The sequence below is a fragment of the Pollutimonas bauzanensis genome, assembly GCF_900129885.1.
Taxonomy (GTDB): domain Bacteria; phylum Pseudomonadota; class Gammaproteobacteria; order Burkholderiales; family Burkholderiaceae_B; genus Pollutimonas; species Pollutimonas bauzanensis.
The window spans coordinates 1-115343 of record NZ_FQXE01000016.1 but is presented as its reverse complement, the minus strand read 5'-3'; the positions used below and the strand labels follow the sequence as shown (position 1 = coordinate 115343).

Genomic DNA, 115343 nt, shown 5'->3' with positions numbered 1-115343 from the left:
AGCTGGAAATCAGCGACTACCAGCGCCGCTTTTTTTCGTCCGACGTGGCTTATTCCCTGCATTTGAAAGACGAAGACGGCAAGCCTGTCGACATCAAGCTGCGCGACCACCTGCAGCATGGCCCATTTCCCCTGGACGCTTTGCGCTCGGGCGATTTCACTCCCATGCTGGCTCACAGCCAGGCGCAACTGGTGGCTACGCCTGCCACCCAGAAATGGTTCGATAGCCAGCAGGGCGCATCACCCCTGCGCATCGAGACCAGGGTGGGCTTTGGCGGCACCGGCAAGTCGGCCTGGACTTTCTCGCCGGCTGAACTGGTCGAGGGCGGCGACAAGCTCAGCTTCAGCGGCGGCTCGATCGAAATGAGCTTCAGCAACGATTTCAACGACAATACGGCTGCGGGAAAATTCGCGTCGTTCACGCTGGCCAACGCGCAAACCGGCGAGAACCTGGACGTCAAGAATATCCAGGGCAGCAGCCAAACCACGATGGTTGCCGAAAACGACATCAAAACGCAAAGCAGCGCCACGATCGACACCCTGGTCGTGGGCCGCGCGGCCGAAGGCGCCGTCACCGTCGAGAAATTGTCCATCAATCTGGACAGCCGGCAAAAAGATGAATTGCTCGACGGCGCGCTGCGCTATGACTTCGGCCGTGTCGCGGTGGGCGACATCGACCTGGGCAGCATTTCGGTGGGCGGCAAGGCCAGGCAACTGGACGTCGCGGCGCTTGCCGCGCTGGCCGGCGAATACGACGCCATCCAGGCCAGGCATGGCGCTGCCGGCGACCAGGACCTGGCGCTGACCGACGCCGAAGAAGCCGCCCTGCGCGCAAGGCTGATGGCGGTGCTGGCCTCGAATCCGTCCCTTGCCATCGACCCGCTGGTCTGGAAGAACGCCAAGGGCGAAAGCCAGGCTTCCCTGCAAGTCGATCTCGCCAGTCCGGGCGGCGCGCCGGAGCAGGCCGTGGACGTCCTGCTGGCCGAAACCCTCAAGCGCGTCAAGCTCGACCTGGCCCTGTCCAAGCCCATGTTCATACAGGCCTTCGGGCAGGCGCAGGGCGATGCGCAGCAAAAGCTGCAAATGGAAATGCTGGGGGCGATGATCTACGATCAGTACACGTCGCGCCTGCGCGACGCGGGGCTGATCAAGGTGGATGGCGACCAGGCGGCCGCCGCGATCCTGTACGAGAACGATAGCGTCAATGTCAACGGCCAGGCCATGCCGGTGGCGGAATTCATGCAGCGCGCCATGAGCGTGCTGATGTAGCCGTCAGAAGTAGTCCAGCATGGCTTTGTACTGCGGGGCGGCCACGGCAAGCAGCTCGAACGAGGGCAGGTTGTCGCCGTTGTCGATCTGGCAGAAGCCCACCCCCGGGAAGCCCATTGAGCGTATCCAGCTGGGCAGCATGCCTATCCCCAGGTCTCCCGCCACGCAGGCCAGCACGGTCATGGTCCGGTTGGCGTGCTGGTTGATCTTGAATTCGCAGCCCAGCTTGCGGATCGCTTCGGCAATGCCGAAATACATGTGGGGAAACTGTTCTTTAGGGTAAAGCACCAGTCCGCATTCCGCCATTTCCTGCAGGGTGATCCTGCCGCCGCTGGATTTGGCCAGCCGGCTCGGCACCGCGGCTATCAGCCTGTCCTGGCGCAGGATTTTTTGATGCATGCGCCCGCTGATGGCGATCGGGGAATGGATCAGCCCGACGTGGATGATGCCCTGTTTCAGCGCTTCGGTCTGGTCGTCGTTGCCCATTTCCATGAATTCCAGCGCCAGGTCGGGCGCCAGTTGCTTGATTTTCTTGAGGGCGTCGGGAAGGACCTCGAATAGCGCCGAAGACACCAGGCCGATTTTCAGGGTGCCGGCGCGCCCCGCCTGCGTGGCGCGCGCCTTGCGGCCCGCCTCTTCCAGTTTCGACAGGCCGTGGCGCACATCGTCCACGATGGCCCTTGCGGCGACGGTGGGCAGGGCGCCGCGCCGGGACCGCTCGAACAGCACGACTCCCAGCCTTTTTTCCATGCGGCTGATGGACTGGCTCAGGGCCGGCTGCGCAACGTCCAGCTTTTCAGCGGCCTTGCTGATGGCGCCGTGTTCGATCACCGCCATGAAATTTCTTAGCTGGCTCAGTTGCATATCAAATCAATATGAATAAATATTGTTTCAATAATAGATCAATATGGAAATGCTATCTAGAATAGCGTCGGTTCCATAATGATTACGCAATGACATTTTGAGCGTGTTGCCTGAATGCCTGCGTAGCGAGGCTCTTTATGGGGGATAGACCCAAATTTCGAGACATGAATGACCGTACACCCTTTGGTTTCCGGATTGCCTGGCACAATCGTCGATACTCATGCATATGTGTTTCATCGTGACCTGGAGGCGGCGCCCGGCTATGGGTGCAAGCCTGGCCATGATGCCGGGCTGGATACTTATCTGGCTTTGCTCGCCGCCAACGGCTTGACGAACGGGGTGCTGGTGCAGCCGGGCTTCCTGGGCTGCGACAACAGCTTTTTGCTGGAGTCGCTGGAACGGGCGCAAGGGCGGTGCCGCGGCGTGGCCGCGGTGGACCCGGCAAGCGGCGCGGCCATGCTGGAACGCATGAATGGCGCGGGGGTGGTGGGCGTCCGCCTGGATTTTTCCGGCATCCATCCCCCGAATCTGGCGGGCCGGGCCTGGCAAGGCCTGCTCGAAACCGTCAATGCGCTGGACTGGCACGTCGAGGTGCATTGCGCCATGGACCAGTTGTCCGGTGTGGCGGGGCCTTTGCTGGCGCAAGGGTGCAAGGTGGTGGTGGATTGCCTGGGCGGACCTGGCTCAAAGGCAGGCATCGAGCCGGACCGATTGCGGCCGCTGCTGGATCTTTCGTCCACGGGAAGCGTCTGGTTGAAACTGTCGGCGGGCTGCCCGACGCGGCCGGAATATGGAACGGAACCGGAAAAGGCCATGGTCCAGCTGTTCCTGCGGCACTTTTCACCCCGCAGGCTGATGTGGGGCAGCAACTGGCCCTGCGCCGGGCATGACGCCGCGGACGATTATCGGGCCGGCCTGAACTGGCTCATCAATAGCGTGGAAAATCCGGGCGACGCCCTGCAAATGCTTTCCGACACGCCCAAGGCCCTCTTCAGGTTCTGACGTCCGTCAGCCATGGGCGGGGCGCCACACATCCCTGAATTTCCCGCCGCATCGCGGTTTGGTTTCAGCCCTGCATGGCCTGCCGGATGACGCAGGCCGGCGCGCCCAGCGCCCGGCATCGGGCGCATTCCTTCACCAAGGCCGCCAGAGCGTCGCGCACCTTGCTCAGTTCGGCGATCCGGCGTTCCAGCAGGCTGACTTTGCCGGCGGCCAGGGCGGAAACATCCGCGCAGGCGCCGGTGGCTTCCGGATGGAACACGCTGGCGATTTCCCTGAGCGTGAACCCCAGGGCCTGGGCGCGCTTGATGAAGCAGATGTCTTCGACGGCCTGGACAGGATAGCGCCGGTAGCCGCTTGCGGGTTTGCGCGGCTCGGCCAGCAGGCCCAGGCGCTGGTAGTAGCGCACGGTTTCAATATTGACGCCGGCCAGTTTCGCCAGCTGGCCGATAGTGAAGAACTCCGGCCTATCCCTTGGACGCGTGGTCAGATTGCCTGGTTTCATAGAAGCCCTTGACTCCGTACCATGGTACGGACGTTAACTTTCCGCTCATCAAAAAAGCCCCAAGAAAACATGTTAGCCGGTTGCCAGGCCTGGGCGCTTAATGGGAATCAAACCAGCCGCTGGTTTCCCCGCCCTGGCTATAGCAGTCTTTGGTTCTGGTCCACCCGGCGCCTTGGAGGTAGGGATGAATTGGTTCAGCAGCTTGAAAGTCGGCACCAAACTGATAGGCGCATTCATGGCGGGCGCCTGCGTCGCGGCGGTGATAGGGGCGCTGGGGCTGGAATCCACCGGGCGGATCAAATCGCTGGCATCCCTCATGTACGAAAGGGAAACGGTGGGCTTGCGCTATGCGGCGGACGCGCGCATGAATCTCGTGGCGGCCGGCCGCGCCGCGCGCGGCGCACTGCTGGCCGCCAACGGGCAGGACCGCGACCGCGAGGTGGCGGCGATGGAGTCGTATTTCCAAAGGCATAAACAGGCGCTGGACAGCGCGGCGGCAACGCTGGCCACCGAATCCGAAAAGTCGATAGCCACGGACGCCGGCGCGGCGGTGTCGGCCTACGAGGCCAAGCTCAAGGAAATCATTTCTCCGGCGCCGGCCGACGCCGGCGGGCGGGCCGGCGATTCCCTGGCCATCCTGCTGAGCGGGGCCCTGCCCCTGGCCACCAGGGCGGAAGCCCTGATCACCGCGCTGCTGGCGCAAAAGCAAAGCAATGCCGACGCGCTGAATCATGAAACGGAACTCGTCTACGCCCGCGCCCGCCGCGTCATGATGTGGCTGACGCTGGGCGGGGTGCTGCTGGGCATCGCCGCCGGCATGCTGCTGGCGCGCAGCCTGACGCGCCAGCTGGGCGGCGAACCCGGCGACGTCGCGCGGGTGGCCAATGCCATCGCGCAAGGCGATTTGACCACCCCCATCGACGCCTCCAGGGCGGTGCAGGGCAGCATAGTGCAGGCGATCAGCCGGATGCAGGAATCCCTGCGCATGGTGGTCGGTTCGGTCAGCCGCAGCAGCGACAGCATTGCCGAGGGCTCGGGCCAGATTGCCGCCGGCAACGCCGATTTATCGCAGCGCACCGAAGAGCAGGCGGCCAACCTGACGCAGACCGCCGCGGCGATGGAACAGCTCTCCAGCACCGTCCAAAGCAATGCGGACGTGGCCGGGCAGGCCGCCAGGCTGGCCTCCTCGGCCAGCAGCGCGGCCAGCAATGGCGGCCAGGTCGTCAATGGCGTGGTGGCGACCATGGGGGAAATCGACAATTCCTCGAGGAAGATTTCCGACATTATCGGCGTGGTCGACAGCATTGCGTTCCAGACCAATATCCTGGCCCTGAACGCGGCCGTCGAGGCGGCGCGCGCCGGCGAGGGGGGCCGCGGCTTCGCCGTCGTGGCCGCGGAAGTGCGCCGCCTCGCGCAAAACAGCGCGGCCGCGGCCAGCGACATCAAGGCGCTGATCGGCGACAGCGTCCAGAAAGTCGAGGCGGGGCGGAAGATGGTCGATATGGCGGGCGCCGCCATGGCGGACGTCGTGGCTCAGGTCAAGCGGGTCAATGATTTGATCAGTGAAATCAGCGCCGCTACCGTCGAACAGACGGCCGGCCTGGGCCAAGTCAACCAGGCGGTATTGCAGCTCAGCGAGGCCACTCAGCAAAACGCCGCCCTCGTGGAAGAATCCGCCCTGGCCACCAGCAACCTGAACGAGCAGGCCCGGCAACTGGCCCTGGCGCTGCGGGCCTTCAATGTGGGCCACACGGCGGCCGCCATCCAGCCCGTGGCCGCTGCCTTCCTGCCGCCCGCGCCGCTTCGAAGGCGGGCCGGCTCGGGCCGCCCGGCCGCTATTTGACCATTTTCTGCACGCGCTGGACCAGCTGCGGGTTCTGTTGAACCGCCTGGTTCATGCCATTGAACTGGTCGACCGTCATGCCTTCGTCATGCACCGCCTTGACCATTTCGTCATCGGCCTGCTTGAAGACCTTGTTCCTTGACTCCTCATCCTTCGATGCTTCCAGCTTGGGGGTGTATTCCTGCGAAATCATGGCAATCTTCTGCGAGGCGCTGACGAATTTTTCCAGCTGCGCGTCGGAGTAGTTGGCGGCCGGCGCCGCCATGGGCGCGTTGCCGGCTGGAGGAGGACTTTGCTGGGCCATGGCCGCGCCGCCGCAGAGTCCGGCAGCAAGCAGGCTGGCGGATAAGGTGCTTGTGATCCATTTTTGCATGCAATCTCCTTCAATTACTGTGAATGACACTTCATCATGACAGCAATTGGAGATACTTCAAGGGTTTTGCCGTAGAGATTGTTATCGAAGCGAAACGGGGCGTAACCCATAAAACCGCCGGGTTTGCGGCAATTGCCGCGCGAATATCGGGCAGTCGCCCGCAGCGCGCAAATAACGCGTATGCTAGTGGGGCCATTTGGCATGTAACTTTCGTCGTTCAAGGAGTATTTCCATGGCAAAAGGTCAATTACGCGGAAATAAAGAAGCAAAAAAACCTAAGCAGGCGCCCAAGCCGGCGGTGCCGGCTTCGCCTTTCGGTTCAACCGCTGCCAAGGGCGGCTCGCAGTCGTCGGACGCCAAGAAGAAGTAAGCAGGACCGCTGCCGTTGCCGCAGCAGGCAGGGCGCTTCGGCGCCCATTTCCATGTCCGCTGCATATACTGGGGCCTGGGGCCGCCGCGGCGGCCCGGACTCGAACAGGATGAATCATGTTGGACATGGCACGCATACGCGCGGATACGCCCGCCGCGGCGCAGCGGGTTTTTCTGATGAGCGCGGGCTCGTCGCTCATGCCCGCCCCGGTGGTCCAGGCCATGCGCGCTTATCTCGATCTCGAACAGGAGCTGGGCGGCTACCAGGCCTATGAGCGCGGATCGGCGCGCCTGTCGGGCGCCTATGCGTGCGCGGCGCGGCTGATCAATGCCGCGCCGCAGGAGATCGCATTCATGGAAAGCGCCACGGCCGCCTGGCAGATGGCCTGCTATTCCATGCGCCTGAAAGCCGGCGATGTCGTGCTGACGTGCGAGGCCGAATACGGCGCCAATTTCGTGGCGCTCCTGCAGTTGCGCGAGCGCCTGGGCATCGAGATCCAGGTGATCCCCAGCGGCGCCGCCGGCGAGGTCGACCTGGATGCGCTGCGCCGCATGATCACCGTGCGTACAAGGCTGATCTGCCTGACATGGATCCCGACCAACGGCGGCCTGACCAACCCCGCCGCCGAGGTGGGGCGGCTAGCCCGCGCCCACGGCATCGCCTATCTGCTGGACGCCTGCCAGGCGCTCGGGCAGTTGCCGGTGGACGTCGAGGCGCTGGGCTGCGATATGCTGTCGGCGACTGGGCGCAAGTTCCTGCGCGGCCCGCGCGGCACCGGCTTGCTGTATGTCCGCGAGAGCTTCATGCCTCAGCTTGAACCGCACACGATAGATCATTTTTCCGCTCCCTGGGTGGAGCGCGACCGGTATCAGCTGCGCGGCGACGCGCGCCGTTATGAAACCTGGGAATCGAACTATGTGGCCCGCACGGGCTTGGTCGCGGCCATGGATTATGCGATGGACATAGGCATGGACAGCATCGCGGCGCGCTGCGCGATCCTGGCCGGGCGCTTGCGCGCCGGGCTGGAGGAACTGCCAGGCGCGACGGTGCAAGACCTGGGCAGCCGGCCATCGGCGATAGTTTCCTTTACCGTGGCCGGCAGGCCGGCGCAGGAGGTCGTGGACCTGGCCGCGCGGGCCGGCATAGTGATAGGCGTCACGCCGCCGTCCAGCACGCTGCTGGATGCCGAGCGCCGCCGGCTTCCCGTGCTGGTCAGGGCTTCGCCGCATTACTTCAATACCGAACAGGAAATCGACTTCGCGCTGGATTTCCTGCGCGGCGTGGCGGCGGCCCCGGCCGGGCGCTAGCCGGCAGCCTGGTCGGCGGTTTGGTCGGCGACTGCGAACAGCTTGTCGTATGCCGCCAGCAGCGTCTGGTGCATGGCGCTGCCCTGCATGTCCGGACCCAAGGTTTCCAGGCCGAAGTAGCGTTCGCTGCGATCGATCAGGGCCTGGGCCTGGCGCACTGTCCCGGCGCCATACAGCAACACCAGCGAGCGGCGGTAGTCCTCGGCGCTGTCGACGCTGAGCATGCTTTCGATGCAGCGATACACCAGGCGGCGGGCGGGTTCCAGGTCATTGAAATGGTGTATCCAGTCGCAGCCCTCGCGGATCGCTTCCTCGTCGCCGACAGCCAGCGCCAGCAAGGTTTTCAGTTCGCCGATGCGCAGCTGTTTCCAGGGCGTGCCCGGCGGGATGGCCAGGCCCAGGATTTCCCACAGCGGGCGTTCGTCGTTCAGGTTCATGGTCTGCAGCTCGGCCAGCAGCTCGGCGGCCTGGGCGTCGCTCAGATCCGGCAAGCGCAGCAGCGCCGGGCGGATGGCATTGCCGACGCTGTTGTTTTCCCATTCGAGGTCTTCGGCCGGATAGATCTCGGACATGCCGGGAACCAGGATGCGGCAGCTGTATGCGCCCTGTTCGCTGAAGTCGGCGATGTAGATGTCTTTGCCCTCTTCGTGTATGCAATTGACCAGCCATTCGTAGTCTTCTTGCGTGGTCGAGCTGAAGTTCCAGTCGGCAAAGGGGAAGTCGGGCGTGTCGCGCATGAAATTCCAGCTGATCACGCCGCTGGAGTCGACGAAATGGATTTCCAGATTGGAAACCGCATTGATCTCGCTCATGTCGAAGCCCGGCTCGGGAAAGCCCTGCAGCGAGTCCAGCGCGCGGCCCTGCAGCAGTTCGGTCATGGCGCGTTCCAGCGCGATTTCGAGGCGCGGGTGGGCGCCGTAGCTCGAGAATATTCCCTGGTCCTTTGGATGCACCAGCGTCACGTTCATGACGGGATAGCGTCCGCCCAGCGACGCATCCTTGACCAGGATGCCGAAGCCCGCCTTGCGCAGGCCGGCGATGCCGGCCTGTATATTGGGAAAGCGGGCGACCACCTCATCGGGCACTTCCGGCAGGCACAGGCCCTGGCTGATGATGCGGTACTTCACGCTGCGCTCGAAAATCTCGGACAAGGCCTGGGTGCGCGCTTCCATCATGGTGTTGCCGGCCGCCATGCCATTGCTGACGTACAGGTTGCCTATGATGTTGACCGGAATATAGGTCTGGGCGCCGTCGCGCAGGCGGGTATAGGGCAGGGCGCAGATGCCGCGCGCCACATTGCCGGAATTCAGGTCGACCAGGACTTCGCCATCGATGTCGCCTTGCGGGTTGTAGAAGGCGTGCAGCTCGGGATTGAGCATGTCCGCCGGCCAGCCGCCGTCCTCGGCCGGCGCGAACCAGCGTTCTTGCGGGTAGTGCACGAAAGGGCGCCGGGCGCGCGTTTCGCCCAGGTAGAAGTGGGTCCAGAAATAATGGGTGCCCAGACGCTCGAAGAATTCGCCGTAGGCGCTGGCGCGGGCCGCCAGTTCGGTCGCGCCCTTGCCGTTGGAAAACAGCATGGGGCAGTCGCTGTCTTTCATGTGGGTCGACCAGATGCCGTCGACCTCATGCAGCAGGGATGATTCATTGAGCCGGAAACCGCGCGCCGCCAGCTTCTCCCGCATGGTTTCGATCGTCGATTCGAGGGAGGCGTCTTTGCCTGGGATAAAGCTTTCGGTTGTCATGCGGGGATCTCGATGGGAAGGGGCGAATGCCGCGAGCGGCCGGCGGCGTGGCCGCGCCCGCAGTATAACGGCATTATTTTCCTTCAGACCGCCGGCGCGTCCGCCTGCGGCCAGGGCGGCGTCGCGGTGATCCAGATCAGGCGCGTCGTCTCGGACGTGGAGTTCTTGAACAGATGCGGCACGGCGGAAGGCACGCGGAAGGTGTCGCCGGGGCCCAGGACGAACTTTTCCTTGGCCAGCCACAAGTGCAGTCTGCCCGAAAGAATGAATCCGGCCTTCTCGCCCTGCGGATTGCGGTAGCCCACGCCGGACGAGGCCCCGGGCGCCAGTTCCAGTTCATAGAGTTCCAGCACGCCGGGCTCGTCCGGGCTCAGCAAATGCTTGAGCAGCCCGCTGCGGGTCAGGTTCAGGCGGCGCCTTTCCTCGCGCCGCACGATGAAGCGCGACAGCCGCAGCTCCGTGCGCTCTTCGAAGAAACGCGATATGGGGGCGTTCAAAGCCAGGCTCAGCAGGCGCAGCGAACGCAGCGACGGCGTCGACAGCCCGCGCTCTATCTGGCTGATCATGCCGGTGGACAGGCCGGTTTGCTCCGACAACAGCTTGAGCGACAAGTTGGCGCGCTTGCGCAGCGCGCGCACGCTTTCGCCCAGCTGCCGGTCGCTGTAGCTGTCCTGGGCGTTCAAGCCGTTTTTCGAGGTGTTGTCGCCGCCGGAATCGCCGTCGATAGCTATGTGCTTGCCCGCCAGCGGGGATTTCGATTTTTGGTCTGCCATGTGCTCCGCCTTTTTCCTAATGTTACTTGATGCGGGGCGAAGGCTCGCGGATTCCCGGCCTGGATTCACAGTGATTACCCTTGGATTCCCCGAAAAAAAAGCTATTTTATTGACTCGCCCACTTTCACAAGCGTATAAATATTCCCAGAGCGGTACTGAAATATTCAAGTAAATTTTCAACAGCTGTGAAAATCGGAGCAGGAATGACGAAGAATTCGGATTCGAAGTGGCCGGCGCGGGGCGGCTCGATGACGCGCCGGCAATTGCTGGCTTTGGGCGCGGCCACGGGCGCATCGATGATGTACGGCGGCTTGCCCGTCATGGCGCAAACCGCGCGCCGCGGCAGCCCGCCCGCCGCCCCGCGCGGCCAGGTCGTCGTCGGCCTTTCGCAGGAAGCCACGGTATTCAATCCCTTGCTCTCGTCCCTGGAGGTCGATCACGGTGTCTGGTGGAATATTTTCGATCCGCTGTGGGGCGTGGACGCCAAGGGCAACTGGATACCCAAGCTGGCGGCCGAGATCCCCTCTGTGGAAAACGGCGGCTTGTCCGAGGACGGCCTGGGCTGGAAGATCAAGCTGCGCAAGGACGCGGTCTGGCACGACGGGACGCCGTTCACCGCGGAGGACGTCAAGTTCACGCTGGAACTGATCAACCGCCCCGGCTTCAATGCCCGCACGCGCCAGGGCCACGACCTGGTGACGGATATCCAGGTCACGGGCACGCATGAGCTGTCCTGGCGCATGAAGGCGGTCTATGCGCCTTATCTGTCGCAGCTGTCGTCGACCTTCATCGTTCCCAAGCATTTGCTCGGCAAGGCGCAGGACCCGAATACCGCGCCCTTCAATCAGAAGCCGGTGGGCACGGGCCCGTTCATGTGGGGCAGCCGCGTGCCGGGCGACCGTATCGTGCTGGAAGCCAATCCCAAGTATTTCGGCGATGGGCCCTATATAGAGCGCCTGGTGCTCAAGTACATCCCTGACCTGAACGGGCTTTATACCCAGTTCCGCACGGGCCAGGTCGACATCGTCGGCATCCAGGGAATACTGAGCAATTTCTACGACGAAGCAAAGAAACTGCCGGGCCTGGTCATTTCCGTCAATTCCGGCTCCTCGATCGAATCCATCACCCCCAACCATGGCTTTCCGGCCCTGGCGGACAAGGCGGTGCGCCAGGCGCTTTACGGCAGCATCAACAAGCAGGCGATCATCGATCTCATTTATTATGGCTTGCCCAAGGCCACGGAATCCTTCATCCCCCGGGAAAGCTGGGCCTACGAACCGGCGCTGCCCAAGCAAACCTACGACCTGGCCAAGGCGGGCAAGGTGCTGGACGACGCGGGCTGGGCGCCCGGCCCCGACGGCGTGCGCCAGAAAAACGGTGTGCCCCTGGCGTTCGATCTGTCCACCACCAGCGGCAACGAGCTGCGCGCCCAGACCCAGCAATTGCTGCAGCAGGACTGGAAGAAGCTCGGCGTGGCCATGAAGATCAACAATATGCCGGCGGCCGTGATGTGGGGGGATTTCTGGTTCAAGTCGAAATTCCAATCCGCCCTGGTGAGCGTTAACTTCATGACGGGCAACGACCCGGATGCCAGCTACCGCTTCAGCAGCAAGGCCATCCCGGTCAAGGGCGGCAGCGGCAGCAATGTCTACCAGTACGAGAATCCCGAGGCGGATCGCCTGCTGGAGCAAGGGCGGGTCACCATGGACCGCGCCGCGCGCAAAGAAATCTATGCCCAGTTGCAGCAGGTGCTGCACGAGGACCTGGTGATCCTTCCCCTGTTCCAGCTGGCGCCCATCGAAGGCTATAAGCAAGGCCTGGTGGGCTACGAGCACAACGTCAATGTGCAGTCCAATTGCTGGAATGCGGGCACCTGGTATTGGGCCGTCTGATCCATGGGGCGCTATCTGATGAGGCGGGGCGTAGCCGCGGCGGGGATTCTGCTGCTGGTCACGATGATAGGCTTCGCCATTTTGCACATGGCGCCCGGCGGGCCCATGGCGCAGTACACCAGCACGGGCGAGATGAGCGCCGGGGACGTCGCGCGCATCGAGCAGCAGTTGGGCCTGGACCGGCCGCTGCCGATACAGTACGGGGAATGGTTCTGGCGCATGCTGCAGGGCGACTGGGGCAATTCCTATCGGGACCAGCAGCCGGTGCTGAACATTATCGCGTCCCACCTGGGCGCCACGCTGGAGCTGATGTTCACGGCCACCTTGATGGCCATCCTGCTGGGCTCCTGGATAGGCGTGGCCGGCGCGATCCGGCGCAATTCCCTGTTCGATTCGCTGTCGACGATAGGCGCCATGATAGCCATATCGATTCCGACCTTCTGGTTCGGCCTGGTGGTGATCTACATCTTCTCGGTCGAGCTGCAGTGGCTGCCTTCAGGCAATCGCTTCACCGCGGGCGATGGGTCGTTCCTGAACCAGCTGCATCACCTGGTCGCTCCTTCCGTGGTGCTGGCCCTGGTGACCACCGCCAGCTGGAGCCGCTATATGCGCTCGTCCATGCTCGACGTATTGAACCAGGACTTCGTGCGGACGGCGCGCTCCAAGGGGCTGTCCCGGCGCCGGGTGCTGTTCGGCCACATACTGCGCAACGCCATGCTGCCCATGATCACCATCGCCGGCCTGCAATTGCCGGCGCTGTTGAGCGGCGCGCTGGTCACGGAGACCGTATTCGCCTGGCCGGGCATGGGGCGTTTATTCCTCGATTCGATCAGCTACCGCGACTATCCGACCGTCATGGGAATTTTGATGTTTACCGCCGTACTGGTCCTGCTGGGCAGCCTGCTGGCCGACCTTCTCTATAGCGTTGTCGATCCTCGCATCCGGGTGAATTGATGGAAACCAGCTCAATGGCCGCCGCGGCGCAAAGCCCGCAGGCGGCCGGCGCGGGCCCCGCGCCGCGCCGCAAGAAAAACTCGGCCTTGCGCCGCCTTGTAAGGCATCGCCTCGCGCTGTTCGGCGTCGCGGTAATCCTTTTCCTGGTATTGGCCTGTAGCATCGGGCCGCTGCTGTTGCCGTTCGATGACACGACCGTGGACATCCTGGCGCGCTTTTCCGGGCCCCTGTCCGGCGCGCATGTATTGGGCACCGACCAGCTCGGGCGCGACATGCTGGCGCGCCTGCTGATGGCGGGGCGCATTTCGCTGGCCGTGGGCTTCGGCTCCATGATACTGAGCATGATCATCGGCGTGCTGATAGGCGTGATAGCCGGCTATTACGGCGGCGTGGTCGGCGCCGTCCTGATGCGTTTCGTCGACGCGGTGCTTTGCTTTCCCATCATTTTCCTCCTGCTCGCCCTGGCGGCCTTCATCAAGCCCAGCGTGGGATCCATCATTTTCCTGCTGGCCGCCACCGGGTGGATGGAAGTGGCGCGCATCGTCGAGGGGCAGATACGGTCCTTGCGCGAACGCGATTACGCGGTGGCCGCGCTGGCGCTGGGCGCGGGCGACGGCCGCATCATGTTCAAGGAACTGCTGCCGAACGCCGTGGCGCCCATCGTGGTGTCGGCCACGCTCAATGTCGCCTACGCGATCCTGATGGAATCCTATATCAGCTTCCTGGGCTATGGCATCCAGCCGCCCACGCCCAGCTGGGGCAATATGCTGGGTGGCGCGCAGTCCTACCTGGAAAGCGCGCCATGGCTGGCCATCCTGCCCGGCGTGATGATCGCGCTGGCGGTCACGAGCATCAACTTTATCGGCGATGGGCTGCGCGATGCGCTGGATCCCCGCGTGGAGGTCCAATGAAAACACAGCATCCCCCCGTGGCCGGCGGGCCGGCGCAAGGCCCCGGCGGCGCAGTCGGCATGGCGGGCAACGACGTCCTGGACGTGCGCAACCTGACTATCTCGTTTCGCACGCCCAATGGCATGATCACCGCCGTGAACGACGTGTCGTTTCGCGTGGGGCGCGGCGAAACGGTCGCGCTGGTGGGGGAATCGGGCTCGGGCAAAAGCGTGACCAGCCTCGGCATCCTGCGGTTGACGCCGCCCGCTCCGGCATCGGTCTCCAGCGGCCAGGTGTATTTGCGGGCGCCCGATGGCACGGTGCGCGATCTGCTGGCCCTGCCCGAACGCGAGATGCAGGGGCTGCGCGGAACCGCCGTCTCCATGGTGTTCCAGGAACCGATGACTTCCTTCAACCCCCTGCATACGATAGGCGCGCAGATTGCCGAGGGCATACGCGTTCATCGCGGCCTGGGCAAGCGCGCGGCGTTCGACAGGGCGGCCGAGCTGCTGGATATGGTCGGCATTCCCGCGGCCCGCCAGCGCCTGCTCAGCTATCCGCACGAGATGTCGGGCGGAATGCGCCAGCGGGCCATGATCGCCATGGCGCTGGCCTGCGATCCGGACCTGCTGATCGCCGATGAGCCGACCACGGCCCTGGACGTGACCATCCAGGCGCAGATTCTGGAGCTGCTGCGCGACCTGCAGCAGCGCACCCGGATGGCGATGATATTCATCACTCACAATCTTGGCGTGGTGGCGGAAATCGCCGACCGGGTGATGGTGATGTATAACGGGCGGGTGGTGGAGCGCGCCGATGTGGCGCCCCTGTTCAAGGCGCCGCGCATGCCCTACACCGTCGGGCTGCTGCGGTCCGTTCCTCGCCTGGACCTGGCCGGCCATCGGCTGGGCCCCTTGCCGGCCATCCCCGGCAATGTCCCCAGCCCCTACAGCCCGCCGCCCGGCTGCAGCTTCGAGCCGCGCTGCGAACATAGCGTGGCGGGGCGCTGCGACCAGCGCGTGCCCGCGCTCGACGAGATCGGCGGGGACCACTGGGTGCGCTGCGTGCGATGGGACGAAATCAACTGGAGCAGGGCATGACGGTATCGGACAAACCCATTCTGCGAGTCCGCGATATCCAGAAATGGTATCCGCTGGGCGGCTCGTTCCTTTCACGCAAGCGGGAAGTCCTGAAAGCCGTCGATGGCGTATCGTTCGATTTGCAGCGCCGCGAAGTCCTGGGCCTGGTCGGGGAGTCGGGCTCGGGCAAGACCACCGTGGGGCGCACGCTGCTCAAGCTGGTGCAGCCCACCGGCGGCAGCATACACTTCAACGATACCGACATCACCCATTTCTCGCGCCGGCAAATGCGCCCCGTGCGGCAGCGCATGCAACTGGTTTTCCAGGATCCGTATGCGTCATTGAACCCGCGCCACACAGTCGAAAGCATAGTCGCGGCGCCCCTGGAGATCCACGGCCTGGCCGGCTCCAGGGCGCAACGCAAGGACAGGGTCGAGGAAACGCTGCGCCTGGTGGGCCTGATGCCGGAGCAGGGCGAACGCTATGCCCATGAGTTTTCCGGCGGGCAGCGCCAGCGCGTGGGCATAGCGCGCGCCCTGATATGCCAGCCCGAGCTGCTGATCGCGGACGAGCCGGTTTCCGCCCTGGATGTGTCCATCCAGGCGCAGGTCGTCAACCTGCTTCTCGAACTCAAGGAGCGCCTCGGGCTCACCATTCTTTTCATCGCCCACGATTTGTCGGTGGTGGGGCATATTTCCGACCGCATCGCCGTCATGTATCTGGGCCGGCTGGTGGAGCTGGCCCCGACCGCGCAGCTGTTCAACGACCCCCGCCATCCCTATACGGAAGCCCTGCTGTCGGCCGTCCCGATTCCCGATCCTTCGGCGGTAAGGAACAAGCGCATCGTCCTTGCGGGCGATATGCCCAGCCCGATGAATCCGCCATCGGGCTGCACATTCCGCACGCGCTGCCGCTATGCCATTGCGGCATGCGCGCAAGCGCGGCCAGAACTGTCCGAGGTGGCTCCCGGCCATTTCAAGGCCTGCATCCGCGACGACCTGTCGCTGCGTCCGGTGGGCTGAATCCCAATATCCTGTCAAGAGTCGAGTTCTTTATGTCTTTGCATGTTGTAGCGGTACAAAGCGATGATGCGCTGCCTGACGCCGTGGACGTCGTCGTCATTGGCGGCGGAATCATAGGTGTGGCGACGGCGTACGAGCTGGCCAGAAAAGGGCTGTCTGTCGCGCTGATGGAAAAAGGAAGGGTCGCGGCCGAGCAGTCCAGCCGCAACTGGGGCTGGTGCCGGCAGCAGAACCGCGATCCGCGCGAGTTGCCGCTGATCAAATACAGCCTGCGGCGCTGGGGCGAACTGGCCGGCGAGATAGGCGCCGACCTGGGTTTCCGGCGCGCGGGGCTGAGCTACGTGACCACGTCGCCGGCGGACCTTGCCGCGTGGGAAGACTGGAACAGGATAGCGAGGGAATACGAGATAGACAGCCGGATGGTCAGCGGCGCCGAGGCCCGCGTATTGACTCCCGGCGCGGCGGGCCAATGGATAGGCGGCATGAGCTGCCCGTCGGATGGCCGCGCCGAACCGGCCCTGGCCGCTCCCGCGCTGGCGGCGGCGGCGCGCAAGCTGGGCGTGACCATCCATCAGAACTGCGCCGCGCGCGGACTGGATACCGCCGCTGGAAGAGTGTCCGGGGTGATCACGGAGAAGGGCCTGATCCGGACCCAGGCCGTCGTGTGCGCCGCGGGCGCCTGGGCGTCCATGTTCTGCCGCCGCCATGGCATCGATTTGCCGCAGGCGGGGGTGTACAGCACGTCCATGCGCACCGAACCCGCCGCGGAGGTGATGACCGGCGGGCTGTCCGTGCCCGGCCTGACACTGCGCCGCCGCCTGGACGGCGGGTATACGCTGGGGCTGGGCGGGCGCGGCCGGCTGGAGCTGTCGCCCCAGGGCCTGCGCTATGCCAGGAAGTTCCTGCCTACCTTCCGCGAGCGCCATAAGGGCTTGAAGATAAGAATAGGCCGCTCTTTCCTCAAGGGCCCCGAGGCATACAGGACGTGGGGCTTCGAGCAGGTCTCGCCGTTCGAGGAGATACGCGTGCTGAATCCGGCGCCGGATATGTCGCTGGTGCGCGAGGCCGAGCAGGCGCTGGGCGCCTTGTATCCGGCCCTCGCCGGAATCAGGGTCGCCGAGGCCTGGGGCGGCTTCATCGACAATACGCCCGACGCCATACCGGTCATTTCAGCGCTGGAGGCGCTGCCCGGCTTTTTTCTTTCCACGGGATACAGCGGGCACGGCTTCGGCATCGGCCTGGGGGCGGGGCGCTTGACCGCCGATCTGGTCGCGGGAGCGCAGCCCATTGTGCCGCCCGGCGCCTTCCGCCATTCGCGGCTGGTGGACGGCACGGATCTTGGCAAGCCGGGAATGATGTAGGGCCGGCTGCGCGGCCTCGTCCGCCGGGTCAGTAGCCGCGTACCGGATCATAAATGTTCGCCACCGGCAGCCCCGCCTCGAAGGCGGCGATGACGCCGGCCACATAGGAGGCGCGCTCGCGCCGGGAGGGGCTGGCCGCGATGTGCGGCGTCACCAGGATTTTGGGATGCCGCCATGGCGCGGCGTGCGCGGGCAAAGGCTCCTGCTCGAACACATCCAGGATCGCCCCGCCAAGCTGGCCGCTGTCCAGGGCGCTGATCAGGTCGGCCATGACGACATGGGCGCCGCGCCCCGCGTTGACGATGCCGGCGCCGGGCGCAAGCCGGGAAATCGTTTCGGCGCGGATGATGCCCCGGGTTTGCGGGGTATCGGGCAGCAGGCAGACCAGGATATCGGTGCGCGACAGGAATTGCGGGAATTCATCCCAGCCGGCGAAGCTTTCGACGCCCGAAACCGACTTGCGCGACTGCGACCACCCCGCGGTGATGAAGCCCAGTTGCCTGAGCATGACGGCGCTGCTCGCCCCGAGGCTGCCCATGCCCATGACGCCCGCCCGCGTTTGCGCGGCGCTGCGCGGGATTTCATATTCGTCCCAGCGCCTTGCGGCCTGTTGCACGATGATGCGATTCAGGTCCCTGAGCAGGGACAAGGCGGCGAAGGACACATATTCGGCCATTCTCTGCTCCGTGTCCCTGGTGCTCATCCTGACGATGTCGATGTGGGCCGGGCGCCGCGGGTCGGCGAGAATATGGTCGACGCCGGCGCCGCTGCTGAGAATAAGGCGCAGGTTGGGATAGTTCGCAAGGCGCCCGGGCTCGGGCTCCCATACAAGAACGTAGTCGACTTCCTCCGGGGCGACGCCGGGGTCGTTCCACCAGCGCACCGGCAAGCCCGGCGCAAATTCCGCGAAGTATTCGCGCCATTGCGCCATGGCCTGTTCACCGCCTGATTTGACCAATAGCGTCATGGACCGTTTTCCTTGTGCTGGCGTCAGAAATGCAGTTTGATGATCTCGCCGAATGCGTCTTCGGCCGACATGCCGCTTTTCATCAACTGGCTGATTGCGCCCGAATGCTTCTGTATGCCTTCCGGAAGGGTTTCGCGATTGCCCTTGAAGTAGGCGTACTTGTCGTGCTCTATGGTATCGATGACCTGGGCGGCAGGAGTGTGGCTGCGGCCAGCGCCGCTGGCGCCGCCCGCGGCGCCGGGGCGTGGCGCGCGCGCCCTGGCGGCCGGCCTGGCGCCGCCGCCGTTCATGGCGGCCTTGACGGCGTCGAGCGTAAATACCGCCGACAGCGTATCGCTGACATTGCCATTGGCATTCAGGCCGGTCAAAAGGTTTTTCTTGTCGAATGCCATCTTCTTGCCGGCATTGTTGATGACCTGGTAATTGGGACGCTGCGCGTGGCCGGGGAGTTCGAACTGCACGCCGGGGCCATAGGATTCCATTTTCTCCATGACGTCCTTGAGGAAATCCGCGCTCAGCGAATCTAAATTGCCATTCCAGCGTTTGCTTCTTTTCGTGTTCAAGATGGGTTGCTTCCAATACTGTTATCTACATCCGGGGGCGTATTTTACGCTGTGTTGAGGGAAAGCCGATGCGACCGCCGGGGACTCGATGAAGTCCATGCATATTGCTGCGCTATGCGCTCCAGGGATCGATGGCTTCGATGCCACACCCCGCAAAGTCCCTGACGTTGCGTGTCGCCAGTCGTCGGGCAACAATCGTGCTCCGTAGAACAATTCCGCGCGTGTCACCGCGGTGCTGAACAGTACCGAGCGAGGCGGCGCCGCCAGCCAGGACAGGGGGCGCTCATCCGGCGCCGGGCGCAAGATTTCGGACAACACGTTCGTGTCCAGGATGATCATGCTCCGAAGTAAATCTTGATACCTGCGCCTGGCTGATCGGTGTGGATGGTGTGTCGCCAGATTTCAGGCGACACCATATTCGCACTGTTGCGTGGCGCGCTTGCCGGCCCGGATCACGATGAACTCCCTGCGCACCGTCGTCCCCGGCCGTTCCTTGCTCATCACAGTCTCCTCATGCACATCGGTCCCCCGCAGTGCAAGCCCGCTGTCGGAAACAAGTTGCCGGACTTCTTCGGCATCGTACAGCCGGAACCCGTATGAGGTGAAGGACAAGGCCTGCATGAACTCGCGGGCTGCAAAGGCCATGCTGAAGCGGCCGCCGGGCTTCAGGGTGCGATGGACTTGGGACAGGAACCCCAGCGGATCCGGCAGAAAATAGAGGGTGTTGACCGTCATGGCCTTGTCAAACGACTCATCTTCGAACGGAAAGGCTGCACCCTCGTAGGCCGCGAACCGCGCCTTGCCGTTCGATACCAGATCGCGATTCAGGCGAGCGGCTTCCTGCTGCATGAGCGCGGACAGTTCCAGGCCCTGGTACAGCAGGCCGGGCCGGCCCTCGAAGAACTCGGGCACATGAGCGCCGCTGCCATGGCCGATCTCCAGCAGCGTTTCGCCGGAGGTCACCGCCAAGCTGGCAAAGCAGGCCCGCGTCATCCCGATATTGCTCTGGTGCATCGTGGCAGCGACTTCGACGCCATCGGCGCCTTGCGGTTCTCGCAATTGCGCTGCCAAGTTCCGCATCTGTTCAATATTATTCTTTTGCATGTTCTGCTTCTCGCTGGCGGGCTCCGATTGGACGATGGGAAAATATCCCATCTGAAAGCCGGGGTCAATACGTGTAGGTGGCCGTCAGCCCCACAGTGCGCCCCGGTGCGACCTGCGCGAAGTTTCCCGTCGCGCCGTAGGAGAAGCCATAGGTCCGATACGCCTTGTCGGTCAGATTATGCGCATAGAGCATCAGTTCCAGATTGTGGGTCGGGCTCCAGGCCACTGCGGCATCGACCAGGGTGTAGGCGTCCTGGCGCAGCATATTGGCGCTGTCGAAGTAGTGCGATCCGGTGCGCCGCAGCGTCAGTTGCGGCCGCAGGACGTTCTGGCCCACGCGCAGGTTTCCCTTGGCCGACAGGGTCAGGCCGTACCTGGGCGCCATGGGCACATCGTTGTCCTCGCAAGCGGTGCAGGTGCTCGAGTCGATGAAGCGGCGGAAGGTGGCGTCATTGATGAAGCCGCCCGCCGCCAGTGTCCATTGCCGCGAGATATCCCATTCGGTATTGAATTCCAGCCCCAGGGAACGGGTGTCGCCGACATTTTTCAGGGTCTGGTAGCCGAAGTCGCCGTCGCCGTAGAGCTGGACGTCCTTGCCGTCCACGCGATAGACGGCCAGGCTGGCGCGCACATCGCGGCCCGTGTAGCGCACGCCGGCCTCGTAGCTGATGGAGCGTTCGCGTCCATAGCCCTCGGCATCGGCCACGTTCGACGGCGCAAGGTTGTAGCCCAGCGGCTTGTAGCCCTGGGCCACGTTGACGTAGCCGCGCCACTGCGGGGCGAACTGGTAGCCCGCCGCGACGTGGCCAAGCCAAGTGTTCTGGCTGGCCGATGCAGCGCCCTGGAAGCTGCCACCCATCTGATCGCCCTGGAAGCGCGTTTTGGCCTCATCGCGCGTGAAGCGCAGCCCGGTGGACAGGTCCAGCTTGGGCGTCAGATGCCAAGTCGCATCACCGTAGGTCGCCAGGGATACGCTGCGGTTGCTCGAGCTGGAATCGATGACCCGGTAGAAGCTGGGCAGCACCATGTCGAACTGATAGCTCCTGGATAGGTCGACCTCCTGGCGGTACAAGCCGAACACGGCATCCCAGGCGCGAGACGGCGGGGCCCCGTCCTGCGCCCCGCGCGTCGCCAGCCGCACTTCCTGGGTGTTCTGCTTCCAGTGTTCCAGGAACTGCGGGAAGTAGGCATCCAATGGCCACTGGCGCGTGGTGTGCACGCGCTGGCTGCTGACCACGGCGCTCAAGCGCCAGATGTCGAAGTCGTACTGCCCGTTGGCGGCAACGCTGTTGGCGCAGCGTCGCTGGTAATAATCACGGTAGGCCTGCGGCAGGTTCGGCAGGACATAGGCTTGGCGGGACTTGTAGTCGTCGAAGAAGGTATAGGCCTCCTGATCCCCGGTTGCGCAGTCGCGTCCGGCGGACAGCCCCAGTTCCCAGGGGCTGCCCGTCGGTGCCAGCCTCAGCTTGACCTTGCCGGCGCGCGAGCGCACACCGCCCAGGTGGTCGCTGCCGATGACGTCACTGCGCACATCGCCGTTGACGTCATTGGCCAGCAGCGATACCGAGCCGTATAACAGGTCCTGCACGAGCGGCCCCGAGCCTTCGGCCTGCAACTGGTAGCCGTCGCGGCTGGAGACGCCGCCGCGGGCGGTGAACTGCGGTGTGCCGTCGGGCTTATGCGTGACGATGTTGAGCACGCCGCCTTGCGCGCTCTTGCCATACAGCGTGCCTTGCGGTCCCTTGAGCAGTTCGACCTTTTCGACGCCCAGCAGCGACTGGGCGGCAAACGTCGGCAACTGAGGGACGCCGTCCACATAAATCGTCAGCGCCGGATTGTAGAAATCCTGGGCCGAGGTCACCCCGCGCACCGTGATGATCGGAAACAGGAAGGTGGCGCTGTGCGACATGTACAGTTCGGGGAAGACACGGTCCAGTTCCAGGGTGGAGGCCACTTGCGCGTCGTCCAGGTCCAGGCGGTCGGCCACACTGGCGGCGCTATTGAGCCGCTCCAGCGTCTCGTCGCGCTTGCTGCCCGATACCACGACAGGGGCAAGCGTCGCGGCTTTGTCGCCGTCTTGCGGCATGGCCTGCGCTTGCGCGCTTGGCGTCCACCCCGCAGTGTGCAGGGATGCCAAGGCAATAATGAGCAGGCGCAGTCTAAAAGGCGTCATGGTCCAGTCTCCGATTCAATCAAGTTTTTATTCCGACATCAATCGCCGACATGCCGGTCAACGACCGACATGCCAGTTCTTGGCGCGTTGCTGCGCCTGCCACATGGCGCTGTAGCGGCCGGCGCGTGCCAGCAGTGCGGCATGGCGGCCTTGTTCGGCCACATGCCCATCTTCGATGACCAGGATCTGGTCGGCGGCGGCAATGGTCGATAGCCGGTGTGCAATCACGATCACCGTGCGCTCGCGCACCAGTGCGTCGATAGCCGCCTGTACGGCGACCTCGCTTTCGGTGTCCAGCGCGGCGGTGGGCTCGTCCAGGATCACGATGGGCGCATTCTTGAGCATGGCGCGCGCGATGCTGATGCGCTGGCGCTCGCCGCCCGAGAGCCGCCCGCCGATGTCGCCCACGCGCGTCAAGTAAGCTTCGGGCAGGCGCGTGACGAACTCGTGGCAGTGCGCGGCGCGCGCGGCGGTCTGCACCTCCTCATCCGTGGCATCCGGGCGAGCCATGCGGATGTTGGCGAGGATGGTGTCATCGAACAGGTAGACGTCCTGGAATACCGTCGAGATCAGGGCATTGAGGGTTTCGGGCGCGATGGCGCGGATATCCACGCCACCGATGGTGATGCGCCCTGCCTGCGGATCGGCATGGCGCATCAAGAGGCGGGTGATGGTGGTCTTGCCCGAGCCCGAGGTGCCGACCAAGGCGGTCAGGCTGCGCGCGGGCAGGCTGGCATTGAGCTCGCGCAGGGCGGGGTTCGCGGCGCTGGCATAGTGAAAGGTCACGCCCTCGAACCGGATGTCGAAGCGCTGCGGCACGGGAACCAGCGCCTGCATGGGCAGGGGCGCGATGGCCAGCAGGGCGCTGATCTTGCCAAGGGCGGCTTCGATCAGATCGATGATTTTGGCATACAGTACGAAAGTCGCCAGCGGCTCGGAAAAGCGCACTGCGATCACCAGCAGCGCGGCCAGAAGCGCCACGTCCAGCGTGCCCTGTATCACGAACAGCGCGCCCAGCAACACCACCAGCAGGATGGCCAGCTCCATCACCGTGGCCAGCACGAGGTTCGGCTTGGTCCCTTTCTTTTGGCCTATGGTCTGTATGGCCTGCAGATGCAGAAAACCGGCTTGCAGCTGTTGGGCTTTCTCGCCGGTGCAGCAGGCCGAGCGCAGCACCGGCAGACCCTGCGTGTACTCCAGGATGTCGGCGCTGGTGCGTTCCTGGGCATCGGCCAGCATGCGCATGCCGCGTCCGTAAGCGGGCCGGCGCCAGCGATACAGCGGAATCAGCAGCGGAAACACCAACAGCAGCAGCACGCCCATGCGCCAGTCGAACCACAGCGCCGCCAGCGCGACCACCACGGGCGTGATCAGGGCATGGGCCATCATATTGGCGACCGTCAGCAGATAGCTCAGATTCTCGTCCACGCTGCCCAGCAGCGTGGCGTTGACTTCGCCGGCGCGCTTGTCCTGCAACTGCTCCAGCGGGATGCGGCGCAGTTGGCGGCCCAGCGCGGTGCGCAACTCATGCGTGTTTTGCACCATGTCGCCCCGGTAGTCGAAGCCCTGCGCCCACCAGCGCAGTAGTATGCTCGCCAGCATCAGCACCGTCATCACCACCAGCCATGGCAGCGCGGCAGGCCAGCGCGGCGCGGGAATCAGCGCCCGGAACAGCGGCATCAGGCAGGCCAGCGCCAGGCCTTGCGCGGCGGCGGCCACGGCCAGGCCGATCAGGCAGGCGCGCAGGCGCGGCGCGCGGCTGCGCGCGCTGGTCATCAACTGGCGCCAGGTCTCGCGCAAGGGAGTGATCTGCGGTTGAACCATACTCATGCCGTACCTCCCGCCAGCGCCCAATCCTGGGCTTTCTCGTAGTTGCGCCACAGGCGTGCATAGACGCCGTGCTGCGCGAGCAGATCGTCGTGGCGTCCGCGCTCGGCGAGCCGGCCCTGGTCGAACACCAGGATCTGGTCGGCGTCGCTGATGGTGGACAGTCGATGCGCCACCATCAGCACTGTCTTGCCGCGCATCAGGTTCGAGAGGGCGGCCACCAGCGCCGCTTCGTTCTCCGGGTCGGCAAAAGCGGTGGCCTCATCCAGCACCAGGATCGGCCGGTTCTGCAAGATGGCGCGGGAAATGGTAATGCGCTGGCGCTGGCCGCCAGACAGGAAGTTGCCGCGCTCGCCCGCCGGCGTCTCGTAGCCCTGTGGCAGCGCCATGATGAACTCATGGGCTTGCGCCGCCTTGGCCGCGGCGATGACCTCGTCCATCGTGGCTTCGGGTAATCCCAAGCGGATGTTGTCGGCGATCGTGGTGGCAAAGAGAAACGTGTCCTGGAACACGAAGGCGACCTGTCGCATTAGCGTCTCGGGCAGCATCTCGCGCACGTCCACGCCGCCAACCAGGATGCGGCCCTCGCTTGCGTCCCAGAAGCGCGGAATCAGCCGCGCCGCCGTGGTCTTGCCTGCGCCGGAAGGCCCGACCAGCGCTGTCACGCTGCCTTGCGGGGCATCGAAGCTTACGTCCTGTAGCACCAGCGGGCCATCCGGCGTATAGCGAAAGCTCACGTTTTCGAAGCGTACGCTGGCGTCCAGCGGCGCCTTTGCATGGGCGGCTTCCGGAAGGGGCAGCGGCTGTTCGGCCATGACCTCGTGGATGCGGTGGATGCTCATCTGCGTCCTGGCCACCAGATGCTTGAGGGAGACCAGCGGCAGCAGCGACTCGGCCATGCCGGTTCCCACCAACATCACGGCCAGCCAGATGGCGGCCCCCAGCGCATCCCGGCTGAGCAGCCACGCGCCCAGCCAGACCAGCGCGGCCAGCGTGGGAATCGGGTTCAGGATGGCCTGCGACAGACGCGAAGACACGCCTGCCACGCGATACCAGCGCGTGACCACGTCCCGATAGGCTTCCAGCGCCTGCTGGTAGCGTCCGAAGGTGACCGTACCCGTATCGAAAGTACGCACGACCGGCATGGCCTGCACATACTCCACCACCGCCTTGCTGACGTTCTCGCCCGCTACGTTATAGAGGCGCATCATCTCGCCGCTGCCGCGCAAGGCCAGCGAGACCACTGCCATGCCCAGCGCCAGCACGGCAGTGGCGACCAACGCCAGGCGCCAGTCCAGCCACCACAGCAGCACGAAGGTGAGCGCCGGCGACACATAGGCGCGGGCATACAGCGGCGTGCTGTCGGCCACGAACACGTGCAGCGCCTTGACATCATCCATCATGACTTTGGCCAGCGCGCCCGAGCCGCTCTGCTGCACATAGCCTAGCGGCAGACGCGCCAGATGTTTGGCCAGATCAGTGCGCAGCCGCGTTTCCAGCCGGAAGGCGGCGTAGTGAGACTGATTGAAGGCCATCAGCCGCAGCAGGTAGGCCAGCACGGTCAGCATGACGGCCAGCAGCAGTGGCGGCCAGGGCCATTGCCCTGGTGTGCGCAGCAGTTCGTAAATGACCCATGCCAAGGCACATACGGAGCCCAGCGCCGCCGCGGCGCCAACGCCCGCCAGCGCCATGGCAAGGCGGATCTGGCCCAGCACGGGCCGCATGATGGCCCAGACGCCGGGCGGTGTGGCTTGTTTGAGTGTCGCGTCAGTCATTGAGCTTCAATCCTGGGCTGAGGTCAGCCCGCAAGAAAATGGTCAAGCCCGCCACCGCGCACAGCGCTGCCGCCACGCCAAAGCACGCGGCAAAGCCCCAATGCTGCGACAGCCAGCCGCCCAGCACGCCGCCCAGCCCGCCCATGCAGGCCTGGGCGCACTGGAACAGCGTGAAATCGACGCCGGCCTGCAAGGGCGAAGTCAGCCCCATCAAGGCCGAATAGCCCGCCACGAAGCCGCAGGCCATCAGGAAGAAATGCACACCCGCCAACCATGCCAGCAAATCCAGCGTGGCCGCGCCCTGGTAGAGGGCGATCGCCAGAACGGCCTGCGCCAGCGCCTGAGCGGCCAGGGCGATCCAGACTGCCCGCCAGCCCGGCGCCAGCCTGACGAGCACGCCGCCGGCCAGGGTGCCGGCCAGCCCGGCGCCGATACTCAGCGTACCGAAGAGCCAGCCGACATGCTCCATGCTGGCGCCGTGGTCGATGAACATCGGACCCAGCATCGTCAGGCTGATGTAGACGCCGGCGTTGATCAGCAGGGCCACCAGTATGCCCGCCCGTACTCGGGGGCGGCGTAGTGCATGGCGCAGGCTGGGGCGGTGCGTGGCGGCGGCGGTATCGCCGCGCGCCGGTTCATGCACGGGCAGCAATGGCAGGCTCAGCACGACAAAGGCGATGCCAACGGCCAGCAGTCCCCATGACAGTCCCCAATAGTTCACCACCAGCAGAAAGCCGCTGCCGCCCAGCAAGGCCCCGAAGTAGCTGCCGCCGACCTGAACGGCATTGCCCCAGCCTCGTTGCCTGCTGGATAACTGGTCGATGACGAAGCCATCGCCGGCCGTATCGACACTGGCGGTTATCAGCGAGGCCAGCACCAGCCCGACCAGCAGCCACATGCCGTGGCTTTGCAGGGAAAAGCCCGGCAACCCGGCCCAGATCGAGAGCGCGACAAAAAGCAGGGCCAGCAGGCATTGCCCAGCCAGAATCAGTTGGCGCGAGCGCCGTTTCAGCGTCCCAGAGGGCAGGCGCCACCGTTCTATGACGGGGGCCCACAGGAACTTGAATACCCACGCCAGCATGAAGATCGAACTCATGCCGGCAAGTTGCAGCGATGCGCCCGCTTCACGCAGCAGCGTTGGCATGGCCTGCATGCCCAGCGCGGTCAGTACGGTCTGGGTGATATAGACGCCTGCAATGGCTGGCAGAAGTTGCCGCAATGTCAGCGCAGCCATGGGAACAGGGATTTCAGAAGGCATCCGGTACGCTCGCAATCAGAAAAATTTGGGATTGAAAACAACAAAATTAAGCAAAATCAAACAATCGGCGCGCAAGTCTGTCCTATCACCAGGAAATGACGGCGAACTCAAAAAAAGTGCTTGCAATACTTATTTACGCTGGTATAAATGCGGATAGACAGGCGTCGATAATAAGTCTCATTAACGTTAAAGAAAATGAAAGTCAATCATGCCCCGGATTCTTCCTGTCCGCTAACGCATTAGGGACAGAACTTGTCATTTGGGGGAATTTTTTATGTCTGGCAGCATTCACAGAAGACCGCGCGGGGTCTCGCACGACCCGGCCAAGCTGATGGACGGCAGGCTGGAGGGCATTCCCGAGGACTGGCAGTGTCTAATGCAATTGCATCGTCCGGCAGAAGGGTGCAACATTTGCTGCATGAACGGCCAGCCCAGTTCGAAATGGGCGTTCCAGGCCGAGGGCGGCCCTTCGCTGACCCTGAGCATCCTGCTTGAAGGCCGCATGGAAGCGGCCATCGATGACGGCGCCGAGTTTCGGGTCGATTCGGGTTCGGTGGTGCTCATGGCAACGGGGCAGCACACCGCAGGCTGGGATGTGCTTTCGGCCGAGCGGGATTTCCGCATGGTCAACATCAACCTCACTCAGCAAGCCCTACAGGGGCTGACCGGGTTGCAAATGGACGATCTGCTGCAATGCATGCGCTCGTCGTCGCGCAGCATGGCGCATATCAATGCCCTCATGACCTCCATGCCCGTCTTCAGTACGCTGCAGCGGGCGGCGGGCGAAATCAGCCTGTGCAACTACAGAGACAGCAAGGCGCGCAACGTCTTCCTGTGCGCCAAGGTGGCCGAAGTCATCGCCGCGGTCCTGGACCGATGCTGGCAGGCGCATGGCGGCACCGCCGCGCTGTTGCCCGTGCCATCGGATCGCACCCGCCTGATGCAGGCGCGCGCGCTGTTGGAAGCCCGATACGGCGAAACCTGGAGCGTGGCCTCCCTGGCCCGGTCCGTGGGCCTGAGCGAAAAACGGCTACAGGCCGGTTTCCAGGCCTTGTATGGCCGCACGATGCTGGAGTCCCTGACGCACATTCGCCTGGACGTGGCCCTCGCCATGCTCGCCTGCGGCACCAGCGTTACGGAGACCGCGCAAACCGTCGGCTTTTCCAGCGTGAGCCACTTCAGCAAGGTATTTCGCGCCGGCATCGGCCTGTCGCCCAAGCGCTGGGCGCATGGCTATCAGCCGTCGGATTGATTGCTGCCTTTGCAATCAGGAGCTTAGCCATGTCAGAGCCACTCACCGTATCCTCGGACAACTACATCCAGGCGGCCGAAATGTACGATATTCTCTCTGAGCAGCATTGGCAATCGCGCCAGAGGTCGCTGCGTAACGCACTGATTGCGGCGCGCCCCGATGCAAAACTGGTGCTCGATGTTGGCTCGGGCACCGGCATGGCGCTCAAATTCATCACCGAAGCCCTGCCGGGCGCTCACATCCACGCCATCGAACCTTCGGCCTCGATGCGCGTTGGCCTGATGACCCGTGTGCTGGCCGATGCGCAGTTGCGCCGCCAGGTCACGGTGCACCCGACCGATATCGCCCAGGCCGTCCTGCCCGCCGATATCGACGTCGCCCTGGTCTGCGGTTGCGTGGGTTTCTTCGACGACGCCACGCGCCGCGCGCTCTGGCCCCGGCTGGCCGCAGCGCTGGCGCCCGCCGGTGTGGTGCTGGTGGATGTGATGCCGCTCGACGCGACCCGGCATCTGCCGGAGTCGCGGGTGGCCAGCGTTGATGTCGGGCAGCATCGCTTCGATATCTGGCTCAGTGGCCATCCGGTCGATGACGGCCTGGAGCTGATCCGGTGGCGCATGCGCTTTGAGCAGCTCGACGGTGATACGGCGGTACGCAGTTTTTCGATCGAACGCGACTGGCGCGCCTTCAGCCTTGATACGCTGTTGGCGGAAGCGGCCGAAGCAGGTTTTCAGGCCCAGCCGCTGGCGGATAGTCCGGTGCCGGCCGCATTGCTGCGCTTGGGATGAAATTTGTGATCCATGGCCCGCCCGGGCAACCCGGGTCACCCGGCTTGCGTGACTACTATCGTGCAGTGCAAAAAAATTCCCCCAAATGACAAGTTCTGTCCCTAATGCGTTAGCGGAAGGACTTGCTTTTCGGGATGATATCCATAGAGACTGGGAGTGGACAAATGACTGCCGCGCTGCATGGCGGGAAGTCCGGCCTGTGTGGCCTGAAGCAGGAACACTTTCTGGAAAGCCCGATCCCACGCACCGGCGTACTCAACTATTTTAATAGAAACACTTCTCAGTCTCATAAATATATAGATTTATTTTTATAGGGGTTGAGGATGCTTGAGAAGGACGGGACCGGCGGCGCAAGGATGCGCCCAAGCTGGCTATGGCTGGCGATGATGCTGGCGTTGGGTGGTAGTGGAGATGTGTTGGCGCAGGAGGCTGCGCCAGCCCCGAAACAGGGGGGAAGCACCATGCAGCAGGCTGATTCAAGCATTCAGACGCTTGAGGCGGTGGAGGTGACCGGCACCGCTGAAGAGGAAAAGAAAACTGGCGTCAAGGCGAGCGCCAGCAAGGAAGATATCGAGCGGCGCAATGCCAGCCACATGAGCGACCTGATCGAACAGATTTCGGGCACTTCGGTCAACAGCCTCTATGCCCGCCCGGAAGTCAGTGTCGGTGTTCAGGGCATTGCCGGCCATGGGCGTGTGTCCCAATCTCTGGAAGGGATCAATCAAAATTTCCATGCATTCACCCGCGATATTGGCCAGACTGGGTCCATCTTTGTTGATCCACAGTTCCTGAAAAGCATCGACGTAAATAGGGGTGGTAGTACCGGTACAGGTGCGTTGGGCAGCCTGGGCAGCTCAGTCGATTTCCGGTATCTGGATCTGGAAGATATATTGCGCCCGGGCAAGAATTTCGGCGGCATGGTGCGTGGTTCTGCCGGATTCAGTGAATATCGGAATGGTCAGAAACCTTCGGGCTCGTTCTTTCTAGGTGGTCGTGATGAGCGCTGGGAATGGATGTTGGGTGCTGCGCAGAGCAAGAACGATGCGTACCGTATTGGCCGCAGTTTCAATAGAGAGGACATGTTGAACGATGCAGATGCGGACAATATCAAGTTTTATGGAAATATGGATGACGCATATGCCGGTGCCGATTCAAATTGTCGCTATCGCGCGAGCGGTCTAGGAGGGATGGGAGCAGCTTTATCTAATTGTCAATTCACCCCTTTCCAGTTAGATGCTCTAAAAGAGGCAGCCGGCGAGCCCTTGTCAGGCACGCAGAAGAAGAATGACGCGCAAATGCTACGTTTGCGTCATTACTTCGATGATACTTATGACCAGCGCTTAGAGTTATTCGCAACGGCTAGCGGCGCCAAATATGAAACCGATCAGCAACCCTCCATCCGTGTTCCTTTTACAACCGAAGCGGGCAGTCGCTCCCGTTGGGAAGATTATCCGTGGTCGGTACGTGCGGAATTAGAAAGCCAGGTAGTCAGCTTGAAATACAGTGGCAACTTCAATGACTGGCTCAATCCTGAAGCGCAGCTATACCATGAAAAGCAAAACCGCAAACAACGCTGGACAGGCTACCCTGGAACTTACTCAGCGGGTGAAGCATTGCACTATTTTGCCGATATCGGTTCAACAGGTCTCAAACTCAGTAACACCAGCCATTTTGATACGGCCCTGGCTGGTCCGCTCAAGCTCGACGCGGGACTTGAACTGCGCCGGGCAGACAAGAAGGTAGACAGCCTCTCAGATGCCGAGTTCTATGAGCAATACATGCGTTCTGTCGGCAACACCAGTTACAAAAGCGAGGTATGGGATCCGGATTCGCGCAATGATGCATTGGGGCTTGCACTGACGCTCGGCACGGAGGGAGGCGGGCCCTGGCAGGCCAGTGGTGGAGTTGGCTGGCAGCGTGTCTGGTTGGATGTTGAGAACCCGCGCTTTACAGCAGGGAATATTAAAAAGGGCGGCCTTCTATATAGCTTTAATTATTACTACGAGCAATTGCGTGCACAGGGTGTTCCGCGGACACAAGCCAGGCAGATGGCGACAGAGATGTCCCAGGCAGCAGAGGGTGAGTTCCGCATCGACCCAGAGAGTGGGTTCTCGAATCGTCTGGTCGAGGGCGAGCAGAAGCACCATTGGGATCTGAGGTCGGCGCATTTTGCGTTGGCATATAGCCCGCCAAATACAGGGATCACCACCTATGCACAAGTTGGCTACAGCGAACGAGCGCCTACCAGCAATGAGATGTACATGGGAGGCCCATGGCTGAAAACTGGGTTTACGGCCAATCCATCGCTGGAGCCGGAGAAGGCCCTCTCTTTCAACCTGGGCATGAACTATCAGTCCAAGGATTGGCTGGCTAACAATGACCAGATCAACGTAGGCATCAACTACTACAGAAATCGCATCCGTAATTACATTGTGTACGGACCAATTATCCGGCCAGACGAGTCAGTCGGGGCTTCGTATCAAACTGGCAATGGCATGGTGGCAAATGTCAATAATCTGAATGACTACATACGCCACGGCTTGGAGCTCAATCTAAGCTATCGCCAGCAACTCTTCTATATACGGGGGAATTTCACTCTGCCCATCCGTCACGATAACAAAGTATGCGCTTGGGAATCACCTAGTGGCAGCGGTTATCGAACCGTTAATCACACTGATGGAACTATTGAGTTTATGCCTTATGGCAACAAGGGTGAGAAGCTTTGCTATTCCAGTTGGAACTGGATGGAGGCTGGAGCAGTTGAACCAATCCGTGGCAGTCTGACCGCGGCCTTAACGCCTGGCGGTGGACAGTGGGAGTTGGGAGGAACCGTGCATTATCGTGGCAAGCAACGGGCAACCTACTGGTTTGATTCAAGCCTTGCTTACAACCAGACCACTGCCCCAAGTAACTCGACTGGAGCGCTTCCGGAAAAAAGCGATTTCATTACCGCCTCGCTATGGCCCAAGGTCATCAAGGTGGATTTATTTGCCAACTACCGTTTCAACGATGACCTCAAGGTCGGAATTTATCTGGCCAACCTGACCGACCAGATGGATGCCACGACCACCACTTTTGGCTACAACTTCTACCCGGGCCGTATGTTGACGGCCAATCTGGAATACCGATTCTGAGCAAACGCTGCTACAGCCCAAGGGGCTGGGGCATTATTCGCCGGGGCGGCGCCCGGCTTGTGACGAAGGAGAAGACATTATGTCTTTGCAATCTGAAACCGCCATTTGGCGTGATGACTATGATAACTCCGGCATTACGGGAGGTGGTGGCGATGCAGCATATCTCGGTTCCATCCAGGGGCCTACTGGTTACCACACCGGTCCGGGTATTTACAATCCAAACCCCGGTGCTGGATTGGTCTATGAAATCTTCGATTTCAATTGGTATGCAGGGCAAGGATTGACGGGTACCTACGGCGCCAAATACCTGCTGAATTCCGAGGGTGGTTTCTCTTGGGATACCAAGGCCGCCGCCGTCAGCGGGAAGTTTGATTTCGTGACGACTGGCGATCTGGATAACCTGTACCTTGGCTACAACCCGTTCACTGATACTGGAGCTTCACCTGCCGAGCTTACGCTGACTACGTTCCGAGCCGTCGATCCGCTGCTAGTGGTCGAGAACTTCGACATAGCGGCGAACTACGTTGCTCTCAATACCTTCGGTGTTGCAAACGGCAACGTCGCAATTGACGCAAGCGATTTCGTCAGCAAGGGCTTGCTGTCCAACGCGCAGTACTACGACAAAGTGACGCTGAACTCCGCCGTGATCTACGACCTGTCGTTCGATATCAAGGATGCATCGGTCTTCGAGTTCGTACTGGACAGGTATCTGGAGTCGCGTGGTTCGGACATCACCGATTCGTTCCTGAATATCCAGACTGCCTTGGCCGGTACCGGTGTGTCGATCACCTACTACGACGCGGCTGGTGACTACGCCTCGGGCGGCGTAATCACTGCCCTGGCGCAGCCGGAGCTGGAGGTTGCCAGCGACTTGCTGCTGGCAGCGTGACGCGGGTGTTACGAAAAGAGAAGGGGATTGACCGGCAAGGCGGTGGCGATTTTCTGACAGGAAGGAGCCACCGCTTGGGCCGGGCTTTATCCCGGGGGCTAGCGTAGTTCAGCCAAGCCCCCGCTTTGCGCAAGCTGCAAAGTCTAGCGGTTTGCGCAATGGCCTGCAAATAAAAATTGCAGGCGGGTTTCGACTTTCCCCGCATATGCGGGGAGGGGGATGTTTTTTTTCCGCAAAAGGCTGCAGACATGATGACGGCGGGCAAATACCGGCCGGCAGGGGATGCGCGAGGCGAACTGGCCCACGCTCTGCTGGCTTACAAGCGCAGTTTCGTGCATATCGGCGTGTTCTCCGGCGTCATCAATGTCCTGATGCTGGCCCCAGCCTTGTACATGCTGCAAGTGTACGACCGGGTGCTGGCCTCGGGCAACGAAATGACGCTGTGGATGCTCACACTTATTCTCTTGATGATGTACGCCTTCATGGGGTCGCTGGAGTGGGTGCGCGGCCTGGTGGTGCTGCGTCTGAGCACGGCGTTCGACCGCAAGCTGGCCCCGCGCATCTTCGATGCGGCCTTTGCTGCCAACCTCAAGACAGGCCAGCTTAATGCCGCGCAGCCGCTCGAAGACCTGCAGCAGTTGCGCCAGTTCGCCACCGGTCAGTCGCTGTTTGCGCTGTTCGATGCGCCCTGGTTCCCGGTGTACCTGCTGGTGATGTTTTATTTCCATCCGCTGCTGGGCTGGTTCGCGCTGGCCGGCACGGTGCTATTGATGCTGGTGGGCTGGCTCAACGAGCGGGTGAGCCGCCCGCACCTGAAGCTGGCCGGGGAGCTGGCGATTGCCTCGCGGCGCGACGCCAGCGCCAACCTGCGCAATGCCGAGGTGATTGCCGCCATGGGCATGCTCACCGATCTGCGCCGGCGCTGGGCCGAGCAGCACCTGGGCTATGTGCGTGAACAGAACCTGGCCAGCGCCCGCATGGCCAAGATCCAGGGCTGGAACAAGGCGCTGCGCATGGCGGTGCAGTCGCTGGCGCTGGGGCTGGGAGCATGGCTGGTGCTGCGCCATGAGATGACGGCGGGGATGATGATTGCCGGCTCCATCCTGCTGGGCCGCGCGCTCGCGCCCATCGACCAGCTCATCGGCGCATCGCGCCAATGGACCGGCGTCAAAGAGGCCGAGCGCCGCCTGAGCCTCTTGCTGGCGGATTTCCCGCCGCTGGCCAAGGGCATGGAATTCCCCCGGCCAAACGGCGCCGTGGCGGTGGAGCAATTGCTGGCAGCACCGCCCAGCCAGGCCCAGCCGGTATTGCATGGCATCAACTTTCAGCTGGCTGCGGGCGAGACGCTTGCGGTGATCGGCCCTTCGGGCGCGGGCAAGACCACGCTGGCGCGCTGCCTGGTCAACGCCTGGCCGCCGCTGCGCGGCCAAGTGCGCCTGGATGGCGCGCCGCTGGAACAATGGCGCCCCGAGGCGCTGGGCGCGCTGATCGGCTACTTGCCGCAGGATGTGCAGTTGTTTGCCGGCACGGTGGCCGAGAACATCGCCCGCTTTAGCCAGATGGACGAGCAGAAGGTGATTGCCGCCGCGCAGATGGCGGGCGTGCATGAGCTGGTCTTGCAACTGCCCGAGGGCTACCAAACGCGGCTGGGCGAGAACGGCATGGGCCTCTCCGGCGGCCAGCGCCAGCGCGTGGGGCTGGCCCGCGCACTCTATGGCGAGCCTTGCCTGGTGGTGCTGGATGAACCCAATGCCAATCTGGACGAAGCCGGCGACGCCATGCTGGCGCAGGCCATTGGCCGCATCAAGCAGGCGGGCGTGACGCTGGTGGTGATGACGCACAAGCCCAATATCCTGCAGCAGGCGGACAAGCTGCTGGTGCTCAAGGCCGGCGCGCAAGCCGACTGCGGCCCGCCGGCCGAGGTGATGGCGCGCATGCGGCGTGGCGCCGCGCCCAGGCCGCAACCCAAGGTCACGCCCCTGCCGCCGACAGGCGTGGTGAGTTTGACGCCGCGCAGGGAGGAAGCATGAGTCCGGAACTGAGTGTGAGCGCAACGGCGGTGGAGGGAATTGCCGCGCCTAAGGATGCGCTGCTGTCCGCGGATGGCGGCCATTATGTGCGCCTGGGCTGGCTGATCGTGCTGGTGGGGGTTGTCGGCTTCATGGCCTGGGCGGCATTGGCGCCGCTAGATGCGGGCGTGCCGGTGGAAGCCAAGGTGGTAGTCAGCGGCAACCGCAAGGCGGTCCAGCCGATGGCGGCCGGCAAGGTGCGGCGCATTCTGGTGGCCGACGGCGTAGCGGTGCGGGAAGGGCAGACGCTGGTGGAACTTGTGCCCACGGTGCCGGCCAACCAGCTTGATTCCTTGCGCTTCCAGTACCTGAGCAGTCTGGCCACCGAGAATCGCTTGATGGCCGAGCGCGACAGCCTGGCGCGGATCCGTTTCGAGGAGCGGTTGCTGGAAACCGAGCATAGCGGTAATGCGCAGGTGGCCGAGATCATTCAGGCGCAGCAGCAGTTGTTCGACAGCCGCCGCCGCGCCCAGCAGGCGGCGCTCGATGGGCTTGAGGCGGTGCTGCGCGGTGCCCGTGAGCAGCGCGACAGCCTGCAGCGCATCCTGCAATCGCGGCGCGAGCAGCGCGTGGCCTTCCGGCGCCAGCTTCAAGGGCAGAGCTCCCTGGCCGATGATGGCCTGCTCGCGCGCAACCGCCTGCTTGAGGCCGAGCGGCAGTACCTGCAACTGGCCGGTTCCGTTGCCGACGACGAGGGTCGGCTGGGCGTATTGGAAGGGCAGGTGCAGGAGTACCAGTTGCGCCTGATTCAGCAGCGCGAAGATTACCAGAAGGAACTGCGCACGGCGCTGGCCGATACTCGCACGCGCACGGCGGACCTGCTCTCGCGGCTGGACAGCGCACAGTATGAGCTTGCCAATACGCAAATCCTGGCGCCGGTGGCGGGCATCGTCTCGGGGCTGGCTGTGTTTACCGACGGCGGCGTAGTCAGCGCGGGCCAGAAGCTGATGGACATCGTGCCGCTGGACCAGCCGTTGATGGTGGAAGGCAAGCTGCCGGTGCAATCGGTGGACAAGGTGCATCCCGGCCAGCCGGTTGAACTGGAGTTCGCCGCGTTCAATCGCGCCACGACTCCCAAGTTGCCAGGCACGGTAACAACGGTCTCGGCCGATCGGCTGGAGGATCAGCAGGGCATGCCCTACTACCACGTGGAAATCAGCGTGGATGAGCTACAAGGGCGCCAGGCCGGGCCGGGCCTGATCTTGCAGCCGGGCATGCCGGTGACGGCCTTCGTCAAGACCGGCGAGCGCACCCTGATGAACTACCTGTTCAAGCCGCTGCGCGACCGCACCCGGCTGGCGCTCACGGAGCAATGATGATGGGGCGCGGCAAAGCAGTTGGCGTACTTCAGCCCTTGGGCAAGGTCGTGCGCCAGGGGCTGCGCAAGGTGTGCGCAGTCAAGCACCCTGTTTCGATTGCCGTGGTGGCGCTGCTGCTGTTTGCCGACGGAATCCCCCATGCGCGGGCGCAGACGAAGTCGTCTGAACCGGCTTCGTTGCGACAGCAGCATCAGGACGCTCAGCTCGCGCTGGCGCCGGCGCTGGATCTGGCACGGGCCTACGAGCTGATGCTGCTCAATGCGCCTGAATTGCAATCGGCCCGCGCCGCCAGGCAAGCGGGGCTGGACGCGCAGAACATTGCCCGCGCCGGCCTGCTGCCCCAGGCCTCGATCAACTACCTGCGCAACCGCACGCGCCAGACGGAATACCTCACGCAGGCGGCCCGGCCGCCTTTACTGCCCGAGCAGCATTTGACCGTCAAGGACGAATTCTACGGGCGCCGCGCCGGCATCACCATCGAGCAGCCCTTGTTCGACTATTCGGCCATCAGCACCTATCGCATGGGCAAGACCCAGTCCGAACATGCCGAGGTGCAGTACCGGCTGCAGTTCCAGCAGGTGGCGGTGAGCATGATCGACGCCTATCTGAATGCCCTGCTGGCACGCGAGACAGTGGAGCTGGCGCAGCGCCAGTTGGGCGTCTACGAGGACATGCTGCGCTCGAACGAACGCATGATGGCGCAGGGCGAAGGCACCCGGATCGATATTCTGGAGACGCGCACGCAGGTGGGCACGACCCACACCGAATTGCTGCATGACGAGGACGAACTGGCCGACCGCCTGCGGGAGCTGTCCGCATTGCTCGGCGAGCCGGTCCAGGCGCGGCAACTGATGGCGATCGACTTGACGCATGCGCAGGTGCCGCTGCAGGAAACCGATCTGTCAGTGCTGCTTGGCGATGCCCTGCAGCAGAATCCCGAACTGCAGGCGGCGCGCCTGGCGGTTCTCTATAACGACCTGACGATCGAGCGCGAGAAGGGGCAGTTCATGCCCAAGGTCTCGGTCTACGTCGCGCATGAGCGCATCGTCTCGGACACCATCAACAACAAGGGCCGCGACTACAAGAGCAACACTATCGGCCTGCAGGTATCGATCCCGCTATTCAGTGGCGGCTCCAGCTATTACTCGGTGCGCCAGGCGCGCAACCGTTTGCTGCAGGCCCGGCATGAGGTGGACCGTGCGGTCGAGAACACGACCACCATGCTGGAGAAGTATTACCGCGTGTGCGTCAGCAGCGCGCCGCGCGTGCGGACGCTGCGCAGCAATGTGGACGACAGCGCCGGGCTGGTGCATGCCATGCGCCGCAGCGTGGCCGGTGGCGAGCGCACCAATACGGACGCGCTGCACTCGCAGCGCCAGGCCTACCAGGCAAGGCAGGAGTTGCTGCGCACCTATGTCGAGTGGTTTCAGGCTTACGCCAAGTTGCAGTTCTATGCGGGCCGGTTTTCCGAGGACGATGTGCTGGTGCTGAACCGGCAATTGGTGGCGCAGGTGGCGCCGTAGAGACGGCATGATCCCATGAGAGCTGGGGCGTGGTCCCCGCGATTTGAAGGAGGCATATCCGATGACGCAAGCGGTACTGGGTAAAACGGACGAAGGCATCATGGTGGATGAGGTGCTGAGGGCGGAGTTGGCCGCGGACCTGGCCATGCCGGCTGACCAGTTGGATGCTAATGCCAGTTTCCTGAAACTGGGCCTGGACTCCATGCGGCTGATGGCCTGGCTGCATCGGCTGCGCAAACGCGGGCATCAGGTCAAGCTGCGGGATCTCTACCAGAACCCGACGCTGGCCGGCTGGACCCTGTTGCTGCAGGAGCATCCCGCAACAGCAGGGGCGGCTGCGACACCGGCCCAGGCAGCGCCATCCCGCGTATGGCCCACGATGAGGGATGGCGAGCCGTTCGATCTGACGCCTGTGCAGCATGCCTATCTGGTGGGGCGCGCACCCCACCAGACACTGGGTGGCGTTGGGTGCCACCTGTACCAGGAATTTGATGGTGTCGGGCTGGATGCGGATAGGCTGGAACAGGCCATCGGCATGCTGATCGAGCGCCATCCCATGCTGATGCTGACCTTCCTCGCCGATGGCCGGCAGCAGTATCGGCCTGCAAAGCGGTGGCGCGGTTTGACCGTGCATGATCTGCGATTCGCTGCGGCGCAGGAATGCGAGGCGCATCTACAGGGCATGCGCGCTCGGCATGGCCATCGGGTACTGGCTGTCGAGCAGGGCGAGAATTTCGATTTCCAGCTCACGCTGCTGCCCGATGGGCGGCGCCGCTTGCATGCGGAGATCGACCTGCTGGTGCTGGATGCCGGCAGTTTCAGCCTGGTGTTCGATGAGCTGGCCGCGCTGGTGCGTGGCGAGCGCCTGCCGGCGGTGAGCGCGGACTACGATTTCAGAAGCTATCTGGCCCAGGCGGCGCAGGAGAATGAGGCAGCCCGGCGGCAGGCACGGGAGTTCTGGATCGGGCGCCTGGAAACCTTGCCGGATGCGCCGCAACTGCCGCTGGCGCGCGAACCTGAGCAGATCCGGCAGGTGCGCATCTCACGGCGGCGAAGCGAGATCAAGGCGCAGGACTGGGCGCGCTTCAAAGACTGCGCCGGCGACCATGGCGTGACGCCGACGATGGCGCTGGCCACCTGCTTTGGCGCCGTGTTGTCGCGCTGGTGCAGTCAGCCCAGGCTGCTGCTGAATCTGACCTTGTTCGACCCGCAGCCGCTGCATCCCGCAGTCGAAGGCATGATTGCCGACTTCACGAATATCCTGTTGCTGGACATTGCGGGCGAGGGCGATCGCTTCGGCGCGCTGGCGCAAGCCAACCAGCAGACGTTCATGGATGCCTACGAGCACCGGCACTGGTCAGGGGTGGAACTGCTGCGCGAGCTGCGCAAAAGCTCAGGGCTCTATCCCCATGGCGCGCCGGTGGTGTTTACCAGCAACCTGGGCCGGCCGCTGTTCGGCGAGGATGCCGAGCGCACCCTGGGCGCGCCCGGTTGGGGGATATCGCAGACGCCGCAGGTATGGATCGACCACCTGGCCTACGAACACGGCGGCTCGGTATTCCTGCAGTGGGACAGCAATGATGAGTTGTTCCCGCCGGGCCTGATCAATGCCATGTTCCAGGCTTACCTGCGGCTGCTGCGGCATTTGCTGGACGAGCCCGACGCCTGGCATGAAGACGTGCCGGACCTGATGCCGCAAGAACAGCGGGCGGTGCGCGCGCACATCAATGCGCCTGGCGGCGAACCCGTGCCCCAAGGGTTGCTGCATGATGGCTTCTTGGGCAAAGCGCGCGAGTGTCCGGATGCGGTGGCGCTGATCCATGGCGACCGCCGTTTGACCTACGGGGAGCTGGCAGGGCAGGCCAGAGGCTGCGCCGGTGCACTTGTGTCTCAGGGTGTGAGGCCAGGGGACACGGTGGCGATCACCATGTCCAAAGGTATTGGGCAGATCGTTGCGGTGATGGGTGTGCTGTATGCGGGCGCGGTGTATGTGCCGGTCTCGCTGGATCAGCCGCCGCAGCGCCGGCGCGCGATCTATCAGGGCGCGGGCGCTGCTCTGGTGCTGGTGTGCAGGGACGATGCCGGTGCGTCAGACAACGGTGCTACCGATGGCGTGATATTTCTGCCCTGGCAGGATGCGATCAGGCACGCGGACTTGCCGGACTGCCGCACGGTGGATGCCCATGAGCCAGCCTACATCATCTATACCTCGGGTTCCACAGGTACGCCCAAGGGGGTGATCATTTCCCATCGCGGCGCCGTAAACACCTGCGCGGAGCTGAACCGCCGCTATGCGGTGGGAGCCGGCGACCGGGTGCTGGCGCTGTCGGCGCTGCATTTCGACCTGTCGGTCTACGACATCTTCGGGCTGTTGGCCGCGGGCGGCGCGCTGGTGCTGGTCGATGAGAGCCAGCGGCGCGACCCCGCTGCCTGGTGCGAGGCCATCGAACGGCATGGCGTGACGCTTTGGAACACGGTGCCGGCGCTGTTCGACATGCTGCTGACCTACAGCGAGGGGTTCGACCTGCGGGCGCCCGAAAAACTACGCGCGATCATGCTGTCGGGCGATTGGATCGGCCTGGACCTGCCCGCGCGCTATCGGGCCTTGCGCCCCGATGGCCGGTTCGTGGCGATGGGTGGGGCCACCGAGGCTTCCATCTGGTCGAATGTCTATGATGTGGAGGATGTGGCCACCCAATGGCGTTCAATTCCCTACGGCTATCCGCTGGCGCGGCAGAAGTATCGCGTGTCCGATCCCCAGGGACGGGATTGCCCGGATTGGGTGGCGGGGGAATTGTGGATAGGCGGGGAAGGCGTGGCGCTTGGGTATTTCAACGACCCGCAGCGAACGGCGCAGCAGTTCGTGACGGTAGGCGGCGAACGCTGGTACCGCACTGGCGACATGGGCTGCTACTGGCCGGATGGCCGGCTGGAATTCCTGGGGCGGCGCGACAAGCAGGTCAAGATCGGCGGCTACCGCATCGAGCTGGGCGAAATCGAGGCGGCGCTGCTGCGCGTGCAGGGCGTCAAGAGCGCCGTGGCGATGGCTGTGGGTGAGCGGGAGAAGTCGCTTGCCGCCTTTGTGGTGCCGCAGGGCACGGCGTTGTACAGCGTCCTTCCCGTCGATCCTGCCGTGCCGGACGATTATGCGGCGCTGACGCCGCATAAGGTCCTCGCCGAGGATCAGTGCGAACCTGACAACGAAGCCAGCGTGGCGCGGCTGGTGGCCGATTTCCTGTTCGATCATCTGTGCCAGCAAGGCGTGGCGTTCGCCACGGCAATCACGGTGGATGATGCGTTGCGCCGGTATGGCGCACAGCCGGGCTGGACGGGATTGATGGACCGCTGGCTTGGGCATCTGGCCGTTGCGGGATACTTGCGGCAGCTGGAGGATGGATGCTATGTCGCTGCGGCCGGTGACCCGCCAACTCCCTCGCAGCCGCCGGCCGACCATGCGTTGCGGGAGCTGGCCAGTGTGCTGCTGACGCACCATACGCCGCTGGCGCAGATTGTGCGTGGCGAGCGGCCGGCTCAGACCTTGCTGGACCATCCGTTCTGGGCGCCGGAGCAATTGCTGCTGCGCACGCGGGGCGTGCCGGCGGCCATCGAGGCGCTCGCCGGCATGATCCAGGCATTGGCCGGTGTGCTGGGACGCCCGGTGCGCTTGCATGAGGTAGGTGCGCGCAGCGGTCAGGCAGCGTTGCGGCTTTTTCAGCGGCTGGATGCCGCAGTGGTGGAGTACACCGCCTGGGACGAGTCGCCGGAGATGGTGCTGCGTGCCGCCGCGAATTTGCAGCGGTACGCACACGCCCAGGCACGGCGCTGGCATGCCGACGTGCCATCTGAAGACTTGCACCGGGCCGATGTGGTCTGGGCCAACAATGCCTTGCACCGGCTGGGCGACGCAGGGCTGCGGGCGGCGCTGGCAATAGCCGTGCCTTCGGCGCTGGTTTGCGTACATGAACTGCGCCGCGCATCTAGCCTGGCTCTGGTGTCCGCCGAGCTGCTGACGGATGACGATAGCGGTGGCATCGCCAAGCGGCTGCAAGAGGCGCCATGGTGGCAGTCGGTGCTGGCTGGGCATGGCATGCGCTGCCAGGCCAGTGGCCTGTCCGGTCACGTGCAATGGCTGGTCTTGCGCGCGCCGCGCGAGGTGCTCAAGCCTGACAGCGGCAAGCTGTCAGCCGCCTTGCGAGAGCTGCTGCCGGGCTACATGGTGCCGCAGCGGCTGTTTTTCCTGGACCAGTTGCCATTGACGCCCAACGGCAAGGTGGATCACCGTGCATTGGCGCAGCGCTGCGGCGGCCGCGAGCAGGCGCCAGGGCCTGAGCGCGAGCCGCCGCAAGGGGACGCCGAGCAGGCCGTGGCGGCCTTGTGGCGCGAATTACTGAAGGCGCCGGACATTTATCGGGACTGCCACTTCTTTCAGTTGGGCGGTGACAGCTTGTTGGCGACGCGCCTGATCGGTGAGTTGGGCCGGCGCGGCTATGCGGCCAGGCTAGGGGATCTGTTCGATTATCCAACGCTGTCGGCATTCGCCGCGACGCTGCATCGAGCCGACGCGAAGGAGGCGGACGGTCTGCGTCATGACCCGGCCAGCCGGTATGCCCCGTTTGCGCTGACGGATGTCCAGCAGGCCTATCTGGTCGGTCGCCAGCCGGGGTTTGCCTTGGGCGGAGTCGGTTCGCATTTTTTTGTCGAGTTCGAGGTCGCCGATTTGGACGCGGCGCGTTTCGAGCGCGCCGTGAACCGGCTGATCGAACGCCACGACCTGCTGCGGGCCGTGGTAAAGGATGGGATGCAGCAGGTGTTAAAGGATGTGCCGCGCTTCACGCTGCAGCGGCATCAGGTGGCAGATCTGGACGGCGAGGAAACCGTGGCCTTGCGCGAGCGCTTGGCCAGGCAGGTTCTGGACCCCGCGCATTGGCCGGTCTTCGACATGCAGGCGGCGCAGGTCGCCGGCGGCTCGCAGGCCCGGCTGTTCGTCTGCCTGGATAACCTGATGCTCGATGGGCTGAGCATGCAGATTTTGCTGGCGGAACTCGAGCAGCTCTACATGAGCCCGGAGATCGCTTTGCCCGAGTTGGCCATCGGTTTCCGGGATTATCAGGAACATGTTCGCCAATGTGACATCAACGAGGTTTCACGAGCGTACTGGGCGCGTCGCCTGGATAGCCTGCCACCGGCGCCTCAACTGCCTTTGCGTTGTGATCCTGACGAAGTTAGGGTGCCGCATTTCGCGCGGGTCTCGGCCCATCTTTCCGCCCCGCAGTGGACCGCGCTCAAGGCGCGCGCCCGCGAGGAGGGGCTGACGCCTTCGGCCTTGTTGCTGGCGGCCTATGCGACCACGCTGTCGGCCTGGGCCGCGCGCGAAGATCTGTGCCTGAACTTGACGCTGTTCGATCGCCAGCCGCTGCATCCGCAGATCGACCAGGTGCTGGGGGATTTCACGACCTTGCTGTTGCTGGCCTGGCAACCGGACCGGGACTGGCGCTCCAGCGCCCATCGACTTCAGCAACGCTTGCGGCAGGACCTGCTACACCGCGATGTGTCGGCTATCCAGGTCATGCGTCAATTGGCGCAGCGATCAGGGCGGGCCTCAGGGGCCATGCCGGTGGTGTTTACCAGTGCGCTGGGCTTTCAGCAGGACCGCTTCCTGGCGCACTCCTCCTGGATGAAGCCGCGCTGGGGGCTGTCGCACACGCCCCAGGTCTGGCTCGACCACCAAGTGTACGAGTCCGAGGGCGAATTGCGCCTGAACTGGGACTTCGTGCAGGAGCTGTTCGAGCCGCAACAAGTGCAGACCATGTTCGACCGGTATGTGGCGCTGCTGCGGCGGCTGGCGCAGGATGGCGCCGCCTGGAGTCTTGCGCTGGATGTGTTGGTGCCGCGCTTGGTACGGGCAAGCCGGTCGCAGCCGGCTGTGCCCATATCAAGCGCGGTCGAATTGCCCGCCTCATTCTTGCCTGGCGCTGGGGCGCGGCCGGCCGCGTTGCGTGCCGATGATGTGCTGGTGCAGACGCTGTGCGGTCATTTCGAGCAGACCGTCGGACTGCCGGTCCAGCCGCGCCAGTCCTTCTTCGACGCGGGAGCGACTTCGCTCAAACTGGTCCAGTTGCATGTACATCTGAAGCAGGCCGGGTTCGCCAGCCTTCAGGTGACCGATCTGTTTGCCCATGCGACGCCGCTTGCGCTGGCGACGCACCTGCAGGGCATAGGCGCCGGCGGGGATGCAACGCGCGGCGTGGATAACGGGCGGCGCGATTTACTGGCACAACGCCAGGCAAGGGCGCAACGCCGACGGGGGAGTACGTTGTGAACATCAAAGAACTGTTGAACCAGCACTACCCGGATGGAGAGCCCATCGCTGTGATCGGCTATGCCTGCCGCTTTCCCGAGGCCGAGGACGCCGATGCCTATTGGGCCAATCTGGTGGCCGGGCGCGAGTGCAATCGCCGGTTCTCCCGCCAGGAACTGCTGGATGCCGCAATCCCGGCGACCACCGTCGATAATCCTGCCTATGTGCCCAGCGGGACGGTAGTGGCCGATGCCGATGCCTTTGACGCCGAGCTGTTCGGCTATTCGCGTCAAGAGGCCGAACTGATAGATCCGCAGCAGCGCCTGTTTCTGCAGATCGCGTGGCATGCGCTGGAACACGCGGGCTATGCGCCCAGGGCCGTACCGCACAAGACGGGCGTATTCGGCGCGGGTCGGATCAGCACCTATCCCGGCCGGGAGGCGATAGACATCGCCGAGGTGGCGCATGTCAGAAGCCTGCAGTCGCTGATGGGCAACGACAAGGATTATGTGTCGACACGTGTGGCGTACAAGCTCGATCTGCGCGGCCCGGCCGTCACGGTGCAGACGGCATGCTCCAGTTCGTTGGTGGCGACACACATGGCATGCGAAAGCCTGCGCGCCGGTGAATGCGGGATGGCGATTGCGGGGGGCGTTGCGGTCTCCTTCCCGCAGGTGAGCGGGTATCTGTACCAGCAGGGCATGATTTTTTCGCCGGACGGGCATTGCCGGCCATTTGATGCCCTGGCCCAGGGAACGTATGCCGGCAACGGTGTTGCGGCAGTGGTGCTGCGGCGGCTCTCGGACGCCTTGCGCGATGGCGACCCGGTTAGCGCGGTGGTGTTGGGCAGCGCCATCAACAACGATGGCGACCAGAAGGTGGGCTATACCGCGCCTTCGGTTGCGGGGCAGCGCGAAGTGATCGCCGACGCCTGGGCCTTGGCCGGGGTGCAGAGTCACCAGATCGGAATGATCGAGGCCCACGGTACGGCGACGCCATTGGGCGATCCCATCGAATTGGAAGCGCTGCATTCGGTTTTTCATCCAGCAGGCCAGGGACCAGCTTGCGCATTGGGCTCGGTCAAGGGCAATATGGGGCACATGGATACCGCCGCCGGCGTTGCCAGTTTTCTCAAGGCAGTCCTGGCGGTGGAGCGTGGCATGATCCCGCCATGCGTGAATTTCAGTCAGGCCAACCCGGCATTGCGGCTGGATGACGGGCCTTTCTATGTGCCCACGACCGCGCAGCCCTGGGAGACGCCGTTGCGTACGGCCGGTGTGTCTTCCTTTGGTATTGGCGGCACTAACTGCCATATGGTAGTGGCCTGCCTGCCTCAGGCGTTGCGGCAATGCCAGGATCCTTCGGGGAACGATGGCGGCACCAGGCAAGGAGGGGATGCCGAGCCCGTGCTGCTGCTTAGTGCCAACAGCGAAGGCGCGCTGCGGCGTATGGCGGGCGCCTATGCACAGGCGCTGCGGCAACAGCCCATCGCCGACGTAGCCTACACCGCGCTGCATGGCCGCCAGCTTGACATGGCATGGCGGCTTGCCGTGCCCGTATGTGAGGAGACTGCGCAGGCTTTGGCGGCCTTGGCCGACGGCGAGGACGACATCCTGATTCACTTGGGACATGATGCGCCTGGCAAACGAGTTTGGCTCTTTACAGGTCAGGGGTCGCAATGGCCGGGAATGGCTCGAACGTGGCAGGCGCAATCCTCTGCATTTGCGGATGCCCTGGCGCGTTGTCTGGCGGTATTCGATACCAAGCGCGATAGGGAGTTTCTTGAGGGACTGCGCACGGCGCTGATGGAGTCCGAGCACGGGCTGTTTCAGCGCATGGAATATGCCCAGCCCGCCATCGTCGCTTTCGAGCTAGCCATGGCGGCGCATTGGCAGACGCTGGGTTTGGCGCCGGACATGGTGCTGGGGCATTCAGTGGGCGAGTTTGCGGCGGCCGTGGTGGCCGGACATTACACGCACGAGCAGGTTATGCCGCTGCTGCGCTTGCGCGGCGCCTTGATGGATCGCTGCTGCGGCGGCGCGATGCTGTCGGTCTTTGCCAGTGACGCCGAGATCTTGCCGGTTGCGCAGCGGCTGGGACTGGACCTGGCTGCCTATAACGGCGAGCGGCATCTGGTCTTTTCCGGCGAACGTGACATCGTCCAGCGGATGACGGCGGAACTGGACGCGCTAAGGATACGCAACAACCTGCTGGCCGTCACAGGGGCCGCGCATTCGCGCATGCTCGATCCGATCCTGGACGAATTCCAGCAGGCATCGGCTGCCGAGCGTGCGCGGGATGGCACGGTGCCGTTCATTTCCGGGCTGACCGGAGAAATCGTGGATGCCGGGCAACTCAATGCGCCGGATTTCTGGCGGCGTCACATGCGCAGTCCGGTGCGTTTCATTCAGAGCCTGCGTAAGGCCGCGGCCGATGGCGCCGGCCTTTTCATGGAGATGGGGCCTGATGCGCCATTGACCGGGATCGGACAGCGGGAACTGCCGGATGCCGCGCACTGGGTTGCCAGTGCAAAGCGCAACCAGCCTGCACAATGGCTGGTGAGGCAGACGCTGATGCAGCTTTATGCCGCAGGCCTGGATCTGCCTTGGAATACGCTGCTTCCCACTGCCGGGATGAAGCAGCGCCTGCTGCTGTATCCCTTCGAGCGCGAACGCTACTGGCGCGAGGCGCAAAAGCCCGCCCCAGCCATGGCGCAGGCATCCGGCGTCATGTTCACCCGCCTGGATAGGGCGCACACCGAGGCCCGGCGGCGGGCGCAGGAACTGGATCTGCCCAGGTTGGAAAGGATATACGACTGCGTCACGAAGCTGCATGCGATTTTTGTCGACAAGATGGTGCGCGAATGCGTGGGGGAACGCATCGCGGCAGGCGCCACCGTCCTGGACATGCTGCGAGGTGGGCGTTTGCTGCCGCGCTATCGCCAGTTGCTGGTAAGACTGCTCAATGCCTGCGTCGAAGACGGCTACCTGCGTGTCGATGGCGACCTGTATTCGACCGCGAAGCCTGTCCCGCATCGGGAGCATGCTGCGCTGCTAGAAGAGCTTCTGCAGTGCTGCGAAGGCTTGGATGTCATTGCCGATACTGTGGCGCGGGCCGGCGAAAACCTGTATGCGATGATGAGCGGCCAGGTCGAGCCCGTGGCGGTGATCTTCCCGGAGGGCGCATCCAGCGGCGTCGAGGTGCTCTACCAGGATTTCAGTTTCGGGCGTTATTTCAACCAGATTGCCGCTGGTGTCGTTGCGGATCTGGCGCGGCGCACGAGGGATTCGGCCTTCCGTGTGCTGGAAGTTGGCGGCGGCACTGGGGGGACCACGGCCTGGCTTCTGCCCGAACTGGCCGGATTGCCCCGGGCTAGTTACGTTTTTACGGACATCTCCGCGATTTTCACACGCCGTGCACAGCGCAAGTTCGAGGAATACGGCTTCATCGAGTACCGGGAACTCGATCTTCAGAAAAGTGCCGCGACGCAGGGATTTGAGGCGGGAACGTATGATCTGATCGTGGCAGCCAACGTGATCCATGCCACACAGCACGTGGGCCGGACGTTGGCAAACCTGCTGCCGCTGCTCAAGCCGGGCGGTAGCCTGCTGATGCGCGAAATCACGCGGCCCATGCGGCTGTTCGATTTTGTCTTTGGCCCGCTGGTGCTGCCATTGCACGACGACGAGGTGCGTGGTGGCGAGTTGTTCCTGACGACCGCGCGCTGGCGCGAACAGTGTCTCGCCGCAGGATTCGAGAACGTCGTCTGGTTGCCGGAGGACGGTACGGCGACGGCGGACATGAGCGAGCATATTGTGCTGGCCACGGCACCGGGTGCAGATGCCACGCAGACGGGCACTGTGGCTTCTATGCGGATTAGTGGCGTGCTGGGGCAGGCACTGGCCAACGATGGCTGCTATCTGGCGGATTGGTCTGACTGCGCAGGCCGCGAAGCCGAATGGCAGGCGCGCATCGCCGAGGCCTGCGCGCAGATGGCGCGCCGCCATGGCGATGGCCGAACGATGCCTTCTCCGGATGCGACGACCCGTGCGCCGGACTGGCTGAACCTGGTGCGGCTGCAATGGCACGCCCAGCCGCTGGGGCAGGCGTGGGTCGAACTGAGCGTCTGCGATCCGGAGGGCATGTGGCGTTGCCCCAGTTCCTTGGAGCCGGCTAGCGACGGTGATTTGCCCGAACTGGTGGCCGTCCCCGCCACGCACTATGACTGGTCATGGGAGCGCATCGGGACGGTAGCATTTTCTGACAGTGCCAGCAATGGCCCGTTCCGTCTGTGCGGCTGCGCCGATGCGGCGCTTGCCGACGAGTTGGCCGCCGCAGGTCTGGTTCTGGATGCAGGTGCCGCAGATGCCCTATTCATTCTGGATTCCACTGCTACATTGGAAACCGTGGCCGAGCCCTTACTGGATGTCGTCACAGTGCTCCAGGGCGGTCGCGTCGTGGCGGTCACACGGTCTGCTTGGGTGGTAACGGAAGATGATGCCGCCAACGCTGTTCACCATGCGCTCTGGGGGCTGGCGCGCACCGCCGCAGTCGAATTGGCTGCACAGAACGGGGACCACCGTATCGCCGTGGTGGATCTGGGCGCTGCGTCGGGGTGGCAGGATCTGGCCAAGGGGCTGCGGACAGTGGCGCAGGGCGAACCCTGGGTCGCGGTACGCCGCGGCCAGGTCTGGTTGCCTCGGTTGCTGCCTCAGCAATACGCGGCGCCCGCTCTATCCGCGAACGCTCTGGCGGGCAGCGGCTGGCACGTCGTGACAGGCGGACTAGGCGGCCTCGGTCGTCTGGGCGCGAGATGGCTGGCCAGCCGCGGGGCAGGTCGGATTGCGCTGCTGGCACGCCATGAACACGAAGACGCCGCCGACTTCGCGGCCGATCTGCAGCGATGCTACGGTTGCACGGTAGCCCCCATCATCTGCAACGTTGCCGATACAGGGGAACTCGATGCCGTGCTAGGCCGATTGCAGAGGGATTTCGGCATCGCTGGCGTCGCCCACGCCGCTGGCGTGCTGGATGACGGTCCGATCGTAACGCTGGACGGCAGCCGGCTGACGCCGGTGCTCGCCGTCAAGGCCCATGCTGCCCGGCGTATCTACGACCGATTGCGGGAAACCGGAAACCGCGCCTACCTGCTGTTGTACTCTTCGGCGGCTGCGGCGCTCGGTAGTGCGGGACAGGCAGCGCATGCATTGGCGAGTGGCTATCTGGATGGTCTGGCCTATGAGGCAGCGACTCCGCGCCGTGATCAGCAATTGGTGACGGTGGTTTCCATTGGCTGGGGCGCATGGGGCGAGACAGGTCGCGCTGCGGACCCCAGCCTGCGCGAACGCCTCGCCGACGATGGCATGGGTGTACTGAGCGACGCGGAAGGCCTGTGGCATCTAGAGCAGGCGGTTTCGCGGGCGGCGCCGTATCGCTTGGCGATGCGGGTAGTGCCCGAACGGCTGGACGAGGCGCGCAGGCAGCTGCTGGGTTTGAGGCCATCGCCGTCTCACAAAACTCTCGACGAGACGCCGCCAGCGTCAGCCGGGCGCCCTGGTCAAGTTGCCGGGTCGCCGCCTCCTTCGACAACGATGGCGTTGCCGCCCGACAAGCTGGGCGATGCCGACGCCGTGGCACAGTGGCTGGTCATGCAGGTCGCCGAACAACTGCGCCTCGACGAGCCGTCCCGACTGTCCCCCAGGCGCGACCTGGTGCAGTTGGGCCTGGATTCGTTGCTGTTCCTGGAATTGAGCAGCACCATCCAGCGTTGCCTCGGCGTTCGCATCGACGCGGAACAAGCCTACCGCAATCTGACCATCGACGGGTTGAGCCGCCTTATCGTGGAACAGGCGGGGCAGCTTGCCACGCAAGCGCCACAGCAGCCCCAAGTACTGCATCACGATGCACGGGGACGTTACCAGCCTTTCCCGCTGACCCCGATTCAGCATGCCTACTGGATGGGCAGGACGAGCCTGATCGACTATGGCGGCGTGGCCTGCCATGTGCTGTTCGAATGGGATTTGCGACACGACCAGTTCGATTTGAACCGCTTCGAACAGGCATGGAATGCGCTGGTGCGCCGGCACGACATGTTGCGCATGATTGTCGGAGAAGACGGTCAGCAGCGTATCCTTTCCGGGGTGGAGGATTACCGGATCGAGCGCCGCGACCTGTCGCATCTGCCATCCGCCGAGCGCGAGCAATTGCTGGACGAAACCCGACGCGAGCTGTCCTATCGTGTGCTGCCCGCAGACCGCTGGCCGGTGTTCGAGCTGATTGCCACCGAACTGGATGGCGAGCGCTACCGGCTGCATATGAACCTGGACCTGCTGCTGTTTGATGTGCAAAGCTTCAAGGTCATGATGGACGACCTGGCCGCCTTCTATCGGGGCGAAGTCTTGGCACCGCTGCAGATCACGTTCCGCGATTATGTGCTGGATGAGCAGGCCCGCCGCCGCGAGCCGACGTGGCTGCAAGCTTGGTGCTACTGGCAGGAGCGCGTGGCGGACTTCCCGCCTGCGCCCCGGTTGCCGTTGGCCGAGCCTCGGCGGGTGGCTATGCCGCCGCATTTCACCACCTACCAGGCGGTTCTGGATCGCGAGAGCTGGGATCGCCTAAAGCGCGAGTGGCAGTCCTGGGGCGTGACGCCTTCGGCGGCGCTGATGACGTTATTTGCCTGGACGCTGGAGCGTTGGGCGCGCTGGCCGGCCTTCACGCTGAACCTGACGTTCTTCAACCGGCGCCCGATACATCCGCAGGTGCGCCAGTTGATCGGCGACTTCACTTCGGTGCTGCTGGTCGACTTCGACTTGGGCGATCCGTCCTGCACCTTGCGTCGATCCATCGAACAGACGCAGCAACGCCTTTGGCAGCATCTGGCGAATAGCCAGGTCAATGGCGTGGAATTGCTGCGCGAGCTGGGCCGCATACGCAGGCAATCGCATCAGCCTCTGACGCCGGTTGTTTTCACCAGCATGCTGGGCATGACCCTGGATGGTTTGGCGATCGACCAGGCGATGACGAGCCTGCTGGGCAATCCGGTGCATGTGTTTACGCAGACTCCGCAGGTCTGGCTGGATCACCAGGTCATGGAGATCGACGGTGAACTGGTGTTCAGTTGGTACTGCATGGATGAGGTGCTGGCCGGTGGCGTGGCGCCGTCCATGTTCGAGGATTTCCGCGAGGTCTTGAAGGCCGTCGCGCTGTTCCCGGAATTGATGGAGCAGCAAGGACTGTGGAAGCTGCCTGAAGGCCAGCGCGCCCCGCAACGTTTTGAGCGCCGTGGGTGGCCTTCTGCCATCGCAGGCACTACGGTAGATCTGCGTGAAGTCGAGGATACCGTGCTCCGGAAGGATGGCATCCTGCAGGCCGATGTACGGGCCGATGTACGGGCCGATGCCGGGACGGGAGGCTTGCGGGTAAAGGTCGTGGCGGCGGAGCGCACGTATACGCTTGCCCGTCTGCCCGGCCAGTCCCTGGCTGGACTGCCTGGCCTGGTGGGGCTGGACGCAGCCGAGCAGTCGCGCTTTGATGCGGTGTGGCATGCGCTGGAGACCCGCGCACTGCATGGCATCGCCGGAACTCTGGCGAGCCAAGGCCTGTTCGTACAGGAAGGCCAAGCCTTGAAGCTGGACGAGATCTACCAACGGCTGAAGGTGCTGCCGCATTTCGAGCGTATCGTCCGCCAGTGGTTGCATGCCCTATCGAACGCCGGATGGCTGTCTGAGGACGATCGGTGCTTTGTGTGCCAGCGCCCGCTGGATCAGATACCAGCGAGTCAGATACCAGCGGCGCCGACGGTGCTATCCAGCCCGTGGGGCGAGGTGCTGGCTGCCTATCTCGGCCGCAGCATAGAGCGGCACGCGGAACTGCTGCAAGGTACATGTTCGGCCCTAGAGCTGTTCTTTGTGGATGATTACGCGATTACCCGCGCCTTGTATGCCGAGAATCCGGCGGCGCAGTGCGTGGCCCGGAATGTGGAACGTGTCGTGCGTGCGCTGGCACAACATGCGAGCGCAGGTGGCAATCTGCGCGTCATGGAGATCGGTGCAGGAACTGGTGCCACCACGGGAGCCGTGCTGGAAGCGCTCGGCAGGCAACTGCAGGCCTATCATTTCACCGACGTGTCGACCTTCTTCCTGGACGAGGCACGCAAGCGCTTCGCCGGGCGCGATGACATGGCGTACGGGCTATTCGACATCAACCAGCCGGTCGACTACGCGATGCATCCGGTTGAGGGCTATGACCTTGTGGTCGCTGCCCAGGTGATGCACGACGCCAGCCATATCGTCCGCTCGCTGCGCCGTATCAGCAGCCTGATGAAACCCGGCGCGCGGTTGCTGCTGATCGAGGCCACTCAACGCGACAGCCTGCTGCAGATAGCCAGCGTGGGCTTCATCGAGGGGCTGGGTAACTATCAGGATCATCGCGTTGTCGACGACAAAGCCATGCTGGACCTATCCCAATGGCGCGACGCGCTGCAGCATGCCGGTTTCTCTCTCGAGCTGGTGTGGCCGCAGCAGGAGGTTTCGCCCATTCATCAGCATGTGATTGTGGCGCGGGTGGTACGGGCCATGCATGTCGATTGCGCAGGGCTGGAGCAGGAACTGGCCCAACGTTTTGGCGGTGCGTTCCCGACCGTGACGGTACAGCAGAGCGAGCCGCTGGGCATGTTTGTGGCAGATGAGACTTCCCCCGGGGACGTATCAGGAGAACCTGCTGCGACAATGGCGAAAACGTCTGGAGACACCGCCGCAGCCATGGCGTACGCCGACACTGGGGTTCCCCCATCCGACGAACTGCTGGAAAGCGTTGCACAGATGTGGCGGTCCTTCCTCGGCAAGCCGGTGCATCCGGGCAGTGATTTCTTCCAGATCGGTGGCGACAGCCTGATTGCCACACGCGTCGTTGCGCAGCTCAATCGCATGGGCGTTGCCGGTGCCAGTCTACAGGCGTTGTTTTCCCACCCGACGCTGGCGGGCTTCTGCGGGACCCTCAAGGGCATCGGGCACAAGGAAATGAAAAACATGCTTGTGCCACTGAGCCAGGGGGCATCGAGCGAACGCGGGTTCGTGTTCCACGCATCGGATGGTGGCGTGACGTCGTACCTGACATTTGCCCAATTCCTGGATTGCCAGGTGTGGGGCTTGCAGGCGCCGGAGCAGATTGAGGTGGACAACTTGTTGGCGCTTGCTGCGGGCTATTTGCAGACGATGGCGCCGCAGCTTGGAGATGGGCCTGTCACGTTGATCGGCTGGTCCTATGGGGCTACTGTCGCTGCCGAGATCGCACGCATGCTGGACGCACGCCGGAGGACCGTGCGCTTGGTCCTGATAGATCCAGTATGCGGTGCTGATTTCGTGGTCGACGATATTTCCGCGCTCATGCGCCTGCTGGTCGAAGAACGCAGCCAGATCGCGCTGCCGCACGGTTGGGAGGACATGGACGAAGACCACCGCCTGGAAAGCTTTGTACGCAGCGCCATTGCGGCAGGCGTGGTCAGCCCGCCATTGCCCGTGGACGTCGCCCGCCAATGGCTGACACGCATTTACCGCTTGCTGGACCTGCTGTCGAAGCACCGCGTCGGCGCAGCCGTTCCGATTCCCCGTTTGTGGATCGAAGCGGATCGCCATCCCGAGCGTTGGACGCCAGCAGTGCGCGAATGGTCGGCCTGGAAGGCAGGGGCGCAGATCCATGTCGTCAAAGCCGATCACTGGGAGCTTATGGAAGACGCCGCCGTTGCGCGGGAAGTCGCTGCCATGACGCGGCAATGGCTGTCCGTCTATCCCTGCCAGGAGCGAACCCAATGACCCATACAGACAGAAAGCAGAGCCGGCGCGTGCTGATCGCCGGAGCCAAGTTCGGTGAGGTGTACCTCAATGCCTTTCTGCAGCCTCAGGCCGGCCTCGAGCTGGCCGGTTTGCTGGCACGCGGTAGCAGGCGTGCGCAGCAATTGGCACACGACTTCGGCATTCCCCTCTATACAAGCCTGGAGCAGCTGCCTGATGACATCGACATCGCCTGCGTGGTGGTGCGTTCGACCGTGGCACAGGGCGAAGGCAGCCAGCTTGCGGCCGATCTTCTGCGCCGGGGTATCCATGTGCTGCAGGAGCATCCCTTGCATCCTGATGATGTGGCCCGACTACAGGCGCTCGCCGATGAGAGCAATCTGGTTTATTGGATCAATAGCTTCTATCCGAATATTCCGGCGGGGCGATGCTGGATAGAGAAGGCATCCCGCATTCGCAGTCTCCTGGAAGGCCAGAAGCCGTGTTCCGCGCAACTGACCACCAGTCGCCAGTTGCTTTACTCGATGCTGGATTTGTTGCTGCAGGCTTGCGGACTGGTAGATGGGAACGGGATCCGCGTGGAGGTGCTGGACGGCAGTGATGATTGTTTCGTCCCGCTGCGGCTTGTGCTGCCGGGGGGCTCGCAGGCCGTTCTGCGTCTGCAGGCCTACCTGGACCCTTCCGACCCGGACATGTTCAGTCTGGTGATGCATCGGGCAAGCCTGGCGTGGCCTTCTGGCTACCTGACGCTCGAATCCAGCTACGGTCCGGTGCTATGGACAGGTGTTTTCCACGATCCGCAGCATGGTAGTGATGATCGCACGATGTACCGCGGTGCCAATGCGGGCGGTTGTTATGCGCAACCGACATCCATGGTGTTGCGCGATGCTCCCGGGAGTTGGCGGGATGCCTTCGAAATCGATGGCGCGGCCGGCATCGCATATGCCTTGCGGGCGTTGCGCCAGGTACTGGATGGAGCAAGCGTGCCGGCGGCTTTCAGCCCGGCGTACCAATTGGCCCTGGCCCGTCTGTGGCTCGCGGTACTGCATGTCGCCCCGCCGATTGTTGAGCGCCACCTTGCGCCGCCCAGGCTTATCACCTGGGATGATCTGAATGGCGCCGAGGCGAGCAAGGCAGCATTAAGGGGCACGCATGGATAGTTTCTTGTCTCTATGTGGCGCTCCCGCCCTGGCGACTGATGCCCTGCACCTTGTGCTTTGCCCCTTCGCCGGAGGCAGTGCCAGCGCATTCCGAAGCTGGCGAGAACTTCAGCCGGTCGGTATCCGGGTGTCGCTGGCTGTCTATCCTGGGAGAGATCACCGGATGAATGAGGCCTGCGTGGCGAGCATAGAGGAGCTTGCAGAGTGTGTGCAGGAGGACATCGAGGCCAAAGGCATTGATCCTTATAGGCTCATCGTGGCGGGCCATAGCATGGGAGCTCAGGTGGCTCATGAGGTCTGCGCCCGCTTCGAACAGCAGAGCGTATCTCCGCGTGGACTCGTCATCTCCGGCTGCCACGCCCCGCATCTGCGCGGGCGTCGGCCCCTTAGCCATCTTGCGGATTACGCATTCCTGGAGCAACTGGTCGCTATTGGCGGATGTGCGCCGCAACTGCTGGGCGAACCGGCAATGTGGCCCGTGTTCATGCCCATGCTTCGCGCGGATTTCCAGGCGACAGAGAGCTATCGGTGTGCGAAGGCGCCATCGTCCGCCGAGCGCCTTCAGACGCCGGCCTTGCTGCTTTACGGAAGCGCTGACGAGGAGGCCTATCGCGCGGAGGTCGATGCCTGGAAAGATTGGCTGCGCAATGCGCACGGGCCTGTTTCCATTGCTGGCGACCATTTCTATGTTACCCGACGCCCCAGAGCCTTTCTGGAGCACATCAGGCGCTGCTTTGAACCAAGCTGCGCGAATTTTCAGGCGAGTTCCATCAAGTAAAGGGGTTCCCATGGCATCCGATATCTGCGTTACACACATGAACAAGCACGGTGAGTCCATCCCGCTGGCCCAGTGCCTGACCCACTGGGCACGTGAATATGATGCGCGCGTGGCGCTGGTCAACGAAAGCGGGGAGCGTCTTTCCTATTCGGAGCTGCAGGCGTGGGCCGAGCGTCTTGCCGGAGGGTTGTACGCCGCCGGTTTGCGGTCCGGAGACCATGCGATGACGCAAATGCCCAACACAATCGGCTTCTTTGTCGTGTTCTTCGCGCTGCTTCGACTGGGCGCCATTCCGGTGATGGCCATGCCAAATCAGCGGGAACAGGACATCAATGCGCTGATGGAGCTTGCCAGGCCCGCGGCGTATTTCATTGCGGACCATATTGGCGAGTATGACTGCCTTGCCCTGGCCGCCCGGATGAAGGAACGGCATGATTGCCTGCGGCTAGTCGTCGTGGACGGCACAACCGCGGATGATCTTCCAGGAGCCCTTTCTCTCGAACAAATCAAGGGAGCTCCTTGCCCACAGGTCGAGATCCACGCAGGCGATACTGCATTGCTGCTGCTCTCCGGCGGCACCACCGGCACGCCCAAGATGATTGCGCGTACGCATGGGGACTATTTCTACAATTTCACCGCATCCGCCGATCTGTGCGGATTCAGTGGCGACACGGTTTATCTCGCCGTTCTGCCGGCTGCGCACAATTTCGCGCTCGCTTGCCCGGGGGCGCTAGGGACATTCCGGTGCGGAGGGACTGTCGTGGCAACCACGTCGGCCAGTTGCGATGAGGCCATGCCTTTGATCGAGCGCGAAGGCGTGACCCATGTGGCGCTGGTGCCACCTCTGGCAAAGCTATGGGTGGAAGGCCGCGAATGGGAAAACAGCGACCTCTCCAGCCTAAAGCTGGTGCAGGTAGGCGGGGCACGCCTTGAAGCGGGGTTGGCGATGCAATTGATCGACACCCTGGGCTGCCAGTTGCAGCAAGTCTTTGGCATGGCAGAGGGATTGCTGTGCTATACCCGCCTCGATGACCCGCTGGAGGCCGTCATCCATACGCAGGGACGCCCGTTGTCGCCAGAGGATGAGATCCGAATCGTCGATGATGAAGACAAGGAGGTGGAAGATGGGCAGGTCGGCCAGCTTCTGGCTCGCGGCCCGTACACGATCCGGGGCTACTACCGCGCGCCAGTTCAGAATGCATCAAGTTTTACCAGTGATGGTTTCTACCGTTCCGGAGACCTGGTTCGCCGCGAGGCGAGTGGCAACCTGACCGTGGAAGGCCGCATCAAGGAGCAGATCAATCGCAGTGGCGAGAAAATTTCCGCGGCAGAAGTCGAAGTAGCATTGAGCGCGCTGCATGGCGTGCATGCCGCTGTGGTCGTCGGGGCGCCTGACAACCTCTTGGGAGAACGGATATGCGCTTTCATCAAGCCCGGAGGGCAAGCCATCGATCCCTCGAAAATCAAATCGGCCTTACGCGAGCACGGCCTTAGCGACTACAAGGTTCCCGACCAGATTGAGACCATTACTGAATGGCCACTGACGGCAGCCAGGAAGATCGACAAGCGGCGGTTGGTGAGCATTGCGGTTCAGAGAACATCTGGATCACTGGCAGCCAAACCTTTGCCGTACCAGCAGGTGCTCCTGCCCATCAGAAGTGCGCCATTTGATTTGGCTGTGAAGTTGGCTCACCGTATTGAAGCGGACAACTATGTGCTTTATGAGCATCAAGGCGAATGGGCCCTTGGCTTGGATTGTGCGATGGAGATCGCCGTTGATACGGACGGTACTGTTCGCCGCAGTGACGGGAAGTTCTGGCAGGCGACTTCAACCAGCGAGGGCATTGAACAGGCGCTGGCGGATCTGCCGTTTGAGGATTGGCGGGCTTATGGCCGGGCCGATTTTGAATTTGCCTATCTAATGTACGGTGTGGAAAATGCCGTCCATCCGGGTCCGCTGCTCAAGATCATGATCCCGCGCAGAGAAATTCGCATCCGCGAGAACTCAGTCCAGTTGCGTGCATTGAGCGCCGGGGATCTGGCGCGGCTGAAAAATGCACTCGACGAGGCGGACGCGGGGCAATTGCCGGAGCAGGGCGCTTCAATCAGGATAGATGTGCGTTCGGCAGGGCGTGAGCATTATCAGCAACTCGTCGCCTCGGCTGTGGCGCAGATGCAGGCGCGCCTGTACCAGAAAGTGATTCTCTCTCATGCTGTTGACATTCCGGTTGCCTTGGATATGGTGGCTAGCTACCGCGCGGGACGCCAGTCCAATACGCCGGCGCGCTCGTTTCTGTTGAAGGATGGCGAATTCCAGGCATATGGCTTCAGTCCGGAAATTGTCGTCACGGTCGACGCCAAAGGCAACGTAACGACGCAGCCGCTCGCGGGGACGCGCTCCTTGACGGGGAACAGGGACATCGATCAACAGCTCAGACGTGAGCTGGAGTCGGATGTCAAGGAAATTGCCGAGCACGCAGTTTCGGTGAAACTCGCCTTCCAGGAAATGTCGGCGGTCTGCCGGGAGGAATCTGTGTGCGTGGACGAATTCATGAATGTGCTCGAGCGCGGTAGTGTCCAGCATTTGGCTTCGCATGTGACAGGTGTGCTGGCAGCGGGCGCCAGTGCGTGGACGGCTTTTGAGAATCTGTTTCCCGCGGTCACGGCATCAGGCATACCGAAAAAAGAGGCACTGGAAAGTATTAACAGGCATGAAGGTCGCAAGCGTGGTCTCTACAGCGGGTGCGTCCTGATCGCCGATAGCGATGGTGCGTTGGATGCAACCCTGGTGCTGCGTTCCGCATATCGCAATGGCGATCACTATTGGTTGCAGGCCGGAGCCGGTCTGGTACCGCATTCGACGCCGCAGCGCGAATGGGAGGAGACTTGCGAGAAGCTGACGTCGGTGGGCCCCTACCTGTATGCGTTGAAAGAATAAAAGCCGACTGCCCAAGCACTGTCCTTTTTGTGGGATTCTATGGATGTGTGGATTGACGACGTTTCAACATTGTTGGTTTTGCCGCAGGATGTGATGCTGTCGGGCGTTTCAATTTCGGCAGTCCGCCGCGTCATGGATGAGTCTTTGTTTTCTGATCCAGGCTTACTGTACGCGACCAGGGATATGAGTGGCAATCGCCGTGCCGAGTTCATGGCGGGCCGAATCTGCGCCGCCCGGTCTTTGCGCAAGATGGGAGTGGTTGCGGCGTTTCCCTTGCCTGGGCGGAATCGGCAGCCAGTTTGGCCAACCGGTGTGTTAGGCAGTATCAGTCACTGTTCTACCACGGCGGTGGCAGTAGCGACGGCACAATCCAGATACTGTGCATTGGGTGTAGATGTGGAGCCATTGATCGGCCCTGCCATTGCACAGCAGATACAGAGGAGCATTTGTCGGGATGAAGAGTTGATTGGCCTCGAAAGATCGGTGCCAGGTAGGAAGCTCGCATTGACTCTGCTCTTCTCAGCGAAGGAGGCACTGTTTAAGGCGCTATTTCCGCAGGTTGGCGGGTTCAAGGATTTTTACGCTGCTGAGTTTTTTGCTTGCGAAGCCAGATCCTTGGTGCTGCGCTTGACGCAAGACTGGAATTCTCAGTGGTTGGCGGGAAAAAAAGTAAAGGTTCGGTATGCATGGCGGGGTGAAGACGTGTTTTCTGCTGTTTACTTGTCGCGAACCGGCAATTAAGCGCTTTACTTCCGGTCAATTGGGGACGAGGCGCTTTGAAGCGGGACGTCACGTTCATTGGATTCATTAACTTCGTGCTCCTCGTGGAGGGGCTGCATTTGTGTTAACACGCCGTAGTCCGACATTGGAGGTGCGCCGATATGAGCCAAATGAGACCGGCTTGGCGTTAAGAGTGCGAAACGCCGGTGGCGCGAAGGCGCATCATTGGGCGTTAGTTCCAAAATTGACGAAGTAAGCTGCCGAGCCCGCGCGGTAAGCTCGGACCCGTCCGGCTGGCAGCAAAAAACGCGCCAGCGCACCGCCGTGCTAAGCGGGTAACGGCCAGATCCGCCTTCCCGCTTTCCGCATACTGATCAGTAGGCCACGGCAGGCAGAAGCATCACTGTGGGGCATCTGCGCCGTTCATCTGAATGTTTTGACCAAACGAGGCAAACTTCTCCCGGGTTTCCCGCGGCAATTTCGCCTCGGCAGCGTTGACCGCGTCAACCAAACGGCGCGCCGTGGGCTAGCCCTCCTATCGCAATAATCGCCAGCAGCGCGAAAGCGCGCAACGCCTTGATCGCGCCGAGAAGCAGTCCTTGGCCTTGTCTAAGCGGGTTCGCGTGCATGAATAAGCATGCGAGCATGGCGGCGAGCACGAGCGCCAGGCATTGAAAAAGATGGTTCATTGCTGCTCCTGATTCATGGTTTACGGCTTTGATGGCCGTGGCCCGTCGAATTGCTAGCCAATGGACGAGCGGGGGCCTCAATATTGATGGTCTCGCGCTTGCCGTCAGCGCCTTCAAAGGTCAGCGCCAGCGGGATATGGTCGCCTTCGCGCACTTGTTGATTGAGGTCGATCAGCATGATGTGATAACTGCCAGGCTTGAGTTCGACCTGCTGTCCGGCGGCTAGCGAAATCCCGGAAATCTGACGCATTTTCATGACGTCATTTTCCATGGCCATTTCGTGAATCTCGACGTGTTTGGCAACAGGAGAGTCGGCTTGCACCAGAGTGGTGTCGGCCTTTGAGGAAAGGCGCATAAAAGCGCCGGTCGCGTTCTGCTGCTCAACGGTGGCGCGGACCCAGGGTTCTTCGACGGTCACCTGTGCCTGAGCGGCTGCGGCAATGCAAAGCGCGCAGACGGCGATTCCCGCCTGCATCAATATCTTCGACATAGTGTTCTCCTATGAATGCATCATCAATCGAGGGCTAAAATTTGACGGATATCCTCTGCGTATTCCTGGGCCGTCAGGGAATGACGCAAGCCCAGGCGTAGGCGGCCATCCCGGTCATACACATAGGTCATGGCGGTGTGATCCATGGTGTAGGACGAGCCGGTAGGCACTTTTTGATAGAAGACTTTGAAGTCACGGGCGGTTTTTGCCGTTTGTTCAAGATCGCCATACAGGCCAAGAAAACTCGGGTCGAATGCCGTGACATAGGCATCGAGCACCTCAGGCGTATCGCGCTCCGGGTCAACGGTGATAAACAGAGTCTGCAGCCGTTCACCGTCCTCGCCGAGCAGTTTCTTGACTTCGGCTGCGCGAAACAGGGCTGTTGGGCACACGTCTGGGCATTGGGTAAAGCCAAAGAAAATCAATACAGCCTTGCCCTTGAAATCGGAAAGACGGTGTTGCCGGCCGTCCGTGCCTGTCAATAGAAAGTCACGGCCAATATCGGTATCTGCCATGTCTATACCATGGATGTCACTCAGTTCCTTCGAGCGTGAGCACCCATAAAGGGAGGCGCTTGCGGCTAGCGCGAAGAAGAAAAAATGCCGCCGACTCATAGAGCGTTTCATCGTAGGCTCCTGTTGAAGCATTGAATTACCATTTGATCTGCACGCCGCCATAAACCGCGATACCGGTTTCGTTATGCAAGGGCTGCACGGCGCAGCGGCGACGCTGGTGCGAACACGGAAAATAGACATGAAAAGAACCTCGGGATGCAGATCGTCGTACCCATGGTCGATACGAGAACGACCACACACGAAAAATCAACCGAGGTTTGAAGGGGGAGCGCGCGAGCCTAGCGGCGGCCCCAAAGCGGGTAGCGGCGGCAGCGTCTGGTTGTGATGCAATAACGCCGCAGGACGCTGCGATATCATCCCCAACAGCATAGAGGCGGGCTGGCCAGGCATTACCGCCTGCGACACCGCCAGACCAAAGGGACAATCCTGGCTGCCGGCGTGCTCATCCGAAGAGGACTGCTCCGGCCGGCCTGTCAAATCCAGGGAGGATGTGCTGGCGCCGCTGCCTGCGGTGCAAAAGGTGATCGCATGCTTATCGCCGCGCCCGCCGGAAAGATCCGGCATGTAGCCCATCGGAATGACCGACCGGCACAGAAACGACATGACGGTCAGACAAAATAAAATCTGCCGGACCGCCATACCTTTGCGCCAGGTCATTTTTTGAAGTGCGGACATGTGTCAAAGTATATTGCAAATGTGATTCCATTCCATCCTGAACATGGCCGTATTCAAGGGAAGGTTTGCGTTTGCGCAAACCGAGCAGCGGAGCACCATGGGCTTCCAGAAACTTGAAATCCAGTCGCGCTGGGTTGGCCGCTTTGGCTGGGCGCCATTGGACGGGACTGGCCGCAGTTGCGGCCAACGCGATCGCCATGAGCATGTTGCTCGGGATGAACGATTTGGCGGTGCAGCCACTCCGGCATGCTGTTGTTATTTTCGGGATTTTGCCCTTGGGCAGCATCCGTGCTCCGTAGAACAATTCCGCGCGTGTCACCGTGGTGCTGAACAGTACCGAGCGAGGCTGCGCCGCCAGCCAGGACAGGGGGCTCTCATTCGGCGCCGGGCGCAGGATTTCGGACAACACGTTAGTCAATGACTAATGGGAAATCGAGATTCGGCCCGACGGTGAAGCCAGCAGCATAGCGGCTGGTTCTGGCCCGGGCCACCAGGCTTGTCGTGCGCACGGCTAGGTGGATGGTGCGCCGTGGCTGTCAGATCCGGCTACGCCCAGCAAGCCCTGGCTTTCGATAAAGGCAATAACCTCGTCCAGGCCCACGCCGTTCTTTATGGTGCCCATGACAAACGGCCGGTTGCCGCGCATGCGCCGGGTGTCCTGCTCCATGACTTCGAGCGACGCGCCGACATAAGGCGCCAGGTCGGTCTTGTTGATGATCAGCAGGTCGGATTTGGTGATGCCCGGGCCGCCCTTGCGGGGAATTTTCTCGCCGCCTGCGACGTCGATGACATACAGCGTCAAGTCCGAAAGCTCGGGGCTGAAGGTGGCGGCGAGGTTGTCGCCGCCGGATTCCACGAAAACGATGTCGGCGTCGGGAAACTTGTTCAGCATCCGGTCTATGGCCTCCAGGTTGATGGAGGCATCCTCGCGGATCGCGGTGTGCGGGCATCCGCCGGTTTCGACGCCCATGATGCGCTCGGCCGGCAGGGCGCCGGAAATCGTCAGCAAACGCTGGTCTTCCTTGGTGTAGATGTCGTTGGTGATGGCGATCAGCTCGTATTTTGCCGACATTTTCTTGCACAGCATTTCGAGCAGGGTGGTCTTGCCCGATCCGACCGGGCCTCCCACGCCCACGCGCAGGACGGGCAGCGGCTTGCTGCGCAGGTGCGACGGGGAACTGTATTTCAGGTGCTTGGTCATGAGAGGGCCTTCAGGAGCGGAATAGACGGGAATATTGGGTTTCGTGGCGGGACGACAAGATGGCGAATTGCGGCGCCAGGGTGTGGATGCGCGGCGGGCGCTGCGCCGCCCGGCTGAACGCTTCGTCGCACACGGTCGATATATTGGGGCGCAACTGGTTCAGGATGCGCTGGGCGGCCATTTGGCCCAGGGGCACGGTTTTGATGGCCGCCATGACCTGGTTTTCCAGCCAGGTGAACAGGTAGGCCGCCAGGCCGGGGCTTCTGGCTATGCCCAGGGCATAGGCGGCATAGGCATGCGCGGCGGGCAGGGTGACCGTGGCCTGTCCAAGCAGATAGCGGCGCGCGCCGGCGTCGCCCCAGTCCAGGTCGGTCGCCAGTTTCACCAGCGACCAGCCCATTTGCTCGGTTTCCTGGCGTATTTCCTGGGTTTCGCGCGATGCGTGGAACCAGCTGTTCCAATAGTCCAGCTGTTCCCAGTCGCCGCCGGCCCAGCCGTCGAACAGCAAGGCCCATATGGGCGCTTCGCATTGCGCGACCACCAGTTCCAGCTGCTGCCGGATCCACAGGCAGGCGCTGGCCTCGCCGTCGACGAGCCCGCGCTCCACGGCCGCTTCAAAGCCTTGGGAATAGCTATAGCCGCCTATGGGCAGGGCCGGCGACGACAGCTGCAGCAGCGCGGTCAATTGGCGGGTGTCCACGCGCCCGCCTAGCCGCGCGGAGGCTTGCGGCGACGTTCAGCGGACGCGCCGCCGACGTGCTCGCCGTCATGGCCGTGGCTGTGATCGTCGTCATGGCCGTGACCGTGATCGTGCTCATGTTGACGCTGATGTTCGTGACTGTGATCGTGATCGTGATCGTGGCCAGGGTCGTGATCCGGGCCATGTCCATGATCATGGTCTTGAGGGTGCTCTTGATGATCCTGGCCGCCCGCATGCTCGCCGGGCCCTTCGTGCGCGGCATAGGCGGCCTGGGCCAGGGCGTAGTCTTCGGCGAAGCTCGCGTCATGGCCGTGCTTGTGGCCGCCGCCGTAGGCGCCCGCATCGGGCTCGAACCGCGCTTTCACTTCGCTGACCGTGACGCCGCCCAGTTGCCGCAGCATGTCGACCAGGACGGCATCATGCTCCAGCTGCAGGTAGTCCGGCCCGACCTCGACCAGGATATGGCGGTTGCCCAAGTGGTAGGCGGCGCGAGCGAGCTGCTGCGGGACCTGCGCGGTGACCTTCAGGACGGATTCGATCGCGGCCTGGACCACGATGAGCCCGCCGTCGTCGGCCATCAGCACGTCGCCATGCCGCAGGACGGCGCCCTGGTTCAGGGCCAGGCCCACCGGCTCGCCGTTGTCCAGCTCGATTTTCTGGCGGCTGCGCCGCCGCGACTCGAAAGGCAGGACGGCCTTGGGGGCGTTGCGGATCAATGCCTGAGCCAGGCCGGCGCCGCGCAGCTGCTTCTTGATCATGCGCATGGCTAGAATAAAAAGTAACGTTGCGCCATGGGCAGGATGCTGGCGGGTTCGCAGCTCAACAGCTTGCCGTCGGCCATGACCCGGTAGGTCTGCGGGTCGACGGTAATATGCGGCAGCCAGTCATTGCGCACCATGTCTTTCTTGCCTATGCCGCGGCAGCCGTGAACCGCCGCCAGGGTCTTGGTCAGCCCCAGTCCATGCACCGCGGGGTTGTCCAGGCCGGCTTGCGACAGAAAGGTCAGCGAGGTCCTGACGGCCTTGCCGAAACTGCCGAACATGGGACGGAAATGCACCGGCTGCGGGGTGGAAATCGAGGCGCCCGGGTCGCCCATGCTGGCGGCGGCTATCATGCCGCCCTTGAGCACCATATGGGCCTTGACGCCGAAGAAGGCGGGGCGCCACAGGACGATGTCGGCCAGCTTGCCGACTTCGATGGAACCCACCTTGTGGCCGATGCCGTGGGCCAGGGCCGGGTTGATGGTGTACTTGGCGATGTAGCGTTTGATGCGCTGGTTGTCGGCGCGGGCGCTGTCGCCTTCCAGGGCGCCTCGCTGCGCCTTCATCTTGTCGGCCGTCTGCCAGGTGCGCAACACCACCTCGCCGATGCGCCCCATGGCCTGCGAGTCCGAGCTCATGATGGAAAAGCCGCCAAGATCGTGGAGCACGTCTTCCGCCGCAATGGTCTCGCGCCGGATGCGGCTTTCCGCGAAGGCGACATCTTCGGCGATCGACGGATCCAGGTGATGGCACACCATCAGCATGTCCAGGTGCTCGTCTATGGTGTTGGCGGTGAACGGCATGGTGGGGTTGGTGGATGCCGGCAGCACATTGGGCATGCCGGCGGCGCGGATGATATCGGGGGCATGGCCGCCGCCGGCGCCTTCGGTATGGAAGGAATGGATGGTACGGCCCTTGAAGGCCTTGAAGGTATCTTCGACGAAGCCCGACTCATTCAGCGTGTCGCTGTGGATGGCCACCTGCACGTCGGTTTGTTCCGCGACGCTCAGGCAAGTGTCGATGGCCGCGGGCGTGGTGCCCCAGTCTTCATGCAGCTTCAGGCCTATGGCTCCCGCCCGGACCTGTTCGAACAGCGGCTCCTGCCGGCTGGCGTTGCCCTTGCCCAGCAGGCCGATATTCATGGGGAAGGCGTCCAGCGCCGCAAGCATGGAATGAATATGCCAGGGCCCCGGCGTGCAGGTGGTGGCCAGCGTGCCCGTGGCCGGGCCGGTGCCCCCGCCTATCATGGTGGTGATGCCGCTGGCCAGCGCTTCGTCGATCTGCTGCGGGCAGATGAAGTGGATATGGGAATCGATGGCGCCGGCCGTGACTATCATGCCTTCGCCGGCGATGACTTCCGTGGCCGGGCCCACCACGATCGTGATTCCGGGCTGGATGTCGGGGTTGCCGGCCTTGCCTATGCCCGAAATCAGGCCGTTCTTGATGCCTATGTCGGCCTTGACGATGCCGGTGACGGCGTCGATGATCAGCGCGTTGGTGATGACGGTATCGATGCAATCGGCGCTCGAGCGCTGGCTTTGCCCCATGCCGTCGCGTATCACCTTGCCGCCGCCGAACTTTATTTCCTCGCCGAATATCGTGTGGTCCTTTTCCACTTCAGCCAGCAATTGCGTGTCGGCGAGGCGGATGCGGTCGCCCACGCCATTGACGATGGTCGGGCCGAACATTTCGGTGTAGGCGCGTCGTGAAATGGCTACCATCACAGCGCTCCCATGACGTCGCCGTTGAAGCCGTATACCTTGCGCTCGCCGGCCAGTTCCACCAGTTCGACACTGCGCTTCTGGCCGGGTTCGAAGCGCACGGCCGTGCCGGCGGCGATGTTCAGCCGGCAGCCGCGGGCCAGCCCGCGGTCGAATTCCAGGCCGGAATTCACTTCGGCGAAATGGTAGTGCGAGCCGACCTGCACGGGCCGGTCGCCGGTGTTGACGACGTCGACCACGCAAGTGGCGCGCGCGGCGTTCAGTTCGATGTCGCCGGCTTCGGCAAGGATTTCACCAGGTATCATTTTGCGTATTCCCAAGAGTGCGCAGGCAATGGACGCCCGCTTTCAGGCCGCGCCGGCGAACAGCGCGACGCCGTAGGCGGCTATGCCGGCGCCGGCCAGGCGCGCCAGCCACGGAGCGCGGTGTTTCAGCGCGAAGCCGCCGGCCAGGCCGATGAGGTGCAGGGCCAGCGTGCTGAGCATGAAGCCGGCGATGAAGGCGGCCGCGCTGTGGCCCGCCGGCAATTCGGCGCCGTGCGCCGCGCCGTGGAACAGGGCGAAGAAACCCACCAGCGCGGCGCCCATCCAGCCGGGCATGGCGATGCGGCTGGCCAGCAAAAGCCCCAGCACCAGCAAGGACGCCATGATGAAGGGCTCGACCGCCGGCGGGCCGAACCCGGCGATGCCGGCCAGCGCGCCAAGCAGCAACAGGCACAGGAAACTGGCGGGGGTCCGGATGGCCTGCCGGATGTCTGCATGGGACAGGGCGGCCCACATGCCCACCGCCAGCATGGCGAGCAAGTGATCGGCGCCGGTCAGCGGGTGGAGCAGGCCGGCGGCGAACATGCCGCCCGACAGTCCTTGTTCATGGCCGGGATGGGCCAGCGCCGCCGCCGAAACCAGGGCGAGCCCCGCCGCGGCGCAGGCGCGGATGCCGATGGTGCGAAGTAGGGATGGAGTGGACATATGCAATTCCCGATAAAGAGTGGCTGGCCGCCGGCGCGCGGCGGGCGCGGCGCTTAAATGATGGGGTGGTGAACGGTAATCAGCTTGGTGCCGTCGGGGAAGGTGGCCTCCACCTGGATATCGGCGATCATCTCCGCTATTCCCTCCATGACATCGTCGCGCCCCAGTATGGTGGTGCCGTAGTGCATGAGGTCGGCGACGCTGCGGCCATCGCGCGCGCCCTCCATCAATGCCGCCGTGATCAATGCGATGGCTTCCGGATAATTCAATTTGACGCCGCGCGCCTTGCGCCGCTCCGCCAGCAAGGCCGCCGTGAATATCAGCAGCTTGTCTTTTTCGCGGGGAGTGAGGTCCATAGTGTGATTCCTTGAAAGACGTCAGGTATTCCAAAGGCGCAGGCGCGCGCCTTGCGTATCCAGCAGCAGCGGCCGCAGGCGCATCCAGAGCGCTATCAGCACGCGCTTCACATCCTGCACATGCATCCCCAGGAGGCGGATCAGGCTGAGCCCTTGTTCCTTGTCCTGCGGCATGTGGGTGAGTCCGGCGCGCAGGCTGTCGTGCCAGGGCAATTCTTGTGCCAGGCCCTCGGTTTGTTCGGGGCTCAGGCGCGGCCCGAAAGCCCACAGCGTGGCCATCACGGGGAAACCCGCCAGGCCATTGGCGCTATGGCGCAAGGCGCCGTCGGCGCATAGTTCGCCGGCGTCCAGCCACATCGGGCGGCCGTCCAGGGTAAGCAGGGTGTCGAGCCGCAGCCGCCCCTGCGCCCAGTGCCCGGCCTTGCCTATGCTGCCCAATTGGGTGATGTCCCAGCCTATGGCGCTGGCGCCGGTTTGCATATCCAGTTGGGTGCCCGCCGCCGCATCGGCCTGCTCGAAGAAGATGTTTTCCTGCGGCAGCCAGTCCAGGCGCGCGCCGGCGGCCAGACGGATGTGCACCCGCTGCGCCGCATGCCGGCCATTGGCCTTGTACCAGCGCGTGGCGCCCGGCGTGCTCAACAATGCGTGGGCGCCGGGCTGCACATCGACATCGATGGCCAGGATGTCGCCGCCCGCGATGCCCGAGGGCGGATGCAGGATGGTGACGTGGCAGACCCCCGGCCCTTCGGGATACAGGGCTTTCTGCACCAGCAAAGGGCCTTCATGCCTGCGTTCCGAGAGCACGGTCTTGTGCGGGCCCTGGCGCGAGAACGAAAGCGCCAGCCTGGCGTGCCATTCATCGGTGAGCGCGGTCATGGCGGTCTACACCGACAAATGCCGGCGCACGTCGTCGCCGCCGATTTGCGACTTGTCGCCGGCGGCCACGACCTCGCCGCGCGAGAGCACCACGAACTGATCGGCCAGTTCGCGGGCGAAATCGAAGTACTGCTCGCAGAGCAGGATGCCGATGTCGCCGCGCTCGCGCAGCAGGCGGATCACCTTGGCGATATCCTTGATGATGGATGGCTGTATCCCTTCGGTGGGCTCGTCCAGGATCACCAGCCTGGGTTCCGCGACCAGGGCCCGCGCGATGGCCAGCTGCTGCTGCTGGCCGCCGGAAAGGTCGCCGCCGCGGCGCGCCAGCATGGTCCGCAGCACCGGAAACAGCTCGAAGATCTCGCCCTTGATGCGCCGGGCGCTGGCCGCCGGCTTGGCCGCCATGCCCATCAGGATGTTCTCTTCGACGGTAAGCCGGGCGAAGATGTCGCGCCCCTGCGGGACATAGGCAATGCCGCGCGCGGCGCGCTCATGCGGCGCCAGCCGGCTGATGTCCACGCCATCGAAGCGGACGCTGCCCGAGGCGATCGGCAGCACTCCCATCAGGCACTTCAATAGCGTGGTCTTGCCGACGCCATTGCGGCCCAGCAGCGCCAGGCATTCGCCCCGCTTCAGGGCCAGGGACACGCCCCGCAAGGTATGGCTGCCGCCATAGTATTGATTGACAGCTTGTACATCCAGCATCTCAGCGCCCCAGGTAAACTTCGATTACGCGCTGGTCGGCCTGCACCTGCGCCATGGTGCCTTCGGCCAGCACCGATCCTTCGTGCAATACCGTCACTTTGCCCGCGCCGGCAATGCTGGCGACAAAGTCCATGTCGTGTTCCACCACCATCAGCGAATGGCGTCCCTTCAATTCATTGAGCAGTTCGCCGGTGCGCTCGGTTTCGGCGTCGGTCATGCCCGCCACGGGCTCGTCGAGCAGCAGCAATTGCGGTTCCTGCATCAGCAGCATGCCTATTTCCAGCCATTGCTTCTGCCCGTGGGACAGCAAGCCGGCGGGGCGCCAGACTTCATGTTTCAAGCGTATCAGCTCGAGCGTCGAGTCTATGGCGTCGGCCTGTTCGCCGGTCAGCCTGGCGAACAGCGTGGGCTTGACCCGCTTGTCAGCTTTCATGGCCAATTCGAGGTTTTCAAAAACGCTGTGGTTCTCGAAAACCGTGGGCCTCTGGAATTTCCTGCCTATGCCGGCATGCGCGATTTCGGTTTCGCCAAGCTTGGTCAGATCGATGTTCTGGCCGAAGAAGGCCGTGCCGGACGTGGGCGCGGTCTTGCCGGTGATCACATCCATCATCGTCGTCTTGCCCGCGCCGTTCGGGCCGATGACGCAGCGCAGCTCGCCCACACCGATGTCCAGGCTCAGATTGTTCAGCGCCTTGAAGCCGTCGAAGCTTACCGTTATGCCCTCCAGGTACAGAATGACGCCGTGGCGGGTGTCGACGCCGGGGCTGGCCACGCGGCCATACGGGGCATCGCTGCCCGAGTCCGCCATCAGCAGCGCCGCCTGGAGTTCCTGCAGTTGTCGCGCGCGCGAAGGCTTCATGGTGTTTTCCTTGCGTAGCGGCGCGACGCCAGCTGGCGCAGCAGCCCGACTATGCCCTGAGGCAGGAATAGCGTGGTCAGCACGAAAATCAGGCCCAGCGCATACAGCCAGAACTCGGGCAGGACGCTGGTGAACCAGGTCTTGAGGCCATTGACGGCGCCGGCGCCGACTATCGGGCCGATCAGCGTGCCGCGGCCGCCGGTGGCGACCCAGATCACCATTTCTATGGAGGTTTCGGTAGACATTTCGCCGGGATTGATGATCCCCACTTGAGGAACGTACAGCGCGCCCGCAATGCCGCACATGACCGCCGACAGCGTCCACACAAACAGCTTGAAGCCCAGCGGGTCGTAGCCTATGAAGCGCAGGCGGCTTTCGGAATCGCGCAGCGCCGTCAGCACGCGCCCCAGCTTGGACTGCGTGACGGCGCGCGCGGCGACCAGCGCCGCCGCCAGCGCGGCCAGCGTGGTCCAGTAGAGCGCGGCGCGGGTGTCCGGCGCGGTGATGTCGAAGCCCAGTATCCGCTTGAAGTCGGTAAAGCCGTTGTTGCCGCCGAAGCCCGTGTCGTTGCGGAAGAAAAGCAGCATGGCGGCGAACGTCATGGCCTGGGTGATGATGGAAAAATACACGCCCTTGATGCGCGAGCGGAAGGCGAAATAGCCGAAAATGAATGCCAGCGCGCCAGGCACCAGCACCACCAGCAGCATCGCATAGAGGAAGTGATCGGTGAACGCCCAGTACCAGGGGTATTCCTTCCAGTCGAGGAACACCATGAAATCCGGCAAATGGCTTTGATACACGCCGTCGCGGCCTATGGCGCGCATCAGATACATGCCATGGGCATAACCGCCGAGGGCAAAGAAAACCCCATGGCCCAGCGACAGGATGCCGGCATAGCCCCACACCAGGTCCAGCGCCAGCGCGGCCATGGCGTAGCACATGAATTTGCCCAGCAGCGCGACCGTATAGGACGAAACATGCAGCGGGTGGCCGGGCGGCAGCGCCAGGTTCAGCAAGGGCAGCAAGGCCAGCACGGCGACCGCCGCCAGCAGGCCCGCCCACGCCTTGGGGGAAAACAGGCGCTGGCCGGGCTGCAGGCGGCCCGGCGCCGCCGGCGTATATGGGGCGCTCATTCGACGCTCCTGCCGCGCGGCGCAAAGAGCCCTTGCGGGCGTTTCTGAACGAATAGCACGATAAGCACCAGGATAGTGATTTTGGCCATGACGGCGCCCGCCCAGGGTTCGAGAAATTTGTTGATGCTGCCCAAGCCCATTGCGGCGATCACGGTCCCCGCCAACTGGCCCACGCCGCCCAGCACGACCACCATGAATGAATCCACGAGGTAGCCGCGCCCCAGGTCGGGTCCGACATTCCCCAGTTGGGACAGCGCCACGCCTCCCAGTCCGGCGATGCCCGAACCCAGGCCGAAAGCCAGCATGTCGATGCGGCCGGTCGGCACGCCCACGCAGTCGGCCATGCGGCGATTCTGCGTGATGGCGCGCACGAACAGGCCCAGGCGCGTGTGATTGAGCAGCAGCCACACAAAGAAAACCACCAGCAGGGCGAAGACGATGATGGCCAGGCGGTTGTAGCTCAGCACCAGCCCGCCCAGCAGCGTGACGCCGCCGGACATCCACGACGGGTTGCTGACCTCGACATTCTGGGCGCCGAATATCGTGCGCACGCCCTGCATCAGGATCAGGCTGATCCCCCAGGTGGCCAGCAGGGTCTCCAGCGGGCGGCCGTACAGCCATTGGATCACGGTGCGCTCCAGCGCCATGCCTACCGCGGCGGTGGCCAGGAAGGCCATGGGCAGCGCGGCAATCACGTACCAGTCTATCCAGGCCGGGGCGAACTGCCGGAACAACAGCTGCATCAGGTAAGTGACATAGGCGCCTATCATCAGCAATTCGCCATGCGCCATATTGATCACGCCCATCAGGCCGAAGGTGATGGCCAGGCCCAGCGCGGCCAGCAGCAGGACGCTGCCCAGGCTGACGCCATAGAACAGATTGCCCGCCCATTCGATCGTGCTCAGGTGGCGGTCGATGCGCTTGAGCGCCGCCGTGGCCGCGGCGCGCACCGCCTCGTCGGGCTCGGTGTAGGCGCCGCCGGCGTCCCTGGCCAGCATGCCGGCCAGGATGGGACGGAAGGCGCCGTTATTGGTGTTGCCGAGGGCCTCGGCCGCATGCTTGCGCAGCGCCGGGTCGGGGCTTTTCAGTTCCAGGCTGGCATGGGCGATTTCGAGCGCGGCGCGCACGTCCGGATTGGTTTCCTTGGCCAGGGCCTGCGCTATCAAGGCCACGGTCGAGGCATCGCCGCTTTGCTGCAGGCGTCTTGCCGCGGCCAGGCGCACTTGCGGATTTTCGGAAAATAGCTGCGATACGGCCAGCGCGCCGGTGATCGCGCGCCGCAGCCGGTTGTTGATGACTATGCTGTCGGCGTCCGCGGGAAGATCCAGCTGTTCGCCGGCGACGGGGTCCATCGCCCGCTTGTCGCCCAGCAGGATGAGAATGCGGCCGCCGGGCGTCGCGTACAGGTTTTCGCTGGCCAGCGCTTCCAGTATCTGCGCCGCCCTGGGGTGGGGCAGCTGGCCAAGCTGCGAGATAGCCTGCAGCTTGGCGCCGGTGTCGCCGTCCGCCAGGGGAGCGAGCAGGGCCGCATCGATATTCGCGGTTTCAGCCGCCAGCGCGCAGGGGGCGAGTGTCAGCATCAACATCACCAGGACGGCGCGGCGCCAGAAATTCAGGATTGCGGTCAGGCTCATGGCGGATTCATTCACTCAAAGGCCTTGCTTGCTTTCGTTGCCCGCGATATAGGGGCTCCAGGGCTGGGCGCGTATCGGGCCTTTGGTTTTCCACACCACATTGAACTGGCCATCGCCCTTGATTTCACCGATGTAGACCGGCTTGTGCAAGTGGTGGTTGGTCTTGTCCATCTGGATCGTGAAGCCGTCGGGAGCGGTGAAGGTCTGGCCGCCCATGGCGGCAATGACTTTGTCCACGTCGGTCGACTTGGCCTGCTCGACCGCCTGTTTCCACATATGGATGCCGATATAGGTGGCTTCCATGGGGTCGTTGGTCACCACCGTGGCGGCGTTGGGCAGGTTCTTGGCTTTGGCGTAAGCCTTCCATTTGTCGATGAAGGCCGCGTTGACGGGGTTCTTGATGGACTGGAAGTAGTTCCACGCGGCCAGGTGGCCCACCAGCGGCTTGGCGTCGACGCCGCGCAATTCCTCTTCGCCCACCGAAAACGCCACGACCGGGACGTCGGTGGCCTTGAGTCCCGCATTGCCCAGTTCTTTGTAAAAGGGCACGTTGGAATCGCCGTTGATGGTCGAGACCACCGCGGTCTTCCCGCCGGTCGAGAACTTCTTGATATTGGCGACTATGGTTTGATAGTCGGCATGGCCGAAGGGCGTGTAGACCTCCTCGATGTCGCTGTCCTTGACGCCCTTGGAGTGCAGGAAGGCGCGCAATATCTTGTTGGTGGTGCGCGGGTAGACGTAATCGGTGCCCAGCAGCACGAAGCGCCTGGCGCCGCCGCCGTCTTCGCTCATCAGGTATTCGACGGCGGGTATGGCCTGCTGGTTGGGAGCGGCCCCCGTGTAGAAGACGTTCTTTTCGAGTTCTTCGCCTTCATACTGGACAGGGTAGAACAGCAGGCCGTTGAGCTCCTTGAATACCGGCAATACCGACTTGCGCGAAACCGATGTCCAGGCGCCGAATACCACCGAGACCTTGTCCTGGGCCAGCAGCTGGCGCGCCTTTTCGGCGAACAAAGGCCAGTTCGACGCCGGATCGACGACCACCGGCTCCAGCTGTTTGCCCAGCACGCCGCCGCCGGCATTGATTTCCTCTATGGTCATCAAGGCCACATCTTTCAATGAGGTTTCGGAGATGGCCATCGTGCCGGAAAGCGAATGAAGAATGCCGACCTTGATCGTATCGGCGGCCAGCGCCTGCGGCATCCAGCCCGACATCGCCAATAGGCTCACAGCGGTCAGTTGTTTAAGAACCAGTCTACGTTTCATGATGACTCCAGAGGAAAGGAAAATATCGGCCCGGCCGGCCCGATCTACATGGACAGCACCATGGGCTATACGCAATAGCCGTGCCAACTTTCGGTCCGGTGCCGCCGTGCTGCCGGCTTGCCCGCCCGCGGGACCGCGTCCGGCCCGCAATCGGGGCCGGCTGCTTCAGCATGGTGCGTAAAGCGCGCAGCGGGGCGGCCCGCTTGCGCCAAAGGGGTGCATTTACTAACGCTCACTTTGTTTTACTCAATAGAGCGTATGCTGCAAGATGCCGGTCGGCATGGCGCCGCATCATTCAAGGAGCCCCACGTGGCTAAAGATCCAATACGCACAAGCAGGAAAACAGCATCCCCGGCCATTTCGCGCCGCCTTGCGGGTACGGCCTTTGTTTAAGGACGCCGTTCTTCGATACGCTTTCTGGCACCGCCCCGCAACGCCATGGAACGACCTGGCGCCCGTAAGGGAAGAGCTTTTCGGCATTGAAAGGCTGGAGCAGCACGCGGAAAGCCTGGCCGCCGCGCAGCCGGTCACGGCGGCGCCGCCGGCGGTTCCGCCGCTGCAAAAGCGGCTCAATGACAATGCCGCGGTCCTGCTCGCCGCCTACAGGGCGAGCGCGGCCGAGCTCGAAAGCGGGCGCGGCGTGGTTCCCGCCGCCGAATGGCTGCTGGACAATTATCATCTGGTCGAAGAGCAGATCCGCGAAATCAGGGAAGACTTGCCGCCCGGCTTTTATCGCCAGTTGCCGAAGCTGGCCACGGGACCGCTGGCCGGCTACCCGAGGGTGTTCGGCATCGCCTGGGCCTTTGTTGCCCATACCGACAGCAACTTCGATCCCGATATCCTGCGGCGCTTCATCGTCGCTTACCAGCGCGTCCAGCCCCTGGCGATCGGCGAGCTGTGGGCCGTCGCGATCACGCTGCGCATAGTGCTCATCGAGAACCTGCGCCGCCTGGCCGATCAGATCAGCTATGGGCAAAAAGCCCGCGCCGACGCCGAGGCGCTGGGCGACCGGCTGGTCGGCTCCAAGAGCATACAGTTCGCCCTGGAAACCGACATCGCCACGCGCGCGACCGACCCCTTGTCCGAAGCCTTTGCCGCGCATCTGGCCAAGCGGCTGCGCAACCAGGATCCCCGCACCACGCCGGCCCTGGGCTGGCTGGAGGAACGCCTCAATCTTCAAAACACCTCCATCGACGAAGTCGTGCTGCATGCCCAGCAGCGGCAGGGCGCCTCCAATGTCACGGTGCGCAACATCATTACCAGCATGCGGCTGATCTCCGATATCGATTGGACCGAGCTGTTCGAGAAAATGAGCCTGGTCGATGAACGGCTGCGCGAGGCCAGCGCCTTTGCCGCCATGGACTTTCCGACCCGCAATCTATACCGCAGCGCCATCGAGCAGCTGGCGCGCGGTTCGTCCCTGTCCGAGCTGGAAGTCGCCGGACGGGCGCTGGAAGCGGCCCGCGCGGGGCAGGCGCAAGCAGCCGATGCGCAGCAGGCCCAGCGCATCGGCGATCCCGGCTATCACCTGATTGCCGAGGGCCGCCCCGGCCTGGAACAGGCCATAGGCTTCAAGGCGCCGCTGCGGCTGCGGCTGAGCCGCCTGAATGTGCGCATGGGCATACGCGGCTACGTGGGCACCATACTATCCGCTACTGTACTGCTCATCGGGCTGGCGCTCTGGGCGCTGGGGCTTGCCGGCCTGGGGGCCGGCGGGCTCGCGTGGTTTGCGCTGGCGGCATTCTTTCCGGCGACCGAACTGGCGACGGCGCTGGTCAATCGCGCGATCTCCTGGACTTTCGGCGCCAGGAGCCTGCCGGGCCTGGAGCTGAAGGCGGGCGTTCCGCACGCGTTCAGGACGCTGGTTGCCGTTCCCACGCTGCTGACCAGCGAAGCCGATCTGCGCGAGCAGATCGAGCGGCTCGAAGTGCACTACCTTGGCGGCGCCGGCGGCGATCTCGCCTTCGCCCTGCTGCTGGACGGGCTCGATGCGGACCAGGAGGTGATGCCCGGCGATGCGCCCCTGCTCGCCGCGGCCGCCGAGGCGGTCGCGGAATTGAACCGCCGCTACGGTCCGGGCTCGGGCGGCAACCGCTTCCTCCTGCTGCACCGCCGCCGCGTTTTCAACGCCGGCGAAAACAAATGGATGGGCTGGGAACGCAAAAGAGGCAAGCTGCATGAATTGAACCGGCTTTTGCGCGGCGCCACCGACACCACCTACATACCGGTCGGCCAGGCCGCCGTGACGGTGCCGGCCGATGTGCGCTATGTGATCACCCTGGATGCGGATACCAGGCTGCCCAGGGATGCCGCGCTGCGCCTGATAGGCAAGATGGCCCATCCCCTCAACCGGCCGGAATTCAATGTCGCGGAGCAGCGCGTGGTCAATGGCTACGCCATTCTCCAGCCGCGTGTCACGCCCGCCCTGCCTGTCGGGCGCGAGGGTTCCATCTACCAGCGGGTCTTCTCCGGTCCCGGCGGAATGGACCCATACGCGGCGGCCATATCCGATATCTATCAAGACCTCTTCGGGGAAGGTTCCTATACCGGCAAGGGTATCTACGATGTAGATGCCTTCGAAGCCGCCCTGCTGGGCCGGGTGCCGGACAACGCCATGCTCAGCCACGATCTGTTCGAGGGCATTTTCGCGCGCGCCGGCCTGGCCTCGGATGTCGAGGTCGTCGAGGAATTTCCCTCGCGCTACGATGTCGCCGTCAAGCGCCAGCACCGCTGGACGCGCGGCGACTGGCAGTTGCTGCCCTGGGTGTTCGCCCGCGGCCGCGGCAGCCGGGCGCTGCCTTCCGTGGGACGCGGGAAAATGCTCGACAACCTGCGCCGCTCGCTGCTGGCGCCCTTCACCCTGATCGCGCTGGCCTGCAGCTGGCTGCTGCCCGCCCCCGCCAGCGCGCTGGCCACGCTGTTCATCCTGGCTTGCATGGCGATCCCGGCGTTCCTGCCCAGCCTGTTTTCCCTGCTGCCGCGCCGCAGCGGCATCCGTTTTCGCAGCCACCTGGGCTCGCTGGCCGCCGATCTGCGGCTCGCGGGCATGCAGACCCTGCTTTCCGTCGCCTTCCTGGCCGACCACGCGTGGCGCATGGGCGACGCGATCATCCGGACCCTGCTGCGCCTGTTCGTGACCCGCCGCCATCTTCTCGAATGGACCACGGCCGCTCAGTCATCCAAGCGCCCACGGCTGGACCTTCGCGGCTTTTACGCGGGAATGGCGGGCGGCATATTGCTTGCGCTGGCTGTCGTGGCCGGGGTGCTCAGCCTGGCGCCGTCGTCCTGGCCGCTGGCGCTGCCCTTTGCCTTGCTATGGCTGGCCGCGCCGGCGCTTGCCTTGTGGGCCAGCCGTTCACTGGCGGTCGCGCGGCGCAGCGAAATTTCCGGAACCGATGCCATCGCGCTGCGCCTGACGGCGCGCCGCACCTGGCGCTTCTTCGAAACCTTCGTCACGCCGGACGACAACATGCTGCCGCCGGATAATTTCCAGGAGGATCCCAAGCCCGCCCTGGCGCGCCGGACGTCGCCCACCAACATCGGGCTGTATCTGCTGTCGGCTGTCGCCGCCCGCGATTTCGGCTGGGCCGGCACCTTGCAGACCGTAGAGCGGCTCGAGGCGACGGTGGCGACCTTGCAGAAACTGGTCAGGTTCAAGGGGCATTTTTTCAACTGGTACGGCACGCAGGACTTGCGCGCGCTCGAACCCGCCTACGTGTCGTCGGTCGACAGCGGCAATCTCGCCGGCCACCTGATCGTGCTCGCCAATGCTTGTGAAGAGTGGCTGGACAGCGCATTCCTGGCCGATCCGCGTTCCGGCATGCTGGATAATCTGCGGCTGGCCCGCCAGGCCATTGCCGCGCTGCCCGCCGCGAGCGGCGAGCGCGGCCGGCAGCTCAATATCCTGCTCGACGAGATCGAAGCCAAGCTCGATGGCCCGCAAACGGCGCAGGCGTGGCTGCCGGGGCTAAGGCGGCTTGCCGAAAAGGCGGCCAAGACGGTCCACAGCCTGCTGCCCGCCACCGAGGACGCGGATTCCATCGATGCGCTGTTCTGGATCGAGGCGCTGGGCAATGCGATGGCCCAACATGGCCGCGACTGGCTGCCCGCGATGGACGACCACCCGTCCCTGGCGGGCAGGCTGCAGGCTCTTGCCGATACGGCGCGGGAAATGGCGCTGGACATGGACTTCGCCTTCCTGCTCGACGCCGACCGCAAACTGCTGTCCATAGGCTATTCGCATGTCGACAACAGCCTCGATCCGAGCTGCTACGACTTGCTCGCTTCGGAGGCCAGGCTGGCCAGCCTGTTCGCCATAGCCAAGGGCGACGTGCCAACGCGGCATTGGCTGCGGCTGGGCCGTACGGCCACGCCGCTGGGCAACGGCTCGGCGCTCATATCATGGTCCGGATCCATGTTCGAGTACCTCATGCCTTCGCTGGTGATGCGCGCCCCCCATGGCAGCCTGCTGGAGCAGACCAACCGTTTGGTGGTGCGTCGCCAGCAGGACTATGGGGAATCGCTGAACATCCCCTGGGGCATTTCCGAGTCCGCGTACAACGCGCGCGACATGGAGTTCACCTATCAATACTCTAATTTCGGCGTTCCGGGCCTGGGCCTCAAGCGCGGGCTTTCCGAAAACAGGGTGATCGCGCCTTACGCGACCGGGCTGGCGGCCATGGTCGACCCCATCGCCGCCTGCGAGAATTACGCCAGGCTTGCCAGAATGGGAGCGCTGGGCGGCTACGGCTTTTACGAGGCGCTGGATTTCACTCCTTCGCGGCTGCCCGACAACAAGAGCGTGGCCATCGTGCGCAGCTTCATGGCCCATCACCAGGGCATGACGATAGTCGCCATCGCCAATACCTTGCAGGATGCCCGGATGCGCGAGCGCTTTCACCGGGAACCGATGATCCAGGCCTGCGAACTGCTGCTCCAGGAGCGCGTGCCCAGGGATGTCATCATTGCCCATCCGCGCGCCGAAGAGGTGAAAGTATCCGCCGCCGCGGCCAATAGCGGCGTGGCCACGGTGCGCCGCCTTGCGGGCTCGGCCGCGGGCGCGCCCGCGACCCACCTGCTGTCGAATGGCCGCTACACGGTGATGCTGACGGCCGCCGGGGCGGGCTACAGCCGCTGGCGCGATATCGCCGTGACGCGCTGGCGCGAAGACGCCACCCGCGATGACTACGGCTCCTTCATCTTCCTGCGCGACACGCAGAACGGCAAGGTGTGGTCCGCCGGCATGCAGCCCGTCGGCGGCGCCGCTGAGCATGAGGAGGTGATATTCGCCGAGGATTGCGCCGAATTCATACGCCGCGACGGGACCCTGACCACCACCATGGATGTCCTGGTTTCGGGCGAGGACGACGGCGAGGTGCGCCGCGTGTCCCTGACCAACAGCGGGCGCCGCCCGCGCGAGATCGAGCTGACCTCTTATGCCGAAGTCGTCCTGGCGACGCCGGCTACCGACAGGGCCCATCCGGCATTCGCCAAGATGTTCGTCCAGACCAGCCATCTCGACGAGTTCGGCGCGCTGGTCGCCACCCGGCGCACGCGCGGGCCCGACGAAGCCGAGCTATGGGCGGCCCATTTCGCGGTCATCGAAGGCCAGGTCGTGGCCGAGCCGCAGTACGAGTCGGACCGCGCCGCCTTCATCGGGCGCGGGCGCTCGGTGGGCTCGGCCGGCGCCATGGCGGGCGATGGCGCGCTCTCGAATACGGTCGGCACCGTCCTGGATCCGATCTTCGCGCTGCGGTACCGCATGCTGATCGCGCCCGGCAAGGTCGCGCGGATCGCCTTCTGGACGGTCGTCGCGCCATCGGAGGCGGAACTGCTGGACCTGATAGACAAGCATCACGATCGCAGCGCCTTCGCACGGGCGAAGACCCTGGCATGGACCCAGGCGCAGGTCCAGCTGCGGCATCTGGACATCGACGCGGAAGAGGCGGCGGACTTCCAGCGCCTGACCGCGCCGATTCTGTACTCCGATCCGCGCTACAGGCCCTCGTCCGAAACCATCATGCGCGGCGCGGGCCCGCAGTCGGGCCTGTGGCCGCAGGCCATTTCGGGCGACCTGCCCATCGTCCTGCTGCGCATCGAGGACATCGAGGATATCGCCCAGGTCCGCCAACTGCTGCGCGCTCATGAATATTGGCGCATGAAGCGCCTGGCGGTCGATCTGGTCATCATCAATGAGCGCGCCTCCTCTTACATCCAGGACTTGCAGATCGCCATCGAAACGGCGGTGCGCAGCAGCCAGGCGCTGCCGCGCTTCGGCGCAGAGCTGGCGCAGGGCGCGGTCTATGCCTTGCGCGCGGATCTCATGAGCGTCGATACCCGGGCCTTGCTGCGATCGGTGGCGCGGGTTGCGCTGCTCGCCCGGCGCGGCACCATCGCCGAGCAATTGGCCCATATGCCGCAGCCGGCCGCGCCCCGGGAAGCTGCCGGCCGCCGCGCGGCGGCTGTCAGCGCGCCGCCGTCGCCGATGCCCGGCGGGCTGGAGTTCTTCAATGGCCTGGGCGGATTCGATAAAGAGGGGCGCGAGTATGTGACCATCTTGAACGATGGCCAGTCCACGCCCGCGCCCTGGCTCAACGTGATAGCCAATCCGGGTTTCGGCTTCCAGGCCTCTGCCGAAGGCAGCGGCTACACCTGGGCGCAGAACAGCCGCGAGAACCAGCTCACGCCGTGGTCGAACGACCCGGTGGCCGATCCGGCGGGCGAGGCGATCTACATACGCGACGAGGCCAGCGGCGCGCTGTGGACCCCCACGGCGCAGCCCATGCGCGACAGCGGCACGTATCTTGCCAGGCACGGGCAGGGCTATAGCCGCTATGAACACGTGGCCAACGACATCGCGCTCGAGCTGCTGCAGTATGTGCCCTTATCCGATCCCATCAAGATTTCGCGCCTGACCTTGCGCAACCTCACGCAAGAGCCGCGCCGCCTGTCGGTGACCGCTTACGCGGAATGGGTGCTGGGCACCTTGCGCGGCGCCAGCGGCCCATTCATCGTGACCAGGATGGATGACGCCAGCGGCGCCATGCTGGCCCAGAATCCCTGGGGCACCGCTTTCCCCGGCCGGGTGGCTTTCGCCGACCTTGGCGGCCGGCAAACCGCCTGGACGGCCGATCGCACTGAATTCATCGGACGCAACGGGGCGCTTGCCGCGCCTCTGGCTCTGGTCGAAGGCAGGCCTTTGTCGGGGGCGATAGGCGCCGGGCTGGACCCATGCGCGGCCTTGCAGGGCATGGTGGACCTGGAGCCGGGCCAGACAGTGGAAGTGGCCTGGTTCCTCGGGCAAGGCGAGTCGGCCGAGGAGGCCAGGGCCTTGATCAGCCATTATCGCCAGGCCGATCTCGACGCGGTGCTCGAGGAAGTGACGGAGCATTGGGACAGCGTGCTGGGCGCGGTCCAGGTCAAGACGCCCGACCGGTCCATGGACATCATGCTCAATGGCTGGCTGCTTTACCAGACGCTGGCTTGCCGCATCTGGGCCCGGTCGGCCTTCTACCAGGCCAGCGGGGCCTATGGCTTTCGCGACCAGCTGCAGGATGGCATGGCGCTCACGTTCGCCATGCCGGGCGCCACGCGCGAGCATCTGCTGCGCGCCGCCGGGCGCCAGTTCGTGGAAGGCGACGTGCAGCATTGGTGGCTGCCGCATTCGGGGCAGGGCGTGCGCACCCGTATTTCCGACGACCGTGTCTGGCTGGCTTATGCCGCCGCCACGTATATCGCCAGCACCGGCGACGCCACCGTCCTGGACGAGATCGTGCCGTTCCTGGAAGGACCGCCGCTGCGCCCTGGCGAGCACGACGCCTTCTTCCCGCCCATGGCCGCCGATGAATCCGGGTCGTTGTTCGAGCACTGCGCCCGCGGCCTCGATCAATGCCTTGCGCTGACGGGCGAGCTTGGCCTGCCGCTGATGGGCACCGGCGACTGGAACGACGGCATGAACCGCGTGGGCGAGGGCGGCCGGGGCGAAAGCGTATGGCTGGGCTGGCTCCTGTGGAACACCATAGACTTGTTTGCGCCGCTGGCGCAGGAGCGCGACGCGGGCCGCGCGCAGCGCTGGCGCGCCCATGCGGTCTTGCTGAAAGAGGCGCTGGAACGCGAGGCCTGGGACGGGCAATGGTATCGCCGGGCGACCTTCGACAACGGCAGTTGGCTGGGTTCGAAGGACAGCCAGGAATGCCGCATCGATTCCATAGCGCAGTCCTGGGCGGTCCTGTCGGGCGCCGCCGATCCGGCGCGCGCCGCGACGGCGATGGCGTCCCTGGAGCGGCATCTGTTGCGCCGCGAAGACGGCCTGGCCTTGCTGTTCACGCCGCCATTCGACCAGACGCCGCAGGATCCCGGCTACATCAAGGGCTACCCGCCGGGCCTGCGCGAGAACGGCGGACAGTATAGCCACGCCGCCATGTGGGCGGTCCTGGCCTACGCCAGGCTGGGCCAGGGCGACAAGGCGGCCGGGCTGTTCGCGCTGCTCAATCCCATCAACCATGCGCGCACGCCGCAAGAAGCCGATCGCTACAAGGTCGAACCTTATGTCGTCGCCGCCGACGTGTATTCGGTCGCGCCGCATGTCGGCCGCGGCGGATGGACCTGGTATACCGGCTCGGCGGCGTGGATGTATCGCGCCGGCGTCGAGGGCATACTGGGCATACGCCGCGAGGGGGCCTATCTGGTGCTGGAACCCTGCATTCCCGATGCCTGGCCGGGCTTCGACGCCACGGTGAAAATCGGCCTGGCTCAATACGACATACGGGTCGAGAATTCGCCCGATCGCGGCTACGCCGACACGCGGGCCGCGCTCGACGGCGTGCGCATCGAATGCGCCCAGGGCGCGGTGCGCCTGCTTCTGGGCGAAGGCAGGCACAGCCTTACGATGTCGATCTAGAGCAGCCAGTCGATCGGCAGCAGCGACAGGAAATCCACGCTGGCCCGGCGCCAGAGGCTGGCGTGGGGTTCCGTGTCATAGCGTATTTGCCTGCCGTCGCGCTGTTCCGTCCAATACAGAGCGCCGCTATCCGAGAGGCGGACCTCATAGGCGATCTCGGGAATCCTGTCGTTGAACGCCGCGTTGATTCTCCGCGCCATCGCGGGGCTGTCGATAATGAAGCCCAGCTCGGTGTTCAGCTTGGCCGAACGCGGATCGAAATTAAAAGAGCCGATGAAAATGCGCGAGCTGTCCACGGAAAAAGTTTTGGCGTGCAGGCTAGAACCCGAGCTGCCGAAGGGGCCGGCGCTTTTGTTGCGGCGCGTTCCGGGCGACAGGCGCTTCATTTCATAAAGCTTGACGCCGGCCTCCAGCAGCGGCTTGCGCCGTTTCGCATAGCCGGCGTGGACCGCGGCGACGTCCGTGGCATCCAGCGAATTGGTCAATATCTTCAGCGTGACGCCGCGCCGGGTCATCGCGGTGAGGCCGGCGACCCCCGCCGCGGAGGGCACGAAATAGGGCGAGACCAGCTCCACATCGGATTTCGGCTTGCCGATGATCTGTTCGAGGTCGTGCGTCAAAAGCTGTTCGGGCGGCACCTGGCCCAGCCCTTTGCGCGGATCATCGCTGACCATATGGGTGGTTGCCCATTCCAGCTCTATGGTCTGGTCGGCCAGCTGGCGTATCAGGCTGGAGTCGCGCAAGGCCTTTACATAGGCCGCGGCGCGCGGATCGCGCTCGAGGACGGAGCCCTCGGCCTTGAGCTTGGCCAGCCGGCCGGGTTCGGCCGGCGGCAGGAGCAGGCTGGCGGGGTAGGAGGACTGGCTGTTCCAATAGCGGTCGAAATCGTCGGACACATCCTTGACCACCGGGCCGACCGCCGCCACGTCCAGGTCGGCGAACAGCACGCCGTCGGTCGCGCCGAAGTATTCGTCGCCCACATTGCGCCCGCCTATGATGGTGATGCGGTTGTCGGCGGTGAAGGACTTGTTGTGCATGCGCCGGTTGGCGCGCGAGAAGTCGGTGATATAGCCCAGCCAGCGCGGCGAGCGGATCACGAAAGGATTGAACAGGCGCACTTCGATATTCGGATGCGAATCGAGCGCGGCGAGCGTGCCGTCCAGCCCGGAGGTATTGTTGTCGTCCAGCAATAGGCGCACGCGCACGCCGCGATCGGCCGCGGCATGCAAGGCTTCGAACAGCAGGGAGCCGGTCAGGTCGTCGTGCCAGATATAGTACTGGACGTCCAGCGTCTTTTCGGCCGCCCGCGCCAGCAGCGCGCGCACGGCGAAGGCCTCTTGCGGATCCGCCAGCGAATGGACGCCCGACTTGCCCGGATGCGCGCCGGCCATGCGGGAAATCGCCTTGCCCAGCGTGGTGGCCTTGGACTCATCGTCCGTAAGCGCCTGCGAGGCAGTCCGGTCCGCCAGCGAGGGCAGGGCCGCGCATCCGGAAATCGCCACGGCTCCCAGGCAAATCAAGAGCATGCACAACGCGGCATGTATTCGTATCTTCATTGTTCCGCTTCCTGCATGTAACCGCCAGATGATCTTATAACAGAACCACGGCGCCGCGGCGGGCGCGGCAGCTCAACGCGGAAATGCGCCCGCCTTGCGCAAAGCTTTGGCGGCCCAGGCGCGCAGGCGCATATAGCCGATCCTGATCCCGCTTATGCTCAGGACCAGCCCTCCCAGGCTCAGCAGGATCAGCGCGGCGTGGCGCGCCAGCTCCGCCCGCAGCATGGGCGGCAGGTCCCAGCTGTGCAGGAAATTGAAGAGCCAGCGCCCGGCCCGCTGCGAATGGCTGGAGCTCAGTTCGAGGTCGCCGGTGTACGGGTCCAGGTAGGCCCAGGTTTTGTCGGGATCATCGAAGCTGACGCGCAGCGCCGGCAGGCGCCGCTCGGCGGCGCCATACATCGACGCCGCCGAGCGGCGGTAATAGTAGCTGTCGTAGCGCAGCAGCCGACGCTGGGACGTTATCGCCGCGTTTATCAAGCGCGGGGCGGCCTCGAGCAGAACGCTGTCGGGCCATTGCGCCCGGACCGCCGGCCCGGCCGCGTCCCGCAGGATCAGGCGCGTCTGGTTTGCGGCGTCCCGGGCGAGCAGATAGGGCATTCCGCCCAGAACCCGCCATTCGATTTCCCGGGCGTGGAAGCCGGCGCTTTCGAGCATGGCCAGCGCCTCCGGCGCCTCCAGCGCCAGCCGCGCCGTGCCCGGTGTGCCGCCCTGGTAGGCCGCCAGGTCGGGGCGCTGGCCTTTCGGGCTGAATATGCCCAGAGGGTTCATGGACATCAAGCCGCTGAAGATCCACGCGCACACAATGGCGGCGAACACCAATCCCGATAGATGATGCCAGCGCAGCCATCCCTCGCGGTAAGGCGAGCGCGAGCCCGATTTATACGGGCTGCCGAAGCGCCATCGCCACAGTCCGGCCAGTGTGCCGGTCAGCGCCGTTATCACCCCGGCGCCCGACAGACCAATGACGATCCAGCTCCAGCCTGGATCCGCCGGGCGATCGCGAAACATATACAGCCAATGCAGCCAGGCGCCGACATAGTTCCAGGCGCGCTGGCGCAGCGGCGCGGCCATGACGGGCTCGCCTGTCGATGATGAAATGTATAGCAGCGTGCGGGCGGCGTCGCCCATCTGGATCCGGTGCAGCGGCCGATGGGGATTCAGCGAGGCCGCATGCGTCCAGCGATCCTCATCGACGGGGCCGAGATACCGCGCGGCGGCGCCGGGGATGAACGCGCGCGCGGCAAGCATGGCCCGCTGCTCGCCGACAGGCTGGCCGGGCACGCCGGCCACGGCATCGACGACGACGTAGCGGCCATCGCCCTGGCGCAGCCGGTAATAGGGGCTGCCGGCGATGGAGGTAAGCGTTATCTCCCGCGGCGCGGCCGACGCGCCGGCCCGCAGCAATGCCTGGCTGACAGGAATGCAGCAGCCGGCCGCCGCCAGGACCGGCAGGCGCGCCAGGCGTTGCGCAGGCATGAGCTTGGGATAGCCCACGAACAGCATGACCACGCCGCTGACGAACCACAAGGCCATGAGGCCGCAAGCCGCGATGCCCGTCCATCTGTGGATCAGATATATATTGCGCTTGAAGCGCGTCCAGAGCATGGCCATGGCTATTCCGCTTCAGAACTGGTAGGCGGCGGTGAGCTCCATCCTGCGGCCCGCCCCCTGAAACCATTGGGTCTGGTTGTAGTAGGCCGTTTCCACATAGTGCCTGTCGAACACGTTGAAACCCCGCAATGTCAGCGTCAGGTCCCGCTTGGGCTTCCACTGCAGGGCCAGATCCGTGGTGGTGTAGGCGGGCAGCGCCAGGTCATTGGCGCGGTCCGCATAGCGCTTGCCGACATGGCGCAGGCCGGCGCTGGCCGTCCACTGGGGCAGGAAGCGCCAGCTGAGCCACATATTGGCCAGGCGCTGCGGCACGTCGGTCGGCACTCTGCCGTCGCGCGTTACGGCAACCCCGCCCACAGACTCTGAAAAATCGTCATAGCGGGCGCGCAGCAGCGCGGCATTGGCGTCCAGGCGCCAGCCCGCGGCGAGCTCCACGCCCAGTGTGGCCTCGATGCCCCGCGACGACTGCCGTCCCACCTGGATGCTGACCGCCGGATCTGAAATATCCCGGGTCAGAAGTTTTTCCTTGACGATGCGGTAAGCGGCCAGCGTCCATTCGCCTTTGTCGCCCCAGAAGGCCTGCTTGACGCCGAATTCCAGCTGCTTGCCGGTGGACAGCTCGAAATCCTTGTTCGCCGGCGACATCATCATCAGCGCGCTCACCGGATCCGCCGCTACGGAGTATTGCCCATAGACGGCCAGGCTGGGCAGGATGTCGTACACAGTGCCCAGCCGCCAGCCGACATTGGAGAATGTCTTGTCGAGCACGGTCTGCCCCGCGGGCAGGTCGCGCCGCCTCACGTCGGCATGGTCATAGCGCAAGCCGGCCAGCACGGACCATTGCCGGGTGAGTTCCAGCCGGTTCTCCGCGAACAGCGAATATTGCGAGGCCTTGTTGCGATAGCGCGGGGTCGCGGCAACGATATCGATGAAACCGCCGCGGTCGAAATCGTAAGGGTCAACCAGGGAACTGCCCGAATAGGGCGAGTTGTTGGTATGCTTGAAGGCGCTCTGATTGATGTCGAAGCCCAGGGCCGCCCGGTTCTTCAGGCCCAGCACCGTGGTGTCGAAGCTGATGTCGGTGGTATTGCCCACCTGCGATTGGTCATGCCTGATGTCCGTGTACGAGCTGCGCTCGATCAGGCCGCTGGCCGGCACATAATTGTAGTATTCCGCGTTGCGCCAATGGCGCTCGCTTTCAATCTGGTACAGGCGGCTCTGGACCGTCGTCGTGTCGTTGGGCGTCCACAGGGCCGACAGCTCGGTCCAGCGGTCCTGGTATTTTATCGTCGCATCGCCGACATTGTAGTTTTGCTTGCGCAAGGAATCGTCCGGCTCCCCATTCACCAGCGGCGTCCCGAAATAGCGCATGGGCTTTTGCCAGCCCTGGGCGTAGCTTAGCGTCAGGCTGAATTCGGGCGACACGTCCAGTTGCAAGGCGCCTGAAAATGTCAGGTTGCGGGAATTTCCCATGTCCACCCATCCGTCCGAGCGGTTCCCGCTGGCGTCGAAGCGGTAGGACAGCTTGTCGTCGATCGCGCCGCCGCTGCCGAACCCCAGCCGTTGCGTATTGTCGCTGCCGATGGTGGCCTGGATTTCGTTCCTCACCGGCGCGCGCGAGGGCTTCTTGGGTATGACGTTGACCACGCCGCCGATAGCGCCTTCGCCGTAAATGACGGAAGCCGGGCCCCGCAGCACTTCTATGCGATCGATGGACCAGGTGTCGAAAGGGAAGGTGATGCCGATGCCGCCGTACTGGCGCTTGCCGTCGTAAAGCTGCATTACGGATGATGAGCCGGTGAAGCCGCGCGCCGAAAGCGCGGCGCCGCCGTTGCCGGGATGGCCGATATTGCTCAGGCCCGGAGACCGGCTGACGGCGTCCGCCAGGCTGGCGTCGCCGCGCTGCTGCAGTTGTTCGCGCGTGATGACGCTGATGCTGGCCGGGGTTTGCTGCGGGGTGAGATTGAGCGCCGATCCGGTGGATGCGGCCCTGTTGATTTCGGTGGCACTATTGGCTTTCACCGGGATGGCGGGCAAGAGAGGCACGGATTCGGCCGCGTGGACCGCGCCGGATGCCAGTATGAGCGGCGCAAGGCGGATGGCGAGCGCGGCGGCGGCCGCGGCGTGAAAATGAATGCGGAGCATGGATAAACCTCGGGATTTCTATTGTCTTGACCGGCGTATTCGGGGCCGGCGGCGTAGAGATAATCAACCGGGGTGTGAGGGAGGCGCGCGCGAACCCAGCGGCGGGCCATGCGCCGGCAGCGGCGGCAAGGCCCTGAAGAAAAGCGGTGGCGGCACATGCCGCAGGGCCGCGGCGAACACCACGATGGTCGCCGAAGGGGCGATCATGGCCTGCGCGGCGAGCAGGCCGAAGGGGCAGCTGTCGCCGCCAGCGAGATCCTTGCCGGTATTGTCGCCGGACGCATCGCCGGTTTTGTCGCGCAGGCCGGGCGGCAGGGCGGAGGCGCCGCTGGTGCAGAAGGTAAGGACCAGCCTGCCATGCTGCAGCGCATTGGCATCCGGCATGAAGCCGGCCGGCGCCAGCGCCCGGAAGACGAACGCCGCCAGCGCCAGCCAAAGCATCAGCCGCCTGGCTGTCGAGGATATGCGAGGATAAGGGCCCTGGGGAAACATGGATGCGATGCTATCACAGAGCGGGCGGCTATCGCGCCGCGGCGATTTGGATTAGCCTAGTGTCCTGTTTGCCTAATTCGAATACTGGCCTTCGGCGCCTGGGCTCGCCATACCGCGTCGCAAATCCTCGCTAGCCACTGCTATCGCTGCGGTTTGCGCCTTGTCTGACAAGCCCATGCATCCGAATTTGAGTGCACGAACTAACCAAACAGGGCACTAGGCTTTTTATATTTCGGCAAAGGGCGGACAATGAATTATGTGCTGGCGCATGGGTCCTGGCATGGCGGCTGGTGCTGGCGGCAGGTTGCGGAGCGGCTGAGGGCGGCCGGGCATCAGGTTTTCACGCCCAGCTTTACCGGCATGGGAGACCGGGCCCATTTGCTGCGCAAGGATATCACCATCGATGTCTTCATCGACGACCTGATGCAGGTCATCCTGGCCGAGGAACTCGACGATGTGGTCCTGGTGGGGCACAGTTTCGCGGGGGTCGCCATCAGCGGGGTGGCCGACCGCATTCCCGAGCGCCTCGCCCATCTGGTCTACTTCGATGCCGTCGTCCTGGAAAACGGGCAAAGCGCTTTCTCGAATTATCCGCGGGCCGACGCCGACGCGCGCATTGCGGCGGCGGCCCGCGCCACCGGCGGCCTGGCGGTTCCCGTGCCGGAACACATGCCGCCCGTCTGGGGCCTCGAGCCCGGCAGCGCCGGCCACGATTGGGTCCAGCGCCGGCTGACGCCGCAGCCTCTGGCCAGCTACACCACGCCGCTGGTGTTGAACAACCCCATAGGCAACCACCGGCCGCGCACCTATCTGCATTGCACGGCGCCGTCGCATCCCCTGCTGGAAGCATCGCGCAAACTGCTGCGGTCGCTGTCAGGCTGGAACTGGGTCGAAATCCAGGCTCCCCACGAGGCGCACGTGACTCATCCGCAGTTGCTGAGCGCAGTGTTGCTCGGGCTCTGAGCCGCGCCCTCCCGCCCTCTGCGTATGCGCCCGGCCGCGCTTGATGCCTGGATGAATGGCGAGCCGGTGGGGACGTGGCATGTGTTGCGGGGGGTGCACCGCTTCATCTATACCCCGCAATGGCTGGCGTCGGATCGCGCTCGGCCGCTCTCCTTGTCGCCATTGAATTTCCACAACGGGTGTGAGGCATGAAACCCTCCGGCAGGCCGCCGGCGCTTTGAGCGCGGCGGGCGTTTCAGGCTCCGGATATCCAGAATGCGTTGTGCCGCGTCCAATCGGCGAAGGGCTCGATCGCCGCGCAGGCCAGGACGGCAATCAGCAATATGGCGAAGATGACGATAAGCGCCCGCAGCACGGCGCCGACCTCATGGGCGATGTCGTGCTGGGGCAAGGGCGAGGCGGCTCGTCTTGCGGGAAGATCGGGGCGGATGCTGTTCATGGCGTACCTCCATGCCGTGGCGGCGGTGCTCATGACGCCATGGTGGCATAAGCAGGTTTCAGTTTTGCTGCCGGCTTTGTTCAAGATGGCGAGCCTTGCATGGAATCAGCCGCCGCGCGCGAACGGCTACTTCCCGCCCAGGAGCGGCGAGGCGCCTTGCGCCGCCGGCGGCCGCTGGGGGAAGGCCGATTTGCCGAACTGGTTGCCCATGCGGTTGGAGGTGGCGGACTGGTTGAACAGGCCCAGCCGGTTCGGGGCCTGCTTGGCGATGTCCTCCGACGCCAGGGCCGGGTTCCCCGGCGCGCGGTTTTCGGTTGGCGCCATTTGCCGGCTCAGGCAATCGTAGGACAAGGCGCGGTAGCCGCCGACTTCGACGTCCACGCAGGCGCCGGGCGAGGCGGCCGGTTTTGCGGAGGCCCCGGGCTCGGCCGCCAGGGCGGGCGCCGACAACAAGACGGCCGCGGCCAGCGTGATCAGGGTTGAAGTGCGCATGGCGCCTCCCGAATTCTTCAATGCCAGCCAGTATAAATGACGTGTGCTTTTTCCGTGTGACATGTCAATGAAGCAAAGCGGCCGTTTTTCGCCTCTTCTTGTCATGGCGACGTCACAGGGGGCCGCTACGATGGCGGCGCGGCCGGGCTGGCATGGCGATGAAGCATGAAGGTTTTATGACATTGGGCGGTCATTGCGCCCTGGCGCGAGTATCTTGATGCAAGCCGGCTTGGGCCACAACGATCCGGACTACCGTCGCTTTGCCGAGGCCTACCTGAACCCCGCCAATCTGGCGCAACCGGGCGAGTCCTTGCAGGGCGCCAAAGTCGCCAAGACCTATGAAAATGAACTGGCCACCTGGCTGGCCGAGCGCTTCGGTTTCGTCGTCGGCGGCGATGGCGGCCCAGGAAACCGTGCCGCGCGCCCGCAATGAAGCCCGCCAGAACCAGCCGTCCATCTTCAGCGTGCAGGTCCTGGGCTTCGGGGGCGAGCCGGTCGGCGGAGGAGGCGCCGGTCTCTCCGTCCAGGAGGCGCGCTACAAGCCCAACGGCGTCGTGCAGGTGACGGGAGCGGCGGACATGTGAGGTTGCATCCGGATACCTCATGAAGTTTTTGTGACATTCGGCGGTCTTTAACTGCCACATCCGTCTTACTAAGAGAAGCGCAATGCGGGCTGTCGGCCTGGCGTCGCGTGGCGGCGCGCCCGGCGCGCCGCGCCGTTATGTCGTAGCGGCCGTCCCTTCCCGCCGGCGCATGGGGGAAGGGACGGTTTTTTCAGTATTCCTATTGCGGACAGAGTCCATACACATGTTTGACGTAGACAAGAAGTGCAGAGCAGTAGCGGCTTGCGCGGCGCGTATCTCCCTGTTGTCCGCCGCGGGCGCGATGGCCTTGTGGGCCGGCGGCGCCGCGGCGCAGTCCGCCGGCGCGGCAAATGTCGCGGCGGCAGCGGAGCCTGGCGGCGCGGTAAATGTCATGGCGGCGGAGCCTGGCGGCGCCGTCAATGTCAATGAGTACATTGTGCGGGGCAACACGGTGCTGCAGGCGCGTGACATCGAGAAAGCGGTCTACCCCTTCCTGGGGCCGCAGCGCACGCTCAAGGACATCGAAGCCGCGCGCGACGCCCTGCAGGCGGTCTATCACGACCGTGGCTACCAGTCGGTGTTCGTGGATCTGCCCGAGCAGCAGGTGGCCGGCGGCATTGTTTTCCTGCAGGTGTCCGAGACCAAGGTCGGGCGCGTGCGGGTCGTGGGCGCCAGGCATTATTCGCCCCTGGCCATCCGCGCGGATGTGCCCGCGCTGAGCGAAGGCGCGGTGCCGGACTTCAACCAGGCCCAGGTGGAGCTCACCGAGCTGAATCGCGGCGCCAGCCGCCAGGTCGTGCCGCTGGTCAAAGAGGGCGCCTTGCCCGGCACCATGGATGTGGACCTGAAGGTCGAAGACAAAAGCCCCTGGCATGCCAGCGTCGGCCTGAACAACGACTACAGCGCCGACACGACCAAGCTGCGCAGCATGGCGACGATAGGCCACGACAATCTGTGGCAGCGCGGCGACGCGTTCTCGCTGACGTATTTCACGGCGCCCGAGGACCAGGACAACGCCAAGGTCTGGTCGGGCTCCTACACCCGGCGCCTGTCCGACCGCTGGAACCTGCAGTTCTCGGGCTTTCACTCGGACAGCAATGTGGCCACCATCGGCGGCACCAACGTCCTGGGCAAGGGCTATTCGCTGGGCATGTCCGCCGTCTACTCGATGGCGCCGTCGGGCAATTGGTATAACTCCCTGTCGGTCGGCATCGATTACAAAAAATTCGACGAGTCGCTGGTGTTCGGCGGCGATGCCGACGATGTGCCGCTCAAGTATGTGCCGCTTACGCTGTCCTACAGCGGCTATCGCTTTACCGAGACCGCGCAAAGCAGCTTCGGTCTGAGCGTGGTGGCGGCAAGCGATTCGTTTTTCGGCCTGAACAGCGACGCCGAGGAATTCGACTACAAGCGCTATCGCGCCAACCCGAGCTTCGCCCTGCTCAGGGGCGACGCCAGCCACACCCATAGCCTTTTTGGCGACTGGCAATTGGCCCTGCGCGGGGCGTTCCAGCTGGCTTCGGGCCCCCTCGTGTCCAACGAGCAGTTTTCCGCCGGCGGGGCGACCAGCATACGCGGCTACCTGGCCGCCGAGCGCACCGGCGACGACGGCGCGCTGGCGTCGCTGGAATGGCGCACGCCGTCGTTGGCGCGCTGGCTCGGCCCGCGGGTGAACGAATGGCGTTTTTACACCTTTGCCGAATACGCCACCCTGCGTTTGCAGGACCCTCTGCCGGAACAGGAATCGCGGTTCAACCTGGGCAGTGTCGGCTTCGGCACCCGCCTGCAAGTCGTGGACTGGCTCACCGCCAGCCTGGACTGGGGCTACCCCCTCAAAGACGGGCCCAACACCACCAAACACGATCCGCGCGTGAATTTCAATGTGCGCGCCAGTTTCTAACCTTTCATCCATCTTCTGGAAAGACCTCGGAGTATTTCGACCATGCAACGCTTATTGATATTGATGCTTGCCGTGCTGGCGGGCCTGCTGCCGGCGGCGGCCAACGCCTGGTGGCAGCCCGACTGGATTTATCGCAAACAGATCTCGATCGACACCACGACCGAAGGCGCTGCCATTGCCCAGAACGTGGGGCGCACGCCCATGCTGGTGCGCTTGCATACGGGCAATTTCGCGTTCGACGGCGTCAACGAAAACGGTTCGGACATCCGTTTCGTGGCCGGCGACGACAAGACGGTGCTCAATCACCAGATCGAGACCTTCGACCCGCTGATGGGCATGGCGCTGATCTGGGTGGACGTGAGCGATGTCGCGGCCAGCCAGCGCCAGGACATCTGGATGTACTACGGCAACAAGGCGGCGCCCGCCACGGGCAACGGCCAGCTGACCTTCGATCCCAATTACACCCTGGCCTACCACTTTGACGGCGCCGCCGGCGCGCCGCCGCGCGATACCACGGCCTACAGCAACCACGCGCAAACGCCGGTGGCCGGTTCCGTGGATGGCGTGATTGGCCGGGCCGCGCAGTTCGCCGGGGCCGCGCCGTTGATGCTGCCGGCCAGCCCGTCCCTGGCGCTGCCCGCCGCGGGCGCCTTTACCTTCAGCGCCTGGGTGCGCGCCGACCAGCCAGCGGGCGAGCAGCTGCTTTACGCGCGCCGCGATGCGGGCAATGCCTTGCTGATCGGTTTGAACCAGGGCGTGCCCTTCGTCGACGTCAACGGCCAGCGCAGCCAGCCGGGGCAGCCCGTATCGCCAGGAAGCTGGCAGCATGTGGCGGTGACCGCGGACGGCACGCAGATTGTGCTGTATGTGAATGGGCGCAGCGCGGCGACGCTGATGGCCAGCCTGCCGCCCTTGAGCACGGTGGCCGCCATCGGCGGCGATGTTCCGGGCTTCGTGGCGGCTGTCGCGGCGCCCGCCGTTGACGCGGCGGCGCCCAATGCCGGCGCCACCGCTGCACCCAATGCCGCCGCGGCGCCCGACACCGCGGCCCCGGCGGCCCCGGTATTCACGCCTTTCGTCGGCGCGATCGACGAACTGCGCATCTCGAAGATTGCCCGTCCCGCCGCCCTGATCCTGGCCGACGCCACGGCGCAAGGCTCGGAGTCGCGCCTGGTGGTCTACGGGGTGGACGAGAAGCAATCGGGCTTCGGCTTCGGCAGCCTGGGCTTCCTGCTCAACGCCATCCCGCTCGATGCCTGGGTGATCCTGGCAATACTGGCGCTCATGATGGTGCAGTCCTGGATCATCATGATCAGCAAAAGCCGCAATGTGTCGCGCGTCAGCGCCGCGAACGAGCGATTCCGCGCGGCCTTCTCCAAGGTGGGCCGGCGCCTGGAACTGCTGGCCGATGACGGCACGCTGGCGGCGCGCCTGAAGGATGCGGCGCTGTGGCGCCTGTATCAGGTGGCGATCAACGAAATCCGCACCCGCCGCGCCCAGGGCGCGGACGTGGACGCGATTTCGGCGGCGACCATCGAAGCCATACGCGCCTCGATGGATGCGGTGCGCACCAAGGAAAACCAGAAGCTCGGCGCCAGGCTCGGCAGCTTGTCCAACGCCATTGCGGGCGGGCCCTATATCGGCCTGCTGGGCACGGTGCTCGGGATCATGGTGGTGTTCCTGGGCACGGCCATGGCGGGCGATGTGAACATCAACGCGATCGCCCCCGGGATGGCGGCCGCCCTGATAGCGACGGCCGCCGGCCTGTTCGTGGCGATTCCGGCGCTGTTCGGCTACAACCGGCTCGTGTCGCGCAACAAGGAAGTCAGCGCCGACATGCGCGTGTTCGTGGACGAATTCGTGACCCGCCTGGCCGAGGTTCATGGGCAGAGCCATGCCGCCGAGGGCGGCCAGGGCAATACGGCTTCACCCGCGGGCAACCTGGCCGGCAAGGCCTAAGGAGACATATATGGCTTCCGTATCCTCTTCGATGGACGACGATGACGACGCGCCGGTCGACGGCATCAATATCACGCCGCTGGTCGATGTGCTGATGGTGGTGCTGGTCATGTTCATCCTCACCGCGACCGCGCAGGTCTCCGGCATACAGGTGAACCTGCCCAAGGCCAGTTCAACGGTATCGCTGTCGCAGCCCAAGACCAAGGCGATTTCGATCAACACCGCGGGGCAGATCTTCCTGGATGCCTATCCGGTGACGCTGCCCGAGCTGGAAGACCGCCTGCGCACCGAAAAGGCGCTGAATCCCGACTTTCCCGTGATTGTGCGTGGCGACGCCACCGTGCAATACCAGAAGGTCGTCGAAGTGCTGGATCTGATGCGCCGCCTGGAATTGTCCCAGGTGGGGCTGGTCACCGGCAAACCGAATTAACCCCCTTGATGTTGAAGAAACCCCATGTCGTCTAACACTCCACAACCACCAGAGGCTGAAAAGCCGCGCGCCGGGGACGGCCGGGCCGGGCAGCCCGGCGATGGCCAGGCGCCCGATATCTGGCTGGCGGAACCCGAATCCTCAAAAAAGCGTTCGCTGGCGCGGTCCGTCATATGGATGGTCGGGCTGGTGATTGTGGCCGTGCTGGGCTGGTTTGTCTACCAGTGGGCCAACGATATGGCCGGCGTCAAGCGCGACGCGCCCAAGCTGGCCACCATCATCCCGCTGCCGCCTCCGCCGCCGCCGCCGCCCGAGCCTGAAAAGCCGCCCGAGGAGCCCAAGGAAGAAGAAATCGCCGAGCCCGAGCCTGAGCCCGAGCCCGCCCCGGTGGAAGAGGCCCAGCCCAAGGACGAGGCGCCGCCTTCGCCCGCCGACGACTTGGCCAACCCGATGAAAATCGATGGGGATGCGCAGGCCGGATCGGATGCCTTCAATATCGGGGCGGGCGCCGGCGGCGGCATGGCCGGCGGCGGGGGCGGCCGCGCGGGCAATGCGACCTACAGCCAGTACCTGGCTTATATGTTCCAGCGCATTTTGCGCGAGGACGACCGCACGCGCAATCTGGTGTTTCGCCTGAATGCGGACGTGTGGCTGACCGCCGGCGGGCAGATCACGCAGGTCAAGCTCACCAAGTCCAGCGGCGATCCGCAGATCGACGAGCTGGTCATCGCGGCGGTGCGCGCGGTCGGCCAGCTCGACGAGCGTCCGCCCGCATCGCTGACGATGCCCGTGCGCGTGGCTTTTCAAGGCCGGCGTCCCAATTAACCGTAGACAGACTCTCGATACCCTTTGCTAGCAGGAGCAGTTTCAACAATGACTCATCAATCTATATTGACGTTCCGTCCCAGCCGGCTGAGCGCCGCGCTGGCGCTGGCCGCGGCGTTGGCCGCCGCGCCGGTCGCCGCGCAATCGTCGGCGCCAACGGATAACGCCACCATCAACCTGATACGCCTGCTGGTCGAGCAGGGCGTTCTGAAAAAAGACCAGGCCGATGCGCTGGTCAAGCAGGCCGTGGCCGAAGCCGCCCAGGTCCAGACGGCGGCCTCCGCCGGCGGCGCCTTGGCCCAGCCGGGCGATGTGCGGGTGCCGTATATTCCCGAGACCGTGCGCGACCAGATCCGCGACGAGGTCAGGACCGACGTCATGGCGCAGGCCAAGGCCGAGAACTGGGCGCAGCCCAACACCTTCCCGGACTGGGTATCACGCATCACGGTGGAGGGCGATGTGCGCGTGCGCGGCGAGTCGCGCGGGTTCAACAGCGGCAACAGCAATGAAGTCATCGATTTCGCCAAGCTGAACGCCAAGGGTCCTTATGACGTCAACACGAATACCAGCGACGATGGCTTCCCGCCCATCCTGAATACGCGCCAGGATCGCCGCAACCTGGCCCGCATCCGCGCGCGTCTTGGCGTGCGCGCCGATATCTCCGACAAGTGGACGGCGGGCATCCGCCTGGCCACGGGCAGCGACGACAGCCCCGTTTCCACCACGCAAACGCTGGGCGGCGGCATGGGCAAAAAAGATATCTGGCTCGATCAGGCCTATATCACCTATCGTCCCGCGAATTGGGCCACGCTGACCGGGGGGCGCATCGGCAACCCCTTTGATTCGACCGATCTGCTGTATTCGGGCGACCTGAATTTCGATGGCGCCGCCGCCATCTTCAAGCATCCGCTGCCGGGGCGCGATGTGACCGTGTTCGGCACGCTGGGCGCCTTTGCCACCGAATACGCCAACAGCCCATGGACATCGTCCGAGTATGCGGAAGGCAAGAGCGAGAACAAGTGGCTGCTGGGCGGCCAGTTGGGGGCCGAATGGAAGATCGACGCCAAAAACAGCCTGCGCGGCGCCGTGGCGTATTATCACTTTGACAATATCGCGGGCAAGCGTTCCAGTCCGTGCAGCCCATGGGCGGGCGACGAGGCCTGCGATACGGACTGGTCGCGTCCGGCCTTCATGCAAAAGGGCAATACGCTGTTCCTGCTGCGCGACATCATGCCTAACCCGGCCGACCCCGCCAAAACGGTGTTGCGGCAGTTCGTGGGCCTGGCCTCCGAGTTCAATCTCCTCGACTTGAATCTGCGCTGGGATGCGCGCGTCATGGACGGCATGGGCCTGCGCCTGAGCGGCAATTATGTGCGCAACCTCGCGTACAAGGAAAGCAAGATGTGGAGCCGCTCGGCGGGGCAAATTGTCACTAACCTGAACAATGACGACCAGATCGAGAGCGGCCCCAACGCCTGGATGCTGCATGCCGCGCTGGGCAATGGATTCGACCTGCGCGAGAAGGGCGACTGGCAGGTGTTCGCCGGCTACAAGTACATTCAGCCCGATGCCATGCCGGATGGCTACAACGATTCGACCTTCCATCTGGGCGGCACCAATGCCCGCGGCTACTACCTGGGCGGCAGCTACGCCTTCGACAAGAATGTGTACGGGGCGCTGCGCTGGAGCAGTTCCAAGGAGATCTATGGCGCCCCGATGTCGATCGACGTGGTGCAGCTCGAGGTCAATGCGCGCTTCTGATCATTTTGCGTGATTGTCATGCCCCCGCTCGCAGGACGCCAATGTCATCGAGGCGTCATGTGGCGGGGCTATCATTGGCGGCCCTGTTTTGCAGGCCGCTGGCCTGTATTGCGTTCTGCTTGTTCATCGCCATGGGCCAGGGCATGGCCCATGGCATACAGAATGAAGGCGCCGATTTGATCACGAATTTCGATATCCCCGCGCAAGGGCTGGAGAGCGCCCTGGCCCAATACGGCGCAGTGACCGGTTTGTCGGTGCTGGTGGCCAGCCGCGTTACGGCGGGCCTGCGCAGCATGGCGGTGCGCTATTCCAGCCCCACGGCGTTTACGCTGGTGCCGCCGGCGCCATCACGCAAACCGGCGCCGATGGCGGGCAAGCGCCGCTACCGGGCGGTCCTGCAGTTGTGGATAGGCGTCCAGGGCCGCATCGAACGGGTGCGCATCGTCGAGCCGTCGGGATCGGGCGAGCGCGATCGCGCGCTGTTGCGCCATTTGACCGATGTGATTCCAGGCCCAGTTTTCGCTGGATAGGCTGAGCGACGCCACCGCGCTCATACGCGATGCCTATGGCGCCGAGCTGACCGAGCTGCCGGGCGGCGTGGTGGTGTTGCGCAGCAGAAAGACCTGACCGGCCTGCATGAAGTTTTTGTGACATCAGGCGGTGCCGCCTTGTCTTATTCGTCTATAGGGTAATGGGCAGCGGCGGACCGTTGTCATGTTCATCGAAGAAAGGAAATGATATCGTGGTCACCTGCAACATAGTCAAAGCCAGATTGGCCCTGGTTTACAAGTATTCCGCGGGCTGGCTCGCGCGACGGGCCAGGCCGCAGCAGGCAAGGACATTCTCCCTGGCCCGGCTGGGCGCCATGGGCGTCACGCTCGCGCTGGCGGCGCCGGGCCTTGTCCAGGCGCAGAACCAGAGCATGGAAGAGCGCTTGCGCACGCAGTTGCGTAATACAACGCAGCAGCTGCAGTCGCTGCAAAGCCAGCAGGCGCAGGTCAACGCCGCGAAGGCGGCCGCCGAGGCGCAGCGCGATGCCGCGCAAAAAGAGATCGAACAATTGCGCGCGCAGTTGAACACCGCCAAGGGCCAGGCCGTGAAGCTGGCCGAGCAGCAGAATGCGGTGGAGCAGGGCGCCCGCGCCCAGGTGGCGGCCAGCATTGCCCAGCGGGACCAGTTCAAGGGCGCCTACGACGAATTGCTGGCCTTGGCCCGGACGACCGAAGCCGATCGGGCGACCTTGAAGAAAACCCTCGCGCAGCGCGACGCCGAAGTGACGATGTGCACGGCCAAGAACCGCGAACTTTATAACGCGGGCAAGGAAATCCTGGCCGCCTACGAAAGCTTCAGCACCGGCGACATGTTGAAGATCCGCCAACCCTTTGCCGGCGGCGCCCGCGTCAAGTTCGAAGAGCAGGCCCAGTTGTATGGCGACAAGCTGTACGGCGGGCAGTTCGATCCGCGCCAGGCCGCGCCGCCGCCCGCTACGGCGGCGGCGCCGGCCGACGCCAGGTCCTAGGCCGGCCCGGGCCTGGGCCGCGTTGCGGCAGGGCCTTGCGCCGCGCCCCGATACCCCTCCCTTTATTGCAGGAACCCTTTCATGACAAACACTGAATCAGCCAAAAACACAGAATCGGCGCAGAACACCGAATTGGTCCAATCGATCAGTATCGACCAGCTCACCGGCCTTTTGCAGAGCCTGGGTTATCGCGTGACGTCCTCCGAACAAAATGGCCAGACGCAATTGCTCAGCGCGACCCAGGGCATAGGGTTTGCGCTGAGGTTCGGCAACCCGGCCCCGCAGGCGGGGCGCTACCTGGATTACACCCTGAGCTGCGCCTTGCGCGTGCAGGGCGACCTGCCCGAGAATCTCGTGCCGCAGTGGAACATCACCAAGCGTTTTGCGCGCTTGGCCCGGCAGGGGGATTTCCTGGTGCTGGAAATGGATGTGATCGTGGCGGGGGGCGTAAGCGACGCCTATCTGCGCGCCAACACGGAGCTTTGGGATCATTTGCTGCAACAGTTCCTGCTGTTCCTGCGCACTGTTGCCGCGCAGCCCGGCGCGTCCGACGCTCCCGCAGCGCCGGCCGGCGTCCAGGACGCCGCCGACGCTCAAGTCGATGCGCCGCAAGAAAACCATGAAGACTCCGCGGCCCAGGCTGCGTAAGGGCGAGCAAACGTATGAAGTTCAGTCGAACTCAGCTGGCGGTCGCCGCTGGCGCCGGCGTAATCCTGGGCGCGGGATGGTTGATCGCTTCCTCAACCGGAAATGAAGGCGCATCGCTTCCCCGCGCCCAGGCCGCCGCCAGCGAAGCGCCGGTCAAGCCTATGGGAACAAATGGTTCGGGGGCGGGCGTTGCGGGCAAGACACTGGCCACGGCGGCTCCGTCTGTTGCGAATGCGGCCGCTACGGTGGATGCGGCCTCTTCGCCGGCGGTTGCCCGCCTGGGCGGCGTCGCGGTGACCAAGACCGAGATGGAGGATTTGCTGCGCGGCCTGCCCGAGGCGACCCGCCGGCAATTGCAGGATAACCGCCCGGCGCTGGATCAGTGGCTGCGCGCCCGCCTGGCCGAAGAAACGCTGCTGGCCCAGGCCACGGCGCAGGGCTGGCAGGAGCGCCCCGAGGTCAAGACTTTGGCTCAGGCCGCCGAGCGGCAGGTGGTGTTGCAGACCTATCTGGATTCGGTCGCCCAGGTGCCCGCCGGGTATCCGTCCGCCGAGGACTTGAAGGCGGCCTATGAAGCCAACAAGGCGCAGTTGACGGCGCCCGCGCAGTACCGGGTCAGCCAGGTGTTTCTGGCGGCGCCCTATCTGGACGCCGAAGCGGTGGCCAAGGCGCGCAAACAGGCGGCCGAACTCGTCAAGAAAGCGCGCGCCGACGGGGCGGACTTCGCCGCGCTGGTCAAGGCGCACTCCCAGGACGAGGCGACCGCCGCGCGCGGCGGCGATACCGGCTGGGCTCCGCTGACGCAGTTGCTGCCTGAAATGCGCGCAGCGGTGGCTGCGCTAAAGAAAGGCGCGGTGTCGGAGCCGGTGCAGTCGCCGGCGGGTTTCCATGTTCTTAAACTGGTCGATTACCGCGCGGCGGTCACGCCCGGCCTTGGCCAGGTCGAGGACCAACTGCGCGACGCATTGCGCCGCCAGCGTAAAGGCACGGTGGCCAAAGCCTATCTGGACGGCCTGGTGGACGCGGGAACACTGAGTATCGATGGCGCGACCCTGAGCGCCGCGTTCGACGCTGTGCGTTGAGCCATGGTCGGCGGACAATGGCAAGAGCTCCAGGGCCGCCTGGCGATGCGATTGCGCGCAACGCTGGGCGCGGGCTATCCGCCGGCGGGGCGCCGGCACGAATACGTGGCGCCGCGCATTCTGGCCGCCCTGCAGGATATACAGGCCGGCGGCAAACTGTCCTTGCCCATGGTCCCGAAGTGGCCCGCGGCGCAACTGAGCCGCAGCGACGTGGCGGCGCTGTACCGGCTGCTGCGGACGGTGTATCTCGCTGAACTGGTCTTTGCCGATGCGGAGCGCGCCCGATATTGGCTGTGCGCGCCGAAGGCGAGGCTGCAGGGGCGCGTGCCCTTGCAGATTGCCGCGCACGTCGAGCACGCGCATCAATTGGAGCAGTGGCTTATGGAGATCAACGAAGGATGTCACCGTTAATGCAGCTTTGGCGCCTGTGCAATGGCGCGGAATTCTGGAGCAACAGCGGCGCGGCGGGTCGATGGCATCCGGCCGGCCACGGGGTCATCGTGCTGGACGCGACCCCGGTCGCCGCCATCTGCGCCGCCCTGGAGTTCGCCGAGGTGCCGCATCCTGGCGCTTTGCCGGCCACCTATCGCCTGCATCAGGTTTGCATACCTACCAATGCCACCATGGCGGTCACTGCGCAGCGCCGATGGCGGCTGGATCTCAAGGCGACGCGGGCCATAGGCCAGGCATGGCTGGAGGCGGGAGAGTCGCCGGTGCTGTGCGTGCCCGCGCTCAGCGGCGGCCACCAGTATTTGTTGAATACCGCGCATCCCGATTGCCGGCATTGCCGGCTCGATGGGCGCTGGTCCTATCCCTTCGGCCCTGGCATGGCGGCCGTGGAGCACGTCCTGCAGCAGGGAAGCGAATGGCTGGCGGTGCTGCCGCAACTGCTGGAAGACACCGTCGCGCCATCGGGTGCATGATGCCCCGGCAACGGTGCAAGCGCCTTTGCAGCGTCACATTGCTGTCATGAGCACTGCGTACCATGCGGGGCTAGTATGGCAGCGCAAGCGCGCGTGCTTATAACCTGGCTTTCCCGCATATGGATACCCCTTTTATGCTTTCTGATGAGCGGCCATGCCGGCCCTTGGCTTACGTACGCTTGCGGGATTGATTGTGTTCCTGGGCGTAAGCGGGGCGGCGCATGCAACGGGGCTGCCATTGGCCGCGCAGCCGCGGGAATCGCATGCCGGTTTACCAAGCGCGCCGGTCCAGCCGCTTCGTTTCGACATGGCGCGCCAGCCCTTGCAGGCGGCGCTGGAGCAATTCCACAGGATCACCGGACAGTCCTTGTTGTATGACAGCGCCCTGGTAAAGGGGAAAATGGCCGATCCACTGCGGGGCAGGCTCACGCCGGAAGCAGCCTTGCGCAGTATGCTGTCGGGCACCGGCATCGAGGCGCGCTATACCTCCGACATGGCGTTTGTTCTGGTCAGGCCATCCAGCCTGGATGGCAAAGGCCGCGAGCGCCCGGCCGCGTCAAGCGCAAGCGTGTCCGGACGCAAGCGCGCTTATTTCAGTCACGTTCAGGGGAGGGTGGAGGCGGCTTTATGCGGCGACTCCGCGGCCAGGCCCGGGGCTTACGGGCTGGCCTTGAGTCTCTGGATCGGCGCAGATCGCCGTGTCGATCGCGTGGCCTTGCACTCGACCGGGAACGCCGGGCGCGACGAGCGCATACGGGAACGGCTCACCGGTTTGCCTCTGGCGTCCTTGCCTCCGGCGGATCTGCGGCAACCCATTACCCTGTTGATTCTGCCCCGTCCGAGCGCGTACAGTGGCGACTGCGCCGATGCGGACGGCGCGCCGTGAGCAAGCCCTTGTCCGAGTTGCGCCTTTTTTTGTGGAGCATTATGAGGTCCTCAAGTATCAATTGACGTATCGCTTGGGCTCGTCCGATATGGCCAGCGACGCGCTGCATGAAACCTACATCAAGCTGTCCGGGCCGGATGCCCGCCCGCCTGTGCGCAGCCCCAAATCCTTTTTGCTTCGCATGGCCACCAATCTGGCGATCGATCGCATACGCTCGGACAGCCGTTTATTGAGCAGCGGCGATATCGATGAATTGCTGATGCCGCAGCAGGTGGCGGATCCCTCCAATGCGCTTGACGCGCGCAAGGATCTGGAGGCGCTGGCCCATATCATGGATCAAATGCCCGCCCGCCGCCGTCAATTGCTGTTTGCCGCGCGCGTCGAGGGCGTGCCGCAGCGCGAGCTGGCTAGCCGGTATGGGATATCGCTGCGCCTGGTCTAGCGGGAAATACGATGCGCGCACGATTTCTGCGTGGAGCAGATGCGAAAACGGGATGCCGGCCATGAATCCTGAATTCCATGCCACGGATGGAAAAATCGAGGACGAGGCGCGCGCCTGGGTGCGTCGTCTGAGTTCCGGCCGGGCGACGAAGGCGGACGCCCGGCGGCTCGAACAATGGTGCGCGCGCAGCCCCTCGCATCAGACCGCCTTCGAACGCGCCCGTCAGGAATGGCAGGCTATCGGGCCGCTGGCCCAAACCTACCGCAGCCTGTACCGGGAATCCGCCCCGGTTGCGGTCAAGAGCCCTGGCCGGCGCTGGTTCATGGGGGCCGGGCTGACGGCCATGGGAGCCCTGACCGTGGTGGCGGCGGTGCGCCCGCCCTTGGGCCTTTGGCCGTCGTGGTCCGAGCTGGGGGCCGATTATCGCACCGGCACCGGTGAGCAGCGCCAAGTGGCCTTGTCCGAACATATCGACTTGACCCTCAACACGCAGACCAGCCTGGCGGTAGAGTCCCATGGCGCGGCGCAGGCGCAGGCGGCGGCCACGGGCCGGCTGCCCAATGGCATGCTGGCCAGCACCAATCCGGCGGCGCGGCAACAGCAGGCGGCGCGCGAGCAGCTGAACCGCTCGGTGGCCAATCTGGGTTCGGCCGCCGCGGCCATCGCCGCGCAGCAGGCCGTCCAGGCCGCGGCGCGCGCGGGGGCGCAAAACGACTCATCGGTGCCCGACGGGCTGGCCGAAGGCGGTCTTAAAATCGACACCTCAAGGCCATTCAATGAGGCCTGGCTCAACGCCAAGGCGCCGGTGCAGACCCAGGCCGATGGCCGCTGCAACGTGGCGATCCAGCAGACGGCCGACAAGGCCATCCTGAACTGGGAGACCTTCAACGTCGGGCGCAACACCACGGTGAACTTCGACCAGGCGACCTACGACGCCGGCGGCCATCGCACGGCGCAGACCGGCTGGGCGGTGCTCAATCGCGTGAACGACCCTGCCGCGCGCCCCAGCCAGATTCAGGGCCAGATCAAGGACGACGGCACGGTGATGATCGCCAACGCCAACGGCGTAGTCTTCAGCGGCACCAGCCAGGTCAACGTGCGCAACCTGGTGGCTGCGGCGGCGAACATCAGCGACCCGCAGTTCAAGGACCGCGGCCTGTACAACGGCGAGAGCGCGACCTTCACGGAGGCGGGCGGCAAGGTGACGGTTCAGGCCGGTGCGGTGATCGAGACCGCATCCCCGGCGAACTCGACCACGGGCGGGGGCTACGTGTTGCTGGCCGGCAAAGAGGTGCATAACGCCGGCACCTTGACAGCGGCCAAGGGCCAGGTGGCGCTGGCCGCCGGCGACAGCTTCGTCATCAAGAAGGGCCAGGGCACCGAGGGCAACCAGGCGTCCACCACCCGGGGCAATCAGGTCACGGCCAATAGCGCCGCGGGCAGCGATGCGGGCAAAGTACTCAACAGCGGCCTGATCCAGGCCGCCACCGGCGACATCACCCTGAGCGGCAATCAGGTCGAGCAGAATGGCGTGGCCCTGGCCAGCACCTCGGTGGACGTGCGCGGCACCGTGCACCTCGCCGCCAGCGGCGCCAACGGCAGCGTGACCCTGGGCGCAGGCGGCGCCACCGCCATCCTCCTGGAAGATACCGCCGCCACGGCGCTGGACAGCCAGCGCGACAGCCTGCTGGACCCGGCCAACCTGGCCGCCCCCGGTGCGCCGCTGGCCGGCCAGGCGGGCAAGGTGGCCAAGACCTACGAGGCCGAACTGGTCGATTGGCTGGCCGGGCGCTACGGCTTCAGCGGCGACGCCGAGCAGGCCCTGGCCTTCTATGCGGCGCTGCCGGACGAACAGCGCCGGGTGTTTGCCCGCGACGTGTACTTTGCCGAACTCAAGGCCGGTGGCCGCGAGTACAACGAAGCGGGCGGCGTGCGCGAAGGCAGTTACTTGCGCGGTCGTGCGGCCATTGCGGCGTTGTTCCCCGAGAAGGACGTGGCCGGCAATCCGATCACGTACAAGGGCGATATCACGATGTACGGCGCCGCCGGGGTGCACACCGATTTTGGCGGCAGCATCCAGATGCTGACCCCGGGCGGTGCGCAGATCTTCGGCGTCGAGGGCGAGGCGCCGCCGGGCAGCGCGGGCGTCATTACGCAGGGCATGGGCGACATTCAGCTGTATTCGCTGGGCAGCATCCTGCTGGGCCAGAGCCGCATCATGACCACCTTCGGCGGCGACATCCTGGCCTGGTCGGCCCAGGGCGACATCAACGCCGGGCGCGGGTCGAAGACCACGGTAGTCCACGGTAGTCTATACGCCGCCACGGCGGGTGTACGACAACTGGGGCAACGTCGGCCTGTCGCCGACGGTGCCCAGCAGCGGCGCGGGCATCGCCACGCTGAACCCGATTCGGGAAGTGCCGCCGGGCGATATCGACCTGCTGGCGCCGCTGGGAACCATCGATGCCGGCGAGGCGGGCATCCGTGTCTCGGGCAACATCAACATCGCGGCGCTGCATGTGGTGAACGCCGCCAACATCCAGGTGCAGGGCGACGCCACCGGCATTCCGGTGCTGGCTTCCGTCGATACCGGGGCGCTGGCCTCGGCCAGTTCGGCGGCCACGTCGGCCGCGGGCGCGGCGCAGGAGTCGCTGCAGCGCGCCCGGGCTGACGCCCGCCAGAACCAGCCCTCCATCTTCAGCGTACAGGTCCTGGGCTTCGGCAACGAGCCGGCAAGCGATGGGAGCAGCGCGGCGGCGGGTAATGGCTCGTCCGTCAAGGCGCAGGCCGCCGGCTACCGGCCCAATAGCGCGGTGCAGGTGGTGGGCGATGCTTCCATGGGCGAAGCCGCCCGCGGCCAGTTGACTCAGGCGGAACGCCAGACCTTGGGCTTGTAAGCGGGTTGACGCGGATGCCCGCAGGCTGTGTATGGACAGTCTGCGGGCCGGGTGGCTTTTGTCACGCTGCTTGTCACACTGCGGTAACCGACCGCCCATAACATGGTGGGTTTAATCATTGTGCTTGTACGCGGGCTTATGGACTGGCTGCCGCGTACGGGCTTTTTTTCGGTTCCGTATTGAGTGAACACGTCCGCGCTTGGCCTGTCCGCGCTTGTTGGATTGTCGCTTCTGCTGGCGATCGCGGGGCCTTGCCGGGCGGCGCCGGTAGCGGGCGCATCGATGGCCGGGAAGCCGCGTCATCAGGCCGGGCCATCGGCTCCGGATGTCCATGCCACGGGTATTTTCCTGAACGCCGCGGGCGATGTGCTGACCGCGCGCCATGCCGTTCGGGATTGCAGCGCCGTATATGTGGTCAAAGACGCCAGGGTTGTCGCGGCCCGCATCCGGGCGATCAGCCAAGACCACGATCTGGCGGTGTTAGGCACCGCGCTCAAACCCTATCTTAGCGCCACATTCCCGGCCACTGCCCAGGCCCAGAGCCAGGGCGTGTTTGCCGAGAGCTATGCCGTCGTGCAGCGCATGTCCAACCGGGCCAGCGTGGTATTCAACGGCCTGTCCGAGCCGGACAAGGGCGAACTGTCGCTGTTGTCGCCCGTGCAGCCCGGGGCCAGCGGCAGCCCGGTGCTTGGCGGCGGCCTCGTCCTGGGCGTGGTGGTCGAGCGGGTGGCCACCGGCCAGATATCGCCGGGCAGCACGACGCTCAGCCAGCTTGGCAGGAGCATGGACCTGCAAGGCGTCAGCCGTGTCAAGGCGGTTTCAACCGAGCATGTCAAGGATTTCTTGCGTAGTAACGCCATTGCTTTCACCGAAAGCGATGAGCCTCAGCTGGGCCGCATGCAGGCGCAGGCGCCGCGCGCCGCGACCTTGTCGGTGGGCGTGATTTGCGGCTGATGCAAGGCCGGCGCATGGCGCCGGATTTTTTCAAGCGTATTTTTTGAAGGGTACATGTTTATGTCGACACCGAAGAAACCCGCCATGGCCGCCGCTGGCGCGCAGTCGAAACCGGCCACGCTGCAACGCAGGTCCTGGCTGCATCGGGCGCGCAAGGCGGTTGCCGGCTTGCTGGGCGTCGGGCTGGTGACGGCGGCGTCGAGCGCCGCCGCGCAGGCCCCCGTCCCGCAACATTGGATCGCCTACGCGCAACTGGCCAGCGGCCAGCTTCAGGGCTGGCTGGGTGACGAGACCAACGAACCGGCTTTGCGTTTGCAGGAATGGGGGCAGAAACGCTTGAGCGGTTCCGGCGCCGCGGCGGCCGGGAATTCCATCGTCGTACGGCTATGGGTAGACGCCGGCGGCCGGGTGGAACGCGCCGAATTTACGTCTTTGGGCGACGACCAGGCCGATGCCGATCTGCGCCGCGTGTTGACCGCGCAAGCCATTTCCGAACCGCCGCCGAAAGACATGCTGCAACCCATGGTGCTGGGCTTGACGCTGGCGTTGCCGGCCGATACCCCGCCCGAAGCGCCAAAGTAAGCGCGGGCCGGCCGTCCATCTTTAGCGTGCAGATCCTGGGCGATGGCAAGCTCGCGCAGCAGCAGGCGAACCTTCTAACCAGCGGCGAGCGTAGTCGCCTAGGCTTGTGAACCGCGCCTTTTCTGCAATACGGCGCTTCGCGCGACGCGGGCTTGTCCATCCGGACAATTCCGCCTAATCGTCATTCCTGCCGGTTTATTCTAGAGTGCCTGCTGGCAAACCATTTTTTGGAACAGCAGGCGTGTCTTCCTCCAACCCTTCTTCACAGTCCGGGCCGCTTGCCGATGTGGCGAAGGCCGGTTCCGGGCCGTCGCCTGGTCACGCACAGGGGCGCGGTGCGTCGCAAGCGCCGCGCCGCTTATCGTTGTGCAACGACGTGGTTTTCAAGACCTTATTCAGCCTTCACCCGCATCTGCTATCCGACCTGATCAATGCCGTGCGCTACCCGGCCGCGCCGATCACGGTTCAGCGTATCCTGAATCCCCACATTCTGCCGCAAGACTTGGCAGGCAAGGACATCGTTCTGGACATCCTGGCCGAAGACGACAGTGGGCGGCGGATCGCCATAGAGATGCAGTTGCAGCGTTTTCGTCACTGGCCGCAGCGCAGCGTGTACGGTGTGGCCCGCAGCCTGGCCGGGCAATTGCAGCTTGGTCAGAATTATCGCGAGCTCAAGCCGGTTATCGGCATCAGTTTGCTGGCGCATACTCTTTTTACCGATCATCCTGCCAAGGCCGATTGGCACTTCACCTTGCGCGATACGCAGTTTCCGCAGATACAGTTGGGCCAGGCGCTGCAAATGCATATAATCGAACTACGCAAGGCCGAAACGCTGGGCAAGCTGCCCGCGCCGCTTCTGGCCTGGATTGCCTGCCTGTTGCACAACCTGGATGAGGCTGTCATGAATGAAATCACCCATGAACCCGTCAAAGAGGCGCTAGCGCATCTGGACACCCTGTATTCCGACGAAGAGCTGCGTCTGATGGCCGAGCGCCGTGAACAGGCGCTGGTCGATGCCGAAGACATGCTGGACCAGGCGCGTTACGAGGGGGAACAGAAGGGGCTGCAGAAGGGGTTGCAGAAGGGAATCCAGCAAGGCTTGGAGCAACAGCGCCAGGTCTTGTTGCGTATGCTGGAGCGCAAGTTCGGCCCCATGCCCCAACATTATCAAGTCCGGCTTTCGCAGGCCGGTGCCGAACAACTACAAACCTGGTCGCTGAATGTGCTGGATGCCCAGCGCATCGAGGATGTGTTCAACTAAATCAAGATCCAAGACTGCGTAGATTGCATATCACATCAACCGGTCAAATGGATCAACTTGCCGAAGCGAAGGTTGGCCACGGTAAACTGGCGGAGGAACTGCGCGATATGATTGATGCGGCGAAGGCCCGTGTCCTGCGGAGCGAGTCGGGAAATCTGGTTCCGCTCGCTGCAGGTACTTGAGGCCGCCTGGCGGCAACTCATGACGACCTTCAGTTTGTCCGCATGGATGGAGCGGGCGCGCAACGAGTATGATGTTGAGCAGGCTTGGGCCGTCAACGAAACCGCTGAAGCGAATACATTAAAGGGAGGACACCGTGGCTAGTGCAGAACAATTGAAGGCCTTAGTGAAATCCCACATTAGCCGGGATGACAGGCAATTCTATTCCGTAGCCATGCAAGTAGCTGCGCATGAAGCGAAGGTCGGTCATGGCAAACTGGCGGAAGAACTGCGCGATATGATCGATGCGGCGAAGGCTCGTGTCGTGCGGAGCGAGTCGGGTAAGCCGGTTCCACTCGCTCGACCACGTGGCGAACTCGCCAACCTGCTAAGCGTCACGTATCCGAAGAATAGGCTGGCGGATATGGTGCTCGACGCACAAGCTTCGCAGCAGTTGCATCGCATTTTGAAGGAACAACGCTTGTTCGCGCGCATTCGCGAGCATGGCCTGTCGCCGCGCCGTAAGCTGCTGCTCGTCGGCCCCCCCGGCACCGGCAAGACCATGACGGCATCGGTACTGGCCGGTGAGCTGGGGGTTCCTCTATTTCTGGTGCGATTGGATGCTCTCATTACCAAGTTCATGGGTGAGACCGCTGCAAAGCTACGCCAAGTCTTCGATGCAATTGCCGAGATACGCGGCGTCTATTTTTTTGACGAGTTCGATGCGATTGGATCGCAACGTGGACTCGCCAATGATGTGGGCGAAATCCGGCGGGTGCTCAATAGCTTCCTCCAGATGATCGAACACGACGATTCGAACAGTCTCATCATTGCCGCCACCAATCATCCCGAAATTTTGGATCATGCCTTGTTTCGCCGTTTCGACGACATGATCGAATATCACCTGCCGACAGCAACACAAGCTGGCGAGTTGATTCGTTCCCGCTTGGGAGGCTTTGTGCCTAAGCCATTCCCGCTTAAAACACTTGCCAAAAAAGCCGAAGGACTCAGCTACGCGGAGATCCGCCGCGCGGTGGACGATGCGATCAAGGAAGCGGTCATGCACGACGAAGAAAGGGCAACGCAAGAGCGTCTGAGCCTAGCATTGCAGGAACGCCGCCAGCTTAGCCAAAAACTGGCAAACAACAATAAGACCGCGTCTAATCATGCCGGATCAACCTCACGATAAACGTCCGCACCTCATACTGCACAACACGGCCAAGCCGCTCGCGTTTACCGCTCATACGCCCAACGGTGGTGCAGAAAAGATCGTGCCCGATTTACCTCGGCAGCAGCACGGTAAATCGCTCCAAAATCAACTCAATGCCTTGAAGCCAGCGGCGGCTGCGGCCGCCGCCGCGCAACAGCGGCAAGGATTGGAAAGTGGATTAGGGCTGCAGATCCAGTTTGTCAGTCAACCCGATGTTGAGTTGGCCTTTGAAAGCCTGGCTAACCGCACAAAGAGAATTGAACTGCTTAGCGTTCGCAAGGAAGGGGGAGATACATTCGCCAATGTATTCGTTCCAGATGGCCAACTGGCGCATTTTGAGAAATATGTAGTTGAGTACCTGGAAGAAAAGAAAAACAAGAACGGGGCCGCAATTGATCACCGTCCTTTGCTTAATACCATTGCGTCGATCCGTGCGGCTGAGTTGCGTGCCCTCTGGACAGACGATCCAGATTTGTTGCCTGAAGACCCCACTACACCGTTTTGGTGGGAGGTCTGGCTGCCAGTTAGAGGTCTAGGGCAGCGCGAGTCGGTTGTGGCGGATTTCAAGAAGGTCGCTGAATTGGCCGGTTGCGTAGTCAATTTCGCGCAAGCCAATTTTCCGGAACGTACCGTGCTGCTGATGTATGGTTCGGAGCAGCAGTTTTCCAGATCCGTAATGACGCTCAACTGCGTTGCGGAATTACGTAGAGCGAAGGATACCGCTGAGTTTTTTGACGGTATGGGCGTGGATGAGCAACGGCAATGGGTGGATGACATGACGGCCCGCGCCCAGTTCGTGGGAGCAGGGGACGATGTACCACGCATTTGTCTTTTGGACTCGGGAGTTAATCGCGGTCATCCTCTACTTGTGCCGCTACTGACTGAACTAGACCTGCACACAGTAGAGCCCGAGTGGGGTGTGGACGATCGTGCGAACCATGGCACAGGGCTCGCAGGTATAGCGGCCTACGGGGATTTGACCGATGCCCTCGCGGCCGAAGGACCTTTACATGTGGCGCATCGCCTGGAGTCGGTCAAGCTCACGCCGAACGACGGGGCCAACCAGGGAACGGCGAAACATCATGCGTATTTGTTTGCGGAGGCAGTGAGCCGTCCTGAGATTGCGGCGCCGCATCGTCACCGAGTTTTTACATCGGCCGTGACGGCCTCGGACTACCGCGATCGGGGCCGTCCTTCGTCCTGGTCATCCGCTGTGGATGGATTGGCAGCCGATGCCGATGGGGCTGGGTTGTTCCCCCGACTCTTCATTCTTTCGGCTGGAAATACGAACCAGCATGATGCTTGGATGGCCTATCCCGCTAGCCTGTCGACGAACCTTGTCCATGATCCGGGACAAGCATGGAACGCCATCACGGTGGGGGCATGCACCAACAAGACCAACACTGAAAACGCGGATGCCGAGGCGATTGCCGCAGACGGCGGACTAAGCCCTTACACTAGCACGTCGCGGACCTGGGATGGCGCTTGGCCATTGAAGCCGGATGTGGTGTTGGAAGGAGGTAATGTGAGCAGGGATGCGCAGGGCGCAGCCGGTATGCCAAGCCTGAATCTGCTCACTGCGCACCATCGTCCGAACGAACGTTTACTCACGACGACCAATGCAACGAGCGCTGCCTCCGCCTTATGCGCAAGGATGGCTGCACAGCTCATGGCTACCTATGCCGGACTTCGTCCTGAAACCATTCGTGGATTGATTGTCCATTCGGCTGAATGGAGCGACACGATGCGTGGAATGTATCTGCCTGCTGACCGAGCGTCGAACAAAACTGATTATGTGGATCTGATACGCCATTGTGGATGGGGTTCGCCCGATTTGGAGCGTGCGTTATGGAGCGCGGGCAATTCGCTGACATTGGTCGTGGAAGATATGGTCCATCCCTATGTCAAAGATAAGAAGAAGGGTGTGGTAAGTCGCGACATGAACCTGCACGCGCTGCCCTGGCCCAAAGAGCAATTGGAGGCGCTGCAGAACGCCAAGGTCCAGATGCGCGTTACTTTGTCGTATTTTATCGAACCCAACCCTTCTGCACGCGGGGTGGCCTCGAAGTTCCACTACCCATCGCATCGCTTGCGTTTTGACGTTCAGCGCCCCCTCGACGCGACGACTGATGATTTTGTGGCTCGTGTCAACGCTGCGGCGGAGCGAGAAGATGAGGGTGATCCCGTGAACCCGAAAGATCCAAACTGGTACTTAGGTGATCGACAACGCCACCGTGGTTCCCTGCATCAGGACATCTGGGAAGGGACGGCGGCTGAACTCGCTAGCCGGGGATACATTGCGGTTTATCCCTCTGCCGGCTGGTGGCGTACTCGTCCCGCCCTGGAGCGCTATGATCTGCCGGCGCGCTACAGCCTGATCGTTTCCATACGGACGGCACAAATGGAAGTTGATTTGTATAACGCGATTGCGCAGCAAATCGTCATTGAGGTCTGAATATGGAATCACATAATGATACCAACGATGTGTCGGTGCTGTCTGCGGGCGGCAACATCCTGTTCAGTAGCTGCGGGTTCCGGTACGTTGGAGATCAGTGCGGGTGGGGATATTCGGCTGGATGACCAGAACTATGGTCTGTACGCTGCCGCGCCGGGTCTATGATCAGTGGGGCAATGTTGGGGCTGTCTTCGGATGTGTCAACCACGGGCGCGGGGATCGCCACCCTGGCGCCGATCGCCGATGTGCCGCCGGGCAATATGGACCTGATCGCGCCCGAAGGCACGGTCGATGCGGGCGAAGCCGGCATCCGGGTATCGGGCCAAGCGAATACCGGATTGAAAAAGCGGTGACCTCCCGCATCCGATTCTTTGTGGCGCTGCGGGCCGCCATGCATTGCACTACCGGCATCCTCGAATTCCGAGTAGTGCGATATGCCGTTTCCAGCGCAGGGGCAATGTGTACGCATATTGGCTCACCGCTATAAGGAATCAGGAATCGTAGCCTCACTTGGCCGGCATGGCCAGGCAGGCTGCATATCCCTCCAACGCATTCGGCCACACAGGTGTCCAGCCGCTGGCTCGGAGCCGTGCGTTCGACAGGCGCTTGCCGCTGGGTGCCCGCAGCTGCCGGGCGGGCGAAGGGCCGCCCATCAGCCGTGCCAGTGCGTCGTACAGTTCCGCTGTTGGCAGGGGGTGATCATCCGTTCCTATGTAAAGCGGCTGGGGATCGGCCATGGTCAGCAGGTGCGCGCAAGCTCGCGCTGCATCATCGACGTGGATCCGATTCGCCCAATGGCCGGGTCCGTCAGGCGCCGTGATCCTGCCGGCATGCAAGCCGTTGATCAAGCGCAGCCGCCCGGGGCCGTATAAGCCCGACAGACGCAGCGCGACCCCGATGCCCGGCGGCAGAACGGCATGCAGCGCAGCCTCGGCATGCAGTAGCGACATAGTGCGAAAATCCGTATCCTCGACCGGAGTTTCTTCGTCCACCCAATCGTCGGAAGGCCCCCAGACGGCGGAAGAGCCCACCAATACGCAGCGCTGTAGCCGATGCAGGCAATGGGATGACAGGCTGCTCAACAGCCTTAACAGCCCAAATGAGTAGATCTCGGCGTAGTGTGCCATTGTCCTGCCACCTGGCGATGGGGCATACAGAATATGACTGATCTCGGAGAACTCGTCATCGCCCAGAAAAAACAGGCTCTCCCGGCTCCGTAGATCGGCCTGGTACCAGAAAATTGTGTCCTCCCAGACTGACCTCATCCAACGGCGGCGCAGTCCAATGCAGTCCCAATGGTCCGGATCCAGCATTTCCGCCGTCCGCTCGCACAGGTCTCCGCCTACCAGCAAAAGAGTATTCATGTCAGTCCCGCAAAATTTTGTCCAGTGCCGTGGCGCCTAAAAAATTCAGCGGCCGGTACTGTGCGATTGCGATGTAGCCCATCCCGTTCTGCAGGGCAGCTTGGCCGAAAACCGTAGGAAACAGGACGTGCACTGAGCCTGTATCTTGTTGATGTGGAACAGGTTGGTACATCCCGAACGGGCAGCCTGCCATTGGGTTTTGGCCTTGTCCTTGATCAAGGTGGGGTTTTTCTGTGTCTTGGCGCATTATAGATCCGACAAATCTGGCTGGAATCGTACGGTTTTAAGACAAACCAACGCGCAGTGCCCGTTGAATTAACCGCGGACCGCAAGGTCCGGCCAGTGCGGGGCTGCTACTGAAGCTGTACCAGGGGGTCTACACCAGCAACCTGGCCAGCCCCCCGGAAATGGTTGTGTTGCGCCATTGGTTGACCATCGTCAGCCACCTGCTGCCTGGTGGCGTCCTCAGCTATCGGAGCGGATATGATGCGAAGCCTGTCGAGGGACGTCTCTATGTAACACGCGGAAATCGACCACGAACGCTTGAGCTGCCCGGACTCACCATCAAGGTTATCCCGGGACCCAGCGCGGTCGATGGCGACATGCCCTACAAGAATCTTTTCCTGGCCAGCCAATCCCGCTGGTTATTGGAGAACATGGCGACTGGCCGTGGTGTAAGTGAGAGAGTGATTCCCCAGGAGACGCTCGAGGTCGAGCTCGACAAACTTCTTTCG

General features: G+C 63.8%; 86 protein-coding genes and 3 pseudogenes (1 of these 89 running past the window's edge). 51 read left to right on the top strand and 38 right to left on the bottom strand.

Annotated elements, in window-relative coordinates; all coding sequences use genetic code 11:
- Nucleotides 1-1268, top strand: partial view of a YdgA family protein gene (locus tag BUB23_RS22295; RefSeq protein WP_073108177.1) — the 3' portion only. Its footprint begins 172 nt before the window's first position; 1268 of the gene's 1440 nt are visible here — the last part of the coding sequence; its start codon lies off the left edge, out of view; its stop codon occupies nt 1266-1268.
- Nucleotides 1269-1271: 3 nt separating this feature from the next.
- On the opposite strand, the gene BUB23_RS22290 is transcribed toward BUB23_RS22295, so the two are convergent.
- On the bottom strand, nt 1272-2105 hold the full coding sequence (locus BUB23_RS22290) for a LysR family transcriptional regulator (protein ID WP_178372383.1): 834 nt from the start codon (nt 2103-2105) through the stop codon (nt 1272-1274).
- 195 nt (nt 2106-2300) lie between these two features.
- Here BUB23_RS22290 and BUB23_RS22285 point away from each other — a divergent pair, with 195 nt between their 5' ends.
- Nucleotides 2301-3134, top strand: coding sequence for an amidohydrolase family protein (locus tag BUB23_RS22285; RefSeq protein WP_073108173.1), 834 nt, complete (start codon nt 2301-2303; stop codon nt 3132-3134).
- Between the two features lie 64 nt (nt 3135-3198).
- On the opposite strand, the gene BUB23_RS22280 is transcribed toward BUB23_RS22285, so the two are convergent.
- The gene (locus BUB23_RS22280; RefSeq protein WP_073108170.1) at nt 3199-3636 is read right to left on the bottom strand and encodes a MerR family transcriptional regulator; all 438 of its coding nucleotides are present in this window, start codon (nt 3634-3636) and stop codon (nt 3199-3201) included.
- A 184-nt stretch (nt 3637-3820) separates the two neighbouring features.
- On the opposite strand from BUB23_RS22280, the gene BUB23_RS22275 reads away from it, so the two are divergent.
- Nucleotides 3821-5479, top strand: a complete 1659-nt coding sequence (locus tag BUB23_RS22275; protein ID WP_178372382.1) for a methyl-accepting chemotaxis protein — start codon at nt 3821-3823, stop codon at nt 5477-5479.
- On the opposite strand, the gene BUB23_RS22270 is transcribed toward BUB23_RS22275, so the two are convergent.
- Nucleotides 5472-5852 carry a DUF4168 domain-containing protein gene (locus tag BUB23_RS22270; RefSeq protein ID WP_073108168.1) on the bottom strand — a complete coding sequence of 127 codons (381 nt, stop codon included), beginning with the start codon at nt 5850-5852 and terminating at the stop codon, nt 5472-5474. The genes BUB23_RS22275 and BUB23_RS22270 overlap by 8 nt on opposite strands.
- Before the next feature lie 232 nt (nt 5853-6084).
- Here BUB23_RS22270 and BUB23_RS27105 point away from each other — a divergent pair, with 232 nt between their 5' ends.
- A complete protein-coding gene (locus BUB23_RS27105; RefSeq protein WP_178372381.1) occupies nt 6085-6222 on the top strand; it encodes a hypothetical protein in 138 nt (45 codons plus the stop codon).
- Between the two features lie 116 nt (nt 6223-6338).
- The gene (locus BUB23_RS22265) at nt 6339-7529 is read left to right on the top strand and encodes an aminotransferase class V-fold PLP-dependent enzyme (protein ID WP_073108165.1); all 1191 of its coding nucleotides are present in this window, start codon (nt 6339-6341) and stop codon (nt 7527-7529) included.
- Here BUB23_RS22265 and ycaO read toward each other — a convergent pair.
- Together ycaO and BUB23_RS22255 are read right to left on the bottom strand one after the other, a co-directional pair.
- Nucleotides 7526-9271 (bottom strand): 30S ribosomal protein S12 methylthiotransferase accessory factor YcaO, encoded by a 1746-nt coding sequence (gene ycaO, locus BUB23_RS22260; protein ID WP_073108163.1) that lies wholly within the window; start codon nt 9269-9271, stop codon nt 7526-7528. The two genes, BUB23_RS22265 and ycaO, sit on opposite strands and share 4 nt — an antisense overlap.
- An 83-nt stretch (nt 9272-9354) precedes the next feature.
- On the bottom strand, nt 9355-10044 hold the full coding sequence (locus BUB23_RS22255) for a helix-turn-helix domain-containing protein (RefSeq protein WP_143161093.1): 690 nt from the start codon (nt 10042-10044) through the stop codon (nt 9355-9357).
- 203 nt (nt 10045-10247) lie between these two features.
- On the opposite strand from BUB23_RS22255, the gene BUB23_RS22250 reads away from it, so the two are divergent.
- From BUB23_RS22250 to BUB23_RS22225, 6 genes are read left to right on the top strand one after another with little or no spacing between them, the layout of a single operon-like run.
- Nucleotides 10248-11936: a peptide ABC transporter substrate-binding protein gene (locus BUB23_RS22250; RefSeq protein WP_073108161.1), complete on the top strand. Its 1689-nt coding sequence runs from the start codon at nt 10248-10250 to the stop codon at nt 11934-11936.
- Nucleotides 11937-11939: 3 nt separating this feature from the next.
- Entirely contained in the window at nt 11940-12890 is a 951-nt protein-coding gene (locus BUB23_RS22245) for an ABC transporter permease (RefSeq protein WP_073108159.1), read from the top strand.
- Complete coding sequence (locus tag BUB23_RS22240; RefSeq protein ID WP_218599130.1) at nt 12890-13801, top strand: ABC transporter permease; 912 nt, start codon at nt 12890-12892, stop codon at nt 13799-13801. Before BUB23_RS22245 ends, BUB23_RS22240 begins: the two co-directional genes overlap by 1 nt.
- Entirely contained in the window at nt 13798-14880 is a 1083-nt protein-coding gene (locus tag BUB23_RS22235; RefSeq protein ID WP_245801354.1) for an ABC transporter ATP-binding protein, read from the top strand. Before BUB23_RS22240 ends, BUB23_RS22235 begins: the two co-directional genes overlap by 4 nt.
- Nucleotides 14877-15881: an ABC transporter ATP-binding protein gene (locus BUB23_RS22230; RefSeq protein ID WP_073108154.1), complete on the top strand. Its 1005-nt coding sequence runs from the start codon at nt 14877-14879 to the stop codon at nt 15879-15881. Before BUB23_RS22235 ends, BUB23_RS22230 begins: the two co-directional genes overlap by 4 nt.
- 32 nt (nt 15882-15913) lie before the next feature.
- Entirely contained in the window at nt 15914-17242 is a 1329-nt protein-coding gene (locus BUB23_RS22225; RefSeq protein WP_073108152.1) for an NAD(P)/FAD-dependent oxidoreductase, read from the top strand.
- A 28-nt stretch (nt 17243-17270) separates the two neighbouring features.
- Here BUB23_RS22225 and BUB23_RS22220 read toward each other — a convergent pair whose 3' ends face one another.
- The 8 genes from BUB23_RS22220 to BUB23_RS22185 form a co-directional block, all read right to left on the bottom strand.
- Nucleotides 17271-18209 (bottom strand): 2-hydroxyacid dehydrogenase, encoded by a 939-nt coding sequence (locus BUB23_RS22220; RefSeq protein ID WP_073108149.1) that lies wholly within the window; start codon nt 18207-18209, stop codon nt 17271-17273.
- Between the two features lie 23 nt (nt 18210-18232).
- On the bottom strand, nt 18233-18772 hold the full coding sequence (locus BUB23_RS22215) for a hypothetical protein (RefSeq protein ID WP_073108146.1): 540 nt from the start codon (nt 18770-18772) through the stop codon (nt 18233-18235).
- 21 nt (nt 18773-18793) lie between these two features.
- Nucleotides 18794-19111 (bottom strand): PIN domain-containing protein, encoded by a 318-nt coding sequence (locus BUB23_RS22210; RefSeq protein WP_245801353.1) that lies wholly within the window; start codon nt 19109-19111, stop codon nt 18794-18796.
- A 63-nt stretch (nt 19112-19174) separates the two neighbouring features.
- A complete protein-coding gene (locus BUB23_RS22205; protein ID WP_073108245.1) occupies nt 19175-19876 on the bottom strand; it encodes a class I SAM-dependent methyltransferase in 702 nt (233 codons plus the stop codon).
- 64 nt (nt 19877-19940) lie between these two features.
- Entirely contained in the window at nt 19941-22049 is a 2109-nt protein-coding gene (locus BUB23_RS22200; protein ID WP_073108142.1) for a TonB-dependent receptor, read from the bottom strand.
- A 57-nt stretch (nt 22050-22106) separates the two neighbouring features.
- A complete protein-coding gene (locus tag BUB23_RS22195) occupies nt 22107-23879 on the bottom strand; it encodes an ABC transporter ATP-binding protein (protein ID WP_073108137.1) in 1773 nt (590 codons plus the stop codon).
- Entirely contained in the window at nt 23876-25651 is a 1776-nt protein-coding gene (locus BUB23_RS22190) for an ABC transporter ATP-binding protein (RefSeq protein WP_073108133.1), read from the bottom strand. Before BUB23_RS22190 ends, BUB23_RS22195 begins: the two co-directional genes overlap by 4 nt.
- Complete coding sequence (locus BUB23_RS22185) at nt 25644-26885, bottom strand: MFS transporter (protein ID WP_178372380.1); 1242 nt, start codon at nt 26883-26885, stop codon at nt 25644-25646. The genes BUB23_RS22190 and BUB23_RS22185 overlap by 8 nt, the downstream gene beginning before the upstream one ends.
- A gap of 298 nt (nt 26886-27183) precedes the next feature.
- Here BUB23_RS22185 and BUB23_RS22180 point away from each other — a divergent pair, with 298 nt between their 5' ends.
- From BUB23_RS22180 to BUB23_RS22120, 13 genes are all read left to right on the top strand, one after another.
- Entirely contained in the window at nt 27184-28161 is a 978-nt protein-coding gene (locus BUB23_RS22180) for a helix-turn-helix transcriptional regulator (protein ID WP_084136196.1), read from the top strand.
- Nucleotides 28162-28190: 29 nt separating this feature from the next.
- On the top strand, nt 28191-28946 hold the full coding sequence (locus tag BUB23_RS22175; protein ID WP_073108119.1) for a methyltransferase: 756 nt from the start codon (nt 28191-28193) through the stop codon (nt 28944-28946).
- A gap of 323 nt (nt 28947-29269) precedes the next feature.
- The gene (locus BUB23_RS22170; RefSeq protein WP_073108113.1) at nt 29270-32080 is read left to right on the top strand and encodes a TonB-dependent receptor domain-containing protein; all 2811 of its coding nucleotides are present in this window, start codon (nt 29270-29272) and stop codon (nt 32078-32080) included.
- Nucleotides 32081-32159: 79 nt separating this feature from the next.
- Entirely contained in the window at nt 32160-32969 is an 810-nt protein-coding gene (locus tag BUB23_RS22165; protein WP_073108107.1) for a hypothetical protein, read from the top strand.
- A 248-nt stretch (nt 32970-33217) separates the two neighbouring features.
- Nucleotides 33218-34999: a type I secretion system permease/ATPase gene (locus BUB23_RS22160; RefSeq protein ID WP_218599127.1), complete on the top strand. Its 1782-nt coding sequence runs from the start codon at nt 33218-33220 to the stop codon at nt 34997-34999.
- Entirely contained in the window at nt 34996-36354 is a 1359-nt protein-coding gene (locus BUB23_RS22155) for an HlyD family type I secretion periplasmic adaptor subunit (RefSeq protein ID WP_073108100.1), read from the top strand. The genes BUB23_RS22160 and BUB23_RS22155 overlap by 4 nt, the downstream gene beginning before the upstream one ends.
- The gene (locus tag BUB23_RS22150; RefSeq protein ID WP_084136195.1) at nt 36351-37880 is read left to right on the top strand and encodes a TolC family outer membrane protein; all 1530 of its coding nucleotides are present in this window, start codon (nt 36351-36353) and stop codon (nt 37878-37880) included. The genes BUB23_RS22155 and BUB23_RS22150 overlap by 4 nt, the downstream gene beginning before the upstream one ends.
- A 61-nt stretch (nt 37881-37941) precedes the next feature.
- Complete coding sequence (locus tag BUB23_RS22145) at nt 37942-44199, top strand: non-ribosomal peptide synthetase (protein ID WP_073108093.1); 6258 nt, start codon at nt 37942-37944, stop codon at nt 44197-44199.
- Nucleotides 44196-53987, top strand: a complete 9792-nt coding sequence (locus BUB23_RS22140) for a polyketide synthase (protein WP_073108089.1) — start codon at nt 44196-44198, stop codon at nt 53985-53987. The genes BUB23_RS22145 and BUB23_RS22140 overlap by 4 nt, the downstream gene beginning before the upstream one ends.
- Nucleotides 53984-55126 carry a Gfo/Idh/MocA family oxidoreductase gene (locus BUB23_RS22135; RefSeq protein WP_073108081.1) on the top strand — a complete coding sequence of 381 codons (1143 nt, stop codon included), beginning with the start codon at nt 53984-53986 and terminating at the stop codon, nt 55124-55126. Before BUB23_RS22140 ends, BUB23_RS22135 begins: the two co-directional genes overlap by 4 nt.
- Nucleotides 55119-55904: a thioesterase II family protein gene (locus BUB23_RS22130; protein ID WP_073108079.1), complete on the top strand. Its 786-nt coding sequence runs from the start codon at nt 55119-55121 to the stop codon at nt 55902-55904. The genes BUB23_RS22135 and BUB23_RS22130 overlap by 8 nt, the downstream gene beginning before the upstream one ends.
- Before the next feature lie 10 nt (nt 55905-55914).
- Nucleotides 55915-58842: a salicylate synthase gene (locus tag BUB23_RS27620; RefSeq protein WP_073108076.1), complete on the top strand. Its 2928-nt coding sequence runs from the start codon at nt 55915-55917 to the stop codon at nt 58840-58842.
- Nucleotides 58843-58881: 39 nt separating this feature from the next.
- Nucleotides 58882-59583 (top strand): 4'-phosphopantetheinyl transferase family protein, encoded by a 702-nt coding sequence (locus BUB23_RS22120; RefSeq protein ID WP_073108073.1) that lies wholly within the window; start codon nt 58882-58884, stop codon nt 59581-59583.
- A 482-nt stretch (nt 59584-60065) separates the two neighbouring features.
- Here the strand turns inward: BUB23_RS22120 and BUB23_RS22115 are convergent, their stop codons facing one another.
- The 17 genes from BUB23_RS22115 to urtA form a co-directional block, all read right to left on the bottom strand.
- Nucleotides 60066-60251, bottom strand: coding sequence for a hypothetical protein (locus BUB23_RS22115; protein ID WP_073108070.1), 186 nt, complete (start codon nt 60249-60251; stop codon nt 60066-60068).
- Between the two features lie 13 nt (nt 60252-60264).
- Entirely contained in the window at nt 60265-60741 is a 477-nt protein-coding gene (locus tag BUB23_RS22110) for a copper chaperone PCu(A)C (protein WP_245801352.1), read from the bottom strand.
- Between the two features lie 23 nt (nt 60742-60764).
- Nucleotides 60765-61367: an SCO family protein gene (locus BUB23_RS22105; protein WP_073108238.1), complete on the bottom strand. Its 603-nt coding sequence runs from the start codon at nt 61365-61367 to the stop codon at nt 60765-60767.
- 195 nt (nt 61368-61562) lie between these two features.
- The gene (locus BUB23_RS27100; RefSeq protein WP_178372379.1) at nt 61563-61991 is read right to left on the bottom strand and encodes a hypothetical protein; all 429 of its coding nucleotides are present in this window, start codon (nt 61989-61991) and stop codon (nt 61563-61565) included.
- Between the two features lie 511 nt (nt 61992-62502).
- The gene (gene ureG, locus BUB23_RS22095) at nt 62503-63192 is read right to left on the bottom strand and encodes an urease accessory protein UreG (protein ID WP_073108067.1); all 690 of its coding nucleotides are present in this window, start codon (nt 63190-63192) and stop codon (nt 62503-62505) included.
- 10 nt (nt 63193-63202) lie between these two features.
- Nucleotides 63203-63892, bottom strand: a complete 690-nt coding sequence (locus BUB23_RS22090; protein ID WP_073108064.1) for an urease accessory protein UreF — start codon at nt 63890-63892, stop codon at nt 63203-63205.
- A gap of 8 nt (nt 63893-63900) precedes the next feature.
- Complete coding sequence (ureE, locus tag BUB23_RS22085; protein ID WP_342743867.1) at nt 63901-64650, bottom strand: urease accessory protein UreE; 750 nt, start codon at nt 64648-64650, stop codon at nt 63901-63903.
- 8 nt (nt 64651-64658) lie between these two features.
- Complete coding sequence (gene ureC, locus BUB23_RS22080; protein WP_143161092.1) at nt 64659-66374, bottom strand: urease subunit alpha; 1716 nt, start codon at nt 66372-66374, stop codon at nt 64659-64661.
- The gene (locus BUB23_RS22075) at nt 66374-66679 is read right to left on the bottom strand and encodes an urease subunit beta (RefSeq protein WP_073108235.1); all 306 of its coding nucleotides are present in this window, start codon (nt 66677-66679) and stop codon (nt 66374-66376) included. Before BUB23_RS22075 ends, ureC begins: the two co-directional genes overlap by 1 nt.
- 42 nt (nt 66680-66721) lie before the next feature.
- Nucleotides 66722-67342 carry a HupE/UreJ family protein gene (locus BUB23_RS22070; RefSeq protein ID WP_073108056.1) on the bottom strand — a complete coding sequence of 207 codons (621 nt, stop codon included), beginning with the start codon at nt 67340-67342 and terminating at the stop codon, nt 66722-66724.
- A gap of 53 nt (nt 67343-67395) precedes the next feature.
- Nucleotides 67396-67698 (bottom strand): urease subunit gamma, encoded by a 303-nt coding sequence (locus BUB23_RS22065; RefSeq protein ID WP_073108053.1) that lies wholly within the window; start codon nt 67696-67698, stop codon nt 67396-67398.
- A gap of 21 nt (nt 67699-67719) precedes the next feature.
- Nucleotides 67720-68574 (bottom strand): urease accessory protein UreD, encoded by an 855-nt coding sequence (locus BUB23_RS22060; RefSeq protein WP_073108050.1) that lies wholly within the window; start codon nt 68572-68574, stop codon nt 67720-67722.
- A gap of 6 nt (nt 68575-68580) precedes the next feature.
- A complete protein-coding gene (gene urtE, locus BUB23_RS22055) occupies nt 68581-69279 on the bottom strand; it encodes an urea ABC transporter ATP-binding subunit UrtE (RefSeq protein WP_073108047.1) in 699 nt (232 codons plus the stop codon).
- A gap of 1 nt (nt 69280) precedes the next feature.
- A complete protein-coding gene (gene urtD, locus BUB23_RS22050) occupies nt 69281-70087 on the bottom strand; it encodes an urea ABC transporter ATP-binding protein UrtD (RefSeq protein ID WP_143161094.1) in 807 nt (268 codons plus the stop codon).
- 47 nt (nt 70088-70134) lie between these two features.
- On the bottom strand, nt 70135-71271 hold the full coding sequence (urtC, locus tag BUB23_RS22045; RefSeq protein ID WP_073108041.1) for an urea ABC transporter permease subunit UrtC: 1137 nt from the start codon (nt 71269-71271) through the stop codon (nt 70135-70137).
- Nucleotides 71268-72905 carry an urea ABC transporter permease subunit UrtB gene (gene urtB / locus BUB23_RS22040; protein ID WP_084136194.1) on the bottom strand — a complete coding sequence of 546 codons (1638 nt, stop codon included), beginning with the start codon at nt 72903-72905 and terminating at the stop codon, nt 71268-71270. Before urtB ends, urtC begins: the two co-directional genes overlap by 4 nt.
- 15 nt (nt 72906-72920) lie before the next feature.
- Nucleotides 72921-74171 (bottom strand): urea ABC transporter substrate-binding protein, encoded by a 1251-nt coding sequence (gene urtA, locus BUB23_RS22035; RefSeq protein ID WP_073108039.1) that lies wholly within the window; start codon nt 74169-74171, stop codon nt 72921-72923.
- Nucleotides 74172-74556: 385 nt separating this feature from the next.
- Between urtA and BUB23_RS22030 the strand changes: the two genes are divergently transcribed.
- The gene (locus BUB23_RS22030; RefSeq protein ID WP_073108226.1) at nt 74557-83070 is read left to right on the top strand and encodes a GH36-type glycosyl hydrolase domain-containing protein; all 8514 of its coding nucleotides are present in this window, start codon (nt 74557-74559) and stop codon (nt 83068-83070) included.
- Here the strand turns inward: BUB23_RS22030 and BUB23_RS22025 are convergent.
- From BUB23_RS22025 to BUB23_RS22010, 4 genes are all read right to left on the bottom strand, one after another.
- A complete protein-coding gene (locus BUB23_RS22025) occupies nt 83067-84626 on the bottom strand; it encodes a phospholipase D family protein (protein WP_281255575.1) in 1560 nt (519 codons plus the stop codon). The two genes, BUB23_RS22030 and BUB23_RS22025, sit on opposite strands and share 4 nt — an antisense overlap.
- Before the next feature lie 72 nt (nt 84627-84698).
- Nucleotides 84699-86237 (bottom strand): PepSY domain-containing protein, encoded by a 1539-nt coding sequence (locus tag BUB23_RS22020; protein WP_245801351.1) that lies wholly within the window; start codon nt 86235-86237, stop codon nt 84699-84701.
- Nucleotides 86238-86249: 12 nt separating this feature from the next.
- Complete coding sequence (locus tag BUB23_RS22015; protein ID WP_073108036.1) at nt 86250-88382, bottom strand: TonB-dependent receptor; 2133 nt, start codon at nt 88380-88382, stop codon at nt 86250-86252.
- A gap of 63 nt (nt 88383-88445) precedes the next feature.
- Entirely contained in the window at nt 88446-88874 is a 429-nt protein-coding gene (locus tag BUB23_RS22010; RefSeq protein ID WP_073108033.1) for a DUF2946 family protein, read from the bottom strand.
- A 249-nt stretch (nt 88875-89123) separates the two neighbouring features.
- Between BUB23_RS22010 and BUB23_RS22005 the strand changes: the two genes are divergently transcribed.
- The gene (locus tag BUB23_RS22005; RefSeq protein ID WP_073108030.1) at nt 89124-89837 is read left to right on the top strand and encodes an alpha/beta fold hydrolase; all 714 of its coding nucleotides are present in this window, start codon (nt 89124-89126) and stop codon (nt 89835-89837) included.
- A 235-nt stretch (nt 89838-90072) separates the two neighbouring features.
- Here the strand turns inward: BUB23_RS22005 and BUB23_RS22000 are convergent, their stop codons facing one another.
- Nucleotides 90073-90276: a hypothetical protein gene (locus BUB23_RS22000; RefSeq protein WP_143161090.1), complete on the bottom strand. Its 204-nt coding sequence runs from the start codon at nt 90274-90276 to the stop codon at nt 90073-90075.
- Between the two features lie 126 nt (nt 90277-90402).
- A complete protein-coding gene (locus BUB23_RS21995; protein WP_073108220.1) occupies nt 90403-90768 on the bottom strand; it encodes a hypothetical protein in 366 nt (121 codons plus the stop codon).
- A 217-nt stretch (nt 90769-90985) separates the two neighbouring features.
- On the opposite strand from BUB23_RS21995, the gene BUB23_RS21990 reads away from it, so the two are divergent.
- From BUB23_RS21990 to BUB23_RS26865, 24 genes and pseudogenes are all read left to right on the top strand, one after another.
- Nucleotides 90986-91201, top strand: coding sequence for a hypothetical protein (locus tag BUB23_RS21990; RefSeq protein WP_073108024.1), 216 nt, complete (start codon nt 90986-90988; stop codon nt 91199-91201).
- Nucleotides 91164-91352, top strand: a complete 189-nt coding sequence (locus BUB23_RS26870) for a hypothetical protein (protein ID WP_143161089.1) — start codon at nt 91164-91166, stop codon at nt 91350-91352. Before BUB23_RS21990 ends, BUB23_RS26870 begins: the two co-directional genes overlap by 38 nt.
- A gap of 223 nt (nt 91353-91575) precedes the next feature.
- Nucleotides 91576-93252, top strand: coding sequence for a ShlB/FhaC/HecB family hemolysin secretion/activation protein (locus BUB23_RS21985; protein ID WP_073108217.1), 1677 nt, complete (start codon nt 91576-91578; stop codon nt 93250-93252).
- A 42-nt stretch (nt 93253-93294) separates the two neighbouring features.
- Nucleotides 93295-95211 (top strand): DUF2341 domain-containing protein, encoded by a 1917-nt coding sequence (locus BUB23_RS21980; protein ID WP_073108021.1) that lies wholly within the window; start codon nt 93295-93297, stop codon nt 95209-95211.
- A 10-nt stretch (nt 95212-95221) separates the two neighbouring features.
- The gene (locus BUB23_RS21975; RefSeq protein ID WP_073108018.1) at nt 95222-95641 is read left to right on the top strand and encodes an ExbD/TolR family protein; all 420 of its coding nucleotides are present in this window, start codon (nt 95222-95224) and stop codon (nt 95639-95641) included.
- 24 nt (nt 95642-95665) lie between these two features.
- Nucleotides 95666-96466: an energy transducer TonB family protein gene (locus tag BUB23_RS21970; RefSeq protein WP_143161088.1), complete on the top strand. Its 801-nt coding sequence runs from the start codon at nt 95666-95668 to the stop codon at nt 96464-96466.
- 48 nt (nt 96467-96514) lie between these two features.
- Nucleotides 96515-98227: a putative porin gene (locus BUB23_RS21965; protein WP_073108015.1), complete on the top strand. Its 1713-nt coding sequence runs from the start codon at nt 96515-96517 to the stop codon at nt 98225-98227.
- Nucleotides 98228-98268: 41 nt separating this feature from the next.
- Entirely contained in the window at nt 98269-98757 is a 489-nt protein-coding gene (locus BUB23_RS21960) for an energy transducer TonB (RefSeq protein ID WP_143161087.1), read from the top strand.
- A 212-nt stretch (nt 98758-98969) separates the two neighbouring features.
- The gene (locus BUB23_RS21955; RefSeq protein ID WP_245801350.1) at nt 98970-99746 is read left to right on the top strand and encodes a DNA repair protein; all 777 of its coding nucleotides are present in this window, start codon (nt 98970-98972) and stop codon (nt 99744-99746) included.
- An 81-nt stretch (nt 99747-99827) separates the two neighbouring features.
- Nucleotides 99828-100394 (top strand): YbjN domain-containing protein, encoded by a 567-nt coding sequence (locus BUB23_RS21950; protein ID WP_073108009.1) that lies wholly within the window; start codon nt 99828-99830, stop codon nt 100392-100394.
- A 14-nt stretch (nt 100395-100408) separates the two neighbouring features.
- Nucleotides 100409-101476, top strand: coding sequence for a peptidylprolyl isomerase (locus BUB23_RS21945; protein ID WP_073108006.1), 1068 nt, complete (start codon nt 100409-100411; stop codon nt 101474-101476).
- 3 nt (nt 101477-101479) lie between these two features.
- Complete coding sequence (locus BUB23_RS21940; RefSeq protein WP_073108003.1) at nt 101480-101887, top strand: MbcA/ParS/Xre antitoxin family protein; 408 nt, start codon at nt 101480-101482, stop codon at nt 101885-101887.
- A complete protein-coding gene (locus BUB23_RS21935) occupies nt 101887-102399 on the top strand; it encodes an RES family NAD+ phosphorylase (RefSeq protein WP_178372378.1) in 513 nt (170 codons plus the stop codon). Before BUB23_RS21940 ends, BUB23_RS21935 begins: the two co-directional genes overlap by 1 nt.
- A 154-nt stretch (nt 102400-102553) precedes the next feature.
- On the top strand, nt 102554-103285 hold the full coding sequence (locus tag BUB23_RS21930) for an STN domain-containing protein (RefSeq protein WP_073107997.1): 732 nt from the start codon (nt 102554-102556) through the stop codon (nt 103283-103285).
- A gap of 31 nt (nt 103286-103316) precedes the next feature.
- On the top strand, nt 103317-103727 hold the full coding sequence (locus BUB23_RS21925) for an RNA polymerase sigma factor (RefSeq protein WP_178372377.1): 411 nt from the start codon (nt 103317-103319) through the stop codon (nt 103725-103727).
- Nucleotides 103702-105999, top strand: a pseudogene (locus BUB23_RS27460) (two-partner secretion domain-containing protein); the annotation flags it as partial. The gene BUB23_RS21925 and the pseudogene BUB23_RS27460, both read left to right, overlap by 26 nt.
- A gap of 58 nt (nt 106000-106057) precedes the next feature.
- Nucleotides 106058-106240 (top strand): annotated as a pseudogene (locus tag BUB23_RS27455) (filamentous haemagglutinin family protein); the annotation flags it as partial.
- A 57-nt stretch (nt 106241-106297) separates the two neighbouring features.
- On the top strand, nt 106298-106624 hold the full coding sequence (locus tag BUB23_RS27450; RefSeq protein ID WP_245801358.1) for a hypothetical protein: 327 nt from the start codon (nt 106298-106300) through the stop codon (nt 106622-106624).
- 183 nt (nt 106625-106807) lie between these two features.
- Complete coding sequence (locus BUB23_RS21910) at nt 106808-107578, top strand: S1 family peptidase (RefSeq protein ID WP_073107985.1); 771 nt, start codon at nt 106808-106810, stop codon at nt 107576-107578.
- 60 nt (nt 107579-107638) lie between these two features.
- The gene (locus tag BUB23_RS21905) at nt 107639-108160 is read left to right on the top strand and encodes a YbaB/EbfC family DNA-binding protein (protein WP_245801349.1); all 522 of its coding nucleotides are present in this window, start codon (nt 107639-107641) and stop codon (nt 108158-108160) included.
- A gap of 241 nt (nt 108161-108401) precedes the next feature.
- Complete coding sequence (locus BUB23_RS21900; RefSeq protein ID WP_178372376.1) at nt 108402-109421, top strand: Rpn family recombination-promoting nuclease/putative transposase; 1020 nt, start codon at nt 108402-108404, stop codon at nt 109419-109421.
- Between the two features lie 316 nt (nt 109422-109737).
- A complete protein-coding gene (locus BUB23_RS21890; protein WP_073107976.1) occupies nt 109738-110769 on the top strand; it encodes an AAA family ATPase in 1032 nt (343 codons plus the stop codon).
- Nucleotides 110747-113245, top strand: a complete 2499-nt coding sequence (locus BUB23_RS21885; protein WP_073107973.1) for a S8 family peptidase — start codon at nt 110747-110749, stop codon at nt 113243-113245. The genes BUB23_RS21890 and BUB23_RS21885 overlap by 23 nt, the downstream gene beginning before the upstream one ends.
- A 176-nt stretch (nt 113246-113421) precedes the next feature.
- On the top strand, nt 113422-113598 hold the full coding sequence (locus BUB23_RS26865) for a filamentous haemagglutinin family protein (RefSeq protein ID WP_178372375.1): 177 nt from the start codon (nt 113422-113424) through the stop codon (nt 113596-113598).
- 153 nt (nt 113599-113751) lie between these two features.
- Here BUB23_RS26865 and BUB23_RS21880 read toward each other — a convergent pair whose 3' ends face one another.
- Both BUB23_RS21880 and BUB23_RS26860 read right to left on the bottom strand, forming a co-directional pair.
- Nucleotides 113752-114609: an NAD-dependent epimerase/dehydratase family protein gene (locus BUB23_RS21880; RefSeq protein WP_073107970.1), complete on the bottom strand. Its 858-nt coding sequence runs from the start codon at nt 114607-114609 to the stop codon at nt 113752-113754.
- A 1-nt stretch (nt 114610) separates the two neighbouring features.
- Complete coding sequence (locus BUB23_RS26860) at nt 114611-114856, bottom strand: hypothetical protein (RefSeq protein WP_143161085.1); 246 nt, start codon at nt 114854-114856, stop codon at nt 114611-114613.
- A gap of 181 nt (nt 114857-115037) precedes the next feature.
- On the opposite strand from BUB23_RS26860, the pseudogene BUB23_RS27205 reads away from it, so the two are divergent.
- Nucleotides 115038-115343 (top strand): annotated as a pseudogene (locus BUB23_RS27205) (Fic family protein); the annotation flags it as partial.

What these genes read in the sequence shown, in the direction of transcription:
- BUB23_RS26870 (WP_143161089.1), top strand. Translation starts at nt 91,164, where the DNA reads ATGGCGGCCCAGGAAACCGTGCCGCGCGCCCGCAATGAAGCCCGCCAG.
- BUB23_RS22275 (WP_178372382.1), top strand. Translation starts at nt 3,821, where the DNA reads ATGAATTGGTTCAGCAGCTTGAAAGTCGGCACCAAACTGATAGGCGCA.
- BUB23_RS22255 (WP_143161093.1), bottom strand. Translation starts at nt 10,044, where the DNA reads ATGGCAGACCAAAAATCGAAATCCCCGCTGGCGGGCAAGCACATAGCT.
- BUB23_RS22155 (WP_073108100.1), top strand. Translation starts at nt 34,996, where the DNA reads ATGAGTCCGGAACTGAGTGTGAGCGCAACGGCGGTGGAGGGAATTGCC.
- BUB23_RS22145 (WP_073108093.1), top strand. Translation starts at nt 37,942, where the DNA reads ATGACGCAAGCGGTACTGGGTAAAACGGACGAAGGCATCATGGTGGAT.
- ycaO (WP_073108163.1), bottom strand. Translation starts at nt 9,271, where the DNA reads ATGACAACCGAAAGCTTTATCCCAGGCAAAGACGCCTCCCTCGAATCG.
- BUB23_RS27105 (WP_178372381.1), top strand. Translation starts at nt 6,085, where the DNA reads ATGGCAAAAGGTCAATTACGCGGAAATAAAGAAGCAAAAAAACCTAAG.
- BUB23_RS22150 (WP_084136195.1), top strand. Translation starts at nt 36,351, where the DNA reads ATGATGATGGGGCGCGGCAAAGCAGTTGGCGTACTTCAGCCCTTGGGC.
- urtC (WP_073108041.1), bottom strand. Translation starts at nt 71,271, where the DNA reads ATGAGCGCCCCATATACGCCGGCGGCGCCGGGCCGCCTGCAGCCCGGC.
- BUB23_RS21990 (WP_073108024.1), top strand. Translation starts at nt 90,986, where the DNA reads ATGCAAGCCGGCTTGGGCCACAACGATCCGGACTACCGTCGCTTTGCC.
- BUB23_RS21975 (WP_073108018.1), top strand. Translation starts at nt 95,222, where the DNA reads ATGGCTTCCGTATCCTCTTCGATGGACGACGATGACGACGCGCCGGTC.
- BUB23_RS22245 (WP_073108159.1), top strand. Translation starts at nt 11,940, where the DNA reads ATGGGGCGCTATCTGATGAGGCGGGGCGTAGCCGCGGCGGGGATTCTG.
- urtD (WP_143161094.1), bottom strand. Translation starts at nt 70,087, where the DNA reads ATGGCGGACTCGGGCAGCGATGCCCCGTATGGCCGCGTGGCCAGCCCC.
- ureE (WP_342743867.1), bottom strand. Translation starts at nt 64,650, where the DNA reads ATGATCAAGAAGCAGCTGCGCGGCGCCGGCCTGGCTCAGGCATTGATC.
- BUB23_RS21985 (WP_073108217.1), top strand. Translation starts at nt 91,576, where the DNA reads ATGTTTGACGTAGACAAGAAGTGCAGAGCAGTAGCGGCTTGCGCGGCG.
- BUB23_RS22170 (WP_073108113.1), top strand. Translation starts at nt 29,270, where the DNA reads ATGCTTGAGAAGGACGGGACCGGCGGCGCAAGGATGCGCCCAAGCTGG.
- BUB23_RS22060 (WP_073108050.1), bottom strand. Translation starts at nt 68,574, where the DNA reads ATGACCGCGCTCACCGATGAATGGCACGCCAGGCTGGCGCTTTCGTTC.
- BUB23_RS22290 (WP_178372383.1), bottom strand. Translation starts at nt 2,105, where the DNA reads ATGGCGGTGATCGAACACGGCGCCATCAGCAAGGCCGCTGAAAAGCTG.
- BUB23_RS22190 (WP_073108133.1), bottom strand. Translation starts at nt 25,651, where the DNA reads ATGACTGACGCGACACTCAAACAAGCCACACCGCCCGGCGTCTGGGCC.
- BUB23_RS21945 (WP_073108006.1), top strand. Translation starts at nt 100,409, where the DNA reads ATGAAGTTCAGTCGAACTCAGCTGGCGGTCGCCGCTGGCGCCGGCGTA.
- BUB23_RS21905 (WP_245801349.1), top strand. Translation starts at nt 107,639, where the DNA reads ATGTCGACACCGAAGAAACCCGCCATGGCCGCCGCTGGCGCGCAGTCG.
- BUB23_RS21965 (WP_073108015.1), top strand. Translation starts at nt 96,515, where the DNA reads ATGACTCATCAATCTATATTGACGTTCCGTCCCAGCCGGCTGAGCGCC.
- urtA (WP_073108039.1), bottom strand. Translation starts at nt 74,171, where the DNA reads ATGAAACGTAGACTGGTTCTTAAACAACTGACCGCTGTGAGCCTATTG.
- BUB23_RS22225 (WP_073108152.1), top strand. Translation starts at nt 15,914, where the DNA reads ATGTCTTTGCATGTTGTAGCGGTACAAAGCGATGATGCGCTGCCTGAC.
- BUB23_RS22205 (WP_073108245.1), bottom strand. Translation starts at nt 19,876, where the DNA reads ATGCAAAAGAATAATATTGAACAGATGCGGAACTTGGCAGCGCAATTG.
- BUB23_RS22280 (WP_073108170.1), bottom strand. Translation starts at nt 3,636, where the DNA reads ATGAAACCAGGCAATCTGACCACGCGTCCAAGGGATAGGCCGGAGTTC.
- urtE (WP_073108047.1), bottom strand. Translation starts at nt 69,279, where the DNA reads ATGCTGGATGTACAAGCTGTCAATCAATACTATGGCGGCAGCCATACC.
- BUB23_RS22200 (WP_073108142.1), bottom strand. Translation starts at nt 22,049, where the DNA reads ATGACGCCTTTTAGACTGCGCCTGCTCATTATTGCCTTGGCATCCCTG.
- BUB23_RS21940 (WP_073108003.1), top strand. Translation starts at nt 101,480, where the DNA reads ATGGTCGGCGGACAATGGCAAGAGCTCCAGGGCCGCCTGGCGATGCGA.
- BUB23_RS22130 (WP_073108079.1), top strand. Translation starts at nt 55,119, where the DNA reads ATGGATAGTTTCTTGTCTCTATGTGGCGCTCCCGCCCTGGCGACTGAT.
- BUB23_RS22220 (WP_073108149.1), bottom strand. Translation starts at nt 18,209, where the DNA reads ATGACGCTATTGGTCAAATCAGGCGGTGAACAGGCCATGGCGCAATGG.
- BUB23_RS22265 (WP_073108165.1), top strand. Translation starts at nt 6,339, where the DNA reads ATGTTGGACATGGCACGCATACGCGCGGATACGCCCGCCGCGGCGCAG.
- BUB23_RS21980 (WP_073108021.1), top strand. Translation starts at nt 93,295, where the DNA reads ATGCAACGCTTATTGATATTGATGCTTGCCGTGCTGGCGGGCCTGCTG.
- BUB23_RS22175 (WP_073108119.1), top strand. Translation starts at nt 28,191, where the DNA reads ATGTCAGAGCCACTCACCGTATCCTCGGACAACTACATCCAGGCGGCC.
- BUB23_RS22020 (WP_245801351.1), bottom strand. Translation starts at nt 86,237, where the DNA reads ATGGCCATGCTCTGGACGCGCTTCAAGCGCAATATATATCTGATCCAC.
- BUB23_RS22000 (WP_143161090.1), bottom strand. Translation starts at nt 90,276, where the DNA reads ATGAACAGCATCCGCCCCGATCTTCCCGCAAGACGAGCCGCCTCGCCC.
- BUB23_RS27620 (WP_073108076.1), top strand. Translation starts at nt 55,915, where the DNA reads ATGGCATCCGATATCTGCGTTACACACATGAACAAGCACGGTGAGTCC.
- BUB23_RS21970 (WP_143161088.1), top strand. Translation starts at nt 95,666, where the DNA reads ATGTCGTCTAACACTCCACAACCACCAGAGGCTGAAAAGCCGCGCGCC.
- BUB23_RS22210 (WP_245801353.1), bottom strand. Translation starts at nt 19,111, where the DNA reads ATGATCATCCTGGACACGAACGTGTTGTCCGAAATCTTGCGCCCGGCG.
- BUB23_RS22250 (WP_073108161.1), top strand. Translation starts at nt 10,248, where the DNA reads ATGACGAAGAATTCGGATTCGAAGTGGCCGGCGCGGGGCGGCTCGATG.
- BUB23_RS22015 (WP_073108036.1), bottom strand. Translation starts at nt 88,382, where the DNA reads ATGCTCCGCATTCATTTTCACGCCGCGGCCGCCGCCGCGCTCGCCATC.
- BUB23_RS22025 (WP_281255575.1), bottom strand. Translation starts at nt 84,626, where the DNA reads ATGAAGATACGAATACATGCCGCGTTGTGCATGCTCTTGATTTGCCTG.
- BUB23_RS22270 (WP_073108168.1), bottom strand. Translation starts at nt 5,852, where the DNA reads ATGCAAAAATGGATCACAAGCACCTTATCCGCCAGCCTGCTTGCTGCC.
- BUB23_RS22075 (WP_073108235.1), bottom strand. Translation starts at nt 66,679, where the DNA reads ATGATACCTGGTGAAATCCTTGCCGAAGCCGGCGACATCGAACTGAAC.
- BUB23_RS22115 (WP_073108070.1), bottom strand. Translation starts at nt 60,251, where the DNA reads ATGAACCATCTTTTTCAATGCCTGGCGCTCGTGCTCGCCGCCATGCTC.
- BUB23_RS21885 (WP_073107973.1), top strand. Translation starts at nt 110,747, where the DNA reads ATGCCGGATCAACCTCACGATAAACGTCCGCACCTCATACTGCACAAC.
- BUB23_RS26860 (WP_143161085.1), bottom strand. Translation starts at nt 114,856, where the DNA reads ATGCGCCAAGACACAGAAAAACCCCACCTTGATCAAGGACAAGGCCAA.
- BUB23_RS21950 (WP_073108009.1), top strand. Translation starts at nt 99,828, where the DNA reads ATGACAAACACTGAATCAGCCAAAAACACAGAATCGGCGCAGAACACC.
- BUB23_RS26865 (WP_178372375.1), top strand. Translation starts at nt 113,422, where the DNA reads ATGTTGGGGCTGTCTTCGGATGTGTCAACCACGGGCGCGGGGATCGCC.
- BUB23_RS22005 (WP_073108030.1), top strand. Translation starts at nt 89,124, where the DNA reads ATGAATTATGTGCTGGCGCATGGGTCCTGGCATGGCGGCTGGTGCTGG.
- BUB23_RS22235 (WP_245801354.1), top strand. Translation starts at nt 13,798, where the DNA reads ATGAAAACACAGCATCCCCCCGTGGCCGGCGGGCCGGCGCAAGGCCCC.
- BUB23_RS22065 (WP_073108053.1), bottom strand. Translation starts at nt 67,698, where the DNA reads ATGGACCTCACTCCCCGCGAAAAAGACAAGCTGCTGATATTCACGGCG.
- BUB23_RS21880 (WP_073107970.1), bottom strand. Translation starts at nt 114,609, where the DNA reads ATGAATACTCTTTTGCTGGTAGGCGGAGACCTGTGCGAGCGGACGGCG.
- BUB23_RS27100 (WP_178372379.1), bottom strand. Translation starts at nt 61,991, where the DNA reads ATGTCCGCACTTCAAAAAATGACCTGGCGCAAAGGTATGGCGGTCCGG.
- BUB23_RS22165 (WP_073108107.1), top strand. Translation starts at nt 32,160, where the DNA reads ATGTCTTTGCAATCTGAAACCGCCATTTGGCGTGATGACTATGATAAC.
- ureG (WP_073108067.1), bottom strand. Translation starts at nt 63,192, where the DNA reads ATGACCAAGCACCTGAAATACAGTTCCCCGTCGCACCTGCGCAGCAAG.
- BUB23_RS22105 (WP_073108238.1), bottom strand. Translation starts at nt 61,367, where the DNA reads ATGAAACGCTCTATGAGTCGGCGGCATTTTTTCTTCTTCGCGCTAGCC.
- BUB23_RS22070 (WP_073108056.1), bottom strand. Translation starts at nt 67,342, where the DNA reads ATGTCCACTCCATCCCTACTTCGCACCATCGGCATCCGCGCCTGCGCC.
- BUB23_RS21995 (WP_073108220.1), bottom strand. Translation starts at nt 90,768, where the DNA reads ATGCGCACTTCAACCCTGATCACGCTGGCCGCGGCCGTCTTGTTGTCG.
- BUB23_RS22110 (WP_245801352.1), bottom strand. Translation starts at nt 60,741, where the DNA reads ATGTCGAAGATATTGATGCAGGCGGGAATCGCCGTCTGCGCGCTTTGC.
- BUB23_RS21960 (WP_143161087.1), top strand. Translation starts at nt 98,269, where the DNA reads ATGTCATCGAGGCGTCATGTGGCGGGGCTATCATTGGCGGCCCTGTTT.
- BUB23_RS21935 (WP_178372378.1), top strand. Translation starts at nt 101,887, where the DNA reads ATGCAGCTTTGGCGCCTGTGCAATGGCGCGGAATTCTGGAGCAACAGC.
- urtB (WP_084136194.1), bottom strand. Translation starts at nt 72,905, where the DNA reads ATGAGCCTGACCGCAATCCTGAATTTCTGGCGCCGCGCCGTCCTGGTG.
- BUB23_RS22160 (WP_218599127.1), top strand. Translation starts at nt 33,218, where the DNA reads ATGATGACGGCGGGCAAATACCGGCCGGCAGGGGATGCGCGAGGCGAA.
- BUB23_RS22135 (WP_073108081.1), top strand. Translation starts at nt 53,984, where the DNA reads ATGACCCATACAGACAGAAAGCAGAGCCGGCGCGTGCTGATCGCCGGA.
- BUB23_RS22285 (WP_073108173.1), top strand. Translation starts at nt 2,301, where the DNA reads ATGACCGTACACCCTTTGGTTTCCGGATTGCCTGGCACAATCGTCGAT.
- BUB23_RS22185 (WP_178372380.1), bottom strand. Translation starts at nt 26,885, where the DNA reads ATGGCTGCGCTGACATTGCGGCAACTTCTGCCAGCCATTGCAGGCGTC.
- BUB23_RS22120 (WP_073108073.1), top strand. Translation starts at nt 58,882, where the DNA reads ATGGATGTGTGGATTGACGACGTTTCAACATTGTTGGTTTTGCCGCAG.
- BUB23_RS22180 (WP_084136196.1), top strand. Translation starts at nt 27,184, where the DNA reads ATGTCTGGCAGCATTCACAGAAGACCGCGCGGGGTCTCGCACGACCCG.
- BUB23_RS21930 (WP_073107997.1), top strand. Translation starts at nt 102,554, where the DNA reads ATGCCGGCCCTTGGCTTACGTACGCTTGCGGGATTGATTGTGTTCCTG.
- BUB23_RS22010 (WP_073108033.1), bottom strand. Translation starts at nt 88,874, where the DNA reads ATGTTTCCCCAGGGCCCTTATCCTCGCATATCCTCGACAGCCAGGCGG.
- ureC (WP_143161092.1), bottom strand. Translation starts at nt 66,374, where the DNA reads ATGGTAGCCATTTCACGACGCGCCTACACCGAAATGTTCGGCCCGACC.
- BUB23_RS22230 (WP_073108154.1), top strand. Translation starts at nt 14,877, where the DNA reads ATGACGGTATCGGACAAACCCATTCTGCGAGTCCGCGATATCCAGAAA.
- BUB23_RS22240 (WP_218599130.1), top strand. Translation starts at nt 12,890, where the DNA reads ATGGAAACCAGCTCAATGGCCGCCGCGGCGCAAAGCCCGCAGGCGGCC.
- BUB23_RS22195 (WP_073108137.1), bottom strand. Translation starts at nt 23,879, where the DNA reads ATGAGTATGGTTCAACCGCAGATCACTCCCTTGCGCGAGACCTGGCGC.